The organism is Salinibacterium sp. VpJ6, assembly GCF_059767345.1.
This window is the reverse complement of sequence record NZ_JBSOQL010000001.1, coordinates 400162-514499: the sequence shown is the minus strand read 5'-3', so window position 1 is coordinate 514499 and position 114338 is coordinate 400162. Positions and strand designations below refer to the sequence as shown.

General features: G+C 61.7%; 112 protein-coding genes and 3 tRNA genes (1 of these 115 running past the window's edge). 82 read left to right on the top strand and 33 right to left on the bottom strand.

All coding sequences use genetic code 11. The annotated features are described in order from the left end of the window. Window positions 1-23: 23 nt before the first annotated feature. The 6 genes from rsfS to ACWTV1_RS02470 all read left to right on the top strand — a co-directional run bounded on the left by rsfS (window position 24) and on the right by ACWTV1_RS02470 (window position 5036). Entirely contained in the window at window positions 24-419 is a 396-nt protein-coding gene (gene rsfS, locus ACWTV1_RS02495) for a ribosome silencing factor (protein WP_498503986.1), read from the top strand. Window positions 420-539: 120 nt separating this feature from the next. Further along, complete coding sequence (locus ACWTV1_RS02490) at window positions 540-1529, top strand: methionine ABC transporter ATP-binding protein (protein ID WP_100388753.1); 990 nt, start codon at window positions 540-542, stop codon at window positions 1527-1529. Next, window positions 1526-2227: a methionine ABC transporter permease gene (locus tag ACWTV1_RS02485; protein WP_498503985.1), complete on the top strand. Its 702-nt coding sequence runs from the start codon at window positions 1526-1528 to the stop codon at window positions 2225-2227. Before ACWTV1_RS02490 ends, ACWTV1_RS02485 begins: the two co-directional genes overlap by 4 nt. A gap of 70 nt (window positions 2228-2297) precedes the next feature. After that, complete coding sequence (locus ACWTV1_RS02480; protein WP_498503984.1) at window positions 2298-3125, top strand: MetQ/NlpA family ABC transporter substrate-binding protein; 828 nt, start codon at window positions 2298-2300, stop codon at window positions 3123-3125. Between the two features lie 195 nt (window positions 3126-3320). Then, window positions 3321-3397: transfer RNA gene (locus tag ACWTV1_RS02475), tRNA-Ala, on the top strand. A 241-nt stretch (window positions 3398-3638) separates the two neighbouring features. Next, a complete protein-coding gene (locus tag ACWTV1_RS02470; RefSeq protein ID WP_498503983.1) occupies window positions 3639-5036 on the top strand; it encodes a DUF2130 domain-containing protein in 1398 nt (465 codons plus the stop codon). A gap of 24 nt (window positions 5037-5060) precedes the next feature. Here the strand turns inward: ACWTV1_RS02470 and ACWTV1_RS02465 are convergent, their stop codons facing one another. The 4 genes from ACWTV1_RS02465 to ACWTV1_RS02450 all read right to left on the bottom strand — a co-directional run bounded on the left by ACWTV1_RS02465 (window position 5061) and on the right by ACWTV1_RS02450 (window position 8561). After that, window positions 5061-6260 carry a cation:proton antiporter gene (locus ACWTV1_RS02465; RefSeq protein ID WP_498503982.1) on the bottom strand — a complete coding sequence of 400 codons (1200 nt, stop codon included), beginning with the start codon at window positions 6258-6260 and terminating at the stop codon, window positions 5061-5063. A 9-nt stretch (window positions 6261-6269) separates the two neighbouring features. Then, on the bottom strand, window positions 6270-6764 hold the full coding sequence (locus ACWTV1_RS02460; RefSeq protein WP_498503981.1) for a cation:proton antiporter regulatory subunit: 495 nt from the start codon (window positions 6762-6764) through the stop codon (window positions 6270-6272). 73 nt (window positions 6765-6837) lie between these two features. Continuing rightward, complete coding sequence (locus ACWTV1_RS02455) at window positions 6838-7077, bottom strand: hypothetical protein (RefSeq protein ID WP_498503980.1); 240 nt, start codon at window positions 7075-7077, stop codon at window positions 6838-6840. Window positions 7078-7082: 5 nt separating this feature from the next. After that, entirely contained in the window at window positions 7083-8561 is a 1479-nt protein-coding gene (locus tag ACWTV1_RS02450) for an SDR family NAD(P)-dependent oxidoreductase (RefSeq protein ID WP_498503979.1), read from the bottom strand. A gap of 69 nt (window positions 8562-8630) precedes the next feature. Between ACWTV1_RS02450 and ACWTV1_RS02445 the strand changes: the two genes are divergently transcribed. From ACWTV1_RS02445 to ACWTV1_RS02435, 3 genes are all read left to right on the top strand, one after another. Beyond that, window positions 8631-9524, top strand: a complete 894-nt coding sequence (locus tag ACWTV1_RS02445) for an EamA family transporter (protein WP_498503978.1) — start codon at window positions 8631-8633, stop codon at window positions 9522-9524. 83 nt (window positions 9525-9607) lie between these two features. Next, the gene (locus tag ACWTV1_RS02440; RefSeq protein WP_498503977.1) at window positions 9608-12157 is read left to right on the top strand and encodes a DEAD/DEAH box helicase; all 2550 of its coding nucleotides are present in this window, start codon (window positions 9608-9610) and stop codon (window positions 12155-12157) included. Between the two features lie 79 nt (window positions 12158-12236). Continuing rightward, window positions 12237-13622 carry a DHA2 family efflux MFS transporter permease subunit gene (locus ACWTV1_RS02435; RefSeq protein WP_498503976.1) on the top strand — a complete coding sequence of 462 codons (1386 nt, stop codon included), beginning with the start codon at window positions 12237-12239 and terminating at the stop codon, window positions 13620-13622. A 4-nt stretch (window positions 13623-13626) separates the two neighbouring features. Here the strand turns inward: ACWTV1_RS02435 and ACWTV1_RS02430 are convergent, their stop codons facing one another. Beyond that, window positions 13627-14448 carry a UbiA family prenyltransferase gene (locus ACWTV1_RS02430; RefSeq protein WP_498503975.1) on the bottom strand — a complete coding sequence of 274 codons (822 nt, stop codon included), beginning with the start codon at window positions 14446-14448 and terminating at the stop codon, window positions 13627-13629. 68 nt (window positions 14449-14516) lie between these two features. Between ACWTV1_RS02430 and ACWTV1_RS02425 the strand changes: the two genes are divergently transcribed. Together ACWTV1_RS02425 and ACWTV1_RS02420 are read left to right on the top strand one after the other, a co-directional pair. Beyond that, window positions 14517-14987, top strand: coding sequence for a hypothetical protein (locus tag ACWTV1_RS02425; RefSeq protein ID WP_498503974.1), 471 nt, complete (start codon window positions 14517-14519; stop codon window positions 14985-14987). Window positions 14988-15020: 33 nt separating this feature from the next. Further along, a complete protein-coding gene (locus ACWTV1_RS02420; RefSeq protein WP_498503973.1) occupies window positions 15021-16211 on the top strand; it encodes a glycoside hydrolase family 3 N-terminal domain-containing protein in 1191 nt (396 codons plus the stop codon). Here the strand turns inward: ACWTV1_RS02420 and ACWTV1_RS02415 are convergent, their stop codons facing one another. From ACWTV1_RS02415 to ACWTV1_RS02400, 4 genes are all read right to left on the bottom strand, one after another. After that, complete coding sequence (locus ACWTV1_RS02415) at window positions 16212-17255, bottom strand: FUSC family protein (protein WP_498503972.1); 1044 nt, start codon at window positions 17253-17255, stop codon at window positions 16212-16214. Next, window positions 17252-19048, bottom strand: coding sequence for a glycoside hydrolase family 15 protein (locus ACWTV1_RS02410; RefSeq protein ID WP_498503971.1), 1797 nt, complete (start codon window positions 19046-19048; stop codon window positions 17252-17254). The genes ACWTV1_RS02415 and ACWTV1_RS02410 overlap by 4 nt, the downstream gene beginning before the upstream one ends. 81 nt (window positions 19049-19129) lie before the next feature. After that, window positions 19130-20182 (bottom strand): App1 family protein phosphatidate phosphatase, encoded by a 1053-nt coding sequence (locus tag ACWTV1_RS02405; protein WP_498503970.1) that lies wholly within the window; start codon window positions 20180-20182, stop codon window positions 19130-19132. Between the two features lie 59 nt (window positions 20183-20241). Beyond that, window positions 20242-20925: an SOS response-associated peptidase gene (locus ACWTV1_RS02400; RefSeq protein WP_498503969.1), complete on the bottom strand. Its 684-nt coding sequence runs from the start codon at window positions 20923-20925 to the stop codon at window positions 20242-20244. 103 nt (window positions 20926-21028) lie between these two features. Between ACWTV1_RS02400 and ACWTV1_RS02395 the strand changes: the two genes are divergently transcribed. From ACWTV1_RS02395 to ACWTV1_RS02375, 5 genes are all read left to right on the top strand, one after another. Continuing rightward, on the top strand, window positions 21029-21679 hold the full coding sequence (locus ACWTV1_RS02395) for a TetR/AcrR family transcriptional regulator (protein WP_498503968.1): 651 nt from the start codon (window positions 21029-21031) through the stop codon (window positions 21677-21679). 129 nt (window positions 21680-21808) lie between these two features. After that, a complete protein-coding gene (locus ACWTV1_RS02390) occupies window positions 21809-22636 on the top strand; it encodes an ABC transporter ATP-binding protein (protein ID WP_498503967.1) in 828 nt (275 codons plus the stop codon). Further along, window positions 22633-23310: an ABC transporter permease gene (locus ACWTV1_RS02385; RefSeq protein ID WP_100388773.1), complete on the top strand. Its 678-nt coding sequence runs from the start codon at window positions 22633-22635 to the stop codon at window positions 23308-23310. The genes ACWTV1_RS02390 and ACWTV1_RS02385 overlap by 4 nt, the downstream gene beginning before the upstream one ends. Continuing rightward, the gene (locus ACWTV1_RS02380; protein WP_100388774.1) at window positions 23307-24059 is read left to right on the top strand and encodes an ABC transporter permease; all 753 of its coding nucleotides are present in this window, start codon (window positions 23307-23309) and stop codon (window positions 24057-24059) included. Before ACWTV1_RS02385 ends, ACWTV1_RS02380 begins: the two co-directional genes overlap by 4 nt. Window positions 24060-24061: 2 nt before the next feature. Further along, the gene (locus ACWTV1_RS02375; RefSeq protein WP_498503966.1) at window positions 24062-24973 is read left to right on the top strand and encodes an ABC transporter substrate-binding protein; all 912 of its coding nucleotides are present in this window, start codon (window positions 24062-24064) and stop codon (window positions 24971-24973) included. A gap of 83 nt (window positions 24974-25056) precedes the next feature. On the opposite strand, the gene ACWTV1_RS02370 is transcribed toward ACWTV1_RS02375, so the two are convergent. Together ACWTV1_RS02370 and ACWTV1_RS02365 are read right to left on the bottom strand one after the other, a co-directional pair. Further along, window positions 25057-25752, bottom strand: a complete 696-nt coding sequence (locus ACWTV1_RS02370) for a DedA family protein (protein ID WP_498505018.1) — start codon at window positions 25750-25752, stop codon at window positions 25057-25059. Window positions 25753-25810: 58 nt separating this feature from the next. Beyond that, window positions 25811-26575, bottom strand: coding sequence for an aminotransferase class IV (locus ACWTV1_RS02365; protein ID WP_498503965.1), 765 nt, complete (start codon window positions 26573-26575; stop codon window positions 25811-25813). A gap of 11 nt (window positions 26576-26586) precedes the next feature. On the opposite strand from ACWTV1_RS02365, the gene ACWTV1_RS02360 reads away from it, so the two are divergent. The 5 genes from ACWTV1_RS02360 to holA all read left to right on the top strand — a co-directional run bounded on the left by ACWTV1_RS02360 (window position 26587) and on the right by holA (window position 34884). Further along, window positions 26587-28017 carry an anthranilate synthase component I family protein gene (locus ACWTV1_RS02360; protein WP_498503964.1) on the top strand — a complete coding sequence of 477 codons (1431 nt, stop codon included), beginning with the start codon at window positions 26587-26589 and terminating at the stop codon, window positions 28015-28017. A gap of 175 nt (window positions 28018-28192) precedes the next feature. Beyond that, window positions 28193-30799, top strand: coding sequence for a leucine--tRNA ligase (leuS, locus tag ACWTV1_RS02355; protein ID WP_498503963.1), 2607 nt, complete (start codon window positions 28193-28195; stop codon window positions 30797-30799). 62 nt (window positions 30800-30861) lie between these two features. Next, window positions 30862-31452, top strand: a complete 591-nt coding sequence (locus ACWTV1_RS02350) for a ComEA family DNA-binding protein (RefSeq protein WP_498503962.1) — start codon at window positions 30862-30864, stop codon at window positions 31450-31452. Then, window positions 31449-33824, top strand: coding sequence for a ComEC/Rec2 family competence protein (locus tag ACWTV1_RS02345; RefSeq protein WP_498503961.1), 2376 nt, complete (start codon window positions 31449-31451; stop codon window positions 33822-33824). The genes ACWTV1_RS02350 and ACWTV1_RS02345 overlap by 4 nt, the downstream gene beginning before the upstream one ends. 31 nt (window positions 33825-33855) lie before the next feature. Then, a complete protein-coding gene (gene holA, locus ACWTV1_RS02340) occupies window positions 33856-34884 on the top strand; it encodes a DNA polymerase III subunit delta (RefSeq protein ID WP_498503960.1) in 1029 nt (342 codons plus the stop codon). Window positions 34885-34997: 113 nt separating this feature from the next. Here the strand turns inward: holA and rpsT are convergent, their stop codons facing one another. Next, entirely contained in the window at window positions 34998-35258 is a 261-nt protein-coding gene (gene rpsT, locus ACWTV1_RS02335) for a 30S ribosomal protein S20 (protein ID WP_100388784.1), read from the bottom strand. A 553-nt stretch (window positions 35259-35811) separates the two neighbouring features. On the opposite strand from rpsT, the gene ACWTV1_RS02330 reads away from it, so the two are divergent. The 3 genes from ACWTV1_RS02330 (at window position 35812) to ACWTV1_RS02320 (ending at window position 38920) form a co-directional block, all read left to right on the top strand. Then, entirely contained in the window at window positions 35812-36339 is a 528-nt protein-coding gene (locus tag ACWTV1_RS02330; RefSeq protein WP_498503958.1) for a DUF4190 domain-containing protein, read from the top strand. Between the two features lie 111 nt (window positions 36340-36450). Continuing rightward, a complete protein-coding gene (lepA, locus tag ACWTV1_RS02325; RefSeq protein ID WP_498503957.1) occupies window positions 36451-38319 on the top strand; it encodes a translation elongation factor 4 in 1869 nt (622 codons plus the stop codon). Between the two features lie 4 nt (window positions 38320-38323). Next, a complete protein-coding gene (locus ACWTV1_RS02320; RefSeq protein WP_498503956.1) occupies window positions 38324-38920 on the top strand; it encodes a DUF1990 domain-containing protein in 597 nt (198 codons plus the stop codon). Between the two features lie 43 nt (window positions 38921-38963). On the opposite strand, the gene ACWTV1_RS02315 is transcribed toward ACWTV1_RS02320, so the two are convergent. After that, window positions 38964-39635, bottom strand: coding sequence for an HAD family hydrolase (locus ACWTV1_RS02315; protein ID WP_229820480.1), 672 nt, complete (start codon window positions 39633-39635; stop codon window positions 38964-38966). A gap of 104 nt (window positions 39636-39739) precedes the next feature. Here ACWTV1_RS02315 and hemW point away from each other — a divergent pair, with 104 nt between their 5' ends. Further along, window positions 39740-40990: a radical SAM family heme chaperone HemW gene (gene hemW, locus ACWTV1_RS02310; protein ID WP_498503955.1), complete on the top strand. Its 1251-nt coding sequence runs from the start codon at window positions 39740-39742 to the stop codon at window positions 40988-40990. 14 nt (window positions 40991-41004) lie between these two features. Here the strand turns inward: hemW and ACWTV1_RS02305 are convergent, their stop codons facing one another. Together ACWTV1_RS02305 and ACWTV1_RS02300 are read right to left on the bottom strand one after the other, a co-directional pair. Then, window positions 41005-41379, bottom strand: a complete 375-nt coding sequence (locus ACWTV1_RS02305; protein WP_498503954.1) for a DUF4870 domain-containing protein — start codon at window positions 41377-41379, stop codon at window positions 41005-41007. 91 nt (window positions 41380-41470) lie between these two features. Beyond that, window positions 41471-41839: a DUF4870 domain-containing protein gene (locus tag ACWTV1_RS02300; protein WP_498503953.1), complete on the bottom strand. Its 369-nt coding sequence runs from the start codon at window positions 41837-41839 to the stop codon at window positions 41471-41473. Window positions 41840-42050: 211 nt separating this feature from the next. On the opposite strand from ACWTV1_RS02300, the gene hrcA reads away from it, so the two are divergent. The 13 genes from hrcA to leuA all read left to right on the top strand — a co-directional run bounded on the left by hrcA (window position 42051) and on the right by leuA (window position 55199). After that, window positions 42051-43073, top strand: a complete 1023-nt coding sequence (hrcA, locus tag ACWTV1_RS02295; protein ID WP_498503952.1) for a heat-inducible transcriptional repressor HrcA — start codon at window positions 42051-42053, stop codon at window positions 43071-43073. 23 nt (window positions 43074-43096) lie between these two features. Next, entirely contained in the window at window positions 43097-44197 is a 1101-nt protein-coding gene (dnaJ, locus tag ACWTV1_RS02290; RefSeq protein ID WP_498503951.1) for a molecular chaperone DnaJ, read from the top strand. Window positions 44198-44203: 6 nt separating this feature from the next. Continuing rightward, window positions 44204-44935, top strand: a complete 732-nt coding sequence (locus ACWTV1_RS02285; protein ID WP_498503950.1) for a 16S rRNA (uracil(1498)-N(3))-methyltransferase — start codon at window positions 44204-44206, stop codon at window positions 44933-44935. Window positions 44936-44952: 17 nt separating this feature from the next. Next, window positions 44953-45303, top strand: a complete 351-nt coding sequence (locus ACWTV1_RS02280; protein ID WP_341619774.1) for a histidine triad nucleotide-binding protein — start codon at window positions 44953-44955, stop codon at window positions 45301-45303. After that, the gene (locus ACWTV1_RS02275) at window positions 45293-46342 is read left to right on the top strand and encodes a PhoH family protein (RefSeq protein ID WP_498503949.1); all 1050 of its coding nucleotides are present in this window, start codon (window positions 45293-45295) and stop codon (window positions 46340-46342) included. The genes ACWTV1_RS02280 and ACWTV1_RS02275 overlap by 11 nt, the downstream gene beginning before the upstream one ends. Window position 46343: 1 nt before the next feature. Next, entirely contained in the window at window positions 46344-46802 is a 459-nt protein-coding gene (gene ybeY / locus ACWTV1_RS02270; RefSeq protein ID WP_100388795.1) for an rRNA maturation RNase YbeY, read from the top strand. A 9-nt stretch (window positions 46803-46811) separates the two neighbouring features. Next, window positions 46812-48122, top strand: a complete 1311-nt coding sequence (locus ACWTV1_RS02265; RefSeq protein ID WP_498503948.1) for a hemolysin family protein — start codon at window positions 46812-46814, stop codon at window positions 48120-48122. Next, window positions 48119-49018 carry a GTPase Era gene (gene era / locus ACWTV1_RS02260; protein ID WP_498503947.1) on the top strand — a complete coding sequence of 300 codons (900 nt, stop codon included), beginning with the start codon at window positions 48119-48121 and terminating at the stop codon, window positions 49016-49018. The genes ACWTV1_RS02265 and era overlap by 4 nt, the downstream gene beginning before the upstream one ends. A 94-nt stretch (window positions 49019-49112) precedes the next feature. Beyond that, a complete protein-coding gene (locus ACWTV1_RS02255) occupies window positions 49113-50273 on the top strand; it encodes a sensor histidine kinase (protein ID WP_498503946.1) in 1161 nt (386 codons plus the stop codon). Next, window positions 50270-50917 (top strand): response regulator, encoded by a 648-nt coding sequence (locus ACWTV1_RS02250; RefSeq protein ID WP_498503945.1) that lies wholly within the window; start codon window positions 50270-50272, stop codon window positions 50915-50917. The genes ACWTV1_RS02255 and ACWTV1_RS02250 overlap by 4 nt, the downstream gene beginning before the upstream one ends. 74 nt (window positions 50918-50991) lie before the next feature. Continuing rightward, entirely contained in the window at window positions 50992-51753 is a 762-nt protein-coding gene (locus ACWTV1_RS02245) for an ABC transporter ATP-binding protein (protein ID WP_498503944.1), read from the top strand. Further along, entirely contained in the window at window positions 51750-53144 is a 1395-nt protein-coding gene (locus tag ACWTV1_RS02240) for an ABC transporter permease (protein ID WP_498503943.1), read from the top strand. The genes ACWTV1_RS02245 and ACWTV1_RS02240 overlap by 4 nt, the downstream gene beginning before the upstream one ends. Before the next feature lie 276 nt (window positions 53145-53420). Next, on the top strand, window positions 53421-55199 hold the full coding sequence (gene leuA, locus ACWTV1_RS02235; RefSeq protein WP_498503942.1) for a 2-isopropylmalate synthase: 1779 nt from the start codon (window positions 53421-53423) through the stop codon (window positions 55197-55199). Window positions 55200-55299: 100 nt separating this feature from the next. Here leuA and ACWTV1_RS02230 read toward each other — a convergent pair whose 3' ends face one another. Then, window positions 55300-55956, bottom strand: coding sequence for a trimeric intracellular cation channel family protein (locus ACWTV1_RS02230; RefSeq protein WP_100389291.1), 657 nt, complete (start codon window positions 55954-55956; stop codon window positions 55300-55302). Between the two features lie 806 nt (window positions 55957-56762). Here ACWTV1_RS02230 and recO point away from each other — a divergent pair. From recO to ACWTV1_RS02195, 7 genes are all read left to right on the top strand, one after another. Continuing rightward, a complete protein-coding gene (gene recO / locus ACWTV1_RS02225) occupies window positions 56763-57491 on the top strand; it encodes a DNA repair protein RecO (protein WP_341619780.1) in 729 nt (242 codons plus the stop codon). Then, on the top strand, window positions 57488-58300 hold the full coding sequence (locus tag ACWTV1_RS02220) for an isoprenyl transferase (protein WP_498503941.1): 813 nt from the start codon (window positions 57488-57490) through the stop codon (window positions 58298-58300). The genes recO and ACWTV1_RS02220 overlap by 4 nt, the downstream gene beginning before the upstream one ends. A gap of 81 nt (window positions 58301-58381) precedes the next feature. Next, on the top strand, window positions 58382-59098 hold the full coding sequence (locus ACWTV1_RS02215; RefSeq protein ID WP_498503940.1) for an NUDIX hydrolase: 717 nt from the start codon (window positions 58382-58384) through the stop codon (window positions 59096-59098). Beyond that, window positions 59085-60374, top strand: coding sequence for a quinolinate synthase NadA (gene nadA, locus ACWTV1_RS02210; RefSeq protein WP_498503939.1), 1290 nt, complete (start codon window positions 59085-59087; stop codon window positions 60372-60374). Before ACWTV1_RS02215 ends, nadA begins: the two co-directional genes overlap by 14 nt. Before the next feature lie 2 nt (window positions 60375-60376). Further along, entirely contained in the window at window positions 60377-61942 is a 1566-nt protein-coding gene (nadB, locus tag ACWTV1_RS02205; protein ID WP_498503938.1) for an L-aspartate oxidase, read from the top strand. Continuing rightward, entirely contained in the window at window positions 61939-62796 is an 858-nt protein-coding gene (gene nadC, locus ACWTV1_RS02200) for a carboxylating nicotinate-nucleotide diphosphorylase (protein WP_498503937.1), read from the top strand. Before nadB ends, nadC begins: the two co-directional genes overlap by 4 nt. Next, a complete protein-coding gene (locus ACWTV1_RS02195; protein ID WP_498503936.1) occupies window positions 62796-64004 on the top strand; it encodes a cysteine desulfurase family protein in 1209 nt (402 codons plus the stop codon). The genes nadC and ACWTV1_RS02195 overlap by 1 nt, the downstream gene beginning before the upstream one ends. A 34-nt stretch (window positions 64005-64038) precedes the next feature. Here ACWTV1_RS02195 and ACWTV1_RS02190 read toward each other — a convergent pair whose 3' ends face one another. Then, window positions 64039-64989 carry a LysR family transcriptional regulator gene (locus ACWTV1_RS02190; protein WP_498503935.1) on the bottom strand — a complete coding sequence of 317 codons (951 nt, stop codon included), beginning with the start codon at window positions 64987-64989 and terminating at the stop codon, window positions 64039-64041. An 81-nt stretch (window positions 64990-65070) separates the two neighbouring features. Here ACWTV1_RS02190 and ACWTV1_RS02185 point away from each other — a divergent pair, with 81 nt between their 5' ends. Then, on the top strand, window positions 65071-66117 hold the full coding sequence (locus ACWTV1_RS02185; protein WP_498503934.1) for an aminotransferase class V-fold PLP-dependent enzyme: 1047 nt from the start codon (window positions 65071-65073) through the stop codon (window positions 66115-66117). Window positions 66118-66172: 55 nt separating this feature from the next. Continuing rightward, window positions 66173-67558 carry a glycine--tRNA ligase gene (locus ACWTV1_RS02180; RefSeq protein ID WP_498503933.1) on the top strand — a complete coding sequence of 462 codons (1386 nt, stop codon included), beginning with the start codon at window positions 66173-66175 and terminating at the stop codon, window positions 67556-67558. A 48-nt stretch (window positions 67559-67606) separates the two neighbouring features. Here the strand turns inward: ACWTV1_RS02180 and ACWTV1_RS02175 are convergent, their stop codons facing one another. Further along, on the bottom strand, window positions 67607-67849 hold the full coding sequence (locus ACWTV1_RS02175) for a hypothetical protein (RefSeq protein ID WP_498503932.1): 243 nt from the start codon (window positions 67847-67849) through the stop codon (window positions 67607-67609). A 211-nt stretch (window positions 67850-68060) separates the two neighbouring features. On the opposite strand from ACWTV1_RS02175, the gene ACWTV1_RS02170 reads away from it, so the two are divergent. From ACWTV1_RS02170 to ACWTV1_RS02160, 3 genes are all read left to right on the top strand, one after another. Next, complete coding sequence (locus ACWTV1_RS02170) at window positions 68061-68984, top strand: putative endonuclease domain-containing protein (RefSeq protein WP_498503931.1); 924 nt, start codon at window positions 68061-68063, stop codon at window positions 68982-68984. A 338-nt stretch (window positions 68985-69322) separates the two neighbouring features. After that, on the top strand, window positions 69323-69988 hold the full coding sequence (locus ACWTV1_RS02165) for a DsbA family oxidoreductase (protein WP_100388810.1): 666 nt from the start codon (window positions 69323-69325) through the stop codon (window positions 69986-69988). A 4-nt stretch (window positions 69989-69992) separates the two neighbouring features. Further along, entirely contained in the window at window positions 69993-70145 is a 153-nt protein-coding gene (locus ACWTV1_RS02160; protein ID WP_498503930.1) for a hypothetical protein, read from the top strand. On the opposite strand, the gene ACWTV1_RS02155 is transcribed toward ACWTV1_RS02160, so the two are convergent. Together ACWTV1_RS02155 and ACWTV1_RS02150 are read right to left on the bottom strand one after the other, a co-directional pair. Then, a complete protein-coding gene (locus ACWTV1_RS02155) occupies window positions 70142-70582 on the bottom strand; it encodes a hypothetical protein (RefSeq protein WP_100388811.1) in 441 nt (146 codons plus the stop codon). The two genes, ACWTV1_RS02160 and ACWTV1_RS02155, sit on opposite strands and share 4 nt — an antisense overlap. Further along, window positions 70582-71061 carry an aminoacyl-tRNA deacylase gene (locus ACWTV1_RS02150; protein WP_498503929.1) on the bottom strand — a complete coding sequence of 160 codons (480 nt, stop codon included), beginning with the start codon at window positions 71059-71061 and terminating at the stop codon, window positions 70582-70584. The genes ACWTV1_RS02155 and ACWTV1_RS02150 overlap by 1 nt, the downstream gene beginning before the upstream one ends. Window positions 71062-71078: 17 nt before the next feature. Between ACWTV1_RS02150 and dusB the strand changes: the two genes are divergently transcribed. From dusB to ACWTV1_RS02080, 14 genes are all read left to right on the top strand, one after another. Next, entirely contained in the window at window positions 71079-72284 is a 1206-nt protein-coding gene (gene dusB, locus ACWTV1_RS02145) for a tRNA dihydrouridine synthase DusB (protein ID WP_498503928.1), read from the top strand. Beyond that, the gene (locus ACWTV1_RS02140) at window positions 72274-73518 is read left to right on the top strand and encodes a deoxyguanosinetriphosphate triphosphohydrolase (protein WP_498503927.1); all 1245 of its coding nucleotides are present in this window, start codon (window positions 72274-72276) and stop codon (window positions 73516-73518) included. The genes dusB and ACWTV1_RS02140 overlap by 11 nt, the downstream gene beginning before the upstream one ends. A 32-nt stretch (window positions 73519-73550) precedes the next feature. After that, complete coding sequence (gene dnaG, locus ACWTV1_RS02135) at window positions 73551-75458, top strand: DNA primase (RefSeq protein WP_498503926.1); 1908 nt, start codon at window positions 73551-73553, stop codon at window positions 75456-75458. Window positions 75459-75618: 160 nt separating this feature from the next. Then, window positions 75619-77241: an ABC transporter substrate-binding protein gene (locus ACWTV1_RS02130; protein WP_498503925.1), complete on the top strand. Its 1623-nt coding sequence runs from the start codon at window positions 75619-75621 to the stop codon at window positions 77239-77241. Window positions 77242-77349: 108 nt separating this feature from the next. Further along, the gene (locus ACWTV1_RS02125) at window positions 77350-78444 is read left to right on the top strand and encodes an ABC transporter permease (protein WP_498503924.1); all 1095 of its coding nucleotides are present in this window, start codon (window positions 77350-77352) and stop codon (window positions 78442-78444) included. A gap of 2 nt (window positions 78445-78446) precedes the next feature. Beyond that, on the top strand, window positions 78447-79475 hold the full coding sequence (locus tag ACWTV1_RS02120; protein WP_129071575.1) for an ABC transporter permease: 1029 nt from the start codon (window positions 78447-78449) through the stop codon (window positions 79473-79475). Next, entirely contained in the window at window positions 79472-81151 is a 1680-nt protein-coding gene (locus ACWTV1_RS02115; RefSeq protein ID WP_498503923.1) for an ABC transporter ATP-binding protein, read from the top strand. The genes ACWTV1_RS02120 and ACWTV1_RS02115 overlap by 4 nt, the downstream gene beginning before the upstream one ends. Before the next feature lies 1 nt (window position 81152). Further along, window positions 81153-81974 carry an ABC transporter ATP-binding protein gene (locus ACWTV1_RS02110; protein WP_498503922.1) on the top strand — a complete coding sequence of 274 codons (822 nt, stop codon included), beginning with the start codon at window positions 81153-81155 and terminating at the stop codon, window positions 81972-81974. Next, on the top strand, window positions 81961-82983 hold the full coding sequence (locus tag ACWTV1_RS02105; protein WP_498503921.1) for a lactonase family protein: 1023 nt from the start codon (window positions 81961-81963) through the stop codon (window positions 82981-82983). Before ACWTV1_RS02110 ends, ACWTV1_RS02105 begins: the two co-directional genes overlap by 14 nt. 51 nt (window positions 82984-83034) lie before the next feature. Beyond that, window positions 83035-83107, top strand: a tRNA-Asn gene (locus ACWTV1_RS02100). Window positions 83108-83327: 220 nt separating this feature from the next. Continuing rightward, the gene (locus tag ACWTV1_RS02095; protein ID WP_498503920.1) at window positions 83328-84632 is read left to right on the top strand and encodes a sensor histidine kinase; all 1305 of its coding nucleotides are present in this window, start codon (window positions 83328-83330) and stop codon (window positions 84630-84632) included. Further along, a complete protein-coding gene (locus tag ACWTV1_RS02090; RefSeq protein ID WP_498503919.1) occupies window positions 84629-85294 on the top strand; it encodes a response regulator transcription factor in 666 nt (221 codons plus the stop codon). The genes ACWTV1_RS02095 and ACWTV1_RS02090 overlap by 4 nt, the downstream gene beginning before the upstream one ends. Before the next feature lie 47 nt (window positions 85295-85341). Then, on the top strand, window positions 85342-86052 hold the full coding sequence (locus tag ACWTV1_RS02085) for an AzlC family ABC transporter permease (protein ID WP_498503918.1): 711 nt from the start codon (window positions 85342-85344) through the stop codon (window positions 86050-86052). Then, the gene (locus ACWTV1_RS02080) at window positions 86049-86354 is read left to right on the top strand and encodes an AzlD domain-containing protein (protein WP_498503917.1); all 306 of its coding nucleotides are present in this window, start codon (window positions 86049-86051) and stop codon (window positions 86352-86354) included. The genes ACWTV1_RS02085 and ACWTV1_RS02080 overlap by 4 nt, the downstream gene beginning before the upstream one ends. A gap of 70 nt (window positions 86355-86424) precedes the next feature. On the opposite strand, the gene def is transcribed toward ACWTV1_RS02080, so the two are convergent. Then, window positions 86425-86988, bottom strand: coding sequence for a peptide deformylase (gene def / locus ACWTV1_RS02075; RefSeq protein ID WP_100388823.1), 564 nt, complete (start codon window positions 86986-86988; stop codon window positions 86425-86427). A gap of 40 nt (window positions 86989-87028) precedes the next feature. On the opposite strand from def, the gene ACWTV1_RS02070 reads away from it, so the two are divergent. After that, window positions 87029-87970, top strand: a complete 942-nt coding sequence (locus ACWTV1_RS02070) for a DMT family transporter (RefSeq protein WP_498503916.1) — start codon at window positions 87029-87031, stop codon at window positions 87968-87970. A 129-nt stretch (window positions 87971-88099) separates the two neighbouring features. Continuing rightward, window positions 88100-89344 (top strand): glycosyltransferase, encoded by a 1245-nt coding sequence (locus tag ACWTV1_RS02065; RefSeq protein ID WP_498503915.1) that lies wholly within the window; start codon window positions 88100-88102, stop codon window positions 89342-89344. A gap of 49 nt (window positions 89345-89393) precedes the next feature. Here ACWTV1_RS02065 and ACWTV1_RS02060 read toward each other — a convergent pair whose 3' ends face one another. Beyond that, window positions 89394-89936, bottom strand: coding sequence for a Dps family protein (locus ACWTV1_RS02060; protein ID WP_498476634.1), 543 nt, complete (start codon window positions 89934-89936; stop codon window positions 89394-89396). 167 nt (window positions 89937-90103) lie between these two features. On the opposite strand from ACWTV1_RS02060, the gene ACWTV1_RS02055 reads away from it, so the two are divergent. Beyond that, window positions 90104-90177: transfer RNA gene (locus tag ACWTV1_RS02055), tRNA-Ile, on the top strand. Between the two features lie 9 nt (window positions 90178-90186). Here the strand turns inward: ACWTV1_RS02055 and ACWTV1_RS02050 are convergent. Both ACWTV1_RS02050 and ACWTV1_RS02045 read right to left on the bottom strand, forming a co-directional pair. Then, window positions 90187-90690, bottom strand: a complete 504-nt coding sequence (locus tag ACWTV1_RS02050; RefSeq protein WP_498503914.1) for an HAD family hydrolase — start codon at window positions 90688-90690, stop codon at window positions 90187-90189. Window positions 90691-90750: 60 nt separating this feature from the next. Further along, window positions 90751-91413, bottom strand: coding sequence for a Pr6Pr family membrane protein (locus ACWTV1_RS02045; protein ID WP_498503913.1), 663 nt, complete (start codon window positions 91411-91413; stop codon window positions 90751-90753). 222 nt (window positions 91414-91635) lie between these two features. Here ACWTV1_RS02045 and ACWTV1_RS02040 point away from each other — a divergent pair, with 222 nt between their 5' ends. Then, window positions 91636-91761: a hypothetical protein gene (locus ACWTV1_RS02040; protein WP_268249120.1), complete on the top strand. Its 126-nt coding sequence runs from the start codon at window positions 91636-91638 to the stop codon at window positions 91759-91761. A gap of 185 nt (window positions 91762-91946) precedes the next feature. On the opposite strand, the gene ACWTV1_RS02035 is transcribed toward ACWTV1_RS02040, so the two are convergent. Next, the gene (locus tag ACWTV1_RS02035; protein WP_100388830.1) at window positions 91947-92135 is read right to left on the bottom strand and encodes a PLDc N-terminal domain-containing protein; all 189 of its coding nucleotides are present in this window, start codon (window positions 92133-92135) and stop codon (window positions 91947-91949) included. A gap of 34 nt (window positions 92136-92169) precedes the next feature. Between ACWTV1_RS02035 and ACWTV1_RS02030 the strand changes: the two genes are divergently transcribed. Together ACWTV1_RS02030 and ACWTV1_RS02025 are read left to right on the top strand one after the other, a co-directional pair. After that, complete coding sequence (locus ACWTV1_RS02030) at window positions 92170-93528, top strand: CoA transferase (protein WP_498503912.1); 1359 nt, start codon at window positions 92170-92172, stop codon at window positions 93526-93528. 77 nt (window positions 93529-93605) lie between these two features. Next, window positions 93606-94433, top strand: a complete 828-nt coding sequence (locus tag ACWTV1_RS02025; RefSeq protein ID WP_498503911.1) for a DUF1684 domain-containing protein — start codon at window positions 93606-93608, stop codon at window positions 94431-94433. A gap of 15 nt (window positions 94434-94448) precedes the next feature. Here ACWTV1_RS02025 and ACWTV1_RS02020 read toward each other — a convergent pair whose 3' ends face one another. Beyond that, a complete protein-coding gene (locus ACWTV1_RS02020; RefSeq protein ID WP_498503910.1) occupies window positions 94449-95918 on the bottom strand; it encodes a helix-turn-helix domain-containing protein in 1470 nt (489 codons plus the stop codon). 141 nt (window positions 95919-96059) lie between these two features. On the opposite strand from ACWTV1_RS02020, the gene aceA reads away from it, so the two are divergent. From aceA to ACWTV1_RS02005, 3 genes are all read left to right on the top strand, one after another. Beyond that, complete coding sequence (gene aceA, locus ACWTV1_RS02015) at window positions 96060-97361, top strand: isocitrate lyase (RefSeq protein ID WP_498503909.1); 1302 nt, start codon at window positions 96060-96062, stop codon at window positions 97359-97361. An 80-nt stretch (window positions 97362-97441) separates the two neighbouring features. Then, window positions 97442-99061, top strand: coding sequence for a malate synthase A (gene aceB / locus ACWTV1_RS02010; protein WP_498503908.1), 1620 nt, complete (start codon window positions 97442-97444; stop codon window positions 99059-99061). 124 nt (window positions 99062-99185) lie between these two features. Next, window positions 99186-100868, top strand: a complete 1683-nt coding sequence (locus ACWTV1_RS02005) for a bifunctional 3'-5' exonuclease/DNA polymerase (RefSeq protein WP_498503907.1) — start codon at window positions 99186-99188, stop codon at window positions 100866-100868. A 33-nt stretch (window positions 100869-100901) separates the two neighbouring features. Here ACWTV1_RS02005 and ACWTV1_RS02000 read toward each other — a convergent pair whose 3' ends face one another. After that, window positions 100902-101534: a PadR family transcriptional regulator gene (locus ACWTV1_RS02000; RefSeq protein ID WP_498503906.1), complete on the bottom strand. Its 633-nt coding sequence runs from the start codon at window positions 101532-101534 to the stop codon at window positions 100902-100904. 275 nt (window positions 101535-101809) lie between these two features. On the opposite strand from ACWTV1_RS02000, the gene ACWTV1_RS01995 reads away from it, so the two are divergent. After that, a complete protein-coding gene (locus ACWTV1_RS01995; protein ID WP_498503905.1) occupies window positions 101810-102559 on the top strand; it encodes an avidin-fold protein in 750 nt (249 codons plus the stop codon). Between the two features lie 21 nt (window positions 102560-102580). On the opposite strand, the gene ACWTV1_RS01990 is transcribed toward ACWTV1_RS01995, so the two are convergent. Further along, window positions 102581-103057 (bottom strand): Lrp/AsnC family transcriptional regulator, encoded by a 477-nt coding sequence (locus ACWTV1_RS01990; protein WP_498503904.1) that lies wholly within the window; start codon window positions 103055-103057, stop codon window positions 102581-102583. A 245-nt stretch (window positions 103058-103302) separates the two neighbouring features. Here ACWTV1_RS01990 and ACWTV1_RS01985 point away from each other — a divergent pair, with 245 nt between their 5' ends. From ACWTV1_RS01985 to ACWTV1_RS01950, 8 genes are all read left to right on the top strand, one after another. Then, complete coding sequence (locus ACWTV1_RS01985) at window positions 103303-104865, top strand: ABC transporter substrate-binding protein (RefSeq protein WP_498503903.1); 1563 nt, start codon at window positions 103303-103305, stop codon at window positions 104863-104865. 14 nt (window positions 104866-104879) lie between these two features. Then, entirely contained in the window at window positions 104880-105941 is a 1062-nt protein-coding gene (locus ACWTV1_RS01980; RefSeq protein ID WP_341619824.1) for an ABC transporter permease, read from the top strand. Continuing rightward, window positions 105938-106792: an ABC transporter permease gene (locus tag ACWTV1_RS01975; protein WP_100388844.1), complete on the top strand. Its 855-nt coding sequence runs from the start codon at window positions 105938-105940 to the stop codon at window positions 106790-106792. The genes ACWTV1_RS01980 and ACWTV1_RS01975 overlap by 4 nt, the downstream gene beginning before the upstream one ends. Continuing rightward, window positions 106789-107658 carry an ABC transporter ATP-binding protein gene (locus ACWTV1_RS01970; protein WP_498503902.1) on the top strand — a complete coding sequence of 290 codons (870 nt, stop codon included), beginning with the start codon at window positions 106789-106791 and terminating at the stop codon, window positions 107656-107658. Before ACWTV1_RS01975 ends, ACWTV1_RS01970 begins: the two co-directional genes overlap by 4 nt. Beyond that, the gene (locus ACWTV1_RS01965) at window positions 107655-108497 is read left to right on the top strand and encodes an ABC transporter ATP-binding protein (protein WP_498503901.1); all 843 of its coding nucleotides are present in this window, start codon (window positions 107655-107657) and stop codon (window positions 108495-108497) included. The genes ACWTV1_RS01970 and ACWTV1_RS01965 overlap by 4 nt, the downstream gene beginning before the upstream one ends. Before the next feature lie 155 nt (window positions 108498-108652). Continuing rightward, entirely contained in the window at window positions 108653-109156 is a 504-nt protein-coding gene (locus ACWTV1_RS01960; protein WP_100388847.1) for a DUF3145 domain-containing protein, read from the top strand. Window positions 109157-109158: 2 nt separating this feature from the next. Next, window positions 109159-109314: a hypothetical protein gene (locus tag ACWTV1_RS01955; RefSeq protein WP_498503900.1), complete on the top strand. Its 156-nt coding sequence runs from the start codon at window positions 109159-109161 to the stop codon at window positions 109312-109314. Window positions 109315-109566: 252 nt separating this feature from the next. Continuing rightward, the gene (locus tag ACWTV1_RS01950; protein WP_498503899.1) at window positions 109567-110307 is read left to right on the top strand and encodes an SDR family oxidoreductase; all 741 of its coding nucleotides are present in this window, start codon (window positions 109567-109569) and stop codon (window positions 110305-110307) included. Between the two features lie 162 nt (window positions 110308-110469). Here ACWTV1_RS01950 and ACWTV1_RS01945 read toward each other — a convergent pair whose 3' ends face one another. The 5 genes from ACWTV1_RS01945 to ACWTV1_RS01925 form a co-directional block, all read right to left on the bottom strand. Further along, entirely contained in the window at window positions 110470-111705 is a 1236-nt protein-coding gene (locus ACWTV1_RS01945) for a beta-ketoacyl-[acyl-carrier-protein] synthase family protein (protein ID WP_498503898.1), read from the bottom strand. 113 nt (window positions 111706-111818) lie between these two features. Next, window positions 111819-112067 carry an acyl carrier protein gene (locus ACWTV1_RS01940; RefSeq protein WP_010202791.1) on the bottom strand — a complete coding sequence of 83 codons (249 nt, stop codon included), beginning with the start codon at window positions 112065-112067 and terminating at the stop codon, window positions 111819-111821. Between the two features lie 68 nt (window positions 112068-112135). Continuing rightward, a complete protein-coding gene (locus ACWTV1_RS01935; RefSeq protein WP_498503897.1) occupies window positions 112136-113140 on the bottom strand; it encodes a beta-ketoacyl-ACP synthase III in 1005 nt (334 codons plus the stop codon). Then, complete coding sequence (locus tag ACWTV1_RS01930) at window positions 113137-114057, bottom strand: ACP S-malonyltransferase (protein ID WP_498503896.1); 921 nt, start codon at window positions 114055-114057, stop codon at window positions 113137-113139. Before ACWTV1_RS01930 ends, ACWTV1_RS01935 begins: the two co-directional genes overlap by 4 nt. 93 nt (window positions 114058-114150) lie before the next feature. Further along, window positions 114151-114338: the final stretch of a PucR family transcriptional regulator gene (locus tag ACWTV1_RS01925; RefSeq protein WP_498503895.1), read on the bottom strand. The gene runs 961 nt beyond the window's last position; only the last 188 of its 1149 coding nucleotides appear in the window; the start codon falls outside the window, past its right edge; it ends in the stop codon at window positions 114151-114153.

Here is a 114338-nt window from a genome sequence, read left to right as displayed (position 1 = left end):
GCTAATTTCCGATTAAGGATCCTGTGACTGCTTCTCCTCGTGCCAACGAGCTACTTTCCATCGTCGCGCACGCCGCTGACGCCAAGCAGGCGACCGACATGGTTGCTCTGGACGTCACCGGGCCCATGCCTTACGCCGATATTTTCTTCCTCGCGACCGGTCGCAACGAACGTAACGTTCAGTCGATCGCCTCCGAGATTGAAGAGAAGATGATCGCAGCCGGCGCCAAGCCGCTGCGCCGCGAAGGGCGTGCAGAAGGTCGCTGGATTCTTCTCGACTTCGGTCACGTTGTTGCGCACATCTTCCACGAAGAAGACCGCCTGTACTACTCGCTCGAGCGACTGTGGAGCGACTGCCCCGTGATCCCGATCACGATCGAGCAGCCGGTTCGCGACGACGCCGAGAACGACGCGGAGTAACAAACTTCACACTACGTAACCCAATTTTGCTGGGTGGCGTTGTACTGGTGTGCTTGAGGTATCCGGGCAGTTAGACCCCGGGGTGACTCTCACCGAGTTACCTTCTCACACTGGGGTTTCATGATTACGCTCAATTCCGTCACCAAGACTTTTGGTGATGCCGCGAACCCTGTTCGCGCTCTCGACGACGTCAGTCTGTCGGTAGCGAGCGGGGAGATCTTCGGCGTCATTGGCCAGAGCGGTGCCGGCAAGAGCACGCTCATCCGCACCGTCAATCTGCTGGAACGACCGGATGCTGGCACCGTGACGGTCGGCGACCGTGAACTCACCGCGCTCAACGATCGCGAACTGCTTCAGGCACGTCGCGAAATAGGTATGGTCTTTCAGCAGTTCAACCTGCTTGACAGCCGAACGGTGCGCGGCAACGTTGAACTTGCTCTCGAAGTCGTCGGTGTTGATCGCCGGGAGCGCACTAAGCGCACGAACGAGATTCTTGAACTAGTGGGTCTTGAGCACAAAGCTCAGCAGTATCCCGCTCAGCTCTCGGGCGGGCAGAAGCAGCGCGTGGGCATCGCCCGTGCTCTCGCATCACGCCCGCGGGTGTTGCTCAGCGACGAAGCAACCAGCGCGCTTGACCCCGAGACAACGGAGTCGATTCTGCAGCTCCTGCGCAGCATCAACAAAGAACTTGGGCTCACGATCTTGCTCATCACCCACGAGATGGATGTCGTCAAGAGCATCTGCGATTCCGCAGCGCTCATGAGCGGCGGCCGCATTCTCGAGCAGGGCCGTCTGGTGGACTTGCTCTCGCAGCCTGGATCGCAGCTTGCGCGCGGACTTTTCCCGCTGGGGGAGCTACCGGAGGGTAATTCCACCGTCATTGACGTCACCTTTGTTGGGTTGTCGTCGGGTCGCCCCGTGGTGTCTCAGTTGGCGCGTACCCACCAGATTGATGTTGGTCTCGTGGGTGCCGCCATCGAGACGATTGCCGGTGCCCAGTCGGGTCGCACGCGGCTTGAGCTGCCGGGAACCGCTGACGCTAACGCGGCAGCGATCAACGACCTGCGTGCCCAGGGGCTCGTGGTTGAGATTGTGAGGAGCGGACGATGATTGATTCCACTGCTCCCGGCTTCTGGCCGCAGCTGTTCGAAACGCTTCTGAAGGCCACAGGGGAGACCCTGTACCAGGTCGGCGTCACGATGTTCATCACTCTCGTGCTGGGGCTCGCTCTCGGCACTCTGCTCGTGGTCACCGACCGCGGTGGCATCCTCGAGCGTCCGTTCGGCAGCCTCGTCGCTGGCCGCGTCATCAACGTGGTCACACAAACCGTCGTAAACCTTGGTCGCTCGATCCCGTTCATCATTTTGATGATCGCGCTCATCCCGTTCACGCGCCTCATTCTTGGCTCGGCGTTCGGCGTGACGGCGGCCATAGTGCCGCTGACGGTGGCGGCCATCCCGTTTTACGCTCGCATCGTCGAGATCTCGTTGCGCGAAGTGAACGAGGGGCTCGTTGAAGCGGGTCACTCGCTCGGCGCGACGCGGTGGCAGTTGGTGTCGAAAGTAATTATTCCTGAGGCGGTACCGGGCCTCATCCGTGGCTTTACAACGACAGTGGTGTCGATTGTGAACTACTCGGCAATCGTGGGTGCGATCGGTGGTGGAGGTCTGGGCGATGTTGCTATTCGCTACGGTCACCAGCGCTACAGCGTCATCCACATTGTCGCGGTGATCATCGTGCTGGTTGCGATTGTGCAGATCGTTCAAGTGGTCGGCGCTCGCTTGGCCAACCGAATGTCTCACCGCTGACTTTGTCGGCGGCTGACCCTCACGTAGTTCTCTTTCTCTCTTCGTTTCACCCTTCACCAAAGGAATAGTTATGTCACGCTCAAAGTTCTTCTCCCTCTCCACCGTGGCCGCCGCTGGCGTGCTCGCGCTTACTCTGGCCGGATGCTCGGCTCCCGCCGAAGATTCCGCACCGGCTGATGGCACCCTCGGTTCGCTGACCGTCGGCGCTACGGCAACACCGGCTGGCGAGATCGTTCAGTTCGTCATCGACAGTGGCCAGGCCGGGGCTGCCGGTCTCGAGCTCGACATCGTTGAGTTCACCGACTACACGACCCCGAACCCCGCGTTGAGCGAAAGGAGCCTCGACGTCAACCTCTTCCAGCACGCGCCGTTCCTCGACCTGTACAACGAGAACACGGGCGACAACCTCTTCGTTGTCGGCCAGGTGTACCTGCCGCCACTGGCGCTCTACTCGAAGACCGTAGACGACCTCGCTGACCTCCCGAAGGGCGCCAACATCGCTCTGCCGAACGATGCGAGCAACGAGGGCCGTGCGCTGCTGCTCCTCGCGGATGCCGGAATCATTGAAACCACGGATGCCCCGTCGACTGTGTCGGACATCACCGCTAACCCGAACGACTACAACTTCATCGAGATCGACGCAGCAAGCCTGCCGTCGGCGCTCGATGACCAGGACGCGGCGATCGTGAACTTCAACTACGCCGGTGCTGCTGGCCTCTCGGGTGACCTGCAGCTCGTGACCGAAGGTACCTCCAGCGTGTATTACAACACGCTCGTCACTCGCGACGAACTCAAGAGCGACCCGCGCGTAACGAAGCTTTACGAGCTGTTGACCTCCGACGAGACGAAGGCGTACATCAACGACTTCTACAACGGACTCGTCATCCCCGTTTCCTAAGCGGCTAAGCGGGCAACACCACCGCTCGCTCAGGCGCATGAAGGGCGGTCACCATCTTCACGGATGCTGGCCGCCCTTTAGTTTTCCCTAAATATTTCGCACACTTTTGGCCGGGAATCGCTCAGATGGTTTTGGATGCGCTGAGCGTGTAGTAATCTTGTCAAGTTGCGTTTTCTACACGGAAACAAAACACATGGGTCCATGGCGCAGCCCGGTAGCGCACCTGCATGGCATGCAGGGGGTCAGGGGTTCGAATCCCCTTGGATCCACCATCTAGCCCCGCAATCGTAAAGATTGCGGGGCTTTTTCGTTCCCGCCAATCACTGTTTCCCTCTCGCGCGTCTCGGGTTTCATTCCAGCTGGTAGCTAGCGCCGTGCACCAACGCCGTGCGGCAACCCCCACGCGCTCAGTGCAGCCGCTAGCCTGAGCGAAAACGATGTGGAGTGCGCCGCGCGAGTAACCGTAGCCGGCGGGCATCCACCTCACAGCAGAGCTGAATGGAATACGCGCCGATGCACGAAGTTACCTGCCCTCACTGCGGCAAAGCGTTCACTATCGATGAGGCCGGCTATGCCGACATCGTGAAGCAGATTCGTGACCGTGAGTTCGAGAGTGAGCTGCACGAACGGCTCGACGCGGCCGAGGCCACGAAGAAGGCCGAGATCGAACTCGCCGAGGCGAAGATCGCGCGCGAGTTGCAGGCGGAGGCCTCAAAGAAGGATGCCGCCATTCAGGAGCTGAAGGCCCAACTGGATGCGGGCGCTGTCTCCCAGAAGCTCGCGGTGGCCGAGGCGCTGAGTGCCGTTCAGGCCGAGCGTGACGCGCTGGCGAATGAGCTCGAGAAGACTCAGCGGGAGCGTCAGGCCGCAGCCGATCTTGCCGAGGCCAAGCGGGTCAATGAACTGCAGAAGGCTACGGCGGATAAAGAAGCTGAGATCCAGGCTCTGAAGTCGAAGCTTCAGGCGGCAGGTTCCGAGCAGCAACTGGCGCTCTCCGCGGCGGTAGGCGCCGTCGAGAAAGAACGGGATGGGCTCAAGAGCACTCTTGAGCGCGTGGAGCTGGAGAAGAAGCTCGCCGAGACGTCGCTGAAAGACAAGTATGAAACTCAGATCAAAGATCGCGACGATGCCATTGAGCGGCTGCGCGACATGAAGGCGCGGCTCTCGACCAAGATGATCGGTGAGACGCTCGAGATCCACTGTGAGACGACGTTCAACCAGATTCGCGCCACAGCCTTCCCTCGCGCCTACTTTGAGAAAGACAATGACGCGCGCAGCGGCAGCAAAGGCGACTACATCTTCAAAGAGGCGGATGAGTCGGGCACCGAGATCGTGTCGATCATGTTCGAAATGAAGAACGAGGCCGACACCACGGCCACGAAGAAGCGCAACGAAGACTTCTTGAAAGAGCTCGACAAAGATCGCAACGAAAAAGGCTGCGAGTACGCAGTGCTGGTGTCATTGCTGGAGCCCGACAGCGAGCTGTACAACTCCGGCATCGTGGATGTCTCCCACCGCTACCCGAAGATGTACGTGGTGCGCCCCCAGTTCTTCATTCCCATCATCACGGTGCTTCGTAACGCGGCCCTCAACTCACTCAGGTACAAGAACGAGCTCGCGCTGGTGAAGGCGCAGAGCATTGATGTGACGAACTTTGAGGAAGAGTTGGACTCCTTCAAAACAGGCTTCGCTCGTAACTTCGACTTGGCATCCCGCAAGTTTCAGACCGCGATCGACGAGATCGACAAGTCGATCGATCACCTGCAGAAAACCAAGGACGCGCTGCTCGGCACGAACCGAAACCTGCGTCTGGCCAACGACAAGGCCCAAGACGTGACGATCAAGAAGCTGACTAGGGGCAACCCGACGATGGCCGAGAAGTTCTCCGACCTCAACAAGGGCGAAGGCTAACGCCCCACGCCGCCGCGAAGGCCGCTAAACGGTCGCTACGGGCGTTGTAGGCGGCGAGACCGGAGTCTTGCGCACGCGCGCCTTGAACCACGCGGTATCCGGCACACGCGCCAACAGCGGGCCGGCGATAATCGTCATGAGTACATAGGCGGTGGCGAGCGGGGCGAGCATCGGTTCGATGCCGGCGCCGACGGCGAGGCCGGCGATGACGATGGAGAACTCTCCACGCGGGGTCAGAGCCAACCCGGTACGCCAACGGCCAGGCGCGGCGATACCGGCTCGTTTTGCGGCTCGGTATCCGGAGAACGTTTTGGTGCCGATGGTCAGCACGGCGAGAGCGAAGGCAGGCAGCAGTACCGGAATGATGTCGGCGGGCGAGGTCGAGATACCGAAGAAGACGAAGAAGACGGCAGCGAAGAGGTCACGCAGGGGAGTGATGAGCTGAGCGGACTGGTGCGCCACAGGCCCTGAGATGGCAATACCCACGAGGAACGCACCAACCGCTGCGGAGACGTTCACCGCCTCAGCGAGACCCGCAACAAGCATCGTGAGCCCCACAACTCCGAGGAGCAGCGCTTCAGCGTTCTTCTGGGGGAGCAAGCGTGACAAGAACCGCCCATGGCGAAGCGCTACATAGAGGATGGTCACGACCACGGCAACAGCGATCGCCACAGTGATAGACCCCTGCAATAACCCGGCGCCGATCACGAGCGCAGACAAGACCGGCAGGTAGAAGGCCATGGCGAGGTCTTCCATCACCAGGATCGACAAAATTACCGGCGTCTCGCGGTTACCGAGTCGCCCAAGGTCCCGAATGACCTTGGCAATAACGCCGGATGACGACACCCACGTCACTCCAGCGAGAGCCACCACTGCGGCGGGTTCCCACCCGAGCAGAATGGCAAACAGTGCGCCAGGGAGCGCATTGAACACGCCATCCAGAATCCCCGACATCCGTGAAGTCTTCAGGTTCGCCATGAGTTCGTCAGCGGAATACTCGAGACCGAGCATCGCCAGCAGCAGGATCACGCCGATTTGCGATCCGACTTCGAAGAATTCTTCACTGGCCTGAAGAGGCAGAAGGCCGCCCTCACCAACGGCAAGGCCGGCAAGAAGATAGAGCGGGATCGCCGAGAACCCGAAGCGTGCGGCAACTCTGCCGAGCACACTCAGAACGAGCAGGAGAGCGCCAACCTCAATTAGTAGCTGCGTCGTCTCATGCATACGCGACTCTTAGCTGGGACCGTTATTGATGAGCTTGCCCAGAGCGTCGAGACCCTGACGGGTACCGACCGCAACGATCACGTCGCCAGATTCGAAAACAACCTCGGGACCGGGCGACGCAACAACATCGTTACCGCGAACGATGGCAACGATGGAAGCACTCGTGAGGGTGCGGGCTTTCATATCGCCCATGGGGTGGCCGACGAATCCAGAGCCGTTGGGCAGCGAGATCTCTTCGTTGAAGAGCCCCTCGGCCCTCTCCCCGAGAGCCGACAAACGGCTGAGGGTGAGCGACGAACCGAGAACCTCGGCAATGGCAGAAGCCTCATCGTCGGTCAACGAGATAGACGCAGCATTCGAGTCGGGGTCGTCCGCATTGAAGAAAGCAAGATCACGTTCACCCGAACGCAGCGAGACCACGCTGACGCGGCATCCTGAGTTCGTGATGACGTCGTTGCGCACGCCAAACCCGGGAAGGTCAATTCGTTCGATTCTTACGCCCACGGTTTCAACTTACCTATTCGGTTGTGGCCAATAGTCCAACGAGAACTCTACGCCTGTTGAGGCGCATCCCCTACTATTCCGCAGTCGCGGTTCGGGGGCGCGGCGCTGGCGGCGGTGGTACTTCTTTTGCGGCGATCACTTTTTCAAGCTCGATGGTCTCGAGGCCACGCTTGGTCGCGACGACACAGTGGGTGTCATCGGCGAGGTGAAAGTAGCCGAGAGAGTCGGTCGCCCGGCCATCCTCGATGAGGTGACGCACCACAACACGGGTTCCGCTCGTGGTGGCTTTCAAAAACTCTGCCGGGGTAGTCATCGGGGTTACCATGAACTTTTGTCGTAGTCCTTGAGGAAGATGCCGAACAGATCTTCGCCATCCTCGCCACGCACGATGGGGTCATAGACGCGGGCCGCACCATCGACGAGGTCGAGCGGTGCATGAAAGCCCTCTTCTGCCAACCGCACCTTGGTGGGGTGGGGGCGCTCATCCGTAATCCAGCCGGTGTCGACGCTCGTCATGAGAATGCCGTCGCTCTCAAACATCTCGCGGGCACTCGTGCGGGTGAGCATGTTCACGGCGGCTTTGGCCATGTTGGTGTGTGGATGCCCGGGGCCCTTGTAACCGCGACTGAACACGCCCTCCATCGCCGACACATTCACGATGTATTTGCGACGGGATGCGGAGGCTGCCATCGAGGGGCGCAACTTGGAGATCAGCACGAACGGTGCCGTGGTGTTCGCCAGCTGAACTTCGAGCATTTCGAGCGGGTCGACCTGATCGACGTGCTGCGTCCACGAGTTGATCGAGTCGAGGTCGGGCACGAGGCCACCGGCGTCGATCGCGGTTCCGGCAGCGAGGCGCTCCAGTGAGCTCGAGCCAGCGGTCATGGCTTGCTCTGTTAGCTCTTCGGCACGCGTAGCCGCGGCGGCCAGGATCGGATGCGCCGATACTGACTGCGCGAGGGCCTGGGGGTGCGGGTCATTCGTGTGCCCGAAGGTCACGAGCTCGGGCAGCGGGCCGTCGGGCAAGGGAGCAAGCTCACCATCGACGAGCGGCTGGTACGCCCCGGGGGAGCGACGCACTGTCTGCGTCGCATTATTGATCAGGATGTCGAGTGGGCCCTGCTCAGCGACAGACTCGGCCAGGCCGATTACTTGAGCGGGGTCGCGCAGGTCGATTCCGACCACGCGAAGGCGGTGCAGCCAGTCTGCCGAGTCGGGCAGGCTCGAGAAGCGACGAACGGCATCCCGCGGAAAGCGCGTCGTGATGGTCGTGTGCGCGCCATCCCGCAGCAAACGCAGCGCGATGTACATGCCGATCTTGGCACGGCCACCGGTGAGCAGTGCACGCTTGCCCGTGAGGTCGGTGCGGGCGTCACGCTTAGCGTGATTGAAGGCCGCACAGCTCGGGCAGAGCTGATGGTAAAACGCATCGACGGTGGTGTACGGCTGCTTGCAGATATAGCAGGGGCGCGCCTTGATCAGTTCGCCGGCGGTCGGCGTCGTCGTGCTGGTGGAGATGGGGATGCCGCGAGTCTCGTCATCAATACGGTCAGCCGCACCCGTAGCGGTTGCTGCAATCACTTCGCGGTCGGCGTCAGCGATGGCAGCACGCTTCTCGAGGCGGCGCTCTTTCTTGACCGCCTTGAACATGGCGGCGGTCGCCCGGCGCACGGTCACAAAGTCGGGGTGTTCTTCATCCATGCCCACCATCTGATTGAGCACCTTGAGGGCAACCTCAAGCTCGGCGGGGTCAAGACCGCTGGGGCCGTGGTCGGGGGCGGATGAAGAATTAGGCACACCCGATTCTACCCGCGCGTCCGGGCGCACCGTGCTCTCGGCGGTCTCCGCTGGCTCTATGCTGACGAGATGATCCTCAGCGTCGTTCTCGCTCTCGCTGGCTCCGTGTTTTACGGCGTCTCCGACTTCTTCGGCGGCCTGAGCACACGACGCCTGCAGGTGGTGCCGGCGACCACGATCATCCACGTCTTCGCCACCGTGTCCCTGCTCATCGCGATGCTGTTCGTCACCGTGAGCTTCGAGCCGGGCGCCATCCTGTGGGGTGGCATTGCCGGAGTAGCCGCCATCGTCGGGCTGCTGACGTTCTACGCGGCGCTCGCCGATGGGCCGATGAGCCTCGTTGCTCCACTCATCGCGGTCGTCGGAGCCGTCGTGCCGGTCGCCTTTGCCGTGGTTTCGGGCGAACGCCTGCCCGTGCTCGCGTGGGTCGCCATCGTGTTGGCCATCGTCAGCGCTTTACTCGTGTCGGTCACCCGTTCGGATGCCGCTGCGCGCGTTCGCCCGCGAACCGTCGTGGTGGGCGTTGTCTCGGGCATCGGTCTCGGTGCAGCTCTCATTGCGCTCGACCAGGCCCCGGAATCTGCAGGTCTCGCGACCGCTGTCGTCGAGATCGCGGTCGGCCTCGCCGCCATGCTGGTCCTGCTCGCGCTCACTCGCCTCAGCACGCCCATCCGCCGCTTCTTTGCGCAGTTCGATCACCAGCCCGAGGGCGGTGCCGTCGTGAGTGTGAATCGGGCCCGGATGCTCGCTGCCGCCGGTGGTTTTCTCGTCGGAGCATCCAACGCCTTCGTGCTGTTCGCGCTGCAGGCCGGAAGCCTCGCCGTCGTCTCAGTTCTCGTGAGCCTGTACCCGCTGGCGACCATTGTGTTGGCGCGCGTCACGCTGCACGAGAAAGTGAGCCGGGTGCAATTGCTCGGAATGGCGCTCGCTCTGATCGCCTCGGTGATGCTTGCTCTGAGCTAGTGACGTGCTGGTTGCGCGCTCGGTACCTGCGCGTTGCGTGCTCGCCGTGCTCCGATGTCCTGTGACCCGGCTACGGTGGAACAATGCCCTCACTCTTGGATGCGCTTCCGACGCCCTTTGACGCAGACGCAACCTATGACGCTTTCGTCGGCTGGGCATCCGGCCGAGGCCTCGATCTTTACCCTGCTCAGGATGAAGCGGTCATCGAGCTCGTCTCGGGTGCCAACGTCATACTCTCCACGCCAACGGGCACGGGAAAGTCGCTCGTAGCGATTGCCGCCCACGCGATTGCGCTCGCCCAAGGGCAGCGCACGTTCTACACCGCGCCCATCAAGGCTCTCGTGAGCGAGAAGTTCTTCGCGCTTGTTGAGGTCTTCGGCGCCGAGAACGTCGGCATGGTCACGGGGGATTCCTCCGTGAACGCCGATGCGCCCATTATCTGCTGCACCGCGGAAATCTTGGCCAATCTAGCGCTGCGCGAGGGGGCGGATGCTCGTGTCGATCAGGTTGTGATGGATGAGTTCCACTTCTACGCCGATCCCGATCGCGGCTGGGCCTGGCAGGTACCGCTGCTGATCCTGCCCAAGGTGCAGTTTGTGCTGATGTCGGCGACGCTCGGTGACATGCAACCGCTGGCGGATGACCTGAGCCGCCGCACTGGCCGCGAAACAAGCCTCATCACGGGTGTCGAACGCCCCGTGCCCCTGCACTACTCGTGGGCCCTCACACCTATCCACGAGACGGTGGAAGAGCTGCTCTCCACCGGGCAAGCACCAATCTACATCGTGCACTTCTCGCAAGCCGCCGCTCTCGAGCGCGCGCAAGCGATGACCAGCATCAAGGTTGTCTCCCGCGAACAGCGTGACCAGATTGCTGACGCGATCGGTGATTTCCGCTTCACGACCGTATTCGGCAAGACGCTCTCGCGCCTCATCCGCTCCGGCATCGGCGTGCACCACGCGGGCATGCTGCCCAAGTACCGCCGCCTCGTCGAGCAACTTGCTCAGCGCGGGTTGCTGCGCGTGATCTGCGGAACCGACACTCTCGGCGTCGGCATCAACGTGCCCATCCGTACCGTGCTGCTGACGCAGCTCACCAAGTACGACGGCACCCGAATGCGTCAGCTGACCGCCCGTGAGTTCCACCAGATCGCGGGTCGGGCCGGTCGCGCTGGTTTCGACACGGCAGGAACCGTCGTCGCTCAAGCCCCCGAGCACGAGTCGGAAAACGCCAAGCTTGTCGCCAAAGCCGGTGACGACACCAAGAAGCTACGCAAAATTGTGCGCAAGAAGCCTCCCGAAGGGTTTGTCACGTGGAGCGAGACCAGCTTCGAGCGGATGATCGCCGCAGAGCCCGAACAGCTCACAAGCAACATGCGCATGAACCACGCGATGATCCTCAACGTGATCGCTCGCGGCGGGGACGTGTTCTCCAACGTGCGCACCCTTGTCGAAGACAACCACGAGCCCCGTCACAAGCAACGTGAACTCGCGAAACAGGCGCTCGCGATCTACCGCACCTTGCGCACCGCTGAGATCGTCGAAGAGCACCGCGTTGCCGACACGATGATCGTGGATGGCGAAGAAGTTGAGAGCTTCGACGAACGCATTGAGATTCGCCTCACGGTCGATCTGCAAGCCAACTTTGCGCTCAATCAACCGCTCTCGCCGTTTGCTGTGGCGTCGTTCGATTTGCTCGATCGCGAGTCGCCGACCTACGCCCTCGACATGATCTCCGTGCTCGAAGCGACACTCGATGACCCGCGCCCGATTCTCTCCCAGCAACAGTTCATGGCTCGTGGCGAGGCCGTCGCGGCGATGAAAGCCGAGGGCATCGAGTACGACCAGCGCATGGAACTGCTCGAAGAAGTCACCTGGCCCAAGCCGCTCGAAGAGCTGTTGGATGCCGCCTTCGACCTGTATCGGGCGAGCCAGCCGTGGATCGGCGACTTCGCCCTCAGCCCCAAGAGCGTCGTGCGTGACCTCTACGAACGCGCGATGACCTTTGCCGACTTTGTCGGCTTCTATGGCCTGGCTCGCAGCGAAGGCCTCGTGCTGCGCTACCTCTCCGACGCCTACCGTGCCACCCGTCAGACCATTCCTGATGACGCCAAGACCGACGAACTCCTCGACCTCATCGAGTGGCTCGGCGAACTTGTTCGCCAGGTCGACTCGAGCCTCATCGACGAGTGGGAGGCCATGACGAACGGGGTCGACTCCGCCACTAGTGGTGAGCCGGTCTTGCCGCCTGCTCCGGCATCCGTTGTCACGAATGCTCGCGCGTTTCGCGTTCTCGTGCGCAACGAAATGTTCCGTCGCGTGCAACTCGCGGCTCGCGACGACGCGGTCGCTCTCGGCGAGCTGGATGCCGCAGCCGGCTACGACGAAGAAGCATGGGGCGAGGCGCTCGACCGCTACTTTGACGAGCACGACTCTCTCTCCACGGCGGGTGACGCGCGGGGCCCCGCGATGATCACCATCACCGAGGAGCCCGGGCAGTGGCACGTGCGGCAAATCATTGAAGACCCGGAGGGCAACCACGACTGGTCGATCAACGCGACCGTGGATCTCGCTGAGTCTGCTGCCGAGGGCATCGCTGTCGTGCGCGTGACAGGCTTTAGCCGCCTCGATTAGTTGGCGCCGACGACAGCAGTAACGTCAGCAGTGCTTCGAGCAGGGCATAACGTGACGCTCACGGGTGTTGAATAGAACCATGACCCGCGATCAACGTTTTGTGCTGACCATCGCGATTCTGGCGTCGTTTGTTGCCTTCCTCGATGGCTCCGTCATCAATGTTGCGCTTCCCGCGATTAGCTCTGAATTGGGCGGTGGGCTGAGCACCCAGCAGTGGGTTGTCGACGCCTACCTGATCACGCTGGGCTCACTCATTCTGCTCGCAGGTTCCCTCTCCGACGTGTTCGGTCGGCTCGTTATTCTGCGGATCGGTCTCATCGGCTTTGGCATTGCATCGCTGCTCATCGCTCTTGCGCCCAACGCCGAATTGCTCATTGTGTTGCGCGGCGTTCAAGGCATCGCCGGCGCGCTCCTCGTGCCGAGCTCTCTTGCCTTGATCATGTCAACGTTCCGCGGCACAGCGCAGGCTCATGCCATCGGGCAGTGGACGGCCTGGACGAGTGCCGCGTTTATCGTGGGCCCCGTGCTCGGCGGTGCCTTTGTCGACCTGCTCAGCTGGCGCCTCGTCTTCGCCATCAACGTCGTCCCGATCGCAATCACGCTGTGGCTGCTCGTGAAGCTTGGTCACCGGGATGAACGCAAAGCCCACACGCGCATCGACTTCCTCGGCGCCGCCCTCGGAATCGTCGGGCTTGGCGGCCCGGTCTTTGCGCTCATCGAGCAGGGAAACTTGGGCTGGGATAGCCCCGCCGTCTACGTACCACTCGTGGTCGGCATCCTGAGCTTCATTGCTTTTATCGTGTGGCAGCGCCGCGCGACGCAGCCGATGCTGCCGCTCGAGTTGTTCCGCCACCGCAATTTCAGCATGGGGAATATCGCGACGTTCTTTATCTATGGCGCGCTCGGTCTCGGCGGATTCATTACGGTCGTGTACCTGCAAGAGGTGGCTGGATACTCGGCCACCTTCGCGGGCTTCGCGTTCTTGCCCTCGTCGCTCGGAATCATTCTGCTCTCCTCGTTCTTTGGTCGTTTGAGCGGCAAGTACGGCCCGCGCTTGTTCATGACGCTCGGTCCGTTCCTCGGCGGAGTCGGCTATGTGACGTTCTTAGGGCTGGGGGAGTCAGTCAACTACGTGACCGAAGTGCTGCCCGGTGTGCTGTTGTTCTCCGTCGGGCTCTCGATGACAGTCGCCCCGCTCACTTCTGCCATCTTGGGAGCGATTTCGGCCGAGCAAGCGGGGATCGGCTCAGCCGTCAACAACGCGGTGTCACGGATTGCCGGGCTCGTCACAGTCGCGCTCATCGGAGTGCTCACGGTCGGTTCCCTTTCGCCCGACAACTTTCACCGCGTCGTGATCGTGACGGCGGCCCTGCTGTTCGCCGGCGCTCTCACTTCGCTGCTGGGCATCCGTAATCCGGCTGTCGCTGCAGACGAACCGAGCGACATCGCCCCGCCGTTGGCGTAGCGCGCTAGCTAAGTTGCGGTGCCGACAGCACCAGAAGAGCTGCAGTGATGGCGGCGGCGACAATCGTCAAGCGGAAGAGCAAACGCTGAAGGGTTCCCCGCGCGATCAGAACCACGCTCACTCCCGCAATAGCGACGATGGCGACGAAGCCGGTGAGGGCAAGAGCGCTCGGAGCGGTGCCGGGCCCGAACACCACCGCGATGCTCGAGCCGATCAGCCCGACGGCGATCGCAGTGGCGGAAAGCCGGGTGCCCAGAGCGTGCGGCAACCCGCGCACCCCGGTGCTCGAATCGTCGTCTAGGTCGGGCAGTACGTTGCTGAAGTGGGCCGCAACTCCCAAGAGCGCTCCCGCCGCAATCGCCCACGGTGCAGCAAGCTGCGCAGTGCCGGCAGCAAGGGTCACGATGGCGGGCAGCGATCCGAATCCTGCGATGTACGGCACAACGGAGAAGAGTGTCGCCTTGAGCCCCAGGTTGTACAGCCAGCCGCTGGCAAGAAACACTGCATGGCCAAGGGCCGCAAGCGGCCCGAGGAGCAACGAAAGAACAATGGATGTCGCGGCAAGCCCCAGGGCGATGCCCGCAACCTGCGTGGCGGAGACTTCGCCGGACACGACGGGTTTATCGGTCCGGCCGGAGGAACGGTCGCGCTCAGCGTCAAGCCAGTCATTCGAGAGTCCTACCGACAACTGATTCGCCAGAATCGCGGCGGTCAGGATGGCGATTCGCCACCCCTCGAGGCCGTAACCCCACGCGAGTGCCAACACGATCACGGTCACCGCGGCGGTGGGGCCGGGGTGAGACGACCGGAGGAGAGCGCGCATCATGCGCCAAGAGTAGTCGCAGACTCGAGTCGTGATGCGGACTCTCAGCCGCGGTGTTCTATGTTGAACTCGTGAGTGAAGTTTTTGATGCTTCGGTGCTAGCCGCCAAGCTGCCCGGCACCTGGTGCGTTGAGGCGACCAATTTTCCGATGTGGCTCGATGGAACGCGCCATAACCCGGAGTTTAGCTACGAGACCGCCGAGGGTGACGAGCTCACTTTCGCTGACACCGTGAGCTACACAACTCGCGGTGGCGAGCAGAAGACCATCGTCGGCACCGACCGTTTGCGGGGCGATGAATTCGTCTGGCGCGGGCAAGGCTGGTTGAAGGTGCTCACGAGTCGCTGGCAAGTTGTCGGGGCTGACGATGCCTTTGACACCATCGTGCTGCGGTTCTCACGATCGCGCCTCACGCCCGCCGGTATCGACGTTCTCACGCGCAAGGGCGTGGAGGTACCTGTCGTACGAACAACCGTCGCTCACGCCACCGATCAGTTTGGTCTCACCGCAGAAGATTTCGCTTCGTTGACCTGGCTCTCCTGACCCGCTCGCGTCGAAGCCGGGTACGATCGCTGCATGATGATCGCGCGACGAATCCCTGCGATCGCCGCCGCTGTAGCCGCGACGCTCGTACTCGCCGGGTGTACCGCCGCTGCTCACCCCGACGTCGTTCCTGCTCCGACCTTTGCGCCGCGACCTGAGGCGCAACCGGTAGATCCGATCGCTCAGTACGCGACTGACCGACTCTCCACCATGTCGCTCCGCCAGAAGGTGCTCAGCATGCTCATGGTGCACGTTCCCGGCGAATCACCGGCCGCGCGAGTGAGTAGCGCTCTCGACGGCGTCGGCGGTTTCATTCTGATGGGGGATAACATCCCGGGCAGCTTGGGCGAATTGAAAGCCGATACGGCCGCGCTGAGCTCAGAGGCGGGCTTGCCTGTGCTGGTCGCCACTGACCAAGAGGGCGGCATCGTTCGCCGAGTTCCTACCGACGATGCGGCATCGGCGTTACAACTTCGCTCTCAAGCCCCCGACGCAGCCTTCGAGGCCTTCGCCCAGCGCGGTGCCTTGCTCGAATCTGTCGGCGTCTCGGTGAACTTTGGCATCGTCGCCGATATCGCCAGCGACTCGTCCAGCTTCATTTACGAGCGATCGTTCGGAGCAACGGGCGCGGATGCCGGGGCGCGCGTTGCGGAGGCCGTGCAGGGGGAGTCGATGGTGCTCTCCACTCTCAAACACTTCCCGGGCCACGGAGCTGCCGCGGGAGACTCGCACTCAAGCATCCCGACGACGTCGCTGTCCTTTGCCGACTGGGAGAAGACGCATGCTGTTCCTTTTGAGGACGGCATCGAAGCGGGCGCGCCCCTGGTGATGTTCGGCCATCTGAAATTCACAGCGGTGGATGAGGAACCGGCGACGTTCTCGACCCGCTGGCATGAGATTCTGCGTGACGATCTCGGTTTCGACGGCATCGCGATCACGGATGACATGGGCATGTTGGAGCGCTCCGGCGTCGCCGAATACTCCAACCAGATCAGCAACGCAGTGCGGGCGATTGAAGCCGGAAATACGATGCTGCTCTATGTCGGAGCGGTCGATACGGAAGGAATTGTCGCCGCCGTTACCCAGGCCGTTGACGAGGGCGAACTCGATGAGGCGCTCATTGACGATGCCGCGGGGCGATTGCTTGAGTTGCGGCGCGAACTCTCCGGTGAGACCGGGCGCTTCGTTGCCTGTCTCGCGCAGTGCAGCGCGCTCGTCGGCTAACTAGCTCGTGCCGTCGTCGCCCACAATTTCTTCATGAACTCGGCGGACGTCTTCAAGCAGTGAGCCGATCAGAATCCAGTGCTGCGGATGCGGGGTCAATACCGTCAGCGGAGCGGTGAGCGTCAGCAGTTCCCGCGTCGGCGGCGCGGCTTCTCGTTCGCTGGGGGAACGCCCGCGCAGCCGCAGGTCGTGAGCGGCCCTTTCCAGTTCTTGCGCGATTGACAACGCCACGGGGTCGGTCGCAAGGTCGGAGTCGTAGCGGTCGTGAATAGCGCGCGCCATTCCGAGGGTGCGTGTGACCAATACGGTGAGCATCGCGAAGAGTTCGCGGTCGCGGTGCAGAATTCGGTGGTGCTTGCTGCGTCGCGGATTCAGAGTGAGGCTGTCGGCGCCCTTGCGCAGGGCGGCGGAGGCCGCGTCGCGCAGCTCTTTGAGGTGGCGAGAGTCGGCGAGCAGAACGTCGAGTTCGGCATCCGTTTTGGGTACGCGCAGGGCTGACGCTAGCGACTCGAGCGCGGCCGCCGTGTGCTTGGTGAGAAGTAACACTGCGGTGTGCGCGGGGCTCACGATGACGGGCGCAACGATGGCGAGATTCACGATCAAACCGATCATGGCGCCAATGATCGTTTCTATGATGCGATCAACGGCATATTCGGCATTCTGCCCGCCGAGAGCGATCACGAGCATCGCACTGATGGGAATCTGGTTGGCAGATCCAGCGCTGAGTTTGAGAGCCCACGCCACCACCACTGCGAGAACGATCACCATCAAGATGACCCAGCTGGAGGTGCCGAAGATCTGACCGGCGCCGAGCGCAATGACCACGCCCGCCACGACACCGATACTGCGCTCGAGGCCCTTCTCGATCGACTGCGTCACGCTCGGCTGCACGACGAGCAGCGCAGCGATCGCGGCAAAGATCGGTAGCGGTTGCTGCACGACGAAACCGGCAACGACCCACGCAATTACCGCGGCGACAGATGTTTTGAGCACCTGAAGCAGCGGTGAACGACGCGCAATTACCAGCGTCGTTACGAACTTCACTGCGGTGTCTTTGCTTCCGAGATCGCGTCGGCGGCGCGCACGAGGGCCAAATGGCTGAGCGCTTGCGGAGTGTTTCCGGCCTGGCGATTGTTGGTGGTGTCGTATTCCTCACTAATGAGCCCGACATCATTGGCGAAACCAACGAGGCGATCCATGAGCACGGTCGCGTCATCGACGCGGCCCGAGGACGCGTACTGCTCTACCAACCAGAACGAACACGTCAAGAACGGGTTCTCGCCGTCGGGCAAGCCGTCGACGCCACTCTCGGTGCGGTACCGCAACACGAGGCCATCGTGCAGCAATTCTTCTTCGATGGCAGCAACAGTGCCGAGCATCCGCGGGTCGTCAGCTTTGAGGTAGCCGACCTGAGGCAGTTGCAACAGCGATGCGTCTACGCCGGTGCCGCCGTAGTACTGCGTGTACGTGCCACGTTCGGCATCCCAACCATCGCGCTCGATCTCTTGACGAATTTCTTCGCGGATGCCGATCCACTTGTCGACGGGGCCTTCGAGTCCGAACTCTTCCACGGCCGTGATTGCACAGTCCATCGCAGCCCAGAGCATCACTCGGGAGTGCGTGAAGTGGCGCTCGGGACCACGAATTTCCCAGATGCCGTTGTCGGGACGGTTCCAGTTGTCTTCGACGTGAGACATCAGGGCGCGCTGAAGCGGCCAGGAGAAGTCATTCTCGTGAACGCCGGAACGTCGTGCGGCCTGCAGCGCGATCATGACTTCGCCAAAGACGTCGCCTTGGAACTGATCGAAAGCTCCGTTGCCCACGCGAACGGGGGAAGCGCCTTCGTAGCCCGGCAGCGAAGTGAGCTCACGCTCTTCAAGCCAGCGTTCGCCCGAGAGGCCGTACATGATCTGCACGTCGGCGGGGTCGCCCGCGATCGCGCGCAGAAGCCAGCGGCGCCACGCTTCAGCCTCGGCAACGTAGCCGTGGTCGAGAAGAACGTGGAGAGTGAGAGCAGCGTCGCGCAGCCAGACGTAGCGGTAATCCCAGTTGCGTGTGCCACCGAACCACTCGGGGAGGCTCGTCGTTGCCGCGGCAACAATTCCGCCAGTGTCTTCATGAGTGAGTACTCGAAGTACGAGCAGTGATCGCTTGACGATCTCGCGGTACTGTTCGGTCGGTTCGCAGTGCGCCGACCAGTTGAGCCACCACTGGCTCGTGGTCTCGAGCACAGCATCTACGTTGACCTGGGGCGGAGGATTGCGGTGCGCGGGGTACCAGGTCATGGTCAAGTCGCGAACCTCGCCCGCGCTCACCGTGAACTCGCCGCGGTGAGTGTGCTCGGAGGCGTGCATTTCCACACCGCGCGCAACGATGGCATCGGGGCCGGCAACGCCGATGATGGCGTGGCCGCCTGATTCGGGCGCCTGGTGCAACCACGGCAGGGCAGTGGCATAGCCAAAGCGGATCAGCATCTCGGCGTACATCTCGACAGAGCCACTGATGCCGCGGACGCGACGGATGACATCGGCTCGACGGTTGCCGTGAGGCATGAAGTCAGTGACTTCGGCTTCGCCGGTTTCGGTCACCCAATTGGTGACGAGGATGAAGGTATTGGGTTGGTACTTGCGTGTCACCGTGACGGTGGCGGGAGCATCCACACTCGCTCGCGGAGCCACGAGCCAGCGGCCATGGTCTTCGTTGCCGAGCAACGCTCCAAACATTGAGGCGGAGTCGAAACGCGGGAAGCAGAGCCAGTCGATGCTCCCGTCTTTTCCGATGAGGGCAGCAGTCTGACAGTCGCCGATGAGGGCATAGTCTTCGATTGGTAACGCCATTAGTCAATCATTGCAGCGTCGCGGCTCGTGTTCCTGTACATCGCGGCATTCGTGCGCCAAATTTAACAAAGCAATTCTGCTTTAGTCGTTGATCAGGCCCAGCTCGCGAAGTTCGATCGCCAAACGGGCGCCATCGGGGGCATACCGCCACGGAACGGATGACTCACGCTCGCGTTCCGCAATCTTGCTGCGGCCACCCGCGAGTACAGCTTCACCGGTCGAGAGCTGGCGGATGGCGACGGCGGCGACGTTCTCGGGGTGGCTGGCGACGAACTCGCCATAGATTTCTTCATCGTGCTGGCCGTCATCGCCGACCAGTAGCCACTTCACGTGCGGAAACTCTGAAGCGAGGCGCCGAAGGTTGGCGCGCTTGTGCTCAGCGCCACTGCGGAACCAACGATCGTGAGTGGGACCCCAGTCGGTCAGCAGCATTGCGCCGCGCGGGTACAGGTTGCGGCGTAGAAAACGTGTCAGCGTCGGGGCAACGTTCCACGCGCCAGTAGAGAGGTAGATCACGGGAGAGCGGGGATTTGCCCGAGTGATGCGGTCGTACAGCACGGCCATGCCGGCGACCGGACGTCGTGCGTGCTCGTCGAGCACGAAGGTATTCCATGCGGCGAGCAGCGGGCGGGGGAGTGCGGTCACCATGACGGTGTCGTCGACATCGGAGATCACGCCAAACTCTGTGGTGGGATCAACAACGAAAATATGAGCCGTGGTGGGGTCAGAGCCGGCCGAGTCGAGGGTGGCAGTCTGCCAGCCCGGAGACTGAGCGACCTTAACCTGTTCGTCGATCACTCCGCCACGCCCGGGCGTTAATTGCACCTGAATTCCACCGATGGTGACGGTGACCACTTCAGAGTTCACGGGGATGCTGAAGAAGCTGCGCCAGCCGCGTACCTTCTCAGCGCGCTTCTTGGAGGCTTCGGTACCGCGCGTCAGAACGACGCGACAGAGAACTCGAGCCCATCCCTCTGTCGCATAGCTGCTGTACGGAATGATCGTGGTGGTGAGCCCGCGCTTGCGGCCGCGGCGTTCACGCCAGCGATGGAAGGCATCCTCGATTCGAGCGGCTCGATGAAGAATCTCACCCGCTGTTTGGCTAGGGGAGTGGGACTTGCCGGTTCGAGCCATTACTCCAGCCTAGGCTCCAGCGCGCCCCTCGTGTGTTCACGACAACTGTCGACGAGCGCTCAACTCTGGGGTTCGGCGTGCAACTGTTCACTCAGAGTTGCGGATGCGGCTACCGTCGCGTCAACGAGCAGACGGTCGCCGCGCGTGCGGGGATCGACCCATTCGTCGATCGAATCGTGATCGAGGATGACCGGCATCCGGTCGTGGATGTCAGCAAGAGCCCCGGTTGCCTGCTGGGTCAGCATGGTCGTGGTGAGATGCCAGCGCGCTGGATCGTCGGGGTCAGCGGCGGGATCCTTCCACCAGGAGTAGAGCCCGGCGAAGTAGAGGAGGCCTTCTGGTGGTGCGATGTAGTGGGGAACCGGCGTAGGCCCCGACTTCTGGGTTTCGAAGTATCCGATGGCGGGAAGCACCGCGCGCTGACTGACGATGGCCGAACGAAACGTGGGCTTCTCGGTAACGGTCTCACTGCGCGCATTGAAGGTGGGGTATTTGCCGCGCAGTACAGGGGAGAAGGGAGGAGTCAACCACCACTGCGCGAGGGCCGCGCGTGGTACCAATTCAGACGAAGGATCGTCGCGGTCTGTCAACGTCTTGAGCAGGATTGGCACCTGATCGGTGGGTCGCACAATCGGTGTGGCGAGCCAGTCTGCCTGCCACTCTTCGGGCGGCCGCCCGGTCGCCGTCACAAATTCGGTGATCATCTGGTTCACCGTGTCGTCCATCGCAAATCGACCGCACATATATGAACTTTACGGTCTTATTTCAGAAAAAGTGAGCTTCTACCCAGCGTAGAACAATCGTTCTAAAGGTTAGGATTGATCAGAAACCGAGAAGGGGGCCATTGTGTCCGCACAAACAACAACCATTGAAATCGCGGCTGAACCAGCAGTCTCGCTTCGCAACGAGCCGGTGCAAGCACGTAGCACCGCTCGTTTAACCGCACTACTTGATGCAGCAGCATCCATCGTCGACGAGGTCGGCATTGAGCGACTAACCACCGCTATGGTCGCCGAACGCGCGGGAGCGTCGATCGGCACCGTTTACCGTTATTTCCCTGACCGCATCGTTTTGTTGCAGGCTTTGGGATCGCGCAACTTTGAGCGCGTGATGGCTCGTATTACCGAGGCCATCAACGATCCAGCACACGCTGACTGGCGAGCTGCGCTGAGCAACGCGTTCGCCACTGTGATCGACACGTACCGCACCGAACCCGGCTTCCGTGGTCTTCGCGTTGGTGACCAGCTCGACTTGCGCCCGCTGCCTAATGGCCGCACGTTCAAGTCGTTGGTCGCTGAGCGAATCGTCGAAGCCCTTTCGGCGCGATTCGGCGTTGAGAACTCGGCAGCAACGCGCTTCACGCTCGAAGCCAGCCTTGAAATGAGCGATGCACTTGTCGCTCGTGCGTTCTTGATGAACCCGCAGGGTGACGAGGAATTCATTTCGGTGAGCACCTCGTACGTTCGCGGCTTCATTATGGAGAACATCGGCTGGTAGCTGATTTCGCTCTATGCGAATTTGCCTGAGTTATACCCAATCGGGAATGACAGCGGCGTCGAATACTGTTTAGCTATTAATGCTGGCAAGTGTCGATCCGCGCATGGGCGCGAGGAATGAGCCGAAATCATGATTGAATTTCGTGCAGTAACCAAGCGTTTCCCCGACGGGACCGTGGCCGTCGAAGACTTTAATCTCGTGATTCCGTCGCGAAAGATCACAGTCTTCGTCGGGTCATCGGGCAGTGGTAAAACCACTCTGCTCCGAATGATCAACCGAATGGTCGATCCCACGGATGGCGATATCGAGATCGATGGCGACAGCATCATGAGCAAAGAGCCGGTGGCTCTGCGACGCAGCATCGGCTACGTCATGCAGAACTCCGGGCTTCTTCCGCACTTCAAAGTGATCGACAACGTCACTACAGTGCCGATGCTCAATGGCGTGCCTAAAAAGCAGGCTCGTGAACAAGCTCTCGAGCTGCTCGATACCGTGGGCCTCAGCCGCAGCATTGCCGACCGGTACCCGAGTCAACTGTCGGGCGGCCAACAGCAGCGCGTTGGTGTGGCACGCGGCCTCGCCGCTAACCCCAACATCCTGCTGATGGATGAGCCGTTCGGTGCGGTTGACCCGATCGTGCGCGCGGAGCTGCAGCAGGAGACAATCCGTTTGCAGCATGAGCTCGACAAGACGATCGTCTTTGTCACCCACGATATTGACGAAGCATTTCTGTTGGGCGATCAGGTCGTCATCCTCGAAAAGGGCGCCAAGATTTCTCAGGTCGGCAGCCCCAACGAGATCATGGCGGCTCCCGCGAGCGACTTCGTAGCGAATTTCATCGGCACCGACCGCGGCAAGCGGGCTCTCACGCTCAAGAAAACAGCGGCGGGAACGATCCTGGTAGACAGTGAAGGCCGCGGCGCTGGCGTTCTTGTCGGGGGATCGGAGTCGGCGTGACGTGGATCATCAATAATCTTGATCTGATCTGGGGCCTCACGCTTGAACACATTCGGCTGAGCATCCCGCCGATTGTTATCGGCTTCCTCATTTCTATCCCGTTGGGTTGGCTGGCGTATCGCTTCAAGCTCACTCGCGGCATCCTGCTGACCCTTGCCGGTTTGCTGTACACGATTCCGTCGCTCGCACTGTTCGTGATCCTGCCGCCGCTGTTAGGCATCAGCTTCCTCAGCGAGCTCAACATCACCATTGCGCTCACGCTCTATGCCGTGGCCATCATGGCTCGTTCGGTAGCGGATGCTCTGGCCTCAGTTGATCCGGCGATCCGTCAATCGGCCACCGCTGTAGGGTTTGGCGGCTGGCGTCGATTCTGGACCGTCGACTTCCCGCTCGCGGGCCCCGTGGTGCTCGCGGGTCTCCGTGTCGCTGCTGTGTCGACGGTGAGCCTCGTGACTGTCGGAATTCTCATTGGAGTGCAGAGCCTCGGCTACCTCTTCACTAACGGCTTTCAGCGCCGAATCTTGGAAGAGATCTTTGCCGGGGTCGTGATGACAGTGATTGTCGCGTTGTTGATCGACCGCGCTCTGGTACTGCTGGGCCGGATGCTCATGCCCTGGACGACGGTCGCCAAGCAAAAGGCGCCCGCTCCCGCACTGGAAGGAGCGCCCGCGTGAACTTCCTCATAGAAGCAGTGCAATGGCTCTTCTCTCCGGAGCGACTCGAGGGCAGCAATCCGATTCCGCTCAGGCTCGAAGAGCACCTTTTCTACACCTTCTTTTCGGTGATCGTTGCGGCGCTCATTGCGATTCCCCTCGGTTTCTACATCGGGCACACGGGTAAGGGGCGCGACTTCGCCGTCGGGTTGTCGGGAGCTGCACGCGCCCTGCCTTCGTTTGGTCTCATCCTGCTTCTCGTGCTGTTGATTGGGGTAACTCAGGTTCAACTCCAGCTCGCAGCGATCACAGCGTTCGTACTTTTGGCCATTCCGTCGATTCTGGCGGGAGCGTATGCGGGAATAGAAGCGGTAGACCGCCGCGTTATTGATGCTGCGCGAGCGGTCGGTATGACGGAGTGGCAAATCCTGTGGAAGGTAGAAGTTCCGCTGGGGCTTCCGCTGCTCATTGGCGGCCTTCGCGCGGCAACGCTGCAGGTCGTCGCTACCGCGACACTCGCGGCCTACGTGGGGCTTGGCGGCCTAGGAATTTACATTTTCCGCGGCCTCCCTCTCCAGCGTTATGACGAGATGTTAGGCAGTGCGTTGCTGATTGCAGCGCTCGCTCTGGTTCTCGATGGAATATTTGCGCTCATCCAACAATTTGCGGTTCCCCGCGGAGTTTCGGCTGGGCGTGCTAAAGATGTCCGCACGTCATCAACTCGACGACGTGCGGTGGCAGCAAAACCTGCCCAAGAAAGAAGAGGATAGAAATGTTCACAGCTAAGAACAAAGGCCGGCTCGCGCTTGGCGCCGCCGCGGTCGGGGTTGCAATTGCCCTGTCAGGGTGTGCAACTGGTAATCCCCTGGACTCCGGATCGAGTGACGAGAACACCAACAGCGACACCATCGTTGTCGGCTCGCAGGCTTACTACTCGAACGAAATCATTGCCGAGATCTACTCGCAGGCACTGGAGAACGCTGGCTTCGAGGTCGAGCGTCAATTCCAGATCGGCCAGCGCGATGCTTACCTGCCCGCTCTCGAGAGCGGCGAAGTAGACATCATCCCCGAATACACGGGAAACCTCCTCCAGTTCTACAGCGCTGACACCACGGCAACGGCCTCAGAGGATGTCTACGCTGAACTCGCTGATGCTCTGCCCGAGGGCCTCACGGTTCTCGAACAGTCGTCGGCTACCGACCAAGACTCCTACAACGTGACCGCTGACTTCGCGGCAGCTAACTCGTTGACGAGCCTCGCGGACCTCGCCGATGTCGCGGACCTCAAGCTCGGTGGAAACGCTGAACTCGAAGAGCGCCCTTATGGTCCTGCCGGGCTCAAGGACGTCTACGGCGCCACGGTCGGCTTCACCGCGACCGGTGACACCACCGTTGCCGCACTCGTCGAGGGAACCATCAACATGGCTAACGTCTACAGCGCCGACCCGCGCATCCAGACCGAAGGCCTCGTTACCCTGACCGACCCTGAGGGCCTGTTCTTGGCCTCGAACGTCGTGCCTCTGGTGAACGCAGACATCGCTGACTCGATCGCCGATGTCATCAACGCCGTCAACGCCAAGCTCACCCCTGAGGGCCTCGTTGCTCTCAACGTGGAAAGCACCGTTGACAAGATGTCGTCCGACGACATGGCCACCGCATGGTTGAGCGCCAACGGCCTCAGCTAACGCTGGCTACAACAGAACACGCTGCTGGCTAGTCCAGCACCGAGGGGCGGATGCACGTGCATCCGCCCCTCGGTCGTTAAGAGTTATTCTGCGTCGTGGTGTTCCATGTGACGCTGTTGCGAGCGATGCAGCAGCTTCTTAGCGATCACCGTGACGATCGCAATGACGGCGACGATGGCGACGAAAATATAGCCCGCGTAGTGCAGCTGATCGAGCAGCTCCCGAAAACTGCCTGCCGTGAGGGCCCCGACAGAGACGTACGCGATTGACCAAATGCTGGTGGCGGGAACGGTCCACGCCATAAAAGTGCGGTATCGCATCGTGCTCATGCCCACGGTCACCGGGATGAGCGAGTGCAGCAAGGGCAAAAAGCGTGAGATGAATACGGCAATTCCACCTCGGCGCCCCAGATAGCGTTCGGCCTGGACCCAGTGCTGTTCGCCAATGCGCTTGCCAAGTCTCGAGTGCCGAATCTTGGGACCAAAGTAGCGGCCAAGGGCGAACCCCACGCTCTCACCGATCAAGGCTCCCACGATCACGACCGCGATGAGGATGGCCGCCTCGAAGACGCTCCCCACGGCTGTGCTTGCCACCAACACCACGGTGTCGCCGGGCACGAGAAGGCCGACCAATATCGACGTCTCCAGCATGATCGCGACGCCCGCGAGAATAGTGCGGAGCACCGGATCGACCGACTGCACGGTGTCAAGAATGTAGCTCAGCGCATCGTTGACCCACTGACCAAAGCCGCCACCGGCAGCACTCGGTTCAGCGCTCAGAATGAGGTCTACGGGATCCACGGAACGAGCCTAGCGAGCAAAACCGAAAGCTCACTGGCTAAATGGGGCGCGCCAAAGCGCCGAGTCGAGTGCGCCACTGTTCGAGACGACCAGGCTTCTCGGCAAGCTCCGGGCCATCGACCCACTTCGAGACAATGCGGATGCCGTGCAGCGCATTCACGACCCAGACTTCGGTGCCCGCGAGCTCCGCCGGGGTGACCGCTTCTTCGTGGGTATCGAGCCCGAGCGCGCGGGCCAACGTCAGCACGCTGCGGGCGGTAACGCTATCAACACGTTCGAGCTCTGCCGGCGGACCGCAGAGAATCTCTCCACGCCACCACAGCACAGCGCTGTACGCGCCTTCGATGACGAATCCTTCGTCGGTGAGCAGAATCGCCTCGTCGGCACCGTGGGCACGCGCTCCCGACTGCAGCGCGCCCATCGCGTCGATATCGGGGCCTTTGACCGCAGGCACGGTGCGCGGGTCGGCACCCCGAAAACTTACGGCCGTGGCCGAGCGCTTCAATTCGGGGTTCGCGCGCAAGCGCAGAAAGAACTCGGCTCCGCGCAGCTCGACACGCGGAAACCACGTGCCGGCCCGGGGGAGAGCGGCGATCGCAGCTGTGAAGAACTGCTCGGCAGTTTCTTGCTGGGCGGCGGGTACGGCATCCAGAAACCGTTGGCGATGCAGATTGAGGGCGAGCACTGAGCCCGAGTTCACGAGCCAAGAATCGGCGACGGTCATCGGGGTTGTCGGCACCTCGTCGAGGGAGATCTCGAGAAGTTTGTCGTTCTGCCACCGATAAATTGCGTCCGCACTCATAGGCTTAGGTTATGCGCTCTCGCGTCTTGACTGCTGCCTTGCCGCGCTGGGTTGACCCCGCGGCGGTGTTTAGCGAACTCATGGCGCAGCAGGCATCGGATGCCGCTGGTGCCGTCTGGCTCGACAGCGGAGCGGCGGCTAATTCGGGGCGCAGCTACCTCGCCGTTTCGACTCGGGCTGTGCTGAGCACGGAGCTCAACGAACCGGTCTTCGAGTGGATGCGCCGCGAGTTCGCAGCGACGGACATCGATCACTCTGCTGCACCCGCAGGCTTTCGGCTGGGCTGGGTCGGGTGGCTCGGGTACGAGCTCCGCCGCGAATCGCTCGGAGTCGAGGTGACAACGCCTGCAGTGACCCCGGATGCCGCCTGGCTGTGGGTAGATCGTGTGATCGTGGTCGACCACGGGTCTCGCTCGCTCAGCGTGCTCGCGCTCGGCGAGAGTTGGACGGGCGAGCTCGCGCAGTGGCGCGACAGTATCGCGGCTCTCGTGGCGGCAGCGGCAACCCGCACCCCAACCCCAACCTCAACCTCAACCCGCACCGCAACCGCAACAACCGCACCGACGACCTCCCAGCCCGCCCCCACCGCGCCCCAGCCCGCCCCCACCGCGGTCTGGCGCGACTCCGACGCCGACTACCTCGAGATGATCGCGGCGTGCCAGAGGTCGATCGTCGAAGCCGACGCCTACCAGTTGTGCCTCACGACGAGCGTGCACGTCGACCACGGCGACAGGCCCGCTGATCCGGTCGCTACGTATCTCGCTCTGCGCCACGCCAACCCCAGCCATCACGGCGGCTTCATGCAGGTGGGCGAGATCTCGCTGCTCAGTTCCACGCCTGAGCAGTTCTTAGCGATGGATCCCTCGGGGCTCATCGAGACGAAGCCCATCAAGGGCACGCGTCGCCGCAGCGCTGACCCCGCCGAAGACCAGCGCCTTGCCGCCGAGCTGCTGGCCAGCGATAAAGAGCGCGCCGAAAACCTCATGATCGTCGATCTCATGCGCAACGACCTCGGACGGGTGTGCGAGGTCGGCTCCGTCACGGTACCGAAACTGTTCGCCGTGGAAAGCTACGCGACCGTGCATCAGCTCGTCAGCACCATCCGGGGTCAATTGCGCGCCGACGTGAGCGCCGTCGATGCCATCAAGGCTTCATTCCCAGCGGGATCGATGACCGGCGCCCCCAAACACTCCGCGACTCTCATCCTCGATTCGCTCGAGCGTGCCCCGCGCGGCATCTACTCTGGCGTCTTCGGGTACGTGGGGCTCGACGGTGCCGTTGACCTCGCCATGGTCATCCGTTCTATCGTCATGGATGCTCGGGGCTCAACGATCGGCGCCGGCGGCGGAATCACGGCCCTCTCGGTACCCGAAGAAGAGCTGGCCGAGGTCAAGTTGAAGGCAGCAGCGCTGCTGCGAGTGCTGGGTGTTTCGGGCGACTAAGCGGTCGCGCATCCACTCTCGGTCGTAGTGAACGACCGGTCTACCGTGTTGCTGTGTACTGTGAGATGCGTCAACTCATAGACAATGGAATAACCCGACACTTTTTGGCCCCCTCGAGCGCGGCCGTGAGTTGGGTAATCTTAGATCTTCCCTGTAACGAATTGAGAGTGTTTACGTGACTGAGCAGCCCAACTTTGCTGGTGCACACGACGACCGCGAGAGTGGCTCGGACTACGATGTAGCCGCCATTCACGCTAAGTGGCAAGCCAAGTGGGAAGAGCTTAAGCCGTTCGCGACGAGCGACCCCGAAGACAAGCGCCCGCGCAAGTACATTCTCGACATGTTCCCGTACCCCTCGGGCGACTTGCACATGGGTCACGCCGAGGCCTACGCCTTTGGTGACATCGCGGCGCGGTACTGGCGTCAGCGTGGCTTCAACGTTCTTCACCCCATTGGCTGGGACTCCTTCGGTCTTCCTGCTGAGAACGCCGCCATCGAGCGCGGCATTGACCCTCGCGGTTGGACGTACGACAACATCGACCAGCAGAAGAAGAGCATGAAGCTCTACGGCGTTTCCTTCGACTGGGACCGCGTTCTGCACACGAGCGACCCCGAGTACTACAAGTGGAACCAGTGGCTGTTCCTCAAGATGTACGAAAAGGGCCTCGCGTACCGCAAGGATTCGTGGGTCAACTGGGACCCGGTAGATCAGACCGTTCTCGCCAATGAGCAAGTTCTGGCCGATGGCACGTCCGAGCGTTCGGGCGCGATCGTCCTCAAGAAGAAGCTCACGCAGTGGTACTTGAAGATCACCGACTACGCCGACCGCCTGCTCGACGACTTGAACCAGCTTGAGGGCGCATGGCCGTCGAAGGTGCTTTCGATGCAGCGCAACTGGATCGGCCGTTCGGTTGGTGCGGATGTCGACTTCGAGATCGAAGGTCGTGACGAGAAGGTCACCGTCTTCACGACGCGCCCCGACACTCTCTACGGCGTCACCTTCATGGTCGTCGCCCCAGACGGAGACCTCGCCGCTGAACTCGTTGAGGGTACCGACGACGAGACTAAGGCTGCTTTCGCGAGCTACCTCGAGCAGACTCAGAAGCAGACTGAAATCGAGCGCAAGGATGCCACGCGCACCAAGACCGGCATCCCGCTGAACCGTTTTGCGATCAACCCGGTCACGGGGGAGCGCATCCCGATTTGGACTGCAGACTACGTGCTGGCGGACTACGGCCACGGCGCCGTCATGGCTGTGCCCGCGCACGACCAGCGCGACCTCGAATTCGCGATCAAGTTTGACCTGCCTGTGCGCGTTGTTCTCGACACGAACGCGCCCATCACCGGTGCGATTCCTGTTCTGGAACTCGACGAAAATGGTATGGCGATTCTGCCGGATGACCTGCCGCCGCTGAACCCCCGCGACACCGGTCAGTCGTTGCAGGGCGATGGCCGCATGATCAACTCGGGTCCGCTCGACGGGCTCAGCAAGTCCAACGCGATCAAGAAGATCGTGGAACAGCTCGAAGCTGCCGGCACTGGCCGCGCCGCGAAGACGTATCGACTGCGTGACTGGCTGATCAGCCGTCAGCGCTTCTGGGGAACCCCCATCCCGATCATTCACGGTTCGGATGGCGAACTGATTCCGGTTCCCTTCGAGCAGCTGCCCGTTGAACTGCCGTCGACTGAGGGTCTCGACCTCAAGCCCAAGGGCAAGTCGCCTCTCGCGGCCGCCGAAGACTGGATCAACGTTGAAGACCCGCGCGATGGCAGCCCTGCCCTGCGCGACGCCGACACGATGGACACCTTCGTGGACAGCTCCTGGTACTTCTTGCGCTTCCTGTCACCGAACGATCCCGACAAGGCCTTCGACCCGGCTGAGGCCGAGAAGTGGGCTCCCGTCGACCAGTACGTCGGTGGCGTCGAGCACGCGATCCTGCACTTGCTCTACTCGCGCTTCATCACCAAGGTGCTGTTCGACCTTGGTTACGTCAGCTTCACGGAGCCCTTCAGCGCGCTGCTCAACCAGGGCATGGTTCTCTCTGAGGGCAAGAAGATGTCGAAGCGCAGCCGCAAGGCCGTCACGTTCTCGGGTGAAATTGCCGAGCACGGTGCCGATGCACTCCGCTTGACGTTGGCCTTCGCTGGCCCGCCCGAGGAGAACATCAACTGGGAAGACGTGTCGCCTGCGGCGTCGCACAAGTTCTTGGCTCGTGCGTTCCGTGTAGTGCGAGATGTCACGAGTGCTCCCGAGATCGAGTGGAAGACGGGCGACACCACGCTGCGTCGCGCCACCCACCGCTTCCTCGCTGATGGCCCTGGCCTCGCTGAGTCGCTGAAGTTCAACGTGCTTGTTGCTCGCATCATGGATCTCGTCAACGTGACCCGTAAAGCCATCGACACCGGTGCTGGCGGCGGCGACGCGGCAGTCCGTGAAGCGGCTGAAGTCATCACGATCGCACTGAGCCTGTTCGCTCCGCACACGGCAGAAGAGATGTGGGAGAAGCTCGGCTACGAGCCGACTGTCGCTCTCGCAGGCTGGCGCAAGGCTGACCCGTCGCTCCTCGTTGAGGAGTCGGTGACGGCCGTTGTTCAGGTGGATGGCAAGGTTCGTGACCGCCTCGAAGTCTCGCCCAAGATTGATGGCGCCGACCTCGAAGCTCTTGCCATGGCATCCGAAGCGATCAAGCGCACCGTCGGAGACCGCGAGATCGTCAAGGTGATCGTGCGCGCCCCCAAGCTCGTCAACATCGCGACTCGTCAACAGCCCACCGAAGGCTAAGACACTCCACACGTTATAACTGAGCGCGCTCCGAGCGATCGGGGCGCGTTTAGTTTGTGGAGGTGGAAGAGTTTGAGCAGGCCCGTAAGGCGCGGCTGCGGGTGCGCGTCGGCGCTGTCATCGTGGTGGTGCTTGTGGCGCTCGGTTGCGCCGTGCTCGCGACCGCACTCACAAGCAGCTCGACTGCCGTAGAGATTGCGCGCGGCGAACTGGGCTCGGGTGACGGAGCGTTCGCGGTGGAATCACCCGCTCTGTTTGTGCACGTCACGGGCGCGGTGGTGCGTCCGGGGCTCTTCGAGCTGGCCGAGGGATCACGCGTGATCGACGCGATCGCTGCCGCTGGGGGCTTCGCCGAAGATGCGAAGCAGGATCAACTCAACCTCGCGCGTGTGCTGACCGATGGAGAACAGTTCGCCGTGCCTGCCGTGGGCGACGAGGATGCCGCGGCCACGGCATCCGATGGTCGAGTCAACCTGAATACCGCGGACGCCGCAGCCCTCGATACTCTGCCTCGTATCGGGCCAGCCATGGCCGCTCGCATTCTGGCGTGGCGTGAGGCAAATGGGCGCTTCACGAGCATCGACGACCTCCGTAACGTCGCCGGAATCGGAGACGCTACCTTCGACGGGTTGCGCGACCTGGTCACGGTATGAATCTCGACCTGCGTCTCAGTCTGCCCGTAGCTGCTGCGTGGCTCGTCACCGTGTTCGTAATCGGGATGCCAGCCTGGGCATCTGCCGTCGCCATCGCATTGTGGCTTGCTACCGGAGCACTAATCGCGGGTGCGCTGCTGAGCCAGCAGCGTTTTCTCGCGAGTGTCGCCTTGGGGTGCGCTCTGGCCGCGTTGTGCTCCACGTCTGTCGCTGTTCATGCTGAGACCCGTCAACCCCTAGCGCTGGGAGAACTGGCTGCGAAGCACACGACAGTGACTGCCATCGCAACAACCACCTCTGCCGTCAAGGACAGCGCCGACTTCTTTCAGGCAACCATCACCACTCTCGAGGCAGACGGCGAATCAATCCAACTCGAATCGCCCGCTCTGATCTTCACGGAACGTGGCGGTTTCGCTGCCGTCGCTGCTGAGCCTGATGAATCGAAGCCCGGTTTAGGCACATCGGATACGGACGACGAACCGTGGGGAATTGGCGTCACATTTACGGTCACGGGCACCTTGGCGAGCACTTCCCCGGGCGATGGGCGTGCGGTGCTGCTCTTCGCTACTGACGTGCCGGAATGGCGGGCCGATCCCGGCTGGCAATTCGACTGGGCGAATCAACTGAGACGCAACTTTGCCGTCGCAACCTCGTCGTTGCCGGGTGGTGGCGGGGAACTTCTGGGCGGGCTCGCCATCGGCGATACCAGCGCCGTGAGTGACCACTTGGATGCTGCAATGAAGACCAGCTCGCTGAGCCATCTCACGGCAGTGTCGGGCGCCAACTGCGCGATCGTCGTCGGGCTAATCATGGCTCTCGGCGGCAGGGTAGGAGCCCAGCGTGTTCTGAGGATCGGCCTCTCCATACTTGTGCTGCTCGCGTTCGTAGTCGTCGTCACTCCCGACCCCAGCGTGTTGCGGGCAGCGCTCATGGCCACGTTCGTGCTGATCGCGCTGGGCAGCGGCAGGCCGATCCGAGGAATGGCGGTGCTGTCACTCGCGACGATCGCGCTCCTCGTCTTCGACCCATGGCTAGCGCGCAATTTCGCGTTCGTGCTCTCGGTGTTCGCCACGGCAGGCCTCCTTCTTTTTGCCGAGCCGCTCGCGCAGTTTTTGGAGCGTTGGATGCCGCGGGCGCTGTCGCTGGTGATCGCCGTGCCGTTGGCTGCTCAGCTGGCCTGCCAGCCCGTGCTGCTGCTCTTGCAGCCCTCACTGCCGACCTATGGTGTGATCGCCAACGTGTTGGCTGCACCCGCAGCGCCGATTGCGACCGTTGTCGGTCTGGCGGCCTGCGTGGCGCTATCGGTGATCCCGGTCCTCGGGCTGGCACTGATGTGGGTCGCTTGGGTGCCGTCCGCCTGGGTTGCGGCCGTTGCTGATTTCTTTGCCGAGGTTCCGTGGGCGCGCATCCCGTGGTGGGAAGGCTGGGTGGGAGTACTCACGCTCAGCGTGCTCACGGTTCTTCTCCTCGCGGCTCTCGTGACCCGCGGTGCCTGGCGTGCGCACGCGCTTACGTCTCTCGCTATCGCTTCCACGCTCGCGCTGGCAGTCGTTGCAGGGTCTGCGGTCAGTGCCGCGTTGACGTGGCCGAGGGATTGGCAATTTGCGCAGTGTGATGTTGGCCAGGGCGATGCGGTGATTATGCGAAACGGCGAGGAAGTTGCACTCATTGATGCCGGCGCCGAACCAGACCTGCTGAAAGCCTGCCTCGATCGACTCTCGATCGACCACATTGACCTACTCATCCTGACGCACTTCGATCACGACCACGTCGGAGGAACCGAGGCTGTCGTTGGCCGCGCGGATGCTGTTCTGGTCCGCCCCACCGGCTCGCCAAGCGATGAGGCGTTACTGGACAGCCTTGCGGCGGGTGGCGCACAGGTTCACCCTGCAAGCGCGGGGGACCGCGGCCAGTTCGGCGAGCAGCAATGGCGCGTGCTCTGGCCGCCGGCCCAGCTCTCGGGCATCGACCCCGGTAACGACGCGAGCGTCGTCGTCGAGTTCTTGCCGCGCTCCGACTGCCTGAGGCACTGTCTCAGCTCGGTGTTCCTCGGAGACCTTGGCGAGAGTGCTCAAGCTCGTCTCGCTGCGGCTAATACATTCAGGCAAGTGGATGTCGTGAAAGTCAGCCATCACGGTTCCGGAGACCAGTACCCGGCCCTCTATGCCGAGCTGCAGGCCACCCTCGGGCTCATCGGAGTCGGAGCGGACAACGGCTACGGGCATCCGACCGCTGATGCCCTCGCGATGCTCGACGACGCCGGAACCGCGGTGGCGCGGAGCGATCTGAACGGCCTCGTGCTGGTATCTCCCACGGCTAAGTCTGGCGTCGTTTCAGTGTGGTCAGAGAGGGATGTGGGCGCCCGGCATTAGGCTGGGTTTGCAGTTCAAATAGAGGAGTCTTGTGGCCGCCAGAACCCCCGCCCGATCGCCGGCGAAGTCCAAAGTCGCGATCCCGCAATTGGCGTGGAACAAGGTGCGCCCCGCGCCCATCGTTCTTGTCAGCGGCACGGAAGGCTTTCTTGCGGACCGCGCTATCCGCATGCTGCGCGACACCCTCAAGGTCGAAGACCCCAGCCTTGAAGTCAACGACTTAGAAGCAGATCACTACGGCCCCGGCGAGCTCATCAGCCTCGCGAGCCCCTCGCTCTTTAGTGAACCGCGGATGATTCGCGTCACGAACGTTGAAAAGTGCACCGATGCGTTCATCACCGAAACCCTCGCGTACCTCGAGGCTCCGGCCGACGACACGTATCTCATTCTTCGCCATGCCGGGGGAGTGCGCGGCAAAAAACTGCTTGACGCGATTCGTGCGGGCAAGGGCGGCGGCATAGAGATCACGTGCCTCGAGCTCAAGAAGGATGCTGAGAAGTACGATTTCGCCTCCGCCGAATTCGCCGCCAAACGCCGCCGTGTAACGCCAGGCGCCCTTCGAACCCTCGTGTCTGCTTTCTCCGCAGACCTCGCAGAGCTCGCCGCCGCTTGCCAACAGCTTCTCGCCGACGATGCCGATGAGATCAACGAAGCCACAGTGGCCCGCTACTACTCGGGTCGAGTCGAAACTAGCGCCTTCAAGGTCGCAGACTCAGCGATTGCCGGGCGCTCAGGCGAGGCGCTGGTGCTCTTGCGTCACTCTCTTGCCTCCGGTGCCGACCCGGTGCCGATCGTCGCAGCGTTTGCTGCGAAGCTGCGCACAATGGCGAAACTTTCCGGGGGGTCAATGTCGTCGGGGCAAGCCGCCAAAATGTTCGGCATGGCGCCGTGGCAGGCCGACCGGGCAATGAAAGATTTGCGCGGCTGGAGTGATGCGGGGCTGGGCTCCGCCATCGAGGCCATTGCCGATACAGACGCTCAAGTAAAAGGTTTGGGGCGCGACCCTGTCTTCGCGCTGGAACGAATGATCTCTGTGGTTGCAGCTCGCGGCATCCGTTAGCTCGAAGGGGCCGGCGGGCGATAGTTGCTCCTTGCCGCCACCCAATAACAAAAGCCCCTCACCGCGAACGGTAGGGGCTTTTGTGTGGTCGGCGTAGTGCCGATCAGAGAGCTTTAGAGAGCTGCAACCTGCTTGGCCATAGCCGACTTGCGGTTAGCTGCCTGGTTCTTGTGCAGAACGCCCTTGCCAGCAGCCTTGTCGAGCGACTTGGATGCTGCCTTGAGGCGCTCGATGGCGGTCTCTTTGTCGCCAGCCTTGATAGCTTCGCGCGTTGCGCGGATCGCGGTCTTGACCTGGCTCTTCACCTGGCGGTTGCGGTCTTGAGCCTTCTTGTTGGTACCAATGCGCTTGATCTGCGACTTAATATTTGCCACGTTTGTGTGCTTTCTTGTTTGTGGATCAGAGATGGTGGGCGGCCGTGGAAGAGAATCGGTGTTCTGATTCCCGGCCGCGATGCGCATACTGTTCGACAAAGAACCATATGCATAAGCCAACAGGCAACATTACCAGCGCGGTGGAGCTAAATCAATTGCGGAGCAATTGGCGACCCCAGCGCCGAACAAACTGTGTTTGTTCGGGCTTTTCCGGTGGAGCTAAATCAATTGCGGAGCAATTGGCGACCCCAGCGCCGAACAAACTGTGTTCGTTCGGGCTTTTCCGGTGGAGCTAAATCAATTGCGGAGCAATTGGCGACCCCAGCGCCGAACAAACTGGTTTGCGCGGGTTTCGGGTCTTGCTTAGCTGTCGAATCTGTCTGTCAGCGGTGTTAAGACTAGTGACCGTGGCTGGGTGTGTTGGTCGCCACGCCTGACTGGGGCATTAAAGTCTCTGACGACATGGCCGTTTAGTGCCCAGAGGGGGCGTCCCCCTGCGCTTTCGGGGGTTACCCCGATACCCGCTCCGCGCCGCTTTTTCTACCTTGGATACATGACCTCCTCAACCTCTTCTTCCTCTCCCGTTCCCTCTTCGAAAGTCGATTCTTCGACAGCCGACTCTTCGACGTCGGTTGAAATGCCCGCTGCCGGCACGACTTCGACTGCGCTTCTCTCGGACACGCTCGTCGATGACGAGCGGGCATCGTTCGCCGACGCCCCAGCAGCAGAATCGACGACACCGATGGGCAGCTTCGGCGCAGACGCCGCAGCCGCATCTGCTCCCGAGGCCGCTGCCTCTGACTTTTCCGGTTCAGCAGCGCCGCGGCGTACGTCGACCCGCACCATGAGCGTTCTCGCGCTCAGTTTGGGTATCGCTTCATTCTTCTTCGCTCAGAGCATCGTGGTGCCGTTGGCCGCCGTGATTCTCGGTGTCTTCGGCTTGCGCGACGAGCCAACGGGTCGCGGCTTCTCCATTTGGGGAATCGTGCTTGCCTGCGTTGCAACCTTCGGATGGGTTCTCGTTGTTGCCGCTGGAGCGTTGGCTGTACTGCCGTTCGTGTTCCTAGCCGCAGCGTTCTAGTAGCTCTTTCTGCCCCGCGGGCTAGCCGCGCATCCGCCCCTTTTAGGCTTTTGGCCTGTCGTATTAGGCGGGTGCGCGCAGGAACGTCGGCTTCATGGGAGAATTGGGCGGATGTCTCCTCGCGCCTCTTACACACTTGAGCCTGCTTCGACCGATCCTGCGTTTATCCGCAACTTTTGCATCATTGCGCATATCGATCATGGCAAGTCCACCCTCGCTGACCGCATGCTGTCGGTCACGGGGGTTGTTAGCGACCGCGATATGCGGGCGCAGTACCTCGACCGTATGGATATCGAGCGTGAGCGCGGCATCACAATCAAGAGCCAGGCAGTGCGAATGCCGTGGTCGCTTACCGATGAGAACGGTAAGGAACAGTCGTACGCACTGAACATGATCGACACTCCCGGCCACGTCGACTTCACTTATGAGGTCTCACGGTCGCTGGCGGCGTGCGAGGGCGCAATTCTTCTCGTGGACGCCGCGCAGGGCATCGAGGCTCAAACTCTCGCCAACCTGTACTTGGCGATGGAGAACGACCTCACGATCATTCCCGTGCTGAACAAGATTGACCTGCCGGCGGCAGACCCCGACAAGTACGCCGAAGAAATCGCGGGCCTTATCGGTTGCGACCCGTCGACTGTGCTGCGCGTTTCGGGCAAGACTGGCATGGGAGTTCCCGAACTTCTTGACGAGGCTACGCGCCTCATCCCGGCTCCGGTCGGTAACGCGGATGCTCCGGCCCGCGCCATGATTTTTGACTCGGTGTACGACGCCTACCGCGGCGTTATCACCTATGTGCGTATGGTCGACGGTCAGCTCTCGCCTCGCGAGAAGGTCATGATGATGTCGACTAAGTCGGCTCACGAACTGCTCGAAATCGGCGTGAGCTCTCCCGAGCCGACCCCGACTAAGGGCCTTGGCGTCGGTGAAGTGGGTTACCTCATCACGGGCGTGAAGGATGTGCGCCTCAGCAAGGTCGGCGACACGGTCACCAACCACGCCAAGCCGGCTGAAACCGCGCTCAAGGGCTACTCCGAACCGAAGCCGATGGTCTTCTCGGGCTTGTACCCGATCGACGGCTCCGACTATCCGGTACTGCGCGAGGCACTCGACAAGCTCAAGCTGTCGGATGCCGCCCTGGTCTACGAGCCCGAAACATCCGTGGCTCTTGGCTTCGGTTTCCGCTGCGGCTTCTTGGGGCTACTTCACTTGGAGATTGTGCGCGAGCGACTCGAGCGCGAATTCAACCTCGACATGATCGCCACCGCCCCCTCGGTTATCTACGAAGTCATGGGCGACGACAAGAAGCTCACGACTGTCACCAACCCAAGCGAGTTCCCCGGCGGCAAGATCGCCAGCGTGACCGAGCCCATGGTGAAGGCATCCATTCTGACCCCGAAAGACTTCGTGGGAACGGTCATGGAGCTCTGCCAATCGCGCCGCGGCACCATGCAGGGCATGGAATACGTCGGTACTGACCGCGTCGAGCTGCACTACACCATGCCGCTCGGTGAGATCGTGTTCGACTTCTTCGATCACCTCAAGAGCCGTACGCAGGGCTATGCGAGCCTCGACTATGAACCCAGCGGTGACCAAGAGGCAGACCTCGTCAAGGTGGACATCCTGTTGCAGGGTGAGGCTGTCGACGCGTTCAGCGCGATTGTGCACCGCGACAAGGCTTATGCCTACGGCGTGCTCATGACCGAGCGTCTCAAGACCCTCATCCCGCGTCAGCAGTTCGAAGTGCCGATTCAGGCTGCCATTGGTTCTCGCATCATTGCGCGCGAGTCGATTCGCGCTATGCGTAAAGACGTTCTTGCTAAGTGCTACGGCGGTGACATCAGCCGTAAGCGCAAGCTCCTCGAGAAGCAGAAGGAGGGCAAGAAGCGTATGAAGATGGTTGGTCGCGTCGAGGTTCCTCAGGCTGCCTTCATCGCTGCACTTTCTGGCGAAGTCGAAGCCGGGAAAGACAAGAAGTAGACGAATGGATGCGCGCACCTACCCCAATGCTCCCGTTACGTACGGGGCGGTTGGTGCCACGCGTGGCAACACTTTCACGGTGCTGCCGCCTGCCGGGTTTCGTCGCGTTCAACGCAGCGCACGAATCGGCCATGGTGAAGCACGATGGGCTTTTGCGCGCGAACAGATCCTGACGTGGGGTGTGAAGCGACGCAGCGGTTTCGGCGTGACGCTTCTTCCGTGGGATCCTCACGGCGAGAATCTTGATCTGACGATCGACAATGCCGATCATCCGCACGTGCGCCCCGGCGACACGATCGTGCTCTCCATCGGCAGCGGACGGTTCACAGCTCACGAGCCCGTGCGCGTCGTGTATGTCGTTGATGACCCGACTGTTGCGGGCTTTGCCTACGGCACGCTCGAAGGTCATCCGCTGCGGGGCGAAGAATCCTTCATGGTGGAGCGTCGCGACGACAATTCAGTGTGGATGACCGTGCGATCGTTCTCGCGCCCAGCATCGTTCAAGTGGATGCTGGTGTCTCCCGCGCTGCGCGTGTTCCAGTACATCGTGGTCGGGCGCTATCTTCGCGCTCTCGCCGGAGCGATTCCCGCTCAGAAGTAGCTGCCTAACCGCGCCGGAGCGCGATGGCGTCTGGCGGCCGCGCCTAACCGCGCTGAGCGAGCTCTGCGATCGTGCCGAGTACATCATCACGACCGGCAACCAAATCTTCGACAACGACGAGAGCGCTCGTGTCGCGCAGCTCAGCAACGGAGTAGGCGCCGGTTGCGACCGCGATAAACGGGATGCGGGCCGAATCGGCAGCCAGGCCGTCGTTCGGGGTATCACCGATGATCACGCTGGGCTGCTCACCCAGAATGGGAGCGACGAGCGATGTCAGGTGGTGACGGTCAGGGGAGCGGTCTCCAAAGAACGAGTTGGTCCAGTTGAAGTCGTCTTCGGCGTAACCTGCAGCGGTCAGCTTTACGCGCGAATGCTGCGGGCCGTTTCCGGTGAGCAGCGCGTTGGTCCAGCCTCGACCGCCAGCGTCTCGCAAGGCGTCGGGGCCGCCGACAACTGCTGTGCGAACGTAGCCCGTCTCGAGCAGCTTCTGGGTACGGGCATCCAACTCGGCCAGCACGTCGTCGAGCATGGTCGCAGGGTGGCCGTTGAGCTCGAGCAGGGCGGTAAGAATCTGACCTTCGGTCTGCCCGTGCGGGTTCGTGATGAACTTCTGCGGCTCTGTGCCCGTCACGTGGGTGAAGGCCTCGAGATAGACAGCAGCGCCGTCTTTCGAGTTGTGGATGAGCGTTCCGTCGATGTCCCAGAGGATGTGCATAGTCACCCATCAATGCTCCCACGCAAGAGGTGCGACAATTGACCAGTGCCCGTCGCTACGACAATGGGCACGTTTTCTTCACCGGTTGTTAAGGGGATTAGTTCGTGCCAGGTGCGTTGCCGATTGCTGATCCTGCTCCTCTCGACGGCGCCTTGCCTGCCAGCGTTGCTGTGGGCGCCCACGACCGTGACTGGAGTGTGTACATTCACGTTCCGTTCTGTCGCGTGCGCTGTGGCTACTGTGACTTCAACACGTACACGGGTGAAGAGCTGCGCGGAGCTAAGCGTGCGGATTACGCTGACGAGGCCATCGCAGAGATCAAGCAGGCAGCGACCGTGCTCGCGAATGCTGGTGTCGCGCCCCGCAAGGCATCAACGGTGTTCTTCGGCGGCGGTACGCCCACGCTGCTCCCTGTCACCGACCTCACTCGGATGCTCGCTGCAGCGCGAGACACGTGGGGTTTCACGGATGACGTCGAAGTAACTACTGAGGCGAACCCTGATTCTGTCGACCGCGATTACCTTCTCGCGCTCAAAGAGGCTGGATTTACTCGCGTGTCTTTCGGCATGCAATCGGCGGTGCCGCACGTTCTCGCCACGCTGGAGCGCACGCACGACCCCAAGAAGGTTCCGCATGTGGTGAAGTGGGCGCGCGAGGTCGAGCTCGACGTCAGTGTCGACCTGATCTACGGCACGCCGGGGGAATCACTGGCCGATTGGGAGCGCTCGCTCGATCACGCCATCGCGCAGAACCCCGACCATATCTCGGCGTACGCGCTCATTATCGAGACCGGTACCAAGCTGGCGGCGCAGATTAAACGCGGCGATGTTGCTCCGGTGGATGACGATCTGCAGGCAGACATGTATGAGCTGGCCGATAAGAAGCTCGCAGCGGCGGGCTACGACTGGTACGAGGTCAGCAACTGGGCGAAGCGGGACGAAGACCCAGCCATCAGCCACGCAAGCCGTCATAATCTTGGCTACTGGCTAGGCAACGACTGGTGGGGTGTTGGCCCGGGGGCTCACAGTCACGTCGGGGGCGTTCGCTGGTGGAACGTCAAGCATCCGGCCGCCTACGCTGATCGAATCGCCGCTGGTCATTCTCCGGGAGCCGGGCGCGAAACACTCGCGGACTCCAGCAAATATCTTGAGCATGTACTTCTGCGGGCGCGTGTTCGCGGAGGTTTGAAAACGGCAACGCTCGATGCTGAAGGTCGCACGGCAGTCGCCGGGCTCATCGCCGATGAACTGGTGGATGCTCCCGCGGCGTTCAAGGGAACCCTCACCCTCACGCTTAAAGGGCGCCTACTCGCGGATGCCGTCGTGCGGCGATTGCTAGCAGACGCCCCCATTTAGAGCGATAGGTCGAATTACTTGATGAACTCGATGGTCAGCGGGTATTTGAACGCTTGGCCGTTGTTGGCGGCGACGGCACCCATGATGCTGAACACCAAGATGACAATACCCACAGCGACGATCGTGAGGTAGCCAATGAGAATCAGCATGAGGAACAGCGAGATCACGTAGGCGATGGCCATGGTGATCTGGAAGTTCAACGCAGTGCGCGTGTGAGCCTGAACAAAGGGTCCACGGTCTTTCAACACGAGGTATCCCACGAGTGCGGGAATGAAGCTGAAGAAGATTCCACCGACGTGGATCAGTGTTGCCCAGAGCTTCTCGTCGCTCGGACTCATCGGTTGGATCGGCGCGTACGGCGAGGCGGGGGGAGGCGTTGAATCTGACATGCCTCCATTAAAGCCCTACTTGGACAAAAAAGTAGCCTCGAGAGCAGAAGCTCCCGAGGCTACTCGCTATCGGCTTAGCCGATAAGCAGAATTACTTGATGAGGCGCAGTGCGAAGGGGTAACGGTAGTTCGCGCCGTCTTTGGCCTTCGTGAAGCCGATGATCGAGAAGACCAGCGACACAACGAAGACGATCGGAAGCAAGATAGCGCCGATAACAACGGCGACCAGAATGTTCGAGATCACGTAGGCGATTGCCACGGTGATCTGGAAGTTCAGGGCTTCCTTCGCTTCGGTGTTAGTGAATGCGCCGCGGTCCTTGAAGACCAACCAGATAATAAGCGCGGGGAGGAATCCAATGATTCCACCAAGGTGAGCGAATGATGCCCACTGCTTGTCCTCAGCCTCGGTCAGTTGAGCTGCCGGCTGCGGTGCTGCGGGCTGCGGATTTGCGTCAGTCATGTATTCGTGCCTTTCAGGTGAACGAGGGAACTTCCCGGGTTTCATCAAAGTGCTCGGTGTCACACCTGAGCATTTCCACAAAAAGGTAGCGCTCAAGTACACAGACACGCTAGCGCTATGACTCGCGCGGTGCAACGGCTGTGTCGTGGTGTGTCGAGTAAGATTGGCAGTCGAACGGATTGAGTGCCAATCAAGAGAGGTGGGTGGTGGAATGGTTTCCGCCCGCGGACTTGACGTGCTTCGAGTCATTGTGCAGGACTACGTTGCTACGCGCGAGCCTGTCGGATCTAAGTCAATCGTTGAGCGACATTCCTTCGGGGTGTCCGCCGCAACGATTCGCAACGACATGGTCTTGCTCGAAGACGAAGAGCTCATCACGGCGCCACACACCTCATCGGGGCGTGTGCCGACCGACAAGGGCTACCGCATGTTTGTAGACCAGTTGGCCGATCTGCGCCCGCTGACGAGCGCTCAGCGTCAAGCCATCGAGTCGTTCCTCGGCCAGGCCGACGACTTGGATGACGTACTTGCGCGCTCGGTTCGCTTGCTGTCGCAACTGACCAACAGCGTGGCGCTCGTGCAGTACCCCTCGCTGGCGACCGCTCGCGTGCGGCATGTGGAACTTGTTCCGTTGCATGCCACACGCATCATGACGGTGTTCATTACCGACTCTGGTCGAGTCGAGCAACGCCTCATCGACGTCTCTGACCCCGTGGACGAGGCGTTCTTGGGTGAGGTTCGCGCCAAGCTGAATTCTGCTCTTGCTGGGCAGTCTCTGCCCGAAGCGGCCGATCGAATCGCAAGTTTTGCGCAGATTTTTCCCGCAGAAAGACAGGCATTCGTCGGCCAAATTGCTACAAGTTTGATCGAGCAGGTGCTGGCCAACCGTGCCGACAAGCTCGTTCTCGCCGGCACCGCAAACCTCGCTCGCACCGAGCAAGATTTCACCGGAAGCATCTTTCCTGTGCTCGAGGCAATAGAAGAGCAAGTAACGTTGTTGCGCCTGTTTGGGGAGATGGAAGTAGCAAATGGATCAGTTTCAACTCGCATCGGGCGAGAGAACGCAGAATTTGGGTTAGAAGAGACATCGGTCGTCACGGGCGGGTATTCCTCATCCGGCGGCGGTGTTTCGCGCTTGGGCGTGCTTGGCCCCACGCGCATGGACTATTCGAACAACATGGCGGCGGTTCGCGCAGTGGCGCGATACCTCTCGCGACTTTTGGAAGACAACTGAGCTCGTAAGGAGCAATCGGAACTTTGGCAGATCACTACGAAGCCCTCGGCGTTGCGCGCGAAGCGACCCCGGAGGAAATCAAGAAGGCGTACCGCAAGCTCGCACGCGAGTTGCACCCCGACGTCAATCCCGGCGCGGATGCGTCTGAGCGCTTCAAGACAGTCACTCATGCCTATGACGTGCTGAGCGATCCGCAACAGCGTCAGCAATACGACATGGGCGGCAGCGGTGGCTTCGGCGGCGGCGCCAACTTCGGTTTCGGCGACATCTTCGAGACGTTCTTCGGCGGTGGGGGTGGCGGTCAGACCGCTGGTCCGCGGTCACGCCGCGAGCGGGGTCAGGATGCGCTGCTGCGTATCGAGGTGAGTCTCAAAGACACGATGTTCGGTGTCACTCGCGACATCGAGGTCAACACTGCAGAACTCTGTGAGACGTGTGAGGGCAGTTGTGCTGCCCCCGGCAGCTCGCCCGTTCGTTGCGACATTTGTCAGGGCAGCGGCCAGATCCAGCGCCAGGTGCGAAGCCTCCTCGGCAACGTCATGACGTCGAGCCCCTGTGGCACGTGCCGCGGTTACGGCAACATCATCGTGAACCCCTGCGCTACGTGTGCAGGCCAGGGTCGCGTTCGTGCGCAGCGCACTCTCTCGGTCGACATCCCGGCCGGCGTTGAGACGGGGCTGCGTCTGCAGATGCCCGGCCAGGGCGAGGTTGGCCCCGCAGGCGGGCCCAATGGCGACCTGTTCCTCGAGATCAAGGTGCGCCACCACGACATCTTCAGTCGCGCCGATGACGATCTGCTGGCCACCGTTGAGGTCGAAATGATCGACGCAATCTTGGGCACAACAGTGAAGCTCGATGGCCTCGACGGAGAAATCGAAGTAGTCATCAAGCCCGGTACCCAAAGCGGCGAAGTGCTCACGATTCGCGATCGCGGAATTACGAGCCTGCGTGGCAACGGCCGCGGTGATCTGCGCCTCGGCATCCAGGTCGTCACGCCGACGAAGCTCAGCGGTGCAGAACAGACCCTCATGAAGCAGCTCGCCGCCGTGCGCAAGAGCAAGCAGCCGCATTTTGCCGAGTTCCAGCAGGGGCTGTTCGCGAAGCTTCGCGACCGTTTCCTGTAGGCACTCATGGCACATCTCTATATCGATGAAGAACTCGGCGACGTCGGAATTGGCGCCTCCGTTTCCTTGGGCAACGCCGAAGCGCGCCACGCTGTCACGGTTTCGCGCCTGAAAGTGGGCGAGACGATCGCGATCGGGAACGGTGCTGGCCTGATCGTTTCTGGCCCTATCGTCACGGCGGAACACACCGAGCTCACCATCGAAGTAGCGGATGTTCAGCAGTCGCCGCGGCGAACCCCGGCCGTCTTCCTAGCTCAGGCTCTTGCCAAGGCCGATCGCGACGAACTTGCGGTTCAGGTCGCCACCGAACTCGGTGTCGACGGCGTCATCCCGTGGTCGGCGGCGCGCAGTATTTCGCGCTGGCACGGCGCGAAAGTTGCCAAGGGCCGCGATCGATGGGCAGCAATTGTTCGCGAAGCGAGCAAGCAGTCGCTGCGCAGCTGGATCCCCGACGTCCTCGATCTCGTGACCACGAAGCAATTGGCGACTTTCGCTTCCACGACGCGGATGCTCGTGCTCGAGCCCACGGCAACGGAAACGTTGGCCGAACTCGAAGTCGACGACCGCGACATCCTGCTCGTAGTGGGTCCGGAGGGCGGAGTTGCGGATCACGAGCTCGATCTCTTGACGGCGGCGGGAGCATCCACGATTCGACTGGGCAGTGAAGTGTTGCGCACGTCGACTGCGGGCCCGGCGGCCTTGGCAGCGTTGAACGTCAAGCTTGGCCGTTGGAGCTAGAGGTTTAGGCTAGAGACATGTCTGATTCCCCATCGATCTTTACCAAGATCATCGCTCGCGAGATTCCCGCGGATATCGTCTTCGAGTCAGACGCGGTAATCGCGTTTCGCGACATCGCGCCTCAAGCACCCGTGCACTTGCTCGTTGTGCCTAAAACCGAAGAGTTCGCCAACGTTACGGAGCTTGCCGCAGGCAACCCGGCGCTACTGGCTGAACTTGTCTCGGTCGCCCAATCGCTTGCCGACGAACATGCAGGCGGGCAGTACAGACTGATCTTTAACACTGGCGAAAACGCTGGTCAAACTGTTTTCCACGTGCACGCTCATGTGCTCGGCGGAAACCTCGAGGAAGGCACCCTTGGTCACTAGTGACTCCGAGTCCGCAGGTTCGACAGAGCGCGAGAGCGTCTCGATTGAAGTAGACGGTGTCGCCATGGTGCGACTTCTTGGCCCTCACGATCGACTTCTCAAGGTCGTCGAAAGCAAATTCCCGAACGTTGAAATGCACGTTCGCGGTAACGAAATCACCCTGACGGGCGATGCACCGTCGGTCGCTGCTGCCAAAGAACTCGTCGACGAACTCGTCACGATGGTGCGCGACGGACACGACCTCGGCGAGATCGAGGTCGATGCGTCGGCAAAAATTCTGCGCGGCAACCAGGGCAGCCCTCAACAGTTGCTCGGGCAAACCATCCTTACAGCGCGAGGTAAAGCAATTCGCGCCAAGACTCTCGGTCAGGCGCAATACGTCGATGCGATGGACAACAACACCATCGTGTTCGGCATCGGCCCAGCCGGAACGGGAAAAACCTACCTGGCGATGGCGAAAGCCGTGCAGGCTCTGCAGCGCAAAGAGGTTGAGCGCATCATTCTGAGCCGTCCAGCAATCGAAGCGGGGGAGCGTCTCGGATTCTTGCCGGGATCGCTCACCGACAAGATCGACCCTTACCTGCGCCCGCTCTACGACGCCCTCAACGACATGATGGATCCCGATCTCGTGCCCAAGCTTCTCGCTGCTGGCACCGTCGAGGTCGCACCGCTCGCCTATATGCGCGGTCGTACCCTCAACAACTCGTTCGTGGTTCTTGACGAAGCTCAGAACACCACACCCGAGCAGATGAAGATGTTCCTGACCCGTCTCGGCTTCGATTCGCAGATGGTCATCACCGGTGACATCACGCAGGTCGACCTTCCTGAGGGGGCGAGCGGGCTCAAGCTCGTCTCGAATGTTCTGCGGGACATCGACGACATCCACTTCGCAGAGCTGTCGAGTGCGGACGTCGTTCGCCACAGCCTCGTGGGTCAAATCGTGGATGCGTACACCACCTACGACGCCGAAAAGCAGCGTGACGAATACAACCGCAACAACCGGCCGCCCAAGCGCAGCCGCAATCACGAGGGGCGCTAACGTGTCGATCGAAATCAACAACGAATCGGCCGTCGAGGTAGACGAGCACGCCTTCCAGCGACTCTGCACTTTCGCCCTTGACCAGCTGCACGTGCATCCGGACGCCGAACTGGGCATTGTCTTTGTCGACGAGGCCGCCATGGAGCAGCTTCACGTGCAGTGGATGGACGAGCCAGGTCCCACAGACGTCTTGAGCTTTCCCATGGACGAACTGCGCCCCGGAACCGAAGACCGCCAGACGCCCGCCGGCTTGCTCGGCGACATCGTCGTGTGCCCTCAGGTCGCAATCTCGCAGGCCGAGACCGCGGGCCACACTCCGCTGGAAGAAATGCTGTTGCTGACCACTCACGGTCTGCTGCACTTGCTCGGCTTCGACCACGCCGAACCCGACGAGGAAAAAGAGATGTTCGGCCTCCAGCGCGAAATTCTGTTGGGGTTCGCCCTGGCAGAACGAAGTTAGTAGCCGGTTGTGCTGATCGGTATTTTCATCACCGTAGCGATCCTGCTGGTATCGCTCGGTGGTCTGCTCGCCGCTGCTGACTCTGCGCTGACAGTGTTGAGTCGCAGCGACCTCGTCGAATTGGCGGGGCGCAGTCGTGCCCACAAGTCGATCCTGGCCATTTCGCAAGACACGGGCGCACACATCAATGCGCTCAACTTCATGCGAATCGTCGTAGAAACGACCGCGGCCGTGCTGGTTACGCTCGTCTTCGCCTCCGTCTTTGAGCAGTGGTGGCTTGTGCTGCTGTTCAGCGCGCTCATCATGACCGGGGCCTCGTTCGTGCTCGTCGGCTCCAGCCCTCGCAGCGTCGGGCGTGCCCACTCTCGCAAGGTGTTGCAGCTCTCGGCTCGGTTCGTTCGCGGCATCCGTGTCATTCTCGGCCCGATTGCGGATGCCCTTGTCGCCATCGGTAATCGCGTCACCCCAGGGCGCCCGCGCACGGCAACCTTCTCGAGCGAAGAACAGTTGCTCAGCATGGTGGATGAAGCCACCGAGCACGAAGTTCTCGATCAAGACGACCGCGACCTCATCCACTCCATTTTCGACTTCAACAGCACCGTGGTGCGAGAAGTGATGATCCCGCGCACCGACATGGTGACGGTTGAAGCAGATGTCACGGCCAGCGCCGCGATGGGTCTCTTCTTGAGCCGCGGAGTCTCCCGGGTGCCCGTTATTGGCGACGACATCGACCAAGTGATGGGTGTGCTGTACCTGCGCGACATCGCGCGAGTCGTCTACGAGCAGCCGGCCGAAGCAGACAAGCTCACCACTCAGGCGCTCGCTCGCCCCGCACTCTTCGTACCGGAATCGCAGCGCGCTGACAGCCTGCTGCGCCAGATGCAGCTCGAATCGAACCACTTAGCGATGGTTGTCGATGAGTATGGCGGCATCGCCGGGCTAGTCTCGCTAGAAGACCTCATTGAAGAACTCGTTGGAGATATCTCTGATGAGTACGACCGTGAACTTGCCGAATTCGAACAGCTGGAAGATGGATCGTTCCGAGTGAGCGCCCGTCTCCCGATCGACGAACTGGGCGACCTGTTCGGTCTCGAACTCGATGATGACGAGGTCGACTCCGTCGGTGGTTTGATCATGAAGACCCTGGGACGACTGCCCGAAAGTGGCGCAGTCGCCCAATACTCAGGCCTCGTTCTCACGGCAGAACGTACCGAAGGCCGTCGCAAACGCATCAGCACTGTGCTGGTGTCAGTCGACCCCACCTTCACCAACCAGCACGACTCACGCCCGAATGAACGAGAGAACGGTGAATCACAGTGACCGACACCAGTGAATTCAGAGCAGGATTCGTGACCTTTGTAGGTCGACCCAACGTGGGCAAGTCCACGCTGACTAACGCGCTCGTAGGTGAGAAGGTCGCGATCACGTCGTCGAAGCCTCAAACCACTCGCCGCGCCATCCGTGGTCTCGTGCACCGCAAAGACGGCCAGCTCATCATCGTGGATACTCCGGGTATGCACCGCCCACGCACCCTGCTGGGAGAGCGCCTGAACTCGATCGTGCAAGACACCCTCGGCGAAGTCGACGTCATCGGTCTCTGCATTCCGGCAAACGAGAAGATCGGTCCCGGCGACCGCTACATCAACGAGCAGTTGGATGCCTTCACGCGTGCCAAGAAGGTCGCCATCGTGACGAAGATCGATGCTTCGTCGCGCCCCGGCGTCGCAGAGCAGCTCAAGGCCGTGGCAGAACTGCGCGACTGGGACGAAATCATTCCGATCTCGTCGTTCGACGACATCCAGCTCGACATTCTCTCGACTGAACTCGTGAAGCTCATGCCGGTCTCGCATGCGCTTTACCCGGATGACGCCGTCACCGATGAGTCGACAGAGTCGCGGGTAGCAGAACTCATTCGTGAGGCCGCGCTTGAGGGCGTCATGGATGAACTTCCGCACTCGATCGCTGTCACGATCGACGACATGATCGAGCGCGACGACAAGAACCTTCTCGAAGTCTTCGCGAATATCTTCGTCGAGCGAGACAGCCAAAAGGGCATCATCATCGGTAAGGGTGGGGAGCGACTGCAGGATGTCGGGGCTCGCGCCCGCGCTGAGATTGAGAAGCTCGTCGGCAAGCAAATCTTCCTCTCGCTTCGCGTGAAGGTCGCCAAGGAATGGCAACGTGACTCCAAGCAACTCGGTCGCCTCGGTTTTTAGATTTCCATCGCGAGCCATACATCGCAAGGATGATTTTTGCCCTGACGAAGACGAGTTGCGCACGTCGACTCTAGGCGACGCGTAGCCTGAGTCCATGATTCGGCATCTTTCGCGTGGTGCGCTGATTTTCGATGCGAGTGTCGCACTCGTCGCAGTCGCGCTTCGATATCTCCTCGGAGTGAACGAGGCGCCGCTGTGGGCTGTCGTGGCGATATTGGGAGTAGCTTTCGCGCTACGCCGGTTAAGCCCTGCCATAGCGCTGGCTGCTGCGTGGTTAGGCGCCCTCGCACAGATGGTGTTCTTGCTTCCCATCGATGGAGCAAACCTTGCGATCATTGCTGTGCTTTTTTCAGCGGCGCGGTACGGGCGCTCGTGGGTGAGGCGGGCGGGGCTAATCTCGGTCTTTGCCGGATCAGTGCTCGGTGCCATGTACCTCAGCGTCTTTTACTGGGGGCCAACACAACCTGACGATTGGGCGACCTTCGTCTGGCCGCAAAGCCCCGGCGAGTTTATGAGCCTCGTGGGCACATTCGTAGGAATGACTGCGTTGCTTGGTCTGAGCTGGACCGCGGGATTGCTCGCGAGAACACAGGCGATCGCTCGGGAGAGCAAGAGCGCCAGACTGGTAGCCGAGTCCGTAGCTGCAGTAGAGCTCGAGAGAAATCAGATTGCGCGAGATATGCACGATGTTGTTGCCCACTCACTCGCGGTTGTGATCGCCCAAGCAGACGGAGCGCGGTACGCATCGGCTGCAGATCCCGCCATGGCTGACTCTGCGCTGTCGACGATCTCTGGTACCGCGAGGGAAGCCCTGACCGATGTGCGGCTATTGCTGGAACAGCTGCGGCATAGCCAAAGTCTGGGGCCGCAGCCCGGACTGGCTGACATCTCTGCGCTAGTTGAGCAAATGCGCTCAGCTGGACTCCAGATCGAGGTAGTCGAGAATGGTCCGTCAGTGGAGCTTCCTGCCGGCAAACAGATTTCTCTCTACCGAATAACGCAGGAGGCCATGACTAACGCGCTGAGGCACGGGGACCCTGCTGCGCCTGCGCTTCTCAGTATCGAATGGAGTGGTGAAACCGTGACCGTGACTATGAAGAATCGAATTGCGAAACAGGACTCGCTGGCAGAGCAGCGAACAGGCCACGGACTCATTGGAATGCGAGAACGAGCACTTCTGACCGCAGCTCAATTGGATGTCGGTCCTGAGGGCGAGAATTTTTTGGTTCGCTTAGCCCTGCCGACAACACAATGACCCGCATCAGAGTCGGTTTAGTCGACGACCAAGCGCTCTTTAGAGCAGGCATCCGGATGCTGATTTCATCTCAGCCAGATCTCGAATGCGTTGGGGAAGCGAGCGACGGATACGAGGCCATCACCATGGTGGCGGCGGCGCGCCCTGATGTTGTGCTGATGGACCTTCGGATGCCGGTGATGGACGGCATTGAGTCCACTCGGTCAATTCTCAGCGGGCGAGATCAGAAACTACCTCGAATAGTGGTGTTGACTACCTTCGACCTCGATGAGGCCGCTGCCCGGGCGATTAGAGCAGGAGCGAGCGGCTTCGTGCTCAAAGACGCTGAGCCCGAGTTCTTGCTTGCCGCTATTCGGACCGTCCACGCGGGAACGAGCGTTATTGCGGCGTCTGCAACCCGTGAGCTGTTCGAACACTTTGGCAGTGCTCCTTCGCTACGCCCCCCTGAATTCGACACTCTGACAGCGCGAGAGCGGGAAATATTCTCGCGCGCCGCCCGCGGACTGAGCAACGCGGAGATTGCCCGCTACGAATTCTTGAGTGAAGCGACAGTCAAGACGCATGTCAGCCGCATTCTCTCGAAACTCGGCCTTCGCGACCGCGTGCAGCTGGTCGTCTTCGCGTATGAAAATGGACTTGCCTGAGTCATCCTTCCGGATGACGTGACGCCTACCTTGGGCCGACGCGGGGAGCACACCCGCATTGGCATCGTTGAACTATGCACACTTCAACAGACACTCCCAGTATGGTCGCTCGAGTCGACCGTCTATCAAAATCATACGGCTCAGGAAGCACCAAGGTCGCGGCCCTCAGCGATGTTACCGTCGGAATACGAACTGGCGAATTCACGGCAATCATGGGGCCGAGTGGGTCGGGCAAATCCACGCTCATGCACATAATGGCTGGTCTTGACACAGCATCTTCTGGCAAAGTATGGCTTCGTAATACGGATATTACCGACCTCGGCGATGCAGACCTCACGATGGTCCGGCGGAGGAGAGTCGGTTTCGTCTTCCAAGCGTTCAACCTCGTGCCAACGCTCACTGTTGAGCAGAATATTCTGCTCCCGTTCCAACTCGATGGACGTCTACCGTCGACCACGGAGCGCGGCTGGATAGACGAGCTTATCCAGTCATTGGGTCTGGGGGAGCGGCTGCACCACCGGCCCCACGAGTTATCTGGTGGACAACAGCAACGGGTTGCCATTGCCCGCGCGCTTGGATCACGACCCGAGTTGATCTTCGCGGATGAACCAACAGGAAACCTCGATTCTCGCACGGGGCGCGAAGTGTTGTCCCTTTTGGCTGCGTCCGCGACGGCCTACGGTCAGAGCATTGCAATGGTGACCCACGATCCCATCGCTGCCAGTTATGCAGATCGCATCATCTTCATCGCCGACGGTCGAGTTGTGGCTGACCGCGCACGCTCGACTGCTGCTGAAATCAGCGATTTCATGCTTCAGATGGAGAGTGCGTCGTGAGAACTTTTAATGCACGAGAACATAAGTCCAGCATCCTTGTAGCGGTGCTGAGTAGCGCTTTCGGTGTCGCTCTTCTTCAACTGACGACGAATATTGCGACGGCAGTGGCCGTAGCTACTCCGTACGACGACGGCGGTACGCAAGCGGCGATTTTCGCCGCCCTTGCCTCTGTATTCATCGTGATCTCCGTCTATGTGGGGGCGGTGGTTACAGCAAACACATTCGCGACAATAATTGCTGGTCGAACTCGCAGCATCGCGCTTGTGCGGCTCATTGGTGGGAGCGCACGAAGTCAAAGGCTTCAGGTCGTCAGAGAGGGATTCGCCGTGGGAACGCTAGGGGCGATAGGCGGTGCCGTTATTGGTGTATTCGTCGCGTTCGCGATATTCCAGTTCACCCAAACCCCAGATGGATTGCCGATAATCGATTACAGCTTTCTTGATCCCGTTGCATTCGCCCCCATAATCGCGGTTGTTCTCACCACCGGGGCCGCATCGTGGCTCGGTTCCCGTCGGGTGCTTGACGTAACTCCGCTTCAGGCATTGGGGGCATCAATAGATTCGGCGCAGGACTCGGAAACACCTCGTGTCGCCCGCGCAGTCGTCTCAACGCTCATGGTCGGTGCAGGAATCGGAATTGTCGTGTTGGGAATGATCGTGGGTTTAGCCGGGCCAGAGGGAGTACGCATTTCTCTCCTCGGCGGCGTGATTTCCTTTACTGGTTTCCTCGTTGGCGCACAATTTGTTATGCCAGCAGTTCTGCGCATTATTGGACAGCTAATTGGTCGAGGTGCGGCTGGAGCATTAGCAGCAAAAAACGCGGTGAGATATCCGAAGCGAAGCACCCGGATCACCGTGGGCCTAGTTATCGGGATAACTCTCGTCACCATGTTCGCGGTCGCTGCTGAGAGTTTTGCGTCAATGATGCGAACGATTCCCGGCGAAGGAAACCCCGCTGAGGCGGAACAGGCATTGGCGGTTGCCACTGCCACATTTTCGATTCTGATCGGCTTTAGCGCAATAATCGCGGGCGTCGGGCTAGTGAACAATCTCTCACTCAGCATCGTTCAACGCACCCGAGAACTAGGGCTACTCCGAGCTCTGGGATTCACCGGCGCCCAGTTGCGAGCAATGATTCGCTCGGAAAGTGCTCAGTTGACAATCGCGGCAAACGTCGTCGGACTTACGCTGGGAATCTTCTACGGATGGGCCGGCGCGCAAGCGCTACTGGGATCAGTCACCGGACAACCTGGATTCATTCCTCCCGTTGTGCCGTGGTGGATCTTGGCGGCGGTAATCGTTTCCTCAGCGGCGCTCGCGCTAATCGCGTCAGTGGAACCGTCGCGTCGTGTCACCACAATCTCGCCGGTAGAGGCCCTCGCGATCGAGTAGCTTTCGATTATCTTCCCGGCGATCGCTGAGCACGCGCTCGACCCTGCTGCGTCGACTGAATCATTGCGATTCAGCGACCGGTGCGGTCGAGCGTTCCAATTTGACCCTCCCGGGGACTCGCAGCAGTGCTACTCTGAAATGGTGTTGTTCGGTCTGCTCCTCCTTAGCTGCCGCGACGAGTCCTAATCCAGGCCTCACTCGTCGCGGAGTTTGTCATTGGCTGACCAGATTCGTAACGAGTGGCTCACAAGGCCTTGAGAACAGCAGGAGCACCAAATGAAGAACAATCAGTCCGCATCCCCGATGCCGATCCACAAGTACCGTCCGTTTCACGAGATCATCTCTGTTGATCTGCCGGACCGCACGTGGCCCTCGAAGCACATCACTCAGGCACCGCGCTGGTGTGCCGTTGATCTTCGTGACGGCAATCAGGCGCTGATCGACCCCATGAGTCCCGAACGCAAACGGATCATGTTCGATCTGCTCGTGAAGATGGGCTACAAAGAGATCGAGGTTGGCTTTCCCTCGGCAAGCCAAACTGACTTCGATTTTGTTCGCTCCCTCATCGAGACGAATGCAATCCCGGATGACGTCACCATTCAGGCGCTCACCCAGGCTCGTGAAGAACTCATCGTGCGCACCTACGAATCGATCAAGGGCGCCAAGCAAGCGATCGTTCACCTCTACAATTCCACGAGCGTTCTGCAGCGCGATGTCGTGTTCCGCAAAGACAAGCAGGGCATCATCGATATCGCCCTCAACGGCGCTCGAATCTGCAAGGCATCCGAGGCAATGGTCCCCGAGACTGAGGTCTATTACGAGTACTCGCCGGAGAGCTACACCGGCACCGAGCTCGAGTTTGCGGTTGATATCTGCAACCAGGTGCTCGAAGTCTTCCAGCCCACACCGGAGCGCAAGGTCATCCTGAACCTGCCCGCCACCGTCGAAATGGCTACCCCCAACGTGTATGCCGACTCGATCGAGTGGATGTCGCGCAACGTGAACCACCGCGAGAACGTCATCATTTCGCTGCACCCGCACAATGACCGGGGAACCGGAATCGCGGCGGCGGAGCTGGGCTACATGGCCGGTGCCGACCGCATCGAAGGTTGCCTGTTCGGAAACGGTGAGCGCACCGGAAACGTCGACCTCGTTGCTCTGGGCCTCAACCTCTTCACGCAGGGCATCGACCCGCAGATCGATTTCAGCGACCTAGACGAGATCCGTCGCACGGCTGAGCACTGCAACCAGCTGAAGGTTCACGAGCGCAGCCCTTGGGCAGGCGACCTCGTCTACACCGCCTTCAGTGGATCGCACCAAGATGCCATCAAGAAGGGCTTCGAGTCCATGGCGGCTCAGGCCGAACGCGAGGGCAAGCACGTCAACGATCTGGTCTGGGCTGTTCCGTACCTGCCGATCGACCCCAAGGATGTTGGCCGCGGCTACGAAGCAGTCGTACGTGTGAACTCGCAGTCCGGCAAGGGCGGCGTCGCCTACCTGCTCAAGACCGACCACAGCCTCGACCTGCCGCGCAAGCTGCAGATCGAGTTCAGCGGTGTTGTTCAGTCGAAGACGGATGCCGAGGGTGGCGAAGTTTCGAGCGAGCAGATCTGGACGGCCTTCCAAGACGAATACTTGCCAGCATCCGCCGATCACGCCGATCAAAAGTGGGGCCGCTACGAGCTGCTCTCTACTCGTACGACAAGCGCGAACGACGGCGAGGTTAGCCTCGAAGCGCGACTGCGAGTAGACGACGCCGAACTGGAAGCCCAGCACGTCGGTAACGGCCCGATCGATGCATTCCTCGGCATGCTGTCCGCACAGGGTCAAGGCATCGGCGTAAAGCTCTATGACTACGTTGAGCACACGATGAGCGAGGGCAGCAATGCCCAGGCCGCCGCCTACGTCGAGCTCGACATCAACGGCCAGCGCCTGTGGGGCGTCGGCATCGATGGTGACATTTCGCGGGCATCCCTCAAGGCGATCGTGTCAGCGGTCAACCGCTGGGTGCGCGCCTCGCAGAACGCTCCTGAATCTGAGCTGGTCGCTGGCTAGTTCTCGATTTCGAACATGCCCCGCAGCGAGAGCTGCGGGGCATGTGCTCGTTAACGGCGGTGTCGGCGAGGGCGACGGAGCGGGCCGGGCCGGGCGCGAGTTAGGGCCGGCGAAACTTGGGCAGGCGACTAATGGTTCGCTGCTCGGGCAGAGTCCAATTGAAGAGGACGGCGAGCACTCGAACGCCCACCGTGATGGCGACACAAATCGATGCGGCCAGAAGAACGGGAACATCGAAGCTGCGCATGATGACGAGACTTGTGGCGCCGGACACAGCGGCGACGGCATAGAGCGACCCCACGTGCATGAGCGCGATGGGCATTGAGAGCAGCATGTCGCGCAGGATCGAGCCGCCGACGCCCGAAATGGCGCCGACGAAGATCGCCGGCACCTCGGGAAGCCCCATCGCGAGTGCTTTAGTCGTGCCGATTGCGCCGAAGAGCCCAATAGTCAGCGCGTCGAGAACCGTGATGACCGGGCCCATCCGGGCGATGAGCCGTTCCAGCAGCATCCCGAAGAGCGCTGCCCCCGTGGCCACGATGAGATACCAATTGGTGGTGAGAACTGCAGGCACCTCAGAGAGCACGACATCGCGCACGATTCCGCCACCAAAGCCCGATGCTAGGCCGATAATGGCGACTCCGAGAAGGTCAAGGCGGCGATCACGAAACTGGGCCGCGAACATCGCCCCCTGCATGGCGCCGACGCCGACCGCTAACAGCCCCGCCCACAGCGGAATCTCGAAAGTCTCGTTCACGCACCATTCGTACCACGTGCGGGGCGGACGGCGCGGTTGTGCTCCGGGCAAGCCTGCAATCGTGCCGCCTGTGCCGCCTGTGCCGCCTGTGCCGCCTGTGCCGCTGCACCGCCCCGGGCACTGTCGCCTGCATCGATTCCTGCGCTGCCGTGACCCTGTGCCGCAGTGCGGCTTTGCTGCTAACCCGCTAACCCGCTGGCTCCGCACAGCACCGCCCCGCGCCGTCTGCTGACCTGTCCCGTGCTGCCTGGTGGGGCCTACCCTTCGGAACTTCAGGAAAAGCGCCGTGATCTCGTTCGGGAAGTCTGTGTCACTGCGGCTCAAGGCGCTGTCGACGTGCGGATTTCCTGAAGTTCCGAAGGGGCGAGGGGAGGAACTAGGGCAGGAGGGAAGGAAATGCACGAGAGAACGAGGTTTTGGGAAGCCGGGAAATGCGCGAGAGGCGCTGCGGGCGGAGTCGTACCGGACGGGACGGGACACGGACGGGGTGGGGCGGTGCAGTGCTAAGCAGTGCAGTGCAAAACAGTGCAGTGCTAAGCAGTGCAGTGCTAAGCAGTGCAGTGCAAAACAGTGCAGTGCAAAACAGTGCAGTGCAAAACAGTGCAGTGCAAAACAGTGCAGTGCAAAACAGTGCAGTGCAAAACAGTGCAGTGCAAAACAGTGCAGTGCTAAGCAATGCAGTGCTAAACAGTGCAGTGCGAGGCGCCGCAGTTCAGGACCGAACGGGGCGGGCAGGCGCTGAGCGAAAGAAGCCGCGTGCGGGTCGTCGCTCAGCAAACTCGCGAGAAGCGGAGGATACTTGTCGGGTGCCTACCTATCGTGATGAAGCCGTCGTGCTGCGCACCCACAAGTTGGGTGAAGCCGACCGTATCGTAACGATGCTCTCGCGTGAGCATGGCAAGATCCGCGCGGTGGCCAAGGGGGTGCGTCGCACGGCCTCGAAGTTCGGGTCGCGACTGGAACCCTTTATGGTCGCTGACATCCAGTGTTATATCGGTCGCAGTCTAGACATCATCCAGCAAGCGGAGTCGCTTGGTTCGTACGGCTCGAACATCACGGCCGATTACGCGAGCTACACCGCCGCGAGCGTGATGGTTGAAACGGCCGATAAGGTCACGGATGACGATGGCTCGTTGCAGCAATACCTTCTGCTGGTGGGCGCGTTGCGGTCTCTGTCGCGGCGCGAGCACAACCCGAGCCTGACGCTGGACTCCTATCTGTTGCGCAGCCTGTCGATTGCCGGTTGGGCCCCCAGTTTTGTGGATTGCGCGGTGACCGGTGCTCCCGGGCCGCACTCCGTTTTCGTGGCGCAGATGGGCGGTGTGGTGGCTGATGAGGTTGCGCCCCCTGGTTCACCCCGATTGAGCCCCGCGACTCTCGAATTACTCGGCGCCTTGCTCGCCGGTCAGTGGGATGTCGCCGAGGCAGCTGACGAGCGGTCACGATCGCAAGCCAGCGGCGTTGTCGCCGCGTACACCCAGTTTCATTTGGAGCGCAGTCTTCGCTCCATTCAGCATGTGGATCGGAGCGCATGAGCCGCGTAGCAAAAACTCACAAAGATGCCGAGGAATTTCGTCCGCTGGACTGGACCGGCATCCATCCTCCCGCGATGCCCAAAGGGTCTGTTCCTGAGCACATTGCGCTCGTCATGGACGGCAATGGGCGCTGGGCCAACGCGCGTGGACTCACGCGCGTTGAGGGCCACAAAGCGGGGGAGGCGAGCCTGTTGGATGTCGTGGCCGGCGCCATCCAAATCGGTGTGAAGCACATCAGCGTGTATGCGTTCTCGACCGAAAACTGGAGCCGTTCACCCGAGGAAGTTCGCTTTCTCATGGGGTTCAACCGAGATGTGTTGCACCGTCGCCGCGATCAGCTCAATGAGTGGGGCGTGCGTGTGCGCTGGGCTGGGCGACGCCCGCGCCTGTGGACCTCGGTGATCAAAGAGCTGCAGTTCGCCGAAAAGCTCACCGAGAACAACAGCACGCTGACCCTCACAATGTGTGTGAACTATGGCGGCCGTAACGAGATCGCGGATGCCGTGCGCTCCATTGCCGATGATGTTGCGGCGGGCAAGCTGAAGCCCTCCGCTGTCTCGGAGAAGCTCATCCAGAAGCGTCTCTATCAACCGCAATTGCCCGATGTCGACCTGTTTGTGCGGTCGTCGGGGGAGCAGCGGATGAGTAACTTCATGCCCTGGCAGAGTGCCTATGCCGAGATGGTATTCCTCGACACGCTGTGGCCTGATTTCACCCGGGAAGACCTGTGGGAGGCGATCCGCGTTTATGCGAGCCGCTCGCGCCGTTTCGGTGGCGCGGTCGATGCCCCCGCGCCGTCTCCCGCCTAGCCTCGTAGCCCTTTTGGTCAGAGTGACTTTAAGGTGTATTCTGTGTTCAGGTCAGCATGACTCTTACTGAAGGGAGTGGCGATGGAACAGAGTGAACAAGCAATCTCGCTTGCGGTATCAACCGTGATTTTTGCCCTGCGTCCCATTCCTGAGTCGGGTCAGAGCGCGCTGTGGATCCCTCTCGTGCGACGCACCCGCGAGCCGTATGCCGGCCAGTGGGCGCTGCCCGGTGGTTGGGTCGGAAACGACGAAAGTCTTGCGGATGCCGCAGCTCGCAACTTGCTTGAGACCACTGCGCTCGAACCTGCCTACCTTGAGCAGCTCTACGCCTTTGGTGACGTGGAGCGGTCAATCGGTGGGCGTGCTGTGTCGGTCGTTTATTGGGCGCTCGTGCGTCAAGAAGAGGCCGATCGGGCCACCGAGGGCGAGAACGTGCGCTGGTTCCCTGCAGATGACCTGCCGGAACTTGCTTTCGATCACAACGTGATCATCGACTACGCCCTGTGGCGGCTGCGCACCAAGATGGAATACTCGCGCATTGCTCGCGCCTTCTTGGGTGAGACGTTCACCCTCAGCGAGTTGCGCATCGTGCATGAGGCCGTGTTGCAAAAGCGACTCGATCCCGCCAATTTCCGTCGTCAGATCGAGAATTCAGGTTCACTGGTTCCCACTGACCACGTTGTCTCGGGAGGGCGTCACCGGCCTCCGAGGCTGTACCGCTATGACGAGGGCGTTGAGCTCGTCGACAACGGCCCGCTCGGCCACCTAAAGACAGGGAGCACTCGTGTCATCCATTGATTCGACTATTCAGCGCATCACCAAGACGGGCGACGGGGAAACCTGCGCTCCTGAGTTGGCCGATGGCCCCTGGACCTTTGACCTCGGTGTACCGAGCTACGGCCCCGGTGCATCCATGGGCGATGTAATTCCCACTGGCGCACCTCGCCAGGGTCAGTTGCCGCTGGAGTATCAGCAGGCCTCCAACGAAGACCTCCACGCCCGCATCATCGCCGCCAAGGCCACGCTGGGAGACCGTGCGGTAGTGCTCGGGCACTTTTACCAGCGCGACGAGGTCGTGCAGCACGCTGACTTCCTCGGCGATTCGTTCCAGCTCGCCAACGCGGCGCAGACCGTTCCGAACGCCGAGGCGATCGTGTTCTGTGGCGTTCACTTCATGGCCGAGACGGCCGACATCCTGGCTCGCGAGGACCAAGCGGTGATTCTGCCGAACCTCGCCGCCGGCTGCTCGATGGCTGACATGGCCGACATCGATTCGGTCGAAGAGTGCTGGGAACAGCTCACCGAAATCTACGGAACCGAGCCGGATGCCGATGGCCGCGTGCCGATCATCCCCGTGACGTACATGAACTCGTCTGCCGCGCTCAAGGGCTTTTGCGGTCGTAACGGCGGCATCGTCTGCACGAGCTCGAACGCAACGACCGTTCTGGAGTGGGCGTACGAGCGCGGTCAGCGCGTGCTGTTCTTCCCCGACCAGCACCTCGGCCGCAACACGGCAAAGAAGATGGGCATTTCGACCGATCTCATGCCGATGTGGAACCCGAACAAGCCTCTCGGCGGCAACGACGCTGAAACCCTCAACGAAGCGAAGGTTGTGCTCTGGCACGGCTTCTGCAGCGTGCACAAGCGTTTCAACGTTGGCCAGATTGAGCAGGCTCGGGCCGAGCACCCCGGTGTTCGTGTGATCGTGCACCCCGAGTGCCCGATGCCCGTTGTGGATGCCGCGGACGAGGCGGGGTCGACCGACTACATCCAGAAGGCTGTTGCTGCGGCGACCGAACCGACAACCTTCGCGATTGGCACCGAGATCAACATGGTCAACCGCCTCGCTGCGGAGTACCCGCAGCACACGATCTTCTGTCTCGACCCGGTCGTGTGCCCGTGCTCAACGATGTACCGCATTCACCCCGGCTACCTCGCGTGGGTGCTCGAAGGCCTCGTTCGCGGTGAAGTACTCAACCAGATCACTGTTGCTGACGATGTGGCAGTACCGGCTCGCGTGGCCTTGGAGCGGATGCTCGCCGCGAAGCCGCCGGTAACGACGAAAGAGGCGTAACCATGGCACGGGTCATTGTTGTCGGCACAGGTATTGCCGGTCTCATCACCGCCTACCGCGCAAGTGCTCACCACGAAGTGGTTCTCGTGACCAAGTCAGAGCTCGCGGAGAGCAACACCAAGTACGCCCAGGGCGGCATCGCCGCTGTTCTGTTCCCCGACGACACCGTGGCCAGTCACGTCTCCGACACGATGATCGCCGGCGCAGGGCTGTGCGAGCGGGATGCCGTTGAAGTGTTGTGCAGCGAAGGCCCCTTGCGCGTACAAGAGCTCATCTCTCTCGGGGTGGAGTTCGACCGCATTGCCAATGGTGAGCTCGCTCGGGGACACGAAGCGGCGCACTCCTCGCGGCGCGTCATGCACGCGGGCGGAGACGCCACCGGGCTCGCGATCGAAGTCGCCCTTTTGCGGGCGGTTCGAGCGCTGGCCGTCGAGACCTACGCCTACACGTTCATGCGCGATCTGGTGACCGAGACGGATGCCGACGGCACGCCGCGTGTCACCGGCATCGACGTGATTGCTCCCGACGGCAACTCCCGGGTGATCGACGGAGACATCGTCGTTCTCGCGAGCGGCGGTGCCGGCCAGCTCTACAAGCACACGACGAATCCGTTCGTCACGACGGGCGACGGTGTCGCTGCCGCCTACCGCGCCGGTGCTGCTCTCGCCGACGTCGAGTTCTTCCAGTTTCACCCGACTTCTCTTGCCGTGCCGGGCAATCCGCTCGTCTCCGAAGCCGTTCGCGGTGAGGGTGCCACGCTGCTCGATGAGAACGGCAAGCGCTTCATGTTCGACGTGCATCCCGACGGTGAACTCGCCCCACGCGATGTCGTCGCTCGCGGCATTGCCCGTGCCATGGAAAAGCAGGGCGGGCGACCCATCATGCTCGACGCAACGGCATTGGGCTCTGAGTTTCTCGCCAAGCGCTTCCCGGGCATCTCCGAAGTGTGCGAGGAACACGGCTTCGATTGGGGAACGCAGCCGATCCCGGTGACCCCCGCAGCGCACTACTGGATGGGCGGCATCCGCACCGACATTGACGGCCGCACAAGCGTGCGTGGTCTCTATGCGGTGGGGGAGGCATCCTGCACCGGCGTGCACGGCGCCAACCGCCTCGCTTCTAACTCCCTTCTCGAATCGCTCGTCTTCGCCTGGCGAGCCGCGGATGCTCTCAACCTGCCTCAGCGGGCGATCGAGGTTGACGCGCTCGAGCCCCAGTTCGAAATCACGGGCAAAGAGCCATTCACGCGTGATCAGCTGCGCGAACTCATGTGGAGCCACGTCGGACTCGAGCGTGACGCGACTCGTCTCGAGGAAGTATCCGCGATCTTGGCTAGCTGGCGCTCCGAGCCGAACACCGTCGAGGGCGCGGAGAACGCGAACCTGCTCGACCTTGCACGTCTCGTCGTTGTCGCTGCGCTTCGCCGCAAGGAATCACGCGGGGCCCACGAACGTACCGATTACCCGGAGACCCGCGACGAGCTCGCGTTCTCCACGCGCTGGGCAGCCGTCAACGTTGCGGGCGACTTCATCCCGGCAGAAGACCAAGCAGAAACGGCAACTCGATGAATCAGCAGCTCGTTGACAACGTCATCCTGATGGCCCTCGCCGAAGACGCGCCCTGGGGGGACATCACGAGCGACGCTTTCGTGCCCGCAGACGCCACCGCCACCGCCGTGCTCAACGCGCGGGAGGCGGGGGTCGCCAGTGGCCTCGATGTCTTCGCTCGAACATTCAAACTCGTGGATGCTCAGGCTGAGGTCACGCTGCAGGCCAGTGATGGCGACTCATTCACCGCCGGCCAGCAACTCGCTTCGGTCTCCGGCAACGCCCGCGCTGTTCTGCGGGCGGAGCGCATCGCTCTCAACCTCAGCCAGCGGATGTCGGGAATCGCCACCCAGACGGCGGCCTACGTCGCGCAAGTGGCGGGCACGCACGCGCGGGTGGTCGATACGCGCAAGACGACTCCGGGCCTCCGAGCTCTCGAACGTCACGCTGTGCGTTCGGGTGGGGGCCACAACCACCGTTTCAGCCTCTCGGATGCTGTGATGGCCAAAGACAACCACCTAGCGGTTCTCGCTGCGGCCGGTATCGAACTCGGCGAGGCCATTCGTCTCGCTCGTGCCCGGATCGGTCACACCACTCACCTTGAGGTCGAGGTAGATCGGCTCGATCAGGTCGAGACTGTCGTCTCGGCGGGAGTCGACACCATCATGCTCGACAACTTCTCCCTAGACGACCTGCGTGTCGGCGTCGAGCTCGTGGCTGGCCGCGCCATCGTGGAGGCCAGCGGGGGCGTGAACCTCGACACCATCGCCGCGATTGCTGCCACCGGCGTTGATGTCATCTCGGTAGGAGCCCTCACCCACAGCGTTCGTTCGCTCGACCTGGGCCTCGATATTGCGGTGAGCGCAGCACACTAATGATCTTTCTCGACTCCGCAGCAACCACACCCGTGCGCCGTGAGGTGCTTGAAGCGATGTGGCCGCTGCTGACGGGAGACTTCGGTAACCCGTCCAGCCATCACGAGCTGGGGGAGTCCGCAAAGCGGGCCCTGGATGCCGCCCGCACGAGTGTTGCCGCCTCGCTGGGGTGCCGGGCATCCGATGTCGTCTTCACGTCGGGCGGCACGGAGTCAGACAACCTCGCCATCAAGGGCCTTGCGCTGGCCGAACCACGCGGACGCCACATCGTCACGAGTGCGATCGAGCATGAGGCGGTGCTGGAGTCCGTCGACTATCTCGCGCGCATCCACGATTTCGAGGTCACGGTGTTGCCGGTGGACGCTCACGGTCTCATCGACCTTGACGAGGCTCGGGATGCCCTGCGCCCCGACACCACGCTCTGCACGGTCATGTACGCCAACAACGAGATCGGTGCCGTGCAGCCCATTGCTGCGCTAGCCGAACTCTGCCGCGCCCGCGGGGTGCCTTTGCACACGGATGCCGTGCAAGCCGCCGGCTGGCTTCCTCTTGATGTTGCCGGGCTGGGCGTCGATGCCCTGAGCCTGTCCGGACACAAGCTCGGCGCGCCCAAGGGGATCGGTGTGCTGATGGTCAAGGGGCGTCGCAGCCTTGAGCCCGTATTGCACGGGGGAGGTCAAGAGCGTGGAAAGCGCTCCGGCACGGAGAACGTTGCGGGTGCTGTTGGGTTCGCCCATGCCCTCGCGCTCGCCGAAACCGACCGGGCTGAGCGTGCGGTCAGGATCGCGCAGCTGCGGGATGACTTCGTCGCTGACGTGCTGACGCGGGTTCCCGCTGCGATCTTTACCGGACCAGCGTTGGCGGGCAATCAGGCTGGCGCTCACTCTCACGCTCGCGCCGACGGAGACGTTTCGGCAACCACACCCACCCGTCTCCCCAACAATGCCTCATTCTGCTTCCCCGGCACCAGTGGAGAATCCCTCCTGCTCGAGCTCGGTCGCGCTGGCATCATCTGTTCAGCCGGTTCGGCCTGTGCCGTCGGCAGCGATGATGTCTCGCACGTGCTGACCGCGATCGGCATTGACGAAGCGATCGCCCAAACGGCGGTGCGGTTTAGCCTCAGTGGGGATACGACGGCAGAACAACTCGCCACGGTCGCTGCTGAGATCGAGACGGCCCACCGCGCGGTTCGCTCGCTCTCTCAGTAGCTCCTCGGCAGTACCGCACGCTCCAGTTTCGTAGTTACCCCTGCGCCGGGTAGTCCTTCAGACCCCAGACGTCTCCGCCCAGCGCGGTCAACGTAGCAATAGTCGTCGCCACGCTCGGGATGCGCGTCGCCCCCGGCTGAATCACGTACTGAATGGTGCGCTCACTCGAGGGCTGCGGGGCATGGATGCTCACGCCCTCCGGCAGCGTCAGCGACGACAGCGCCAGTTGGGGGAGAAGCGCCACCCCCAGCCCTCGGGAGACAAAGCTCAGCACGGCGAGAGCGTTATCCGTCTCCAACCCGATCTCCGGCGCGAAACCCTCGATATTGCACAGGGCCAGCAAGTGACCGCGACAGAGGGCGCAGCCCGCAATCCATGCGTCGTTGGCAAGATCGGCCAAGCTCACGCTGTCGGCCTTAGCCAGGCGGTGAGTGTCCGGCAGCACGAGCACTACAGGCTCAGTGAACAGCGGGACCGTCGTGTGGCTGCCATCACGCGACAAATGCGGATCGGCGCGGTCCTCCGGGTACGAGAACGTAATCGCCAAATCTGCAGAACCGTCCCGCAACAATTGCAGCGCCTGTGGTGGTTCAGCCTCGACATAATTCACCGTCAAATTCGGATGCTGCTGCCGCAACTGACGAATCAACCGCGGCACGAGCGTCGACGACGCCGTCGGGAAAGCCGCGATGCGGACAGTACCGCTCGAGAGGCCGGCCAGTTCTGCGAGTTCGGCGCTCGCCGCATCCACCGCATTGAGTACCGTGACGGCATGGCTTGCGAGGGCGCGACCAGCTTCGGTGAGGCGCACCCCGCGGCCGGAACGCACGACGAGCGCGAGCCCCAGTCGCGACTGGGCGCGAGTGAGGTGCTGGCTCAGGGCAGGTTGGCTGTAGCCGAGCACGCGGGCGGCTTCGCTGATGGTGCCGTGCTCGGAGATGGCGCGAACGATGCGCAGCGAGAGAAGGTCTGGCGTGGTGTCCATGGAGCAAGCATAACTAAACGTGATCTTTGATATCCCAATCATGCTCTTGTCGCATGTATCGCGGCGCGGGAACATGGGGGCATGACCTCCCCAGCTCTGGCCAGCGCCATCGACAGCTTCGCGAACACCCGCGGGTACCTTTCCGCTGCCACCATGGGACTCCCGACCTGCGCCGCCGTCACCGAGATGAAGGAAAAGCTCGGGCAGTGGGCCACCGCCACCTGCAACCCCATGAACTACGGCGACATCGTCGAGCGCACGCGCGGCCACTACGCCCGTCTTGTCGGCGTAGACACCAGCCGCGTTGCCATCGGTTCGCAAACCTCGGTTATGGCCTCATTGATCGCGTGCTCGCTGCCGGCCGGTTCCGAAGTGCTCGTCGTCGAATCCGACTTCACGTCAATCGTGTTCCCGTTCCTGCAGCACCGCGACCTTCAGGTGCGCTCGGTGCCGCTGGCCGAACTCGCGGATGCCATCACCGATACCACCGCGCTCGTCGCGTTCTCGCTCATCCAATCGTGCAACGGCAAGGTCGCCGATGTGCCGGCGATCCTTGCCGCTGCTGACCGCCACGGAGCTCGCACGCTCTGCGACGTAACCCAAGCCGCCGGCGTTCACCCCGTGGATGCCAGCCAATTCGACGCGACCGTCTGCCACGCCTATAAGTGGTTGTGTTCGCCCCGCGGCGTCGCGTTCCTCACGATCTCCGAGGATTTCGCCGAGCACATCACGCCCGTGCAAGCGGGCTGGTACGCCGGAGATGACGTCTGGGCTAGCGTCTACGGCACCGAGATGAACCTTGCGAAGGACGCTCGCCAGTTCGACGTGTCACCCGCGTGGCAGGCCTGGGTGGGAGCCGAGCATCCGATCGCCATGTTTGCCAACCTGGATATCTCGGAGGTCTGGGAACACTGCATCGGGCTCGCCAACCTGCTCTGCGACGAGCTCGGAATCGAACGCCAGAATCAGGCCATCGTGACGTGGCCGGATGAATCAGGCGCCGATCTGGCCAAGCTCACGGCGGCGGGCATCACCGCCTCCGGTCGCGCTGGCCGTCTTCGCGCCGCATTCCACCTCTGGAATACCGAAGAGGACGTCGCGGCGGTTATCGCTGCGCTGCGTGTCTAGCTAAACTGGTCGTCCGCCGACCGTGCATCCAGCTCGGCTGACTATTGGAGTTTCTGTGGCTACGCCTAACCCCCTCGACGCCGTTATCAACCTCGCCAAGCGCCGAGGTTTCGTCTTCCAATCGGGAGAGATCTACGGCGGTTCACGCTCAGCTTGGGACTACGGCCCACTGGGAACCGCCCTCAAAGAGAACATCAAAAAGCAGTGGTGGCAGACCTTCGTTCAAGGTCGCGAAGACGTCGTCGGGCTCGACTCGGCCGTCATCCTGCCCCGCAAGGTGTGGGAAGCATCCGGTCACGTCGAGGTTTTCTCCGACCCGCTCGTCGAATCGCTGCACACCCACAAGCGTTACCGCGCCGACCACCTGCTTGAAGCCTACGAAGAGAAGCACGGTCACCCTCCCGTGAACGGGCTTGCCGACATCCGCGACCCTGACACCGGTCAGCCCGGATCGTGGACCGAACCGCAAAACTTCTCAGGACTCCTCAAGACGTTCCTCGGCCCCGTCGACAACGAAGAGGGCATGCACTACCTACGCCCCGAAACCGCTCAGGGCATCTTCACCAACTTCGCCAACGTCATGGGCGCTGCTCGCATGAAGCCGCCCTTCGGCATCGGTCAGGTCGGAAAGTCGTTCCGAAACGAAATCACGCCCGGAAACTTCATCTTCCGTACGCGTGAATTCGAGCAGATGGAGATGGAATTCTTCGTCGAGCCCGGCACCGACGAAGAGTGGCACCAGACCTGGATCGACGAATCGATGAAGTGGTACACCGACCTCGGCATCAACCCCGAGAACCTGCGCTTCTACGAGCACGCTCAAGAGAAGCTGTCGCACTACTCCAAGCGAACCGTGGATGTTGAGTACCGTTTCCGCTTCGCCGGTAGCGAGTGGGGCGAGCTAATGGGTATCGCTAACCGCACCGACTTCGACCTGCGCACGCACTCCGAAGCATCCGGTGCCGACCTGTCGTACTTCGACCAGGCCAAGGATGAGCGCTGGACGCCGTACGTGATCGAGCCCGCGTTCGGGCTCACCCGCGCGCTGATGGCCTTCCTCATTGACGCTTACGCTGAAGATGAGGCGCCGAATGCTAAGGGCGGTGTCGACAAGCGCACCGTTCTGCGTCTTGACCGTCGTCTCTCGCCAGTCAAAGTTGCTGTGCTGCCGCTGTCGCGCAACGAGCGTCTCTCGCCGATGGCGCGCGGCGTTGCCGCTGACCTGCGCAAGTACTGGAACGTCGACTTCGACGACGCCGGTGCGATCGGTCGTCGATACCGTCGTCAAGACGAGATCGGAACCCCGTTCTGCGTCACGATCGACTTCGATTCGCTCGACGACAACGCGGTCACGATCCGTGAGCGCGACACGATGGAACAGAAGCGTATGCCGATCGAAGAGCTGCGCGGCTACCTCGCGCAGGAGCTCATCGGCTGCTAGGCCCCGCGGTGAGGTTCTCGGCGTCCTTCGTCGAGAGCCCGCACTGCACTAAAGCGGCCCCGGACACTTGTCCGGGGCCGCTTTTCTGTCTGCGGCTGCGGCTGCGGCCCCCGCCCTGGCCCCGGCCACCTCCACCTCCACTGCCGCCGCCACCTCCACTGCCGCCGCCACCTCCACTGCCGCCGCCACCTCCACTGCCGCCGCCACCTCCGCCTCCGCCGCGCCCAGCCGACGTCTCGCGGCTTCCCGCTGAACCTCGTTGCCTAATCGCACGACTCGCTCGCGTTCCACGCCAAACCCCTTCGGAAATTCAGGAAATCTGCCTTAGTACGCGATCCTGTCAAAGCCTGTCCCACGGAATCCCGGCATTCCATTGAAGAGCTCCTGCGGATTTCCTGAAGTTCCACAGCGAACTGCTCATCCACATCGCTTCAGCGGTCGGTTAATCAACTGAAGCCGCCTTCGCAGACTCTTCCGGGGAATCCGGGGCGATGCTGTCGTCATGATGGACGTGCGCGAATTGGTCGATGAGTTGGGTGGGCTTGCGCAAAAACAGCAATTGGTCGCGCGGGGAGTCCGCGATTGCGATCTCACTCAAGCAGTCAAGCGAGGTGAGGTTGTTAGAGCTCGCCAAGGGTGGTACTCCACGGCGGCTGAATCAGAACCGCGGTTGAGAGCGGTGCGCGTGGGCGGTCGTCTTACCGGGGTTTCGGCAATAGCCGACTGGGGCGGCTGGGTTCTCAGCGACCATCCGTTGCACGTGTCCGTAGTTCAGAACGCAGCACGATTGCGGAGTCCTCGGAATCGACGTCGCCCGCTCAACGATCACAGCGGGGTCCAAGTACATTGGGATCCGGCCGAAGTCAATAATCAGGGAACGAATTGGCGCGTCAGCGTATTCGAGGCGCTCAAGCGCACGATTCTCGATGAAGGCCTAGAAACGGCAGTCGCTGCCGTTGACTGGGCGCTGCACACAGGCCACATCGACGGGTTCGATTTCGAGCGGCTGATTCTCGCTTTGCCGCTAAGCAAGCGAACGATCCGCTCGTGGATCGATGCGCGTTGCGAGAGTTTGCCTGAGAGTCTTGCGCGCACCCGTCTGAGGCTGCGCGGCCATCGAGTTGAGATCCAGATTCCTGTAGGCCTCAAGCGGATCGATCTTGTGGTGAACGGAATCGTTGGCCTTGAAATAGATGGACGCCAGTTTCACGCGCATACTTTCGAAGAGGATCATCTCAAGACGATCGAAATTACAATTGCGGGTTTTCATGCCATGAGTATCAGCGCAAGGATGGTTTTTACACAGTGGGAGCTATTTCTGCGGGCCCTGGATTGCGCGCTGGCCTTTCATTCACAGTCTGGCTTCGGAAATTCAGGAAACTCGACGTTTTCAGAAATACGACGCCAACGAAGACGTGAGTTGTGAGGGCTGAGCTTGCGGATTTCCTGAATTTCCGAAGGTAGAGGCCCTACGAGCTCAACCTCGGCTAGCGCTAAAGGCCAGCCAGCACAAAAAGCCGGCAACAAGAAAGAGCTGGCCAGCTGATCAAGCCGGTCGCTGCAACAAGTCGGCCAGCACGACAAATTTGCCACCGCCAAGAACCGGCCACCATAACGAGTCGGCCAGGACAACGAGTCGGCCACCGACAAAAATCGGCCAGGACAACAAGTCGGCCACCGCCAAAAGTCGGCCTCACGCGAGCCGGAAAGCGGCCGCACTCGCACGAACGGGAATACTCGGGGCCACCGCGCGTTAACGCTGAGGTGAATGATTCAGCAAACCCGATTGCCCCTGTCAAAATCGACATTTGGTCCGATGTTCAGTGCCCTTGGTGCTACATCGGAAAACGTCGCCTCGAAGCGGCCGTCGAAAGCTCCGGTATCGCCGTTGACATCGAGTACCACTCCTTCGAGCTGGCTCCCGATACTCCGGTGGAGTACGAGGGAACTCCCACTCAGTTCTTGAGCGAGCGCAAGGGCTTGCCGATGCCGCAGGTGAAGGAGATGCTGACCCGCGTCACCGACATCGCCACGAGCCTCGGTCTTGACTATGACTACGACCACATTCACCAGACGAACACGATCAAGGCGCACGAGCTTCTGCATTTTGCGAAGGCTCAGGGGCGTCAACTCGAGATGAAGGAACGCCTGCTGGAGGCATACTTCGTCAAGACTGAGCACGTCGGCCGCGTTGAAGACCTTGCCGATATTGCGGCGTCCATCGGCTTCGATCGCGATGAAGTCGTTCGTGTTCTTGAGTCGAACGAGTACCTTCCCGCGGTGAAGGCCGACATGGAAGTTGCTATGCAATACGGCATTCAGGGTGTGCCGTTCTTCGTGATCGAGGGCAAGTATGGAGTTTCGGGCGCGCAAGAAAGTGAAACCTTCGCTAACGTACTCACACAAGTACTTACCGAAAGAGACGCGTAACGCAATGGATGCCGCAACGAAGCCAATCCCGACCTTCGCACTTCAGCAGCTCGGTGACCCGGACGCGGTGGCCTGTGAAGGCGATGCGTGTGTTGTCGTTGACGACCGTCACTCGCAGGCGCTCGTCAACCGCCAGATCGACGAAGGTCTCGTCTAACCGACGAAACCGCGCTTCGACCATTCGATGAGTTCGGCGGCGCTGGCCTGTTCTGGCGCGGCTTTTGCGACCCGTGACGGTATGAGAGTGAGTGGCGCAGTGGTCGGGCGTGCGGGCAGTGACGCGTGCTGAGCATCCGGTGCGTTGAAGCGTTTGTTGATCAGTGCGCCGATGATCGCGCCGCCACCGAAGCCCACCGGCAATAGCAAGAGGTAAAGCGTGGGGTCGAGGTTGGCGGCAGAGCCGACGGCGAGCACTCCCGCAACGCCCACGGCGGCTCCGATCGAAAACGATACCCACCAGCGCTGCAGCTTGGCATTTTCTTTGTCCCAGGCGCGTTGGGCCCGCAGCTGTTCAAGCGCTTCGTCGCGCGGCGCGGGGCTCACCCACAGGCGTGCTTCAAAACGGAAGACATTCGGATGCTCGTCAAGGGCCATTAGTTGCTTCCTGCTTCGGTCGTGATGTCGGCAACGATCGCGTCGAGGCCGCTGATGAGGTCATCCGCCAGCACCCACGCGGTGTGACCGTGGTCGCCGGCGCCCATAGACACGCGCTTTCCGACCATGCGTTCGTCGGCGTAGACGGGCCAGGCGGTGGTGCTGCCGAGCGGGGTGATGGTGCCGCGCGCGTAGCCGGTGGCGTCGAGAGCAACCTCGGCTTCGGGCATCCGGAGCTTATTGACGCCGACGAGTGCCCGAAGTTTGGGCCACGAAATCTGACGATCGCCGGGAAAGAGTGCGAAGAGGAAGCTGCCATCACTGCGCTTGACGACGAGCGACTTCACGATTTCGGCGGGAGTAATCCCCAGCAGTTCGGCAGCGTGTTCGAGCGAGGTCGCTGGCGCACGTTCGATGATTTCGATGGGGATGCCGCGGCGTTCGGCATCGTCGCGAACGCGGTCAGTTCCTGCCGTCATTCGGGGCCTCCCGGGATATGCGGCAAGGTTCAGGCTCGCCGTGGGACAATTGGTACGTGACTATTCTTGCCCCTGCCGACCCGCGTGTCGCGCCACAGCTCTCTATCGGGAACCTCGACCTCGATGTTCCTGTCGTTTTGGCGCCCATGGCAGGCATCACCAACACCGCTTTCCGCCGCTTGTGCCGCGAGTATGGCGCTGGTCTGTACGTCAGCGAAATGATCACGAGCCGCGCTCTGGTGGAGCGCACGCCTGAGAGCATGCGCCTCATTACGCACCACGAGTCGGAGACGACCCGCAGCATTCAGCTTTACGGTGTCGACCCGAAGACGGTGCGCGAAGCTGTCACGATGCTGGTGGCCGAAGATCGTGCCGACCACATTGACTTGAATTTCGGATGCCCGGTGCCCAAGGTCACTCGCAAGGGTGGGGGAGCGGCGCTTCCGTGGAAGATCGATCTGTTCCGCGACATCGTGGAGGGCGCTGTGAAGGCGGCCGGCGATGTTCCCTTGACGATCAAAATGCGTAAGGGTATTGACGCTGATCACCTGACGTACCTTGAGGCCGCGCGCGTTGGCGCTGGTGCTGGGGTTGCCAGCATCGCACTGCACGCTCGCACTGCCGCCGACTTCTACTCCGGCCACGCCGACTGGTCGGCGATCGAGAAGCTTAAGAACACGATCACCGATACACCCATTCTGGGCAACGGCGACATCTGGAGCGCAGCCGATGCTCTCCGCATGGTCGACGAGACCGGATGCGACGGGGTCGTTGTCGGCCGCGGTTGCCTCGGTCGTCCGTGGTTGTTCGGTGATCTCGCTGCGGCCTTCCGAGGCGAGACGCTCAAGGCGGAGCCCACACTCGGCGAAGTCGCTGCGGCCTTCAAGCGTCATGCCGAACTTCTGGTCGAATTCTTTGGCGAAGAAGATCGCGCGTGCCGCGACATCCGTAAGCATGTTGCTTGGTATTTCAAGGGTTACTCGGTGGGTGGTGAATTGCGGGCCGGTATGGCTGCGGTTCAATCGCTCGATCACATGGATGAATTGTTGGGCAACCTCGACTGGTCGCAGCAGTATCCCGGCATCGACGCCGAGGGTCAGCGCGGTCGTGCGGGCCGCCCGAAGAAGCCGACGCTTCCGCAGGGGTGGCTCGACAGCCGCGAACTGCAGGAGTCGCACCGTTCCGAGCTGAATCAAGCAGAATTGAGCACCAGTGGCGGTTAAGGGCTATACGGAAGCGGACGGTGAGCGTTGGCTTCCCGAGCAGCATTCGAGTCGCCGTAGTGATTTTGCGCGCGACCGGGCACGGGTTTTGCACTCGAGCGCGCTGCGTCGCCTCGCGGCCAAAACTCAAGTTCTCAGCCCCACAATGGGCACCGACTTTGCCCGCAACCGTCTCACCCATTCGCTCGAGGTCGCTCAGGTCGGCCGCGAGCTCGCCGACAGCCTGGGGCTTGACCCGGATGTCGTCGACACGGCCTGCCTTTCTCACGACCTCGGGCATCCGCCCTTCGGTCACAACGGCGAACGTGCGCTCAACGAGTGGGCGGATGACATCGGCGGCTTCGAGGGCAATGCTCAGACCCTGCGCCTACTGACGCGCATCGAGCCGAAGGTATTCGGGCCCGACGGAAAAACGTACGGCCTCAATCTCACGCGGGCCAGCTTGGACGCGAGCACGAAGTACCCGTGGCCTAGTGCTCAGGGCATTCCTGACCCGAGCGGTCGCAGCAAGTACGGTTTCTTCGACGACGACACGGCCGCGTTCGAGTGGTTGCGGGCCGGAGCGCCGGATCGTCAACGCTGCATCGAAGCTCAGGTCATGGACCTCTCCGACGACATCGCCTATTCCGTGCACGACTTCGAAGATGCCATTGTCGGCGACTTCATCGACGTCACGGCGCTGGGAGCCCGCGTCAATCACGACGATCTCGTGAAGTCGATGTTCGAGTGGATCGGAGGCGAGTTCACCCACGATGAGCTCATCGCGGCCTTCGACCGCCTTGACCTGCTCGATCCGTGGATCGATCAGTGGGATGGCAGTCGTGCCGCCCACGGTCGCCTCAAGAACCTCACTAGCCAACTGATTGGCCGCTTTGCCGGTGCGGCAGTTCAGGCCACGCGCGAAGCTCACCCGACGGATGCTCTTGCTCGCTTCGGAGGCAGCTTGGTCGTGCCCAAGGAGATTCAGGCGGAGATCGCGGTGCTCAAGGGCATCGTGGCGGCCTTCGTTATGTCGACGAACGCTCGTCGCCCGATCTATCAGCAGCAGCGCGATGTACTCACCGAGCTCGCCGATGTCTTGCTCTGGACTGCTCCCGTGAACCTCGATTCTGGTTTCACGGCGGATTGGAATTCCGCTGAGAACGATCATCAGCGCAAGCGCGCGGTAGTAGATCAGGTAGCTAGCCTCACGGATCAGTCCGCGATTGCCTGGCACACACGACTCGTTGGCTAGAGTCGTCGGCCGGTCGGCCTAGAATTGCGATTGTGGCTGGCCTGATTAAACGAAGCGATATCGACGAGGTGCGTTCGCGCACCAACCTCGCCGATATCGTCGGCGACTACGTCACCCTCAAGAGCGCCGGTTCCGGCTCCATGAAGGGCCTGTGTCCTTTTCATGAGGAGCGCAGCCCCAGCTTCCACGTGCGACCCCAAGTGGGCTTCTATCACTGCTTCGGATGCGGTGAAGGCGGCGACGTCTACACCTTCCTGCAGCGCATGGACCACGTCTCGTTCTCCGAGGCTGTTGAGCGCCTCGCTGGCCGCATTAGCTACGAGCTTCACTACGAGGATGGCGGCGCGGCCACCGATCACGGCAATCGCGCGCGCATTTTGGCGGCCAATCAGGCGGCATCCGAATTTTTCGTCGCCCAGCTCGCGAGCCCCGAGGCAGCACCCGGCCGCAGCTTTTTGGGCGAACGTGGTTTCGATCAGTCTGCTGCCGAGCGCTTCGGCATCGGTTTTGCGCCTCGCGGTGGCGTGCTCATCAAGCACCTCAACAAGCTGGGCTACTCCTCAGAAGAACTCGTCGTTGCTGGCCTCATAGGCAAGGGGGAGCGGGGCGACTATTACGACCGTTTCCGCGGCCGCCTGGTGTGGCCCATCCGCGATGTCACCGGTCAGACCTTGGGCTTCGGTGCTCGGCGCTTGCTCGACGACGACAAAGGCCCCAAGTACCTGAACACTCCCGAGACGCCGGTCTACCACAAGAGCCAAGTGCTCTATGGCCTCGATCTTGCCAAGAAAGATATTTCGCGCGGCAAGCAGATCGTCGTGGTCGAGGGCTACACGGATGTCATGGCCTGCCATCTTGCGGGCGTCACGACCGCTGTCGCCACGTGTGGCACGGCGTTCGGTGTGGACCACATCAAGATCGTGCGCCGCATGATCGGCGACTACGACAACGCTGACACCACGGCGACGGGTGAAGTCATCTTTACGTTCGACCCGGATGAAGCGGGCCAGAAGGCCGCCAACCGCGCCTTTGCCGAAGAGCACCGTTTCGCTGCGCAAACCTTCGTTGCGGTGGCGCCCGACGGCCTCGACCCCTGCGATTTGCGTCTGAAGAAAGGCGATGGTGCGGTGCGCCGTCTTGTCACCACTCGTAAGCCCATGTTTGAGTTCAAGATTCGCCGCGAGTTGGCCGTGCACGACCTCGAAACTGTCGAGGGCCGCGTTGCGGCGTTGCGTGCTGCGGCCCCGGTGGTCGCGGGTATCCGCGATTCTGCTTTGGGTATTGGTTACGTGCGCAGTGTTGCGGGTTGGCTCGGTATGGAGCCCACCGAGGTGCAGAACGCTGTGACCGCCGCAAAACGCGCTGCAGCCCCGTCAGGGCCGCCGAAGGCGCCGCAGCAGCCGCAGTCCGAGTCGTCTTCCCAGTCCCCGCCAGAGGGCTTCGGTGAGGCGCCAGCGCAGGCTGGTCCCTCGATCATGGGCTTGAAGGTTGACGCGATCACGCGCCTCGAGCGAGACACCCTCATGGCGGTGCTGCAGCATCCGGATGTCGTGGGCGCCGAGCTCATCGGCAAGCTCACGCAGATCTCGATCGCCGAGCCGTCACTCGCAGTGGTGCGCGACGCCATTGCTTCTCTCGTGGATCGCGCGCTCGAACCCGGTTGGGCATCCGCCGTGGCCGACGAAGTGCCGTCGTCGTTCTCGACTTTCGTGAAGCAGCTCAGCGTTGCACCGATTCCTGAGCGCGAAGAACGCATCGCGGTGTACTGCGTTCAGGTCACGACTGATCTCATTGAGCGCGATTTCTTGCGCCAAAAGCGGGAGCTTCTCGGTGTTCTTCAACGCATGGACCGCGAGAGCGACCCGGAACGTTACGTGCAGACCCAGCGCGATCTGATGAGGATTGAAGCGGATCGTCGTGCGCTCCGCGAAGAAACCTAACCGCTGCGCTTTGGTTGCGTTCGTGTAAATATCCCCCAATCGCGGGTATGCGACCTAGTGTCGAAGCTTCCTCGTGTGTTACTACTGAGGAACTACGATGCGCGGCGCCGACAAACGCGCCGTCGCATTTTCTGCACGCAACAGGAAGAGGTAGACGGATATGACATCCGCATCCAAGAACAGCAAGCGAATCCTTGCTGTAGTTGCCGGCTCAGCAGCGTTCGCGCTCGCTTTGACTGGTTGCCAAGCTGGGGGAGACTCCGACGCTGGCAGTTCCGAGTCGCTTATCGTGGGCACGACTGACAAGGTCACGTTCCTCGACCCGGCTGGTTCGTACGACAACGGTTCGTTTGCACTGATGAACCAAGTGTTCCCGTTCCTGCTCAACTCGCCGCTGGGCACCTCCGATGTTGAACCTGACATCGCCGAGTCCGCTGAGTACACGAGCGAAGACGAATACACGGTTGTACTCAAGGCGGGTCTCAAGTTCGCTAACGGCAATGACCTCACCTCGTCTGACGTGAAGTTCAGCTTCGACCGTCAGGTCGCGATCAACGACGAGAATGGCCCTTCGGTTCTTCTCGGCAACATTGACAGCGTCGACGCTGTCGATGACACCACCGTGGTCTTTAACCTGAAGAACGGAAACGACCAGACGTTCGCGCAGATCTTGTCGAGCCCGGCCGCGCCGATCGTTGATGAAGAAGTGTTCTCGGCTGACGCGGTTACCCCTGACGACGAGATCGTGGATGGCATGGCTTTCGCTGGCCAGTACGTCATCGACAGCTACGACTTCAACAACATCGTCTCGTTCAAGGCAAACCCCGACTACCAGGGCGTTCTTGGTGCCGCGGCTACCGACAGCATCACGCTGAAGTACTACACCGACGCTTCGAACCTGAAGCTCGATGTTCAAGAGGGCAACATTGACGTCGCGCACCGCAGCCTGTCTGCTACCGACGTTGCTGACCTCGAGGGCAACGACAACGTCAACGTGATCGTTGGCCCCGGTGGAGAGATCCGTTACATCGTCTTCAACTTCGACACACAGCCGTTCGGCGCGAAGACTCCTGAGGCTGACGAAGCTAAGTCGCTCGCCGTTCGCGGTGCGGTTGCTGACCTTCTCGACCGTCAGGAAATCTCTGACCAGGTTTACAAGGGCACCTACTTGCCGCTGTACTCCTACGTTCCCGATGGACTGACCGGCGCTACCCAGGTTCTCAAGGACCTGTACGGTGACGGCGAGGGCGGCCCGAGTGTCGACGCAGCGCAGCAGCGCCTTGCTGACGCCGGTGTTGAGACGCCTGTGAAGCTCAACCTTCAGTACAACCCTGACCACTACGGTGAGTCCTCGGGTGACGAGTACGCCTTGGTTAAGAGCCAGCTCGAGGCTGAAGGAATCTTCGAAGTCAACCTGCAGTCGACGGAATGGGTAACGTACGCCAAGGAGCGCACGGCAGACGCCTACCCCGCCTACCAGCTCGGTTGGTTCCCGGACTACTCCGACGCTGATAACTACCTCACCCCGTTCTTCGGTGACGGTAACTTCCTCGGAAACCACTACGCGGATGCTGAAGTCAACGATCTGATCGTGGCTCAGGCTACCGAACTCGACCCCGCCACGCGCGAGGGAATGATCGAGGACATTCAGGCGAAGGTTGCAGCTGAGCTGTCGACCGTTCCGTTCCTTCAGGGAGCGCAAATCGCTGTGACGGGCAAGGACGTTACCGGAGCTACGCTCGACGGTTCGTTCAAGTTCCGCTACGGCAGCTTGGCCAAATAGGAGTAACTCGCTCCAGTTAGGCCTCGGCCTAGCGTTATGACGAACGGGGGTGGCCCGCACACAATGCGGGTCACCTCCTCGTCTTCGTTCTCTGCACGATAGGTAGGTATGTCGCAGTCCGATTCCGCCGTGATCAATCCGGCACCGTCAGAACCGCCCACCCGGCGTTCGTGGGGGATCACAAATCCTCTTGCTCGTTTTCTTATAGTTCGCTTCCTCCTCATTTTTCCGACCGTGTTCATCCTTGTGACGATGGTGTTCGTGTTGATGCGCTCGATCGGTGACCCCATCACTGCCGCCCTCGGTGGGCGGCTCACTGCGGCTCAGCTGGCAGAACGCATTAGTTCCGCGGGCTACGATCGCCCGATTCTGGTGCAGTACTTCGAGTACTTGGGTCAGGTTTTCACCGGTAACTTCGGTACTGCCATCACCGACGGTCGCCCCGTTTCCGAGCTGCTCGTCACGTACGGCAGTGCCACGCTCGAGCTCGCGTTCTACGCAGTTCTCGTGGCGCTCATCGTGGGTATCCCGCTCGGCATGGTGGCGGCATATTTCCGTGACAAGTGGCCGGATGCGGTTCTCCGCGTCGCCGCGATCCTCGCGTATGCGACTCCGGTCTTCTTCGCGGGGCTCTTGCTCAAGCTCGTGTTTGCCGTGTGGCTGAAGGTGCTGCCCGTCGCGGGCCGCGCATCCACTCGCACGGAACTGCAGTTGAGCACTCTCGAAGACAAGACCGGCATTTATCTCATCGATGCATTCCGTCTGGGCAGCCCGGCTGCGATTGGCGATGTGCTCTCGCACGCCGTGCTTCCTGGACTGGCTCTCGGATTGCTGACCGCCGGCATCTTCCTGCGCCTCGTACGCACGAACGTTATTGGTTCGCTCTCGATGGACTACGTGGATGCCGCCCGCTCCCGTGGCGTGAGCGAATACCGCCTCGTGCGCAAGCACGCCTACAAGCCCGCGTTGATCCCGATCATCACGGTGATCGGTTTGCAGATCGCGCTCCTGCTGGGAGGCGCGGTGCTGACTGAAACCACCTTCGAGTGGAAGGGTCTCGGCTTCAAGCTCGTCGAGTACTTGGGTGCTCGTGACTTCGTCGCGGTGCAGGGCATCGTGGTGCTGCTCGCCGTCATCGTGGCCCTCACCAACTTCATCGTCGACATAGTTGCGGCGATCATCGACCCGAGGGTGAGGTACTAATCATGACGACGACACCCTCACGTTTTGTAGCTGTGTGGCGTAAGCTGCCGATTGTTCGACAGGTTCGCCAGTCGGTCGGACTCCAGCGCGGCATGCTCGTCGCTGGGCTCATTTTGACCGGTATCTTCTTGCTGACGGCACTCTTCGCGCCGCTGCTCGCTCCCTACGGCTTCTCGCAATTGCGCGACGACGACGGTGCTTTCGGTGCGCAAGTACCTCCCGGTGGCGCGCACATTCTGGGCACCACAGTGGGCGGCTACGACGTGCTTTCGCGCGTGATCTGGGGATCGCGCACCGCGGTTCTCGTGATCGTCGTTGCGGTGGCCCTGTCGATCTTTGCCGGCGTGCTGCTCGGTCTCGTGTCGGGCTACCTCGGTAGCTGGATCGACCGCGTGCTCGTGGTTATCTCCGACGCTGTGTACGCGTTCCCGACTCTGCTGTTGGCGATTGTGGCCGCGATCGCGATTAGCGGTGGTCAGTCGAGTTTCTGGGGCGGCGTATTCGCGGCGGCCGTGTCGATCACGGTTGTCTACATCCCGCAGTACTTCCGCGTCATCCGGGCCGAAACCGTGCGCATCAAGTCGGAGGCCTACGTCGAATCGGCGAAGGTCATTGGCTCGAGTACTCCGCGCATCATGTTCCGTCACGTGTTCCGCAACGCAACACGCACGCTGCCGTTGATCTTCACGCTCAACAGCTCCGAGGCGATCCTGACGCTCGCTGGACTGGGGTTCCTCGGTTTCGGCATCGAGCCATCCGCTGCCGCTGAGTGGGGCTACGACCTCAACAAGTCGATTTCGGATGTCACGAGCGGCATCTGGTGGACCTCACTGTTCCCGGGGCTTGCGATAGTTCTTGTTGTGCTCGGAATCACTCTGGTGGGGGAATCACTCAACGACCTCGCTGATCCACGACTACGCACTCGACGTCGTGCCGACCAGTCGGCGCCGGTTCTCGAAACCGCTGCTCTCTCGACGGTCGACCTCGATGACGATGCGAATCCGATTGACCCGCTGGAGGCTCGCTCATGAGCAACATTGTCGAGATCAAGAATCTTGAAGTCACGTTCGCGACCGATGGTGGCGATGTCAAAGCAGTAGATGATGTCTCGCTGAGCCTCGCTCCCGGCGAGGTGCTCGCCATCGTGGGGGAGAGCGGCAGTGGCAAGAGCGTTACCGCCAAATCCGTTCTCGGGCTGTTGCCCGAAACTGCGGTGTCTCGCGGTGCCATCGTGCTCAACAACAAAGAGGTCATCGGGATGTCGGGCAAGCGACTGCGTGAGCTGCGCGGCGTAGATGTGGCGATGGTCTTTCAAGAGCCCTCGACCGCGCTCAACCCGGTGTTCACCGTCGGCTGGCAGATTGCAGAAGGCCTTCGCGCGCACGGCAACGTGAGCAAGCGTGAAGCTCGCACCAAGGCAATCGAGATTCTGCGCAAGGTCGGTATTCCTGAGCCGGATAAGCGTGTCGATTACTATCCTCACCAGTTCTCGGGTGGGCAGAAGCAGCGCGTGGTCATCGCGATGGCGCTCGTGCTCGAGCCAGAGCTGATCGTGGCCGATGAGCCCACGACCGCGCTCGACGTGACGGTGCAGGCGGAGATCCTCGATCTTCTCCGCCGCTGCCGCGACGAGTTCGGGGCGGCGATCATCCTGATCACCCACAACATGGGAATCGTGGCTGACCTGTCTGACCGCGTTGCCGTCATGTACCAGGGCAAACTGGTGGAAGAGGCGCCAGCGCAGCAATTGTTCGACGCTGCCCAGCATCCGTACACGCAGAAGCTTCTGGCCGCCGTTCCTCGCATCGGTTCGGGGGTATCCCGAGCGGCTGCTCGCGTGGCTGACCGTGCTGCCGCTGGCGGAGAGAAGGATGCCGACGCGATTGTCATCGCCGACAACCTTGAGATCGAGTTCCCCGGCCGTTTCGGTCGAGCTCCGTTCCGGGCTGTCGACCGCGTGAGCTTCACCATTTCACCGGGCGAAGTGCTCGGGCTCGTGGGGGAGAGCGGATCAGGCAAGACCACGATTGGTCGCGCTATTGGTGGGTTGAACAAGATCACCGGTGGATCGCTCTCGGTGCTTGGGCACGAAATGTTGGGATTCAAGGAGCGCAAGTTCCGGCCGGTGCGCAGCGATATCGGCTTCGTCTTTCAAGACCCGGCATCGAGTTTCAACCCGCTGCTCACGATCGCGCAGTGTGTGGCCGAACCACTGATCGTGCATGGCAAGGCCGAAGATGCCAATGACGCCCGCGGGCGGGTTAACGAACTCCTCGAAGCGGTGCAGTTGCCGCGCGCGTTTGGAGATCGCTACCCGCACGAACTCAGCGGAGGTCAGCGTCAGCGCGCAAGCCTCGCACGCTCCCTTGCCTTGCGGCCACGATTGCTGATCGCAGACGAGCCGACAAGCGCGCTCGACGTGTCGGTTCAGGCGAAGGTGCTCGAGTTGTTCGCCGAATTGCAACGAGACCTCGGCTTCGCGGCCCTCTTCATCAGCCACGATCTCGCCGTCGTTGACATGCTCTCGGATCGCATCGCGGTGCTCTACAAGGGGCAGTTGGTGGAAGAAGGTGTGGGTTCCGAAGTGCTCGGAAATCCGCAACATCCGTACACGCAACGGCTGCTGGCATCGCTGCCGGTGCCCGACCCGCGTGAACAGACTGAACGAAGGGAAGCGCTGCGGGCGCTGACTGCCGTAGATTATTGAGGTGACTTCCACTCAGCCCACGGTGAGCGCCCGCGATCTTTCGCTGCGCTACCCGTCTCGCAACCCTGAAACACGTTCGGTCGCCGTTAACGGACTGAGTTTTGAGATCGGTGCGGGAGAAGTGCTGACTGTCGTTGGCGAGAGTGGCTCGGGTAAGAGCACTCTCGCCAAAGCAGTCGCGCTGCACGCTGAGACCGGTGCCTACGGATCGCCGCTGTTCAGCGGGGGAGAACTCACGGTGTTGGGCACTGACCTTCGCAACGTCAGTCGCCGCAAGCGTGATCGTCTCAGCGTCAAGGTGGGCTATCTGCCGCAGGATGCCGGAAACCATCTCAACGGTCGATTGACGGTGGGCGAAAACATCGCCGAGCCGATCTTCGTGCGCGACCGTAGGTTCAACCAAACCGAGGCCGCAGAAGCAGTCGCTACTCTGATCGACACCGTGCGTTTGCCGCTGTCGGTAATGAATCGCTACCCATTCGAACTCAGCAAGGGTCAGCGTCAGCGCGTAGCGATTGCGCGCGCCATGATCCTCGAACCACAGCTACTCGTGGCTGATGACCCGACGGCGGGCATCGACGTGAACGTGCGCGCCGCCATCCTCGATCTCATTGTCGACCTTCAAGCGCAACGCTCGTTCTCGGCGCTACTGGTCACCGCTGACCTCGCAGCTGTTCGCCGAGTCTCGACCAATGTTGCGGTGATGCACCGCGGCATCCTCGTTGGCATCGGTGAACTGGATGCCGTTCTTGACAACCCCTGGCACCCCTACGTGAAGGGGCTAGCCGACTCACTTCTGGAGCTGCACCGTGACAACGCCTGACGTAACCCCTGTTGCCGCCTCGACGTGGCTCGTCGGGGGCTTCGGCCCCGATATGGAATGCGAGTCAGAAGGTATCTCGGTCATGCACAGCCGTGCTGATGGTTCTCTCGAATTCTCGCACCTGGCAGCAGCGGTTCCTTCGGCATCCTTCCTTGTGGTCGATGGAGCCAAGGTCTACTCGACGCTTGAAGGATCGGGTCAGGTCGCGGCGTTCGATCGCGACGGTGAAACACTCAGCGACGCAAGCCTGACCGCGAGCGGCGGGCAGTACCCCTGCCACATCACCGTCAACGGCGGCACCGTGATTGCCGCCAACTACGGCACGGGCACATTGGGCGTCATCGACGCGGGAGGGGCTTTCGGAACGCTAGACACCCGCCAAGTCGTTGAGAGCACCGGCATAGGGCCGCGCCCGCAACAAGAGGGCCCTCACGCCCATTCATCGCTGTTTGTGGATGACCACACCGTGTTCTCGCTCGATTTGGGCGCCGATCGCATCCGCATCTTCAGCTACGGCAACTTTGCGCTCGAGCAGACCGATGAGATCGCGTTACCGGCCGGTTTCGGTCCGCGAGACATTGTCGCGCGCCCGGGCAACCTGTTCTACGTGCTGGGAGAGCTCGGCTGCGGCTTCATGGTGTTCGAGTGGAAAGACCGCCAGCTGCACAAACTGTGTGCCATCGCGCTTCCCGGCGCGGTTGAGGGCGATCACGCGGCAGCAATCGCGATCTCGGATGACGCCCGCCACGCGTATGTCGGCGTGCGTCACAGCAACCTGATCGCCGTTCTCGCCATTGCCGAAGACGGTCGCAGCGTTGCTCCGCTCACGGCGGTCTCGTGCGAGGGAAATTGGCCCCGTCACATGATTCTCAGCGACGGAATCCTGCATGTGTGCAATCAATTTTCGAACGAAATTGCGAGTTTTAGAATTGATGACAACGGGATTCCTCAGTTAATTACTGCCCCCACGAGGGTTCTATCGCCGACATACCTCGCTCGAATCGCCTGATGGTTTTCGAAGTGCCAAATCATTTGCTAAAGTAGTCGAGTCGCACAGCGATCCTCGATAGCTCAATTGGCAGAGCAACGCACTGTTAATGCGTAGGTTCTTGGTTCAAGTCCAAGTCGAGGAGCAGATTAGTCCCGGCCACTTCGGTGGCCGGGACTTTGTGCTTTCCCGACGGCTTTCAGGCGGCATCCCGTAGGGCGCTTTTTGGCGACATCGTCGGCGAGTTTTCCGCGCTGTGGCGACTGCGGCCGTGCCTCGATCGATGCGCTCTACTCCGCCGGGAGTAGCGCCCCCTGCGCCGCCCGGCCGACGCGCTTGCTGGCCGTCGCAACTACCATCAAGGAATGCTTTCGTCATCCCGTCGCTCAACACCGCGCGCATCGAATGCGATGCTCAACGCTCTCTTGAACGGCACGGGTGGCAGTGCGTCGCAATCGCCGCGGTCTCGTCGTTTGCGGCGGTGGATTCCCGTCGTTATCTCGCTACTGGTGCAGGTACCCATCACGATCATGGGCGTCATCTGGACTGGCGCCTACGCAGAGTTCGGTGATGCGGCATCCGTATTGCCGTTTAGCACTGTGCTTGAGCTGAGCAGTATCGGCGCCGGAGCGATCGCCGCCATCGCGCTGTCTATCGTCGGCCCGCTACTGCTGTTGTGGATCCGTCGGTATCCGGGTCCGCTAATCGCTGTGATTTCAGCCCTAGCCGCTGCAGATTTTCTCATCGGCTACTCGGTGCTGTCGGCGCCCCACCTCGCCCTCGCGTTCGCGATTGTCATCGCGATCTCGCACGGTGCGCGCACGTGGACCTGGGTGTCGATGATTGTGGTGTGGGAGGCGACGCTTCTTGCCGCGCTCGTCGTCGGCATTGAGCTGGACCCGCACCGTGTCGTGCCGACGACCATCGGTCTGCTCTTTGTGCTCGGGTTCGCCGAAGCTAACCGTCGGCGGCGTGAACAGCTTGAGCATTTCCATACAGCCTTTGCGAGTCGTCGAGAAGAAGAGTTGCGGGCCGAGCGCACCAGGATTGCGCGCGAACTGCACGACGTGTTGGCGCACTCGCTCAGCCAAATCAACGTGCAGGCCGGCGTCGGTCTTCACCTCATGCACAAGCAGCCGGAACAGGCGGAGGAAGCACTCGCGAGCATCAAACTGTCGAGCAGGGAAGCGCTCGACGAAGTGCGATCGCTTTTGGGAATGCTGCGGAGCGACGACGCGGATTCGGGCGACGGCGGCCCGGATGACGCTCCGCTCGTTCCGGAGCCCGATCTTTCCCGCCTCACGAGCCTCGTCGATTCGGTGCGCGCCCAAGGCATCGAGGTCGATCTCACGTCAGAGATCTCCGAGCACACTGCCGCGGCCGTTCAGCTGGCGCTGTACCGCATCGTGCAGGAGTCCCTCACCAATGTGGTGCGGCATGCCTCCGCGACGTCCGCTGTTGTTTCGTTGACGGTCGAGGGCGACGACTATCACGTTACTATTGGCGATGACGGTGTTGGCATCGACACCGACGGTCACACGGAGGGACGAGGGCTGGTGGGCATGCGAGAGCGAGCTGAACTTCTCGGCGGCACACTGACGGTACGCGAGAGTGCGGCGCGCGGCGCCGTGGTGACGGCTCGAATTCCGCGCCGTTCGGCATCCGCATGATCCGGGTCGTTATTGCCGATGACCAGCAGCTGATCCGGGCCGGCTTCACTAGCCTTCTCAATGCCGAAGAGGGCATCGAAGTCGTGGGCGAAGCGGCCACCGGCACCGAGGTCATCGAGGTCGTGCGTCGTGAGCGTCCCGACGTTGTACTGATGGATATCCGGATGCCCGAGGGCGACGGTCTGTGGGCGACGGAACAGATCGCGACCTATCCCGAACTCGCTGACACGCGCATCGTCGTCGTGACGACTTTCGAGGTGGACGAGTACGTCGCTCGCTCTATCCGGGCTGGCGCCAGCGGTTTTCTGGTGAAAGACACCGAACCTGTTGAACTAATTCGCGCGGTTCGCATTGTAGCGTCGGGCGATGCTCTCTTGAGCCCCGGCGTCACCAAAAGGCTTCTCGAGCGTTTCGCACGCGGCTCGCAAGTCGCCGTCGACGATGCCATCCTGTCGGCGATCACCGACCGTGAACGTCAAGTGCTGGCTCTCGTGGGTCAGGGGCTCACCAACTCAGAGATCGGCACCAAGCTCTTCTTGAGCCCCCTCACGGCGAAAACTCACGTCTCCCGCATTATGTCGAAGCTCGCCGCCCGAGACCGCGTGCAGCTTGTCGTAATCGCCTACGAGACCGGGCTCGTGTCCCTGGGGCGGGCGGTGTGACGGGCGGCTGCACACACCGCACTGGGCGCCCGGCACGATCTCCTGAAGTGTCGGCGGCCATCCGTTCAAGCTTTGCGGTGGGCCTTGCCGTTGCCGCGTACGGAATTTCCTTTGGCGCACTGGCCGTAGCGGCTGGACTGGATGTCTGGCAAGCCTGCGTGCTCAGCCTGCTGATGTTCTCGGGCGGCTCCCAATTCGCGCTCGTCGGTGTGCTCGCGACGGGTGGCACGGCAGCCGGCGGTGCCGCGATCGCGAGTGCTGTTCTGTTGGGCGCCCGCAACTCGCTGTACGCCTTGCGAGTGGCTCCAATGATCGGCCCCGGCGTTGCCAAGCGGCTGCTGGCGGGCCACTGGACTATCGATGAGAGCACCGCCGTCTCCACCGCTCAACCCACTCCGGCAAGCCAGCGTGCGGGCTTCTGGTGGACCGGCGCCATCATCTACGTCGGCTGGAACCTTACGACCCTGATCGGGGCGCTCATCGGCGACCAACTCGGCGACGTGAGTCAGTACGGTTTGGATGCCGCGGCCGCCGCCGCGTTCCTCGGTCTCTTGTGGCCGAGATTGAAACAACTGCAACCCGTCGTGGTGGCGGTTGGTGCTGCAATCGTCGCCGCGGTACTCATGCCTGTTCTGCCCGCGGGACTGCCCGTGCTCGCCGCGGCTCTCGTGGCTGTTGCTGTGGGACTTACGAACTGGCTGGGAACGCGCGAGAGTGACCTCGCCGAAGCTGAACCCGATCCGATGGGGGAGCAATGACTGTCTGGCACATCATTCTGATCGCCTCGATCGCTGTGCTCGCCCTGAAACTCGTGGGCTTCACGATTCCCGCAGTGTGGGCCGAGAAGCCCACGGTGGCGAGGCTCGCAAACCTGCTGACGGTTTCTCTGCTGGCGGCGCTGATCGTTGTGCAGACGTTCGGTTCAGCCCGCGGCTTCGAAGTGGATGCCCGGCTCCCTGCTGTCGCGGTGGCCGCCGTGCTCTTCGCCCTCAGGGTGCCGTTTATCGTTGTGATCATTGCGGCCGCGCTTGTGGCGGCCGGCATTCGGGCGCTGACGTAAGGGCGCTGACGTAAGGGCGCTGCAGACGTAGAGCGCTGTTCGGTGGCGCGGTGGCGCGGCTGCGCTGCGCTTAAGCGTCGAGCTGTTCCTCGGTGGGCAACCACGAGTGGCCAGGCTGGCCCCAGCCCTGCTTGCGGATCGCCTTCGCTGCGGCCTTGGCATCCGGAGCCTGCAAACGGTCGGCATACAAGACGCCATCGAGGTGGTCGTACTCGTGCTGGAAAATGCGCGCGAGCCAGCCAGACGCTTCAATTTCGAAAGGCTTCTGATCGAGATCGAGGGCGCGCAGGATGACGCGGTCGGAACGGATGAGCGGGAACCGTTCGCCAGGAATAGAGAGGCAACCCTCTTCATCCGCTTCGTCAGCGTCGAGCACGGGGAGCGGGCTCTGCCACAACTCGGGGTTGATGGCGACGCCGCGCCAGAGCGTGTCGTTCTCGTCGATCCAGTCGTAGACGAAGACGCGCAGCCCTACGCCTACCTGCGGGGCGGCAAGGCCGACGCCGGGCGCCTCTTCCATCGTCTCGAACATGTCGGCCACGAGGGTCGCGAGTTCACTGTCGAAGGCCGTTACCGGATTCGCGGGAGTGTGGAGCACCGGTTCGCCGGTGATGATGATGGGAAGAACGGCCATGTGCCCAGAATATCCCGAGTTAACCCAGTACATTTGACGTGTGCCGCCAGACATTCTTGACCTCACCGATCAGATCAGTCTGACCCCGCTTCAGGTTGCCGGAATCCCGCTGGCCCTGATCGGGGCGATCTTGCTGTCACTGGGCGCGCAATTTCAGCACCGCGGCGTCGCACGCATGGAAGAGACGCATGGCAGTGAAGCCAGTACCGGTCTCAATTTTTCTCAAATCAAGGCGTTGCTTGCTCGCCCGTCGTGGGTGATCGGCACTGCGTTTCTCGGCCTAGCGATTGTGTTTCAGCTCTCGAGTCTCGCTATCGCACCGATCATGGTGGTTCAGCCGCTCGGCGCTGTTGCCCTCGTGATGACAGCCATCATGAACTCGCGCATCGCCAAAGTGCGACTGGATGCGATTTCCATCCGCGCAATTGTGATGTGCGTGGTCGGAGTGGGCGTCTTTGTCGGCATCGCTGCAATGTTTGCAAAGTCGACGGTTGTCACTCAGCGTGAACTCTCGCTCGTACTCATCATTCTGGCAGTCGTGTTGACCGCCTGGATTGTTCTGTTCCTCATCTTCCGCAAGAATGCCTCGCCGATCTTCTACATTTTGGGCGCGGGAATGCTATTCGGTTTCGTGGCAACACTTGCGAAGGTCGTCATTGACCGGGTCAAAACGATTGTGATCTCAGGTTCCGGTTTCGAGAGCACAGACTTCTTGACCATCCTCTGCATCGTCGGTCTCATCGTCGCGTCGTTGCTCGGTTCCTACTTTGTGCAGACGGCCTACGCCTCGGGCCCGCCCGATCTCGTTGTTGCTGGGCTCACGGTCGTTGACCCTCTCGTGGCGGTCGCCGTCGGCATCCTCGTGTTGGGTGAAGCGGCGGATGCACCGCTCTGGGCAGTGATTGCATTCGTGATCACGGGCGCGATTGCTATTTTCGGCGTGTTTTCACTCTCGAAGCATCATCCGCAAATCAAGTCGTAGCATTTCGGGATCTGCGGCTCAGCGCCCCGCCCCCACGGGCGTCGTGGGGTACGTTATTAGATGCCGTTGACCTGACCGGGTCGTAAACGAGTGGCTCATAACGCACAACTGTTAAGGAAATCTTCGACTGTGACTTCCGCTGTGAAACGCTCGCCCCACGAGGGCAAACCGCGACTTCGCATCCTGATCGGCGCTGACACTTTTTGGCCCCAGATTAACGGTGCCGCGACGTTTATTGCGCGGCTCGCCGCCGGCCTCGCTGAGCGGGGCCATGACGTGCACATTGTGGCGCCGTCGTACTCCAACAAGACGTTGGGAACGATGGTGGAGGAACACGAGGGTCAGAAAATGACTCTGCACCGCCTGTACTCCTGGCGTTGGCCCGGCCACCCTTGGCTGCGCTTCATGATGCCGTGGCGTGTGAAGCAGAACTCGGCCCGAATTCTTGATCAGGTGAAGCCTGACGTCATCCATTTTCAGTCGCACATTATTGTCGGCCGCGGAATGACGCTCGAAGGCGGCAAGCGCGGTATTCGTCTCGTCGGCACGAACCACTTCATGCCCGAAAACCTGCTTGACCACGCCTACATCATCCCGAAGTTCATGCGCCGCAAGGCGATCCGGATGGGATGGGAAGCTGCGGGGCGGTCGTTCGCTCGCGCCGAAAGCGTCACGACTCCGACGCGACGGGCTGCTGAGTATCTTGAGGCCAACACGAAGGTGCGCAACGTCGTCGCCGTCTCCTGCGGAATTAACGCCGACGGCTACAACGGCAACCTCGACCCAAAGCCGGAGAACCTCATTGTGTTCCTGGGCCGACTTTCGGAAGAGAAGCAGATCGATCGCCTGATCAAAGCTCTCTCGATCATGGATCCCGCGCTGAATGCGAAGGTCGAGATTGTGGGCGGGGGAGAGCTCGAGGGCAAACTTCGTGCTCTAGCGCAGTCGCTCGGTCTCGAAGATCGAGTCACGCTCACCGGCTTCGTTGAACAGGATCAGCTGCGGGATGCTCTTCAGCGCGGTTCTGTCTTTGCGATGCCCTCGATCGCTGAGTTGCAGAGCATCTCCACGATGGAAGCGATGGCTTCCGGTCTGCCGGTCGTGGCCGCTGACGCCATGGCGCTTCCCCATCTCGTGCACGACGGTGAAAACGGTTTTCTCTTCGAGCCCGGCAACGTCGAAGACCTGGCCGCGAAGCTCACGACGGTGCTAACAATGGCGCCGGAGGAAATTCTCAAGTTCAAGAAGGAAAGTCTCGCGATTGTCGCATCTCACGACATTCAGCGCACTCTCGACACCTTCGAGAGCATGTACCGCGGGGAGCAGGTCACCGACCCTGCTGCCTTAGGCAAAAAGAACGAGAGCGCCTCCTAACAGGAGACGCTCTCGTGGGAGCCACAGCTCGTGAGTGTAGGCGTGGAGCCTACTTCTTTGCGGGGGTGCGGTTCTCGGCCGACACCATCCAGGCGTACTGTTCAAGCGTTTCGATGATGCCGTGAAGCAAATCAGCGCTTGTGGGGTCTTCTTCATCGATCGGGTCGTGCACCTCACGGATCGTCGCTACCGTGCCCTCAAGGCGTTCGGTAAGCAAGTCAATGGTGTCGGTGGTGCTGACCTCGCCTGCGGGGAACGCAGGAAGCGTAGTGGTTTCGGCAACGGTGTCGCTGCGTCCATCGGGCGTGGCATGGAGGGCGCGCATCCGCTCGGCGATCGTGTCGCTGAAGCCGCGAGCGGCATCAATGATTTCGTCGAGCACGAGGTGGGTATCGCGGAAGTTCTTGCCGACGACGTTCCAGTGCGCTTGCTTGCCCTGAAGCTGGAGTTCCAGCAGGTCAACGAGTACCTGCTGCATGCGATCGGCTAAACCTTTGGATGCCGTGAAGCCGTGCTCAGCGTTCTGCTGGCGGGTCTTGCGAGCCCCAGATTTGGCTGGACTCGTGGTCTGCGCTTTCTGTGAATCAGTCATAGCGCAACCATACGAGCGTTGGTTTGACGCTGGCTCAACGTTGCTTGAGAGGAAGCTGAGTGCACGTCACGGGCATCGTATCGATCACGTATTGGGCGCGAAGTGGCGTGCGTGGGTTGACGCGTTTTGCCGGTAACGTAGGTACGCGCCCGCACCAGTGCGGGCACGGGGCGGTAGCTCAGCTGGTTAGAGCAGCGGACTCATAATCCGTCGGTCACGGGTTCAAGTCCCGTCCGCCCTACTTTTGTGTCTAAGCCAGGTGCGTGTGCAGCTGTTCGAGCGTTTCCGCTGTCACCGTGGGCGCGGTGAAATGGGCGGGATATCTCGCTCCTTGGCGATTCACCCACGCGGTCGAGAGTCCGGCCTCCGCAGCGCCGTGAATGTCCCAGGGGTGTACCGCCACGAGATGGGCAACGCCGCTGGTAGCGGTGCGAGTTAGCGCATCCTCGTACGACGCGCGTGCCGGCTTCCACGGGGAGTTGTCCTCGACCGAGAGAAAGCCAGCCATGGCATCCGCAACTCCGGCCTCGGTGAGCATGCGCTCAGCATTGCTCGCTGGCCCGTTCGAGAGCGTAAAGAGTCGGTGGCCTGCGTCGTGCAGGGCGCGGATGCCGGGCGCGACGTCGCTGTGCAGGCTCACGTTCGAGAATGCGGCGATCACCGCATCCACGGCCTCGAACGCATCGCCCACGGGTGAGAGATCGGAGAGGGTCTCGTTGACGTCGAAGAAGATTGTCGCTGGTGTGTTCGTCATTGCATCCCCACTCGGTGTGCGGCTCCGCACCGTAGCGGCGGACCCTAAACGTGCGGAGATCTACGGTACGCGCAGTGCTGAGCGCTTTCCTGAGATCCAGAACACGAGCGAACCGAAGGCGAGCATGACAACGACGATGAGGCCAACGTAGAAGAACACGCTGGCGTAGCCGGTGTCCGGGTGCAGGAATGGGTAGGGGACCCAACCGTCGGTTGCGCCTCGCACGAGCACGACGACGACCCAAACAATCGGGTAGATCAGCACGATCCACAGTCGGTTGAAGGCGATGCGGGCGCGGTCAGAGAAAAGGATCCAGTCGGCCAGCGCGAAGATCGGGGTGATGATATGCAGCGCTGTGTTCGCCCACGCCACGGGAACGCCGCCGGCAGCCCCCAGCGGAGCGAGCAGAGTGGCATACACAACGCCGACAATGATGATGTACGTGGTGACCGAGGCGCGTGCGATGTTCAGCGCCGGTGACGCTGCTTCGCCACGCAAGGCGACCACGGCGATTACGGCATAGATGACCGCGAGGATGATGTTCGACTGAATCGTGAAGTACCCGAACATGTTGAACGGATTGATCACCGTGCGCCCCGCTGCCTCCGCAACGGTCGCAATCACCGCCGCTGTGACCAGCACGGTAATGGCGAGGCGCAGTACGGCGACGATCACGGTGCCGCTTCGGGTTTCGGGCGTAGCGGGGGTGGCGGCGTAGGTCATAGTTCCCCTCGAACTAAAGCAAGTATGAGCCTGACTATAGCGGGGGTGATTACTGGCCTAAGAACGGGCGCGCGGCGGGACGAAATGAGCGTGCCGCGACGGGAATCAGTGCTCTTCTCTGGGTGGACAAAAAAGCCGGTCAGGGCGGAAGTGCTTTCCTCTGAGGAATGGGCTATGGTCAAGGTGAACACGCCAACTGAGAAAAGGGGAAGCGGAGTAATCATGGCTGGAAAATCGCCTAGAGGAAGCACGAAAAAGGAAGCCAAGCTGTCGATCAAAGACAAGCGGGCGCAGAAGCGGGCCAAGCTCGAAGACACCGGCTTTATCAAGCCGCGTAAGGGCCAATAGCGGCCCACCAATCGAACTCATCAGATTCCACACTCAGATCCGATGAGTTCAGCGTGGCGGCGCGCAGTCGCAGGCACGGAAATCCCGTGTCCCTTCAGTGCGCCCGCGCCGCCACGCACATCACCGCGCCGAGCATCACAGCGCTGACCATCACCGCCGAGGATTGCTTCGGAGCGGGCGCGTTGTTACTTGCGCACCTTGCCGCGACCGAAGATCAGCCACAGGATGGAACCGAAGATCGACAAGAAGAATGCCACCAAGATCCAGAGGAACTTGCCGACGACTCCATGGTTCGTGCTCTTGGCGATCGAGACGACGGTGATAATGAAGACGATCAACCCGACGATGCCGAAGCTGAAGCTAATAGGTTCCATGGTCTAAATCTACCGGGCATGGCACTATCAAGTTATGAGTTTGCTGGATGCTGCGTGGCATTCCCTGGGGGAAGATGCTGCCGCCCTCGCCTTAGTGCGCGAAAACGGTACTGCGGTACCTCTCACCGGAGTGGTACCCACGGGTCGCTTTGTTCATGATGCGATTGCTGCCGCATCATTTTCGGCGTCGCTGCTAGCGGCCCGTCGGGTGGGCTGTGCGGTGCCCGCTGTTGAGCTGAGCCCGCTCAAAGTGGCCACCGCCGTCACGAGCGACAAGCACTTCCGTCAGGATGGTGAACCCGTTGCGGCGTGGGCCGAGCTCTCGGGATTCTGGCCGTGCAGTGATGGCTGGGTGCGCACGCACGCGAACTACCCGCATCACCGCGAGGCGCTGCTCACGGCGTTGGACTTGCCCGACGACACCGGCGCTGATGGATTCATGCTCGCGCTCCACACCATGAACGCCGACGACGTTGAAGAGAACGTTGTCGCCGCCGGGGGAGTCGCGACCGTGGTGCGTACCGCTGAGGAATGGGCCGAGCATCCGCACGCCCGCGCGCTGGCCGATCTTCCCGTTATTGAGATGACGTCGCTGGGGGATACCGAACAGTCTGTTCTCGGTGACACCACCATCGACGCGCCGCTCGCGGGCCTTCGCGTACTCGACCTCACGCGCGTGATCGCCGGCCCCGTCGCGTCGCGAACGCTCGGACTGTGGGGAGCCGACGTTCTTCGAATCGATAGCCCGCGACATCCGGAAATCGGCTGGCAGCACCTCGACACCGGCGCCGGCAAGCGCTCGGCACTGCTCGACCTCGAGGTCGACGCCGACCGCGCCACGTTCGAGAAACTACTCGAGACCGCGGATGTCGTACTCACCGCCTACCGCCCCGGCACCTTAGACAAGTTCGGACTTTCACCCGCGGCTCTCGCCGAGCGCCGCCCGGGAATCATCGTGGGCCGTCTTTCGGCGTGGGGAACAGTGGGGCCGTGGGCAGAACGCCGTGGCTTCGACAGCATCGTTCAGGCCGCGACGGGAATCGCGCTCACGGAGGGTGAAGGTAAGGGAACGCCGGGCGCCTTGCCCGCTCAAGCTCTCGACCATGCGGCGGGCTATTTGTTGGCGGCCGCGGTCACTACGGCAGTGCGACGTCGCATCGATGCGGGGCACTCGTGGCTCGTTGAGGTGTCGCTCGCGCGCTTGGCAACTGAGTTGCTGCAGCAGCGTCGTCCGCGCCATGCGCCTACGGCATCCGCGAACTTCACTCCGACGGTGACGACGCACGACGGCATCACGAGCGCAGTACCAGCTCCGGCCTACGCCGGCAGTCCTGGGCGTTTTGGCGCTCCCGCTGTGGAGTGGGGCTCCAGCCCGGCGGAGTGGCTTGCATAGCTCGATCGATCTGGCTTTCCTGAAATAATCCCGTGTCGGCGGTGGTTGGCATGATGGACTTCAACAAGGATGGACTTATGACTGACACTGCCGCTCCCACACTCACGCCCGAAGCCAAGCTCGCGCTCTTTCGCGAACGTCGCGACCAGGCGGTCGTGCAGCAGAACGGTAACCTTGCGCTGACGAACACTCAGTGGGTTGACGCTGAGCAGACCATCTGGGGCGTTCCCGGAACCTGGGCTCCGCACGAGGATGGTCTCACGGTCACCGCTACCGCCGAAGACAACATCGTGGTCGACGGCACGCTCGTGGAGGGCAGCGCCGTAGTTCGCAGCAAGAGCCACGAGAACCCGAGCGCGATCGTCTTTGGCGAGGCCGTGACGGGCTTCGTGATCAAGGCTCCCGAGGGCAATCACGCACTTCGGGTCTGGGACAGTAACTCGCCTGCGATCCAAGAATTCGGCACTATCGACGCCTACCCGTACAACCCCGAGTGGGTTATCACGGCGAAGTTCACGCCCAACCCCGAGGGCACCACGCTCGGCTTCGAGCACATCAAAGACAATGGCCAAGAACGCGAGCAGCCGATTCCCGGTGACATCTCGTTCACCAAGGATGGCGTTGACTACAGCCTTGCCGCCTTCAAGTCGGGTCGTGCCCTTCAGCTCGTATTTGCGGATGCCACCAGCGGTGTCGACACCTACAGCGTCGGTCGCTTCCTGTTCGTCGCTCCCAACCCCGACGGAACCATCGTTCTCGACTTCAACCTCGCGATTCTGCCGCCGTGCGCCTTTAGCTACAACTTCAACTGCCCGATGCCTCCCAAGCAGAACCGTTTCGCGGTCGCTATCGAGGCCGGCGAAAAGAACGTACTGAAGAAGGATGGCTCGCTGCTGCACGACTAAGCAGCGCGCTAGTCGCTAAGCCCTGGGCGAGTGCGACTCCAAGAATTCAAATACTTCGGTCGAGTCCACGCCGGGATACATTCCCGTGGGCATCGCGGCGAGCAGGGAACTATTGAGCCGCGCGCTCGGGATCGAATGCTGGGCCCAGCGCTGCGTGAGGTTGTCGGGCGCGCTGCGGCAGCATCCGTCATCCGGGCAGGTCGACACGGCACGATTCGTCGTGTCGCGACCGCGGAACCACTTTGCAGAGGCGAAGGGCGTTCCCAGACTGATCGAGAAGTCCCCGCGCCGCCCCGACTGAATGCGCGACGTGCACCAGCAGGTGCCGCCCGGCTTGTCGGTGTACTGGTGGTACGGGCTGAAGCGATCTTCGACGTCGAAGACCTGGCGCGCACTCCACTGTCGGCACACGATCTGACCCTCGATTGCTCCGAGAGCATCGGTTGGAAACGCCGCGTTGTCGTTCTCGTAGGCCTTAGAAATCGTGCCGCCTTCGTGCACCTTCAAGAAATGCACGGGCACGCCCAAGTGCTCGGTAGCGAGGTTCGTGAAGCGATGGGCGGCGGTCTCATAGGGCACGGCGAAGGCATCGCGCAGATCTTCGACCGACAACTCGCGTTGCGCCTTGGCTGCGGTCAAGAACTCCACGGCCGTCTTCTCGGGAATCATGAGCGCGGCAGCGAGGTAGTTGGTTTCCACGCGCTGATACAGAAACTCGGAGTAGTCGGCGGGCTCGCGGATGCCCAGCACATGCCCCGCAAGGGCCTGCAGCAACGTCGACCGCGGGTCGGTGCTCTCCGCCTGGGCTACAGGCAAATAGATGCGGCCATTACGCAGATCCGTCACGCTGCGGGTGGACGCGGGAAGGTCGGGCACGTAGTGCAGCGAGAACCCGAGGTGCGAGGCAAGGTCGGAGGCAACACGCTGCGAAAGCGGACCGCCGGTGTGGCCCACGGCATCCAGTAGCTCGGTGGCTGTCGCTTCGAGCTCACCGAAGTAATTGTTGCGTTTGCGCATCAGGCGCCGCAGTTCGGTGTTCGCGCGGCGAGCCTCTTCCGGGGTTGCAGCGCGCTCACGGTGCAGTCGCTGTAGCTCATCGTGCAGGCCGAGCACTGTCTCAATCGCCTCATCGCTCAGCGTCTTGCGGATCGGCAGCTCCGGTAGCGCTAACGAGTTGTAGAGCGGGCCGCGCTGAGCACGCTCCAGCGCGATCTCGAGAGCTGCGCGTCGTGAGGGCGGTTCGGCGTTGAGTAGATCGTCGACCGAAACGTCGAAGATGCGCGCAAGCTTCTGCAGCTCGCTGAGTTTGAGTTCGCGCTTGCCGTTCTCGATGACCGACACCTGAGACGCGGCTCGATTCAGGGCAGCGCCGAGGTCGTCGAGGGTGAAACCGCGATCCGTGCGAAGTTGCCGGATGCGTCGGCCAACGGTGAGGGAATCGATCATGTCCTCATCGTCTGCCTGCGCGAGCGTGCGTGGGGTCATTGCGGCGTCCTCCTTGACGGCCTTCTGCGGAAAAACAGAAGAATGCAGAGAATTCTGCCGTAAAAGCCGGTGAAGAACCAGTGCCAAGGCAGCAGAGTCGAAGAAACGCACCACCGACCATCCCTGACGAAGGAGCCAGCAATGTTGAACAACCGCCCCGGCGATCAAATCCAAACCGCAGCCGAACTCGAAACCGAGTGGAAGACCGACGCGCGCTGGAATGGAATCGAACGCGAGTTCAGCGCGGAAGACGTCATTGCGCTGCGGGGGAGTGTTCGGGAAGACCACACGCTCGCTCGTCGCGGCGCCGAGAACCTCTGGAACCTTATTCAGCGAGACGAGACCGAGTGGGTTGCCGCTCTCGGAGCGCTCACCGGCAACCAGGCCGTGCAGCAAGTGCGCGCCGGGCTCGAAGCGATTTACCTCAGCGGCTGGCAGGTTGCCGCCGACGCCAACCTGTCTGGGCAGACCTACCCCGACCAGAGCCTCTACCCGGCCAATAGCGTTCCGGCCGTAGTGCGCCGCATCAACAACGCGCTCCTTCGAGCGGATCAGATCGAGACTGCCGAGAACGGTGCTCCCCAGACCGACTGGATGGCGCCGATTGTGGCCGATGCGGAAGCCGGCTTTGGTGGGCCGCTGAATGCTTACGAGCTCATGTCATCCATGATCGAAGCCGGCGCGGCCGGGGTTCACTGGGAAGACCAGCTGGCCTCGGAGAAGAAGTGCGGCCACATGGGCGGAAAGGTGTTGATTCCCACATCGCAGCACATTCGCACGCTCAACGCTGCGCGTCTCGCCGCCGACGTTGCTGGAGTGCCGAGCATCATCATTGCGCGCACCGATTCGCTTGCTGCCGACCTCATTACCAACGACGTGGATGACCGCGACAAACCCTTCTTGACAGGCGAACGCACCAGCGACGGTTTCTACCGCACCACTCCGGGTATCGAAACGGTGCTCAGTCGCGGCCACGCGTACGCGCCCTACGCAGATCTGCTCTGGGTCGAAAGTGCGAAGCCCGACCTGGAGTTGGCGCGAACCTTTGCGGAGAGCATCCACAAGGAATTTCCCGGCAAAAAGCTCGCCTACAACTGCTCGCCGTCGTTCAACTGGAAGCGTCACCTCGACGACGCCCAGATCGCGACGTTCCAGCGGGAACTTGCCGCGATGGGCTACGCCTTCCAATTCATCACCCTTGCAGGGTTCCACGCCCTCAATCACTCGATGTACACGCTCGCACGTGGCTACAGCGAGCGGCACATGAGCGCCTATGTGGAGCTGCAAGAAGCAGAGTTCGCGTCTGAAGCAGACGGCTACACGGCCACGCGCCACCAGCGTGAGGTCGGCACGGGGTACTTCGATCGCATCGCGACCGCCCTCAACCCCACCAGTGAAACGCTCGCCCTCGTCGGAAGCACCGAAACGGCGCAGTTTCACTAAACCCTCTGGCGCCCTCGCCCACACGAGGGCGCCAACCCCATCGACACCTCATGTCAGAACAATCTTTCTAAGGACCCATCATGACCACGCACAGAATGGAACCTCTCGCTGATTCGCATGACCGATCGAGCGAGATCCTCACCCCTGAAGCTCTGCACTTTCTGACTCGGCTCCACGACCAGTTCGCGGGTCGTCGTCACGACCGCCTCGCAGCGCGCATGGAGTCGCGCAAGAACATCACGAACGGTCGCAACCTGCGCTTCCTGCCGGAGACGGCCGCGATTCGCGAGGACGACAGCTGGCGCGTTGCCGGAGCCGGCCCCGGGTTGCACGACCGCCGCGTCGAGATCACCGGGCCGACCGATCGCAAGATGACGATCAACGCGATGAACTCGGGCGCCAAGGTCTGGCTGGCTGACCAAGAGGACGCGACGAGCCCAACGTGGCACAACGTCATTGGCGGCCAGGTGAACCTGCGCGACGCGATCCGCCGCCAGATCGACTTCACTACCGAGGAGGGAAAGACCTACGCTCTCGGCGAAGAGACACCCACGATCGTGATGCGGCCGCGCGGGTGGCACCTGGTAGAAAAGCACCTGCGGTACACCGACCGGGCAGGGTTGCGCACGCCGGCATCCGGCTCGCTCGTCGACTTCGGGTTGTACATATTCCATAACGCGCACGAACTGATCGAGCGCGGCAGCGGCCCGTACTTTTACATCGCCAAAATCGAGAACCACCTCGAAGCGCGGCTGTGGGATGACGTGTTTACGTTCGCCGAGAACGCTCTGAACATTCCGCACGGCACGATTCGCGCGACGGTGCTGATCGAGACGATTCCTGCCGCGTTCGAGATGGAAGAGATTCTGTACGAGCTGCGCGAGCACTGTGCTGGGCTCAATGCAGGCCGCTGGGATTACATCTTCTCGATCATCAAGAACTTCCGTGGTCGGGGAGCAAGTTTCGTGCTTCCCGACCGCGCCGCCATCACAATGACGGTGCCGTTCATGCGGGCCTACACCGAGCTGCTCGTTGCGACCTGCCACAAGCGGGGAGCGCATGCCATCGGCGGCATGAGCGCGTTCATCCCGAACCGTCGTGATCCCGAAGTGACCGCTCGCGCCCTCGATGCGGTGACGCGGGACAAGCGTCGCGAAGCCACCGATGGCTTCGACGGTACGTGGGTGGCGCATCCCGATCTGATCCCCACCGCTCGCGCCGAGTTCGACGCGGTACTGGGGGAGCGCCCCAACCAGGTTGAACGCCTGCGCGACGATGTTCACGTAACGGCGGAGGACCTGCTCGACCTTCGCATCGATGGGGCGGTAACGGATGCCGGAGTGCGTTCCAACGTCTCCATCGCGCTGCGCTACATCGAGAGCTGGCTGCGCGGCGTCGGCGCCGCAGCGATCGACAACCTCATGGAAGACGCGGCCACCGCCGAGATCAGTCGCAGTCAACTGTGGCAGTGGATGCACCAGCACGTCGTGACGGCGGAGGGCTCACCGATCACGCACCGCAGCATCGAGGAGGAGCTCGCCCACGTGTTCGCCACGATCGAGCGCACCCCTGGCGATCGCTTCGATGAGGCTGCGGCGGTCTTCCGTGAAGTAACGCTGGAAGAGGAATTCCCCACCTTCCTCACCCTCAGCGCGTACAGCAGCTTCCTCGTAGAACAGCCCCGCGAGAACGCTGCCTGACAGTTCCACGGGCTAGCCGGGTGACGCTTCACGTGGTCAACGATGATCACGTAGGCGCGGCTAGCCCGTGACTCGCGCGGGCAGCTAGACGGCCGCTGTCGGCGCAGCACGGCAGACTAGGGGCGTGTACCTCGTGCTCGCGACTAGCGGCCGCACCCACACCGCCACACGAGTGGATGCTGCGGGCGCGGTTATCGGTGAACTCGCTGTCGAGAACGTGGCGGCGTTTGTTGCGCAAACGCATGCCGCGGAGCCCGCTGTTCGTTGGGTCTGGCACGACACAGCAGCGTGGTACCCGGAGTTGCTCGAGGCGCGGGTGCGGGTCAACCGCTGCTTCGATCTGCGGTTGTGCCACGCGATTCTGCGCAATTCGGTCTTCACTCGAGAGTCGGCGTTAGCCCAGGCACGCGCGAGTCGCTGGGACGCGCTCGCTCAAGCCGGTCACGCGGCACCGGTGGATCCCCTTAGGCCGCAGCACTCGACCCTCTTCGATTTCGACGACGACGCTGATGCCGCGGCCGAAGGCAACCTCGACGTTCTGGCTGAATTTCTTCGCCAGCTGGAGGCAGTGGCAACGTCGTCTAAGGCCGGACGGTTGCAGCGACTGCTTTCCGCCGAGTCCGCCGGCGCGCTCATCGCCGCCGAGATGCGCTTCGCAGGCCTGCCGTGGAGTGCGCAGGCCCACGACGAGATCCTCACCGAGATGCTGGGGCCGCGCCCGAGCGTCGAGGGCGAAAGGCCCGCACGACTGCAAGCACTCGTTGACGAGATCCGGCTGCGGCTCGACTCTCCGCGATTGGCGCCCGAGTCGCCCGCCGAACTTTTGCGGGCGTTGAGCGTCGCGGGCATTCAAGCCACCACAACCCGGTCGTGGGAACTCAAGCAGCTCACGCATCCGGTTATCGCGCCGCTTCTCGAATTCAAGAAACTTCAACGGCTGATGACGGCGAATGGATGGTCGTGGCTCGACGCTTGGGTTGTCGATGGGCGTTTTCGTCCCGATTACGTCCCCGGTGGGGTGGTGACCGGGCGCTGGGCAACCAGCGGCGGCGGTGCTCTGCAGCTTCCGCACCTGATTCGCGGTGCGGTTCGGGCCGATCCTGGCTGGAAGTTCGTTGTCGCGGACGCCTCCCAACTGGAGCCCCGCATCCTCGCAGCGATGGCCGGTGACCGCGGAATGGTCGCGGCCGGAGCGTCTGGCGATCTCTACGAAGGCATCGTGGCGAGCGGTGCCGTTGATACTCGTGCTCACGCGAAGCTCGCGATGCTCGGCGCTATGTACGGCGCGACATCGGGGGAGAGCGGCCGACTCATGCCTCGCCTCGCGCGGGCATACCCGCAGGCGATTGCTCTCGTGGAGAAAGCGGCACGCGCCGGTGAACGTGGCGAAGTGGTGAGCACTCAACTCGGGCGCAGTTCGCCTCCGGGCACCCACGCGGCGGACTACGACGATTCGCAGTCTCCGGCGCAACGAGCTGCCTCCCAAGAACGGGGACGGTCGTGGGGCCGCTTTACGCGAAACTTTATCGTGCAGGGAACCGCTGCAGAGTGGGCGCTCTGCTGGATGGCGAGCATCCGTAATCGACTCAGCCAGCTTTCGGATAACGCCTGGCTCACGGAAGCGCCCCACCTCGTGTTCTTTCTGCATGACGAGGTCGTGGTGCACGCTCCCGCAGAGCTCGCGGACAGCGTCGCTGAGCACGTGACGGCGGCAGCAGCGGATGCCGGGCGACTCGTTTTCGGCGACATCCCGGTCACGTTCCCGCTCACGACCGCCATCGTCGATCGCTACGATCACGCCAAATAGCCTGAGCGCTGCAAACTAGACTCGCCGGCTCAACTATTCGTTGGACGAAGAGGCAGCGCCGGTGGCGGGCCGTCCGCGCTTGGGCTTCGTGGGGTTCAACGGAAAGGCGTCAGCGAACCCCCGTGACTGTGCCGTGGTCAGTGCGGTCTCGACGCGATCGAGCCACTGCAGTTCAGCTTCGGCGTGCGCGAACAAGGAATCAGTGACGAGTTGCTCCGCGAACTGGCTGGCGTCGCGGGAATCCTCTCGCACTTCGGCGGTGAGGGAGAGGGCGTCAACGGCACCACGGGTGGCTTGCCGTTGGTGTTCGATCACGGCGTGGGCGTCGACGCCAGGCAGCGTAACGGCGATGGCGAGCTTGATCGCGAGCTCGTCGCGGCTGACGGAATAGCTGTCGACCGGGGTCGTGAGCCAGTGCTCCACTTCCCGCTCTCCGGCATCCGTGATCGTGTAATACGTCTGCTGTTGTCCGTCTGACGCGTCGTCAGCGGGTGCGCCGGTTTTGAGCACGAGACCGTCGCGCACGAGTCGATCGAGCGTGTTGTAGATCTGGCCAACGTTGAGTGGCCAGGTTGAACCGGTGCGCCGGTCGAATTCCGACCGCAACTGATACCCGTAGCAGGGGGCCTGCGCCAAGATTGAGAGCAAGCTGTGGCGGATTGACATGCCAGACCTTCCGGGTAAGTCGATACTGAGTATGTAGTAGTTGACCCTAGCGAGGGGGTGGATGCTCGCCCGCTACTGTTCGGTGTGTCGAGTTCTTCGACCCCGAGTGGTGCCGCTCTGGTCAGCTCGTCGCAGTTTTGTCGGGGTGGATCATTGGAGGCCACAGACCCCGTTCCCGCAACAAAATGTCCACGCAAACGGCAGTCGCTCTAGATGAACTGGACTCTTCGCGGTCGATTTCGTGCAGACCGCCTCCGCGCCCCATACTCATCTGCGTGAGTGATGCCCCCGTAGCCGCCGCAGCGGCCCAGCCTGTTCCCGATTCGATCAATGACCGCGAGTTCATCTTGGTCTCGTCTTCGGGGAGCGCTGTGTCGACGGCAACTCCCACGCGATTCCGCTATCACCAAGACGGCCAGATGGTCTGGGGTGAGTACTACGGCGACACCGTCGCTCTCGGGCGCTTCGTCGGTCGTCGCGATGGCGACACCGTATCGATTCGCTTCGCCCACCGCTTGGCTGCGAGCGAGGAAATCGTTCTTGGTATGGCGTCCAGCACTATCCAATGGAATGCCGATGGCAAGCTCGAGCTCTACGAAGAGTTCGAGAAGAATGGCGAAGCTCACGTGAGCATTTGCGTCGAGGCTGACCGCCGCGGGGCGTGGCCCGAGCTCGACCCGGCGCAGCGCAGCACTCCTCGGCTCGACGGCACCACGTTCCTCCTTGAGGAATCGACCGCGAGCACGGTCAGCGCTGAGCCCACTCAGTTCGAGTTTGACGAGAACTCGGGCATCGTGTGGGGCTTCTACTTTGGCGACACGGTTACGGCAGGCCGCTGCGTCGGTCGCTACCGCGACGGCGTGCTCGATGAGTTCTTCGTGCACCACGTCATCGCAAGCGATGCGACCCTGCTGGGCGACAGCAGCACGACGCTCGGTTCACGCTCCGACGGTCGTCTTGAACTCATCGAGCAGTTTGTGCTCGATGGTGTTCCCGGTAAAAGCGTGTGCGTTCAGGTCGTCTAGCGCCTGAGTCGACGTGGCGAACTAGTTGTTGAGCCCCGCGCGGTTGGGGTCGGCCCGGGTGAACCGGGTAAGGCCCAGTTGCGCGGGTTCTTGCTGGCGCTCGGGCAGGTCCGAGGGCAGTAGATACGGGCGCTGAAAGACTTCGTCGAGTACGAGAACGGTCTCGAGCGACTTCACTTCGGGTAGTACCGAGAGCACTCCGACGATGAAGTCGTGGATGGCGCCCACCTCGTGGCCGCGAATCAGCAGCATCGCGTCGTGCTCACCGGTCGTGATTCGGCAGGACTCGATTTCTGTCATGTTCGTAATGCGATCGCGAAAGCTTGCCCAGGTTTGTGGATGCACGGAAAGAAACACGAGTGCGCAGATGCCAAGCCCGGCTTTAGCGGGGTCGATCTGGGCGCTGAAGCCCGTGATCACACCGTCAGACATGAGCTGTTCGACGCGCGTGTAGACGTTGGCGCGAGAGACATTTACCTTCTCTGCGAGAGCTGACATTGATATTCGTCCGTTATAGCGGAGCTCACTCAATATCTTCAGGTTGATCTCATCCAATTCAGACGGTGATTGTCCAGTACTGGGTGAGCCGGCAGTGCCTTTACTGGACATGTTGTCTGAAATCTCCCTCATGTTTAACTCATGGTCTGAATGATCGCGCCTTTGATTGGACAGACTAGCGGGAATTGTGCCAATCTCAAGCACAGCCGTCCAGAGGCTGTTCTATAACCACCAAGGAGTTCCCTTTGCGCACCAAGTTCCGCTACGTAGCGGCCGCGTTCGGACTGACTGCATCACTGGCTCTCGCCGGTTGCGCTGCAGCAGCACCCGAAGCAAGCGACAGCATCGTTATTGACACCGCTTTCACGCTCGAGACCAGCGACCCCGGTCGCAACTACGTCCCCACCGGGTACATGGTGTCGAAGGCTCTCTACGAGACTCTTCTCGACTTCGCCGGCTCCGACGAGTCGACTCCGGTTGACGGCCTCGCCTCCTACGAGTCGAACGACGACGCAACGGTCTTCACTTTCACGCTCAAGGACGGCCGCGTCTTCTCCGACGGTTCAGCGATCACCGCCGATGACGTTGTCTTCTCGCTCAACCGCGTCGCCGGTATGACCGAGAGCAAGGCAAACTTCTTGATGAACGGCATCACCGTCACCAAGATCGACGACATGACCGTCGAGCTCAGCACAGAGACCCCGTCGCTCAAGCTCCCCGCCCTCATGACGAACCCGTCGCTGGCCATCCTGAACTCCGCTCTCGTTATCGAAAACGGCGGAACGACGGATGACTCGGATGCTGCTGAAGCATTCTTGAACGAGACCTCGGCTGGTTCCGGTCCGTACATCCTCGACACGGTCAACTTCGAGTCGCAGGTTGTCCTCACCGAGAACGAGAACTACAACGGTGACGAAGACATCGACTTCACTCGCGTAGTCATCCGCAACGTTTCTGAGGCCGCAACCCAGAAGATCAACCTCGAGGGCAATGACTCTCAGGTAGCCGTCGACCTCAGCGGTGACCAAGTCGCAAGCCTCAGCGATGGCATCAACGTGTTCTCGACTCCGTCGGCACAGACCATCTTCCTGCTGATCAACCAGAGCGAAGAAGTGGGTGGCGTTACCTCGAACCCCGAGTTCGCTAACGCAGTTCGTTACGCTCTCGACTACCCGGCGCTTCTCGAGCTTGCTGGTGCAGGTTCCGAGCAGGCCACCGGCGTTATCCCGCCGTCGTTCCTCGGCGCGCTCGAGAACGGTGTAGAGCAGGACCTCGACGTTGCCGCTGCTTCGCTCGAAGCATCCGGCTATGACGGTGAGAGCATCACGCTCGAATACCCGAACGACTACCCGGTTGGTGGAGTGAGCTTCACCCCGCTCGCCGAGCGCGTTCAGTCGCAGCTCGCGGATGCCGGAATCGCCATTGAGCTCGCTCCGGCGCCGTTCACCACACAGATCGACAGCTACGTCAACGGAACCGAAGCCTTCAGCATCTGGTTCTGGGGCCCCGACTACGCCGACTCCGCTAACTTCCTGCCGTTCTCGGCTGGACAGAAGGTTGGACTGCGCGCCGGTTGGACCGCTGAGCAGGACACCGACGTGGTGAACCTCGCTTCGGCAGCAGAGAACGCCACGAACTTCGACGAGCGTGAGACTGCCTTCAGCAACTTCGCCGAGGCTCTGCAGCAGCGCGGACCGTTCGTTCCGCTGATCGTTCCTGGCTCCAACATTGCGACCGCCTCGTATATTGATGGAGTTGCGTACAACTCCACCTGGACGATGGACATCGCTGAACTGCAAGCTAAGTAGAAAGAACCTCTAGCGTGGGAAACACACCCCGCGCGACTCGCAGGTACTCGGCCAGATCACCTCTGGTCGGGTACCTGCTTCGTCGCCTCGGAACCTCAGTCCTGCTCCTCTTCGGAGTCACTATCGTCACGTTCGCTCTCGCGAACCTTGTGCCAGGTGACCCCATTGCGGCAGCGCTCGGTGAAGGGGCGGCGAGCAACCCCGCCACGGTCGAGGCGTACATCAAGGAACGCGGGCTCGATCAGCCGCTTCCCGTGCAGTACGCCAATTACATCGGCGGGCTGTTTCAGGGCGACATGGGCATCTCGCTGCGTACAGCACAGCCCGTGGCATCCGACCTCTCTAAGGCCGTGCCGGCCACGGTCGAGATCGCTCTCTTGGCCATCGTTGTCAGCCTCGGTGTTGGTGTGGCTCTCGGCTCCCTCGCGGCCTACCGCCGCGGCAAGATCAGCGACCAGCTGGTGCGCGTGTTCTCGCTCATCGGCCTCAGCATCCCGACCTTCTGGATGGCGCTCGTCAGCTTCAACTTCTTCTTCCTGCAACTGCGCATCGCGCCCGGTTCGGGCCGGCTCTCGCCCGCGCTGGCGCCACCGCCCACCGTGACGGGCTTCTACACGGTCGATGCCCTGCTGGCGGGCCAGTGGGTCACCTTCACGGATGCCCTGGCTCACCTGATGCTCCCGGTCTTTGTTCTCTCGCTCTTCACGATCGGTCTACTCACGCGCTTCGTTCGTACCTCGGTGCTCGAAGTGTTGGATGCCGACTACGTTCGTGCCGGGCGCGCTAAGGGTCTCAGCGGTCCACGACTGCTCTTCGGCTACGTGTTACGCGGAGCATCGCTGCCCATCCTCACGATCGTCGGCCTCGCGTTCGGAACCCTGCTCTCAGGCACGGTGCTCGTCGAGGCAGTATTCGCGTGGCCCGGGCTTGGTAGCTACGCCTACAACTCGGCAACCAGCCTCGACCTGCCCGGCGTCATGGGCGTCGGCCTCGTGGTGGGTGTTGTCTACCTGACTATCAATTTCGCCGTCGACCTTCTTTACGGTGTACTCGACCCGAGGGTGAGGCTCGCATGAGAAAGCGTTGGCTAAAGATTCCTGCCGCGTGGATAACCCCACTCGGTGTCATTGGCGCTGTTATCGCTGTCGCGTGGGTGGGCATTGCCTTTACCGCTCGACTGTGGGTTCCGTTTGACCCGCTGGCGCAAGACCTGCCTCGACTGCAGGCCCCCGGCATCGACACCCTCATGGGCACGGATGCTCTCGGCCGCGATATCTTCTCGCGTCTGATGACCGGTGCGGGCGTCACGATTCCGCTGGCGCTCATGCTCGTGGTGATGTCGCTCCTCGTCGGAACCCTCATCGGCGCAATCGCCGGGTACTTCGGCAAGTGGGTCGACGAGCTGTTGATGCGCTTGACTGACCTCGTCATGGCGTTCCCGACAGTCATTCTTGCGATGGTCGTCGCCGCAGCTCTCGGGCCCTCGCTCTTCAATGCGGTGATCGCTGCCTTCGTGGTCTCGTGGCCGCAATACGCCCGTATGACGCGAAGCATTGTGCTCGGGCTTCGTACCCAGAACTACGTGATGGCCGGGCGGCTGATGGGCTTCTCGCCCTTCAAGACGCTGCGGGTCGATATCGCACCCAACGTGGTTGGCCCCATTCTCGTTCTTGCGAGCCTCGACGTGGGAACCGCCATCCTGCTGCTGTCCGGACTGTCGTTCCTCGGCCTGGGAGCTCAGCCTCCGACGCCTGAGTGGGGCTCGATGATCTCCGCCGCCATCCAGAACTTCGACAGCTGGTGGATCGGGTTGTTCCCCGGTCTCGCCATCCTTACCGTCGTAATGGCCTTCAACTTCGTGGGTGACTCGCTGCGAGACATCTTCGATCCGACTTCACAGGTATCGCGAGCGGGGGCCCGGTCATGATCGACGCACCAACACCACAGTCCGCGGATGCCGCATCCGCTGCTTCGACGCCCGTGCTGACCGTCGACGGTCTCACGATCGGCATCGGCTCCCGTAACAACGTCAAATCCATCGTCAAGGGCATCAGCCTCGCGCTCACCCCCGGACGTGTCCAGGGCCTCGCGGGGGAGTCGGGCTCGGGCAAGACCGTTACGTCGCTTGCGATGTTGGGTCTGCTGCCGAGCAACGCCGTCGTGGGTGGATCGATTCGGCTCACTGATCCTGAAGGTGGCGACACCGAGCTTGTCGGGATGTCGCACCGCCAGTTGAACGAGATCCGTGGGCGTCGCATTGCGATGATCTTCCAAGACCCGTCGTCGAGCCTGCACCCGCAGCTCACCGTCGGAGTTCAGCTCACTGATCACGTGACGCGTCACCTCAAGCTCTCCAAGAAGCAGGCTCGCGAGCACGCCATCGGGCTACTCGACCGCGTACGCGTGCCCAACCCCGCAGAGGCTCTTGGTCGCTACCCGCACCAGTTCTCGGGCGGTCAGCGCCAGCGCATCGCCGTCGCAATTGCTCTCGCGTGTGATCCCGTCGTGCTGTTGGCCGATGAACCGACTACGGCGCTCGACGTCACCGTTCAGGCGGGCATCCTGCACTTGCTGCGCGATCTCGCTGATGAGCGTCAACTGGCGGTTCTCCTCGTTACTCACGATCTCGGTGTCATGAGCGCTATCGCCGACGACATTGCGGTGATGCGTCACGGCGAGATCGTCGAGTCCAACGTTCGTCACAACATTTTCGCCAACCCGCAGCACGCCTACACGCGTGAACTGCTCTCGTCTCTGCCCGGTGCAGAAGGCTTCCAGGAGGTAAGCGAATGAGCGAGCTGCTCGAAGTATCCGACCTCGTTATCGAGTACCACGGCGCAACTGTTGTGCGCGCTGTCGACGAAGTCTCCTTGACGATCGCCCCCGGCGAAGTTCTTGCTCTCGTGGGGGAGAGCGGCTGTGGCAAATCGAGCCTCGCGCGTGCCGTCGTCGGCATGGAAAAGCCTCGTTTTGGTGCCGTCACCTACCGTGACGCCGAAGTCCCGCTTCTCGGTGTGCGTCGCCGCAAGGCGCAATTCACGTCGATTCAGATGGTTTTTCAAGACCCCAATTCGTCGCTCAATCCGCGCATCCGCGTCGGCCAACAGATCTCCGAGGGCATTCGCGCAGCGCTTGAGCGTGGTGCCGAAGGCTCGCAGCCCGAAGAATGGCTAGAACGCGTGGGCCTGCCCACCACCATGGTGTCGCGTTACGCCCACGAGCTATCGGGTGGTCAGCGTCAACGCGTCGCTATCGCGCGAGCTCTTGCCGCACGCCCCGATCTGTTGGTGGCTGACGAACCGATTTCTGCTCTGGATGCCTCGAGCCAAGCTTCTGTCGCTGACATGATGCGCAAGCTCGCACTCGATGCCGGCGCCGGGTTGCTCTTCATCTCTCACGACCTCGCGATCGTGCGTCTCATCGCCGACCGCACGGTCGTGATGTACCGCGGCAAGATCGTCGAATCGGGAGTATCCGATCTCATCTGGAACGACCCCGTACATCCCTACACTCGGGCACTGATCTCGGCGATTCCCGAGCCAGACGGCAAGGGCATTCTGCCCGCGGCTCCCGCTGCGGAAGCCCCCGAAGAGTGGCGGCTGACGATGCCTGAGGCTCTGAACCGCGTCTAATTGGCGTAAATGTAGTTACACGCTTGTATTTTCCCGGATTTGTCAGGGATAATGTCCCCAAGCGGTTCGTCGCACAACTTAATAGCCAAAAGTGCCGTCACAGGTACCGTTCGTGGGTCGATGGGGAAGTCGCACCCAAACGGAACGGAGATATCGTGACTGCACACAACGCTCGCGGAGTGCTCTACGTGCACTCTGCTCCTCGCGCGCTCTGCCCACATATTGAGTGGGCTGCTGGTCGCGCTCTTGAACGTGCCGTGAACTTCGATTGGGACAACCAACCGGTGCTCAAGGGATCTCAGCGTGCCGAGTTCTACTGGGAAGGCCCGCAGGGCTCCGGTGCGGTGCTCGCTGCTGCGCTCCGCGGCTGGGAACACCTTCGTTTCGAAGTGACCGAAGACCCGAGCCCCGGCTCCGACGGCGGACGATGGATGCACACGCCCGATCTCGGAATCTTCTTCGCGCAGACCGATAGCGTCGGCAACATGGTGATCCCCGAGGATCGCCTGCGTTACGCGATGGAAGTTGCCGGTTCCGATGCGTTCGAACTGCATCGTGAACTCCGCTTGGCACTCGGCCAGGCCTGGGACGACGAGCTTGAGTCGTTCCGTCACGCCAGTCAAGACTCTGCAGTTGTGTGGCTCCACAAGGTAGGTTGACCATGATTTCCGAACGTACGCACACTCCAGAAGTAGCGGTTGACACACGGATTCCCCTGATTGAGTGGCAGGACTGCACCGATGTGGTGCTCGACGCGATCGATTCGCCTTTTGATGGCGAGTGCACCCTCCACGACGGATGCCGCTCCATCCTTTGACGCGTTGCATCTTCTGACGCGCTGCATCTTCTGAATGCAGCGCCTTCATTCCTGCGCTGAAAAGCCGTCTGCACATTTGTGTTGCTGTTTGTTTGCTGCGAGCGTGCCGTTCAGGTCGCTTGCAGCAGACTCCCGGAGTAGCGTTGAAACGTGGCCGGAAGTATTCGGGCACGGTTGCCACAATGGGCCGTCCTCGGGTCCTCGGGCCATCTCCTTCCGGCTGAAACCGATTCAGTCTTTGGAAGGAACACCATGTCTCGCTTTGACGGAAAAGTAGTTCTCATCAGCGGCGGCGCCCGCGGAATGGGCGAATCGCACAGTCGCGGAGTCGTCGCGGAGGGCGGCAAGGTCGTCATTACTGACGTTCTTGACGCCGAAGGTCAGGCTCTGGCGGACGAGCTGGGCGAAAACGCCATCTATGCGCACCTCGACGTCACCAAAGAAGAAGAGTGGAACGCCGCGGTCAAGCTTGCGGTCGATACCTTCGGCAGCCTCAACGTGCTCATCAACAACGCCGGCATCGTGAACTTCGGAACCCTCGACGGGTACACCGAGAAGGACTGGTCGTTGATTATCGGCATCAACCTCACCGGATCGTTCCTCGGCATCCGTGCAGCAGCCCCTGAACTCGTCAAGAATGAGACCTCGGCCATCGTCAACATCTCGTCGACTGCCGGCATGCAGGGCTTTGCGGCGCTGCACGGCTACACGGCATCCAAGTTTGGACTCCGTGGTCTCACGAAGTCAGTTGCGATGGAGCTGGGCCCGCAGGGTGTTCGTGTGAACTCGGTACACCCCGGGAACATCCGTACGCCGATGACTGACGGTCTCGGCATCGACGAGACTCGCACGCCTATTCCTCGCCTGGGCGAAGCAGAGGAAGTTACCAAGATGGTGCTCTTCCTCGCCAGCGAAGACTCGAGCTACTCGACCGGTTCTGAATTCATCATCGACGGTGGAGTGCTCGCCGGCGAGGGCGCAGTTCCTCAGTAGTTATTACCTCAGCAGTTAGCGTTCTGGTGAGGCGTGGGCACGGAAAAGTCGTCTCTCGCCTCATCGCACTCGTTAACGACACATCGCCCGCCTCGATCTTATGATCGGGCGGGCGATGTGTTGTTAAGCGATTACCGGCACAGCCGACGAGCGCGGCGGAGCTTAGACCGAGCGGAACGCTGCAACAGCGTTGTGGCCGCCGAAGCCGAACGAGTTGCTAATCGCCAGTTGGGGTCCCGAGCCGAGGTCGCGAGGCGACGTAACGACGTCCAGCGGAATCGCCGGGTCCTGGTTGGTGAGGTTGATCGTCGGGGGAGCCGTGCGGTGGTGGAGAGCCAAGACCGTGAAGATGGCCTCGAGTGCTCCTGTGCCGCCCAAGAGGTGCCCTGTGGCGCCCTTGGTGGCCGAGACGGGAATGTTCGGCAGGTGGTCGCCAAAGATGCGCAGAAGCGCCTTGTACTCGGCGATGTCACCAACAGGTGTACTCGTCGCGTGAGCGTTGATGTGAGTAACTTCCTCTGGCGTTGCTCCGGCCGCTTCGAGAGCATCGCGGACAGCGCGTGCTGCCGCGGTTCCCTCGGGGTCGGGAGCAGTGATGTGGAACGAGTCACTCGTCACAGCGCCACCAGCGAGCTCAGCGTAGATGCGAGCACCACGGGCGAGCGCGTGTTCTTCGGTCTCGAGAACGAGCGTTGCCGCTCCTTCGCCGAGTACGAAACCATCACGGGACACGTCGTAGGGGCGTGAGGCCGTTGCCGGGGCGTCATTCCGCTTCGAGAGTGCTTGCATCGACGCGAAGGCGGCGATGGGAAGCGGGTGAACCACGGCTTCCGTTCCACCGGCGATGACGACATCCGCAAGTCCAGCCTGCAGGTGCGCGTACGCGTTGGCGAGAGCCTCGGTGCTGGAGGCGCACGCGGAGACGTCGGTGCGAGCGTACGCACGCGAAGGAATCGCCATGCTGATTGCGGCCGCAGCGGCATTGGGCATGAGCATCGGGATCGTCATGGGGAGAACACGACGGGGGCCCTTTTCGCGCAGGGTGTCCCAGGCGTCGAGGAGGGTCCAGAGTCCACCGATTCCGGTGGAGTAGTCGACACCGATACGAACGGGGTCTACATCGGGGGAGCCGGCATCCGCCCAGGCTTCACGAGCCGAGATGAGGGCGAACTGGCTAGAGGGGTCAAGACGCTTGTATTCAACGCGCTCAAGAACTTCCTCGGGGCGAACCTTGGCCTCAGCAGCGAAGGTCACGGGCAACTCGTGCTTGGCGACCCATTCGTGCTCGAGCGCACGGGCGCCTGACTCGCCAGCGAGAAGGGCGTTCCACGACTCGGTCGCGGTTCCGCCGATGGGCGTAGTGGCACCGATACCGGTGACAACGATCTTTTTGGTCATTTCACGTTCCTTTAGAGTGCATGGCTCAGAAAGTCGGCCAACAGCAGACTTCTGGAGTGCTGCGCGGAGGCCAACCGCAACGAGTGCGGTTGGCCGTCCACGACGAGCGGGTGTTACGCCTGAGCGTTGGTGATGAAGCTCACTGCGTCACCGACGGTCTTGAGGTTCTTTACCTCTTCGTCGGGGATCTTGACGTCGAACTTCTCTTCTGCGTTGACAACGATCGTCATCATCGAGATCGAGTCGATGTCGAGGTCATCGGTGAACGACTTGCCCATCTCAACAGTGTCGGTCGCAATGCCGGTCTCGTCGTTGATGAGCTCAGCCAATCCGGCCATAACTTCTTCAGTGGACAGTGCCATGTTTTTCTCCTTGGGATGTAAATTGACCGTTAGCCAGTGTAGGCCAGCGGCAGTGATTCTTAGGGTTACTACGGCAGAACGATTACCTGCGCGCCGAAGACAAGGCCCGCACCGAAACCAATCTGGAGGGCGAGGCCGCCACTCAGTTCGGGGTTCTCTCCGAGCAGACGATGAGTCGCCAGCGGGATGGATGCTGCTGACGAGTTGCCCATCTCGGCAACATCGCGAGCGATCACCACCGACTCAGGCAGCTTGAGCTGCTTCGCGAACTCGTCGATGATGCGCATGTTGGCCTGATGGGGGATGAAGGCGGCCAGGTCGTCTGCGGTGATTCCCGCAACATCCAGAGCTTCCTTCGCGACCTTGGCCATGTCCCAGACAGCCCAACGGAAGACCGTCTGGCCCTCCTGGCGCAGAGTCGGCCACGCAGCGTCGCCTTCGCGGAAGTCGACAAGAGTCGCGTTCATCTTGATCGCATCGGCCTTCGAACCATCCGAACCCCACACTGGGGCGGAGATGCCGGGGGTATCGCTCGGGCCGATGACAACCGCTCCGGCGCCGTCGGCAAGAAGGAACGAGATACTGCGGTCGGTCGGGTCAACGATGTCGGAGAGCTTCTCGGCACCGATGACGAGGGCGTACTTGGCAGCACCCGCGCGAATCAGAGCATCAGCTTGAGTCACCGCGTAGCTGAAACCAGCGCAAGCAGCGTTGATGTCGTACGCCGCAGCGGGGTTAGCACCCACGCGGTCGGCAACAACGGCGGACATCGAGGGGGTCTGCAGAACGTTGCTGATCGTGGCAATAATCACGAGGTCGATGTCTGCGGGGTCGATACCCGACTTCTCGATCGCTTCGCGAGCCGCGTCAACGGCGAGATCGACAGCGAGGATGCCGGCGGATGCGCGGCGGCGCGTGATCATGCCAGTGCGCTGCTGAATCCACTCATCGCTCGAATCAATCGCTTCGACGAGCTGGTTGTTGTCAACGACGAGGTCACCACGGGCGGCGCCGTAACTGTAGATCTTCGTGAACTGTGACCCGGCGGATTGGGTGAGGGTGGGTGCGGTCATGCGTTGGCCTCCATCAGGTCAAATGCTGCGGATAGATCATCAGGGGTCTTCACTGCCACAGCAGGAATTCCGCGAAGGCCGCGTTTAGCGAGGCCCGTCAGTGCGCCTGCGGGCGCAAGTTCGATGATGCCGGTGACGCCGGCATCCGCCAGTGAGCTCATGGTGAGGTCCCATCGAACCGGCGAAGAAACCTGGCCAACGAGAAGGTCAACGAAGTGGGAACCGCTCTCGATCAGCGAGCCATCGCGGTTCGTGTAGATCGGCAGCGAAGGATCGTTCGTGGTGAGGTCGGCAGCCACGGTTTCGAGGTGCGCGACCGCGGGCTGCATGTAACGCGTATGGAAGGCGCCGGCGACCTGCAGCGGCACAACACGGGTTCCCTTGAGCGGTTCTTCAGCGAGCTTGGCGAGGGCGTCGAGTGCTCCGGCGACAACGATCTGACCGCCACCGTTGAAGTTGGCCGGCTGAAGGCCGAGTTCGGCGAGACGCTCGAGCAGCGCAGTTTCGTCTCCACCGATGACGGCGGACATTCCCGTGGTCTCGAGTGCTGCAGCGGCGGCCATGGCCGATCCGCGCTGCACGACGAAGCGCATCGCGTCGTCTTCGGAGAGGATGCCTGCAGCGGCGGCCGCAGTGATCTCACCAACGGAGTGGCCCGCGACAGCACCGATGTGCTTGCGACGATCTCCGGCAGTCAACGCGCTGAGGGTGAGCAGACCAGCGGCCACGATGAGCGGCTGAGCCACCGCGGTGTCGCGGATCGTGTCGGCATCCGAAGTCGTGCCGTGCGCGATCAGATCGATCCCGGCAGCCTCAGAGATCGCTCCAAGCTGCTCTCGCAGGGCGGGGTCTTCGAGCCAAGGCTCAAGAAAACCGGGGGTCTGGGAGCCCTGACCGGGCGCTACTACAACAATCACTTAGCTAGTCTGCCAATCTTTCGTCGGAATCGCTTGGATGACCCCACCAAAGCTCGACGGGATCGTTGTGTGTACTCACCAAACGGCGGAACGCTAGCGAGTGCGTCCGGGCTCGGGCTCAGAAATCGAACCCACGATGAGGGCTGCTTGCAAGATCAGTGCTTCGCGAGCTCCCGTGGCATCCCAGCCAATGACTTCGCTGACCCGCTTCAAGCGGTAACGAACGGTGTTGGGGTGCACAAAAAGCTCGCGTGCGGTGGCCTCGAGAGACCTGCCGTTAT

Coding starts and splice junctions, on each gene's coding strand:
- ACWTV1_RS02305 (WP_498503954.1), bottom strand. CDS start 41,379: ATGTCAGATTCAACGCCTCCCCCCGCCTCGCCGTACGCGCCGATCCAA.
- ACWTV1_RS02120 (WP_129071575.1), top strand. CDS start 78,447: ATGACGACGACACCCTCACGTTTTGTAGCTGTGTGGCGTAAGCTGCCG.
- ACWTV1_RS02115 (WP_498503923.1), top strand. CDS start 79,472: ATGAGCAACATTGTCGAGATCAAGAATCTTGAAGTCACGTTCGCGACC.
- lepA (WP_498503957.1), top strand. CDS start 36,451: ATGTCTCCTCGCGCCTCTTACACACTTGAGCCTGCTTCGACCGATCCT.
- aceB (WP_498503908.1), top strand. CDS start 97,442: ATGACCACGCACAGAATGGAACCTCTCGCTGATTCGCATGACCGATCG.
- dusB (WP_498503928.1), top strand. CDS start 71,079: ATGCGGCAAGGTTCAGGCTCGCCGTGGGACAATTGGTACGTGACTATT.
- ACWTV1_RS02220 (WP_498503941.1), top strand. CDS start 57,488: ATGAGCCGCGTAGCAAAAACTCACAAAGATGCCGAGGAATTTCGTCCG.
- ACWTV1_RS02480 (WP_498503984.1), top strand. CDS start 2,298: ATGTCACGCTCAAAGTTCTTCTCCCTCTCCACCGTGGCCGCCGCTGGC.
- ACWTV1_RS02090 (WP_498503919.1), top strand. CDS start 84,629: ATGATCCGGGTCGTTATTGCCGATGACCAGCAGCTGATCCGGGCCGGC.
- ACWTV1_RS02365 (WP_498503965.1), bottom strand. CDS start 26,575: ATGAGTGCGGACGCAATTTATCGGTGGCAGAACGACAAACTTCTCGAG.
- ACWTV1_RS02300 (WP_498503953.1), bottom strand. CDS start 41,839: ATGACTGACGCAAATCCGCAGCCCGCAGCACCGCAGCCGGCAGCTCAA.
- ACWTV1_RS02405 (WP_498503970.1), bottom strand. CDS start 20,182: ATGGCTCGAACCGGCAAGTCCCACTCCCCTAGCCAAACAGCGGGTGAG.
- nadB (WP_498503938.1), top strand. CDS start 60,377: ATGGCACGGGTCATTGTTGTCGGCACAGGTATTGCCGGTCTCATCACC.
- ACWTV1_RS02030 (WP_498503912.1), top strand. CDS start 92,170: ATGAGTTTGCTGGATGCTGCGTGGCATTCCCTGGGGGAAGATGCTGCC.
- ACWTV1_RS02485 (WP_498503985.1), top strand. CDS start 1,526: ATGATTGATTCCACTGCTCCCGGCTTCTGGCCGCAGCTGTTCGAAACG.
- ACWTV1_RS02080 (WP_498503917.1), top strand. CDS start 86,049: ATGACTGTCTGGCACATCATTCTGATCGCCTCGATCGCTGTGCTCGCC.
- ACWTV1_RS02060 (WP_498476634.1), bottom strand. CDS start 89,936: ATGACTGATTCACAGAAAGCGCAGACCACGAGTCCAGCCAAATCTGGG.
- ACWTV1_RS02455 (WP_498503980.1), bottom strand. CDS start 7,077: ATGACTACCCCGGCAGAGTTTTTGAAAGCCACCACGAGCGGAACCCGT.
- ACWTV1_RS02320 (WP_498503956.1), top strand. CDS start 38,324: ATGGATGCGCGCACCTACCCCAATGCTCCCGTTACGTACGGGGCGGTT.
- ACWTV1_RS02040 (WP_268249120.1), top strand. CDS start 91,636: ATGGCTGGAAAATCGCCTAGAGGAAGCACGAAAAAGGAAGCCAAGCTG.
- ACWTV1_RS02250 (WP_498503945.1), top strand. CDS start 50,270: ATGACCCGCATCAGAGTCGGTTTAGTCGACGACCAAGCGCTCTTTAGA.
- ACWTV1_RS02245 (WP_498503944.1), top strand. CDS start 50,992: ATGCACACTTCAACAGACACTCCCAGTATGGTCGCTCGAGTCGACCGT.
- leuA (WP_498503942.1), top strand. CDS start 53,421: ATGAAGAACAATCAGTCCGCATCCCCGATGCCGATCCACAAGTACCGT.
- ACWTV1_RS02465 (WP_498503982.1), bottom strand. CDS start 6,260: ATGCATGAGACGACGCAGCTACTAATTGAGGTTGGCGCTCTCCTGCTC.
- ACWTV1_RS02255 (WP_498503946.1), top strand. CDS start 49,113: ATGATTCGGCATCTTTCGCGTGGTGCGCTGATTTTCGATGCGAGTGTC.
- ACWTV1_RS01990 (WP_498503904.1), bottom strand. CDS start 103,057: ATGTCAGCTCTCGCAGAGAAGGTAAATGTCTCTCGCGCCAACGTCTAC.
- ACWTV1_RS02035 (WP_100388830.1), bottom strand. CDS start 92,135: ATGGAACCTATTAGCTTCAGCTTCGGCATCGTCGGGTTGATCGTCTTC.
- hrcA (WP_498503952.1), top strand. CDS start 42,051: ATGGTTTCCGCCCGCGGACTTGACGTGCTTCGAGTCATTGTGCAGGAC.
- ACWTV1_RS02410 (WP_498503971.1), bottom strand. CDS start 19,048: ATGGCGTTACCAATCGAAGACTATGCCCTCATCGGCGACTGTCAGACT.
- ACWTV1_RS01965 (WP_498503901.1), top strand. CDS start 107,655: ATGAGCGAGCTGCTCGAAGTATCCGACCTCGTTATCGAGTACCACGGC.
- ACWTV1_RS02470 (WP_498503983.1), top strand. CDS start 3,639: ATGCACGAAGTTACCTGCCCTCACTGCGGCAAAGCGTTCACTATCGAT.
- ACWTV1_RS02160 (WP_498503930.1), top strand. CDS start 69,993: ATGGATGCCGCAACGAAGCCAATCCCGACCTTCGCACTTCAGCAGCTC.
- ACWTV1_RS02315 (WP_229820480.1), bottom strand. CDS start 39,635: ATGCACATCCTCTGGGACATCGACGGAACGCTCATCCACAACTCGAAA.
- ACWTV1_RS02045 (WP_498503913.1), bottom strand. CDS start 91,413: ATGACCTACGCCGCCACCCCCGCTACGCCCGAAACCCGAAGCGGCACC.
- ACWTV1_RS02215 (WP_498503940.1), top strand. CDS start 58,382: ATGGAACAGAGTGAACAAGCAATCTCGCTTGCGGTATCAACCGTGATT.
- ACWTV1_RS02360 (WP_498503964.1), top strand. CDS start 26,587: ATGCGCTCTCGCGTCTTGACTGCTGCCTTGCCGCGCTGGGTTGACCCC.
- ACWTV1_RS02130 (WP_498503925.1), top strand. CDS start 75,619: ATGACATCCGCATCCAAGAACAGCAAGCGAATCCTTGCTGTAGTTGCC.
- ACWTV1_RS02285 (WP_498503950.1), top strand. CDS start 44,204: ATGGCACATCTCTATATCGATGAAGAACTCGGCGACGTCGGAATTGGC.
- ACWTV1_RS02190 (WP_498503935.1), bottom strand. CDS start 64,989: ATGGACACCACGCCAGACCTTCTCTCGCTGCGCATCGTTCGCGCCATC.
- ACWTV1_RS02345 (WP_498503961.1), top strand. CDS start 31,449: ATGAATCTCGACCTGCGTCTCAGTCTGCCCGTAGCTGCTGCGTGGCTC.
- ACWTV1_RS02170 (WP_498503931.1), top strand. CDS start 68,061: ATGATGGACGTGCGCGAATTGGTCGATGAGTTGGGTGGGCTTGCGCAA.
- aceA (WP_498503909.1), top strand. CDS start 96,060: ATGTTGAACAACCGCCCCGGCGATCAAATCCAAACCGCAGCCGAACTC.
- ACWTV1_RS02400 (WP_498503969.1), bottom strand. CDS start 20,925: ATGTGCGGTCGATTTGCGATGGACGACACGGTGAACCAGATGATCACC.
- ACWTV1_RS02025 (WP_498503911.1), top strand. CDS start 93,606: ATGACTGACACTGCCGCTCCCACACTCACGCCCGAAGCCAAGCTCGCG.
- ACWTV1_RS01950 (WP_498503899.1), top strand. CDS start 109,567: ATGTCTCGCTTTGACGGAAAAGTAGTTCTCATCAGCGGCGGCGCCCGC.
- ACWTV1_RS01940 (WP_010202791.1), bottom strand. CDS start 112,067: ATGGCACTGTCCACTGAAGAAGTTATGGCCGGATTGGCTGAGCTCATC.
- ACWTV1_RS01935 (WP_498503897.1), bottom strand. CDS start 113,140: ATGACCGCACCCACCCTCACCCAATCCGCCGGGTCACAGTTCACGAAG.
- ACWTV1_RS02420 (WP_498503973.1), top strand. CDS start 15,021: ATGATGATCGCGCGACGAATCCCTGCGATCGCCGCCGCTGTAGCCGCG.
- ACWTV1_RS01945 (WP_498503898.1), bottom strand. CDS start 111,705: ATGACCAAAAAGATCGTTGTCACCGGTATCGGTGCCACTACGCCCATC.
- ACWTV1_RS02430 (WP_498503975.1), bottom strand. CDS start 14,448: ATGATGCGCGCTCTCCTCCGGTCGTCTCACCCCGGCCCCACCGCCGCG.
- ACWTV1_RS02020 (WP_498503910.1), bottom strand. CDS start 95,918: ATGACCCCACGCACGCTCGCGCAGGCAGACGATGAGGACATGATCGAT.
- ACWTV1_RS02375 (WP_498503966.1), top strand. CDS start 24,062: ATGTTCACAGCTAAGAACAAAGGCCGGCTCGCGCTTGGCGCCGCCGCG.
- def (WP_100388823.1), bottom strand. CDS start 86,988: ATGGCCGTTCTTCCCATCATCATCACCGGCGAACCGGTGCTCCACACT.
- ACWTV1_RS01970 (WP_498503902.1), top strand. CDS start 106,789: ATGATCGACGCACCAACACCACAGTCCGCGGATGCCGCATCCGCTGCT.
- ACWTV1_RS02125 (WP_498503924.1), top strand. CDS start 77,350: ATGTCGCAGTCCGATTCCGCCGTGATCAATCCGGCACCGTCAGAACCG.
- ACWTV1_RS02440 (WP_498503977.1), top strand. CDS start 9,608: ATGCCCTCACTCTTGGATGCGCTTCCGACGCCCTTTGACGCAGACGCA.
- ACWTV1_RS02185 (WP_498503934.1), top strand. CDS start 65,071: ATGACCTCCCCAGCTCTGGCCAGCGCCATCGACAGCTTCGCGAACACC.
- ACWTV1_RS01975 (WP_100388844.1), top strand. CDS start 105,938: ATGAGAAAGCGTTGGCTAAAGATTCCTGCCGCGTGGATAACCCCACTC.
- ACWTV1_RS01955 (WP_498503900.1), top strand. CDS start 109,159: ATGATTTCCGAACGTACGCACACTCCAGAAGTAGCGGTTGACACACGG.
- ACWTV1_RS02050 (WP_498503914.1), bottom strand. CDS start 90,690: ATGACGAACACACCAGCGACAATCTTCTTCGACGTCAACGAGACCCTC.
- ACWTV1_RS02445 (WP_498503978.1), top strand. CDS start 8,631: ATGATCCTCAGCGTCGTTCTCGCTCTCGCTGGCTCCGTGTTTTACGGC.
- ACWTV1_RS02195 (WP_498503936.1), top strand. CDS start 62,796: ATGATCTTTCTCGACTCCGCAGCAACCACACCCGTGCGCCGTGAGGTG.
- ACWTV1_RS02490 (WP_100388753.1), top strand. CDS start 540: ATGATTACGCTCAATTCCGTCACCAAGACTTTTGGTGATGCCGCGAAC.
- nadC (WP_498503937.1), top strand. CDS start 61,939: ATGAATCAGCAGCTCGTTGACAACGTCATCCTGATGGCCCTCGCCGAA.
- ACWTV1_RS02150 (WP_498503929.1), bottom strand. CDS start 71,061: ATGACGGCAGGAACTGACCGCGTTCGCGACGATGCCGAACGCCGCGGC.
- ACWTV1_RS02280 (WP_341619774.1), top strand. CDS start 44,953: ATGTCTGATTCCCCATCGATCTTTACCAAGATCATCGCTCGCGAGATT.
- ACWTV1_RS02330 (WP_498503958.1), top strand. CDS start 35,812: ATGACCTCCTCAACCTCTTCTTCCTCTCCCGTTCCCTCTTCGAAAGTC.
- ACWTV1_RS02155 (WP_100388811.1), bottom strand. CDS start 70,582: ATGGCCCTTGACGAGCATCCGAATGTCTTCCGTTTTGAAGCACGCCTG.
- ACWTV1_RS02095 (WP_498503920.1), top strand. CDS start 83,328: ATGCTTTCGTCATCCCGTCGCTCAACACCGCGCGCATCGAATGCGATG.
- ACWTV1_RS02390 (WP_498503967.1), top strand. CDS start 21,809: ATGATTGAATTTCGTGCAGTAACCAAGCGTTTCCCCGACGGGACCGTG.
- ACWTV1_RS02435 (WP_498503976.1), top strand. CDS start 12,237: ATGACCCGCGATCAACGTTTTGTGCTGACCATCGCGATTCTGGCGTCG.
- ACWTV1_RS02000 (WP_498503906.1), bottom strand. CDS start 101,534: ATGTCAATCCGCCACAGCTTGCTCTCAATCTTGGCGCAGGCCCCCTGC.